Annotated in this window: 77 protein-coding genes and 1 riboswitch (2 of these 78 only partly in view); of the genes, 41 read left to right on the top strand and 36 right to left on the bottom strand. The window is 73.7% G+C overall.

All coding sequences use genetic code 11. The annotated features are described in order from the left end of the window. Positions 1–924, bottom strand: the 5' end (the start) of a protein-coding gene (locus AC5WAM_RS34235) for a chitinase C-terminal domain-containing protein (protein WP_495519876.1). It extends 1,410 nt beyond the left edge of the window; only the first 924 of its 2,334 coding nucleotides appear in the window; the start codon lies at positions 922–924; its stop codon lies off the left edge, out of view. A gap of 321 nt (positions 925–1,245) precedes the next feature. Beyond that, positions 1,246–1,376: riboswitch (FMN riboswitch) on the top strand. A gap of 195 nt (positions 1,377–1,571) precedes the next feature. Between AC5WAM_RS34235 and ribD the strand changes: the two genes are divergently transcribed. From ribD to AC5WAM_RS34285, 10 genes are all read left to right on the top strand, one after another. Then, positions 1,572–2,636, top strand: coding sequence for a bifunctional diaminohydroxyphosphoribosylaminopyrimidine deaminase/5-amino-6-(5-phosphoribosylamino)uracil reductase RibD (gene ribD, locus AC5WAM_RS34240; protein WP_495523702.1), 1,065 nt, complete (start codon positions 1,572–1,574; stop codon positions 2,634–2,636). 2 nt (positions 2,637–2,638) lie between these two features. Beyond that, positions 2,639–3,253: a riboflavin synthase gene (locus AC5WAM_RS34245; RefSeq protein WP_495519877.1), complete on the top strand. Its 615-nt coding sequence runs from the start codon at positions 2,639–2,641 to the stop codon at positions 3,251–3,253. Next, positions 3,250–3,918 (top strand): nicotinamide mononucleotide transporter family protein, encoded by a 669-nt coding sequence (locus AC5WAM_RS34250; protein WP_172384521.1) that lies wholly within the window; start codon positions 3,250–3,252, stop codon positions 3,916–3,918. Before AC5WAM_RS34245 ends, AC5WAM_RS34250 begins: the two co-directional genes overlap by 4 nt. Beyond that, positions 3,915–5,243, top strand: coding sequence for a bifunctional 3,4-dihydroxy-2-butanone-4-phosphate synthase/GTP cyclohydrolase II (locus AC5WAM_RS34255; RefSeq protein WP_138958532.1), 1,329 nt, complete (start codon positions 3,915–3,917; stop codon positions 5,241–5,243). The genes AC5WAM_RS34250 and AC5WAM_RS34255 overlap by 4 nt, the downstream gene beginning before the upstream one ends. A gap of 44 nt (positions 5,244–5,287) precedes the next feature. Continuing rightward, on the top strand, positions 5,288–5,773 hold the full coding sequence (gene ribH / locus AC5WAM_RS34260) for a 6,7-dimethyl-8-ribityllumazine synthase (protein WP_138958531.1): 486 nt from the start codon (positions 5,288–5,290) through the stop codon (positions 5,771–5,773). A gap of 35 nt (positions 5,774–5,808) precedes the next feature. Next, complete coding sequence (locus tag AC5WAM_RS34265; protein ID WP_030674739.1) at positions 5,809–6,081, top strand: phosphoribosyl-ATP diphosphatase; 273 nt, start codon at positions 5,809–5,811, stop codon at positions 6,079–6,081. Between the two features lie 83 nt (positions 6,082–6,164). Beyond that, positions 6,165–7,013, top strand: coding sequence for an ATP phosphoribosyltransferase (hisG, locus tag AC5WAM_RS34270; RefSeq protein ID WP_172384520.1), 849 nt, complete (start codon positions 6,165–6,167; stop codon positions 7,011–7,013). 20 nt (positions 7,014–7,033) lie between these two features. Continuing rightward, entirely contained in the window at positions 7,034–7,486 is a 453-nt protein-coding gene (locus AC5WAM_RS34275) for a PH domain-containing protein (protein ID WP_138958529.1), read from the top strand. A gap of 198 nt (positions 7,487–7,684) precedes the next feature. After that, positions 7,685–9,034: a hemolysin family protein gene (locus AC5WAM_RS34280; protein WP_495519878.1), complete on the top strand. Its 1,350-nt coding sequence runs from the start codon at positions 7,685–7,687 to the stop codon at positions 9,032–9,034. Next, positions 9,031–10,092: a hemolysin family protein gene (locus AC5WAM_RS34285; RefSeq protein WP_495519879.1), complete on the top strand. Its 1,062-nt coding sequence runs from the start codon at positions 9,031–9,033 to the stop codon at positions 10,090–10,092. The genes AC5WAM_RS34280 and AC5WAM_RS34285 overlap by 4 nt, the downstream gene beginning before the upstream one ends. Positions 10,093–10,215: 123 nt before the next feature. Here AC5WAM_RS34285 and AC5WAM_RS34290 read toward each other — a convergent pair whose 3' ends face one another. Then, on the bottom strand, positions 10,216–10,920 hold the full coding sequence (locus tag AC5WAM_RS34290) for a response regulator (protein WP_495519880.1): 705 nt from the start codon (positions 10,918–10,920) through the stop codon (positions 10,216–10,218). Positions 10,921–11,265: 345 nt separating this feature from the next. On the opposite strand from AC5WAM_RS34290, the gene AC5WAM_RS34295 reads away from it, so the two are divergent. Further along, a complete protein-coding gene (locus AC5WAM_RS34295; RefSeq protein ID WP_495519881.1) occupies positions 11,266–11,436 on the top strand; it encodes a hypothetical protein in 171 nt (56 codons plus the stop codon). A gap of 39 nt (positions 11,437–11,475) precedes the next feature. On the opposite strand, the gene AC5WAM_RS34300 is transcribed toward AC5WAM_RS34295, so the two are convergent. The 3 genes from AC5WAM_RS34300 to AC5WAM_RS34310 all read right to left on the bottom strand — a co-directional run bounded on the left by AC5WAM_RS34300 (position 11,476) and on the right by AC5WAM_RS34310 (position 16,554). Continuing rightward, positions 11,476–13,437, bottom strand: coding sequence for a sensor histidine kinase (locus AC5WAM_RS34300; RefSeq protein ID WP_495519882.1), 1,962 nt, complete (start codon positions 13,435–13,437; stop codon positions 11,476–11,478). Between the two features lie 126 nt (positions 13,438–13,563). Further along, on the bottom strand, positions 13,564–15,447 hold the full coding sequence (locus AC5WAM_RS34305; RefSeq protein WP_366794131.1) for an AAA family ATPase: 1,884 nt from the start codon (positions 15,445–15,447) through the stop codon (positions 13,564–13,566). Positions 15,448–15,903: 456 nt separating this feature from the next. After that, positions 15,904–16,554 carry a uridine kinase family protein gene (locus AC5WAM_RS34310; protein WP_495519883.1) on the bottom strand — a complete coding sequence of 217 codons (651 nt, stop codon included), beginning with the start codon at positions 16,552–16,554 and terminating at the stop codon, positions 15,904–15,906. Positions 16,555–16,837: 283 nt separating this feature from the next. Here AC5WAM_RS34310 and AC5WAM_RS34315 point away from each other — a divergent pair, with 283 nt between their 5' ends. After that, complete coding sequence (locus tag AC5WAM_RS34315; protein ID WP_495519884.1) at positions 16,838–18,196, top strand: C39 family peptidase; 1,359 nt, start codon at positions 16,838–16,840, stop codon at positions 18,194–18,196. Between the two features lie 54 nt (positions 18,197–18,250). Here the strand turns inward: AC5WAM_RS34315 and AC5WAM_RS34320 are convergent, their stop codons facing one another. Then, the gene (locus AC5WAM_RS34320; RefSeq protein WP_495519885.1) at positions 18,251–19,735 is read right to left on the bottom strand and encodes a M1 family metallopeptidase; all 1,485 of its coding nucleotides are present in this window, start codon (positions 19,733–19,735) and stop codon (positions 18,251–18,253) included. A 212-nt stretch (positions 19,736–19,947) separates the two neighbouring features. Here AC5WAM_RS34320 and AC5WAM_RS34325 point away from each other — a divergent pair, with 212 nt between their 5' ends. Next, positions 19,948–20,130, top strand: coding sequence for an SCO1431 family membrane protein (locus tag AC5WAM_RS34325; protein WP_366794135.1), 183 nt, complete (start codon positions 19,948–19,950; stop codon positions 20,128–20,130). On the opposite strand, the gene AC5WAM_RS34330 is transcribed toward AC5WAM_RS34325, so the two are convergent. The 3 genes from AC5WAM_RS34330 to AC5WAM_RS34340 are packed head-to-tail and all read right to left on the bottom strand — an operon-like array spanning position 20,108 to position 22,635. Continuing rightward, positions 20,108–21,022 (bottom strand): hypothetical protein, encoded by a 915-nt coding sequence (locus tag AC5WAM_RS34330; RefSeq protein ID WP_495519886.1) that lies wholly within the window; start codon positions 21,020–21,022, stop codon positions 20,108–20,110. The genes AC5WAM_RS34325 and AC5WAM_RS34330 overlap by 23 nt on opposite strands. Positions 21,023–21,055: 33 nt before the next feature. Then, positions 21,056–22,123: a DUF6114 domain-containing protein gene (locus AC5WAM_RS34335; RefSeq protein ID WP_495519887.1), complete on the bottom strand. Its 1,068-nt coding sequence runs from the start codon at positions 22,121–22,123 to the stop codon at positions 21,056–21,058. Then, complete coding sequence (locus AC5WAM_RS34340; protein ID WP_366794147.1) at positions 22,114–22,635, bottom strand: DUF6230 family protein; 522 nt, start codon at positions 22,633–22,635, stop codon at positions 22,114–22,116. Before AC5WAM_RS34340 ends, AC5WAM_RS34335 begins: the two co-directional genes overlap by 10 nt. 257 nt (positions 22,636–22,892) lie before the next feature. Here AC5WAM_RS34340 and AC5WAM_RS34345 point away from each other — a divergent pair, with 257 nt between their 5' ends. Then, entirely contained in the window at positions 22,893–23,573 is a 681-nt protein-coding gene (locus tag AC5WAM_RS34345; RefSeq protein WP_495519888.1) for a TetR/AcrR family transcriptional regulator, read from the top strand. A gap of 82 nt (positions 23,574–23,655) precedes the next feature. Here AC5WAM_RS34345 and AC5WAM_RS34350 read toward each other — a convergent pair whose 3' ends face one another. Continuing rightward, positions 23,656–24,903: a glycoside hydrolase family 18 protein gene (locus tag AC5WAM_RS34350; RefSeq protein WP_366794139.1), complete on the bottom strand. Its 1,248-nt coding sequence runs from the start codon at positions 24,901–24,903 to the stop codon at positions 23,656–23,658. Positions 24,904–25,311: 408 nt separating this feature from the next. On the opposite strand from AC5WAM_RS34350, the gene AC5WAM_RS34355 reads away from it, so the two are divergent. Continuing rightward, complete coding sequence (locus AC5WAM_RS34355) at positions 25,312–26,481, top strand: acyl-CoA dehydrogenase family protein (RefSeq protein ID WP_495519889.1); 1,170 nt, start codon at positions 25,312–25,314, stop codon at positions 26,479–26,481. Here AC5WAM_RS34355 and AC5WAM_RS34360 read toward each other — a convergent pair. Then, positions 26,473–27,111 (bottom strand): hypothetical protein, encoded by a 639-nt coding sequence (locus AC5WAM_RS34360; RefSeq protein WP_495519890.1) that lies wholly within the window; start codon positions 27,109–27,111, stop codon positions 26,473–26,475. The two genes, AC5WAM_RS34355 and AC5WAM_RS34360, sit on opposite strands and share 9 nt — an antisense overlap. Before the next feature lie 294 nt (positions 27,112–27,405). Between AC5WAM_RS34360 and AC5WAM_RS34365 the strand changes: the two genes are divergently transcribed. Both AC5WAM_RS34365 and AC5WAM_RS34370 read left to right on the top strand, forming a co-directional pair. After that, positions 27,406–28,533: an Rv3169 family protein gene (locus tag AC5WAM_RS34365; protein ID WP_366794141.1), complete on the top strand. Its 1,128-nt coding sequence runs from the start codon at positions 27,406–27,408 to the stop codon at positions 28,531–28,533. A 38-nt stretch (positions 28,534–28,571) separates the two neighbouring features. Then, a complete protein-coding gene (locus AC5WAM_RS34370; RefSeq protein ID WP_366794142.1) occupies positions 28,572–29,663 on the top strand; it encodes a phosphotransferase family protein in 1,092 nt (363 codons plus the stop codon). 51 nt (positions 29,664–29,714) lie between these two features. Here the strand turns inward: AC5WAM_RS34370 and AC5WAM_RS34375 are convergent, their stop codons facing one another. After that, complete coding sequence (locus tag AC5WAM_RS34375) at positions 29,715–30,164, bottom strand: hypothetical protein (protein ID WP_138958513.1); 450 nt, start codon at positions 30,162–30,164, stop codon at positions 29,715–29,717. A 386-nt stretch (positions 30,165–30,550) separates the two neighbouring features. On the opposite strand from AC5WAM_RS34375, the gene AC5WAM_RS34380 reads away from it, so the two are divergent. The 4 genes from AC5WAM_RS34380 to fxsA all read left to right on the top strand — a co-directional run bounded on the left by AC5WAM_RS34380 (position 30,551) and on the right by fxsA (position 34,709). Then, positions 30,551–30,991 (top strand): Lrp/AsnC family transcriptional regulator, encoded by a 441-nt coding sequence (locus tag AC5WAM_RS34380; protein WP_366794143.1) that lies wholly within the window; start codon positions 30,551–30,553, stop codon positions 30,989–30,991. Positions 30,992–31,077: 86 nt separating this feature from the next. Then, positions 31,078–32,718, top strand: a complete 1,641-nt coding sequence (locus tag AC5WAM_RS34385; RefSeq protein ID WP_495519891.1) for an amidohydrolase — start codon at positions 31,078–31,080, stop codon at positions 32,716–32,718. A 549-nt stretch (positions 32,719–33,267) separates the two neighbouring features. Further along, positions 33,268–34,071, top strand: a complete 804-nt coding sequence (locus tag AC5WAM_RS34390) for a polyprenol monophosphomannose synthase (RefSeq protein ID WP_366794145.1) — start codon at positions 33,268–33,270, stop codon at positions 34,069–34,071. Positions 34,072–34,118: 47 nt separating this feature from the next. Beyond that, positions 34,119–34,709: an FxsA family membrane protein gene (gene fxsA / locus AC5WAM_RS34395; RefSeq protein WP_138958511.1), complete on the top strand. Its 591-nt coding sequence runs from the start codon at positions 34,119–34,121 to the stop codon at positions 34,707–34,709. Between the two features lie 173 nt (positions 34,710–34,882). Here fxsA and AC5WAM_RS34400 read toward each other — a convergent pair whose 3' ends face one another. The 3 genes from AC5WAM_RS34400 to yczE form a co-directional block, all read right to left on the bottom strand. Next, positions 34,883–35,257, bottom strand: coding sequence for an RNA polymerase-binding protein RbpA (locus AC5WAM_RS34400; RefSeq protein ID WP_030360404.1), 375 nt, complete (start codon positions 35,255–35,257; stop codon positions 34,883–34,885). Positions 35,258–35,560: 303 nt separating this feature from the next. Further along, the gene (locus AC5WAM_RS34405) at positions 35,561–36,328 is read right to left on the bottom strand and encodes a glycerophosphodiester phosphodiesterase family protein (protein ID WP_366794981.1); all 768 of its coding nucleotides are present in this window, start codon (positions 36,326–36,328) and stop codon (positions 35,561–35,563) included. Then, entirely contained in the window at positions 36,325–36,978 is a 654-nt protein-coding gene (gene yczE / locus AC5WAM_RS34410; RefSeq protein WP_495519892.1) for a membrane protein YczE, read from the bottom strand. The genes AC5WAM_RS34405 and yczE overlap by 4 nt, the downstream gene beginning before the upstream one ends. A gap of 164 nt (positions 36,979–37,142) precedes the next feature. Between yczE and AC5WAM_RS34415 the strand changes: the two genes are divergently transcribed. Further along, positions 37,143–38,639 (top strand): SCO1417 family PLP biosynthesis transcription factor, encoded by a 1,497-nt coding sequence (locus tag AC5WAM_RS34415; protein ID WP_138958509.1) that lies wholly within the window; start codon positions 37,143–37,145, stop codon positions 38,637–38,639. Between the two features lie 52 nt (positions 38,640–38,691). Here AC5WAM_RS34415 and AC5WAM_RS34420 read toward each other — a convergent pair whose 3' ends face one another. Continuing rightward, positions 38,692–40,269 carry a hypothetical protein gene (locus tag AC5WAM_RS34420; protein ID WP_495519893.1) on the bottom strand — a complete coding sequence of 526 codons (1,578 nt, stop codon included), beginning with the start codon at positions 40,267–40,269 and terminating at the stop codon, positions 38,692–38,694. 37 nt (positions 40,270–40,306) lie between these two features. Then, complete coding sequence (locus tag AC5WAM_RS34425) at positions 40,307–40,501, bottom strand: hypothetical protein (RefSeq protein ID WP_030674661.1); 195 nt, start codon at positions 40,499–40,501, stop codon at positions 40,307–40,309. Positions 40,502–40,825: 324 nt separating this feature from the next. Between AC5WAM_RS34425 and AC5WAM_RS34430 the strand changes: the two genes are divergently transcribed. The 5 genes from AC5WAM_RS34430 (at position 40,826) to AC5WAM_RS34450 (ending at position 46,533) form a co-directional block, all read left to right on the top strand. Next, on the top strand, positions 40,826–41,218 hold the full coding sequence (locus AC5WAM_RS34430) for an ankyrin repeat domain-containing protein (RefSeq protein ID WP_138958507.1): 393 nt from the start codon (positions 40,826–40,828) through the stop codon (positions 41,216–41,218). Between the two features lie 301 nt (positions 41,219–41,519). Beyond that, entirely contained in the window at positions 41,520–42,938 is a 1,419-nt protein-coding gene (locus AC5WAM_RS34435) for a HEAT repeat domain-containing protein (protein WP_366794984.1), read from the top strand. Positions 42,939–43,229: 291 nt separating this feature from the next. Continuing rightward, the gene (locus AC5WAM_RS34440) at positions 43,230–44,354 is read left to right on the top strand and encodes a glycosyltransferase family 4 protein (protein WP_366794985.1); all 1,125 of its coding nucleotides are present in this window, start codon (positions 43,230–43,232) and stop codon (positions 44,352–44,354) included. A gap of 134 nt (positions 44,355–44,488) precedes the next feature. Further along, a complete protein-coding gene (locus AC5WAM_RS34445; RefSeq protein ID WP_495523703.1) occupies positions 44,489–45,679 on the top strand; it encodes a glycosyltransferase in 1,191 nt (396 codons plus the stop codon). After that, on the top strand, positions 45,676–46,533 hold the full coding sequence (locus AC5WAM_RS34450; protein WP_366794986.1) for an SGNH/GDSL hydrolase family protein: 858 nt from the start codon (positions 45,676–45,678) through the stop codon (positions 46,531–46,533). Before AC5WAM_RS34445 ends, AC5WAM_RS34450 begins: the two co-directional genes overlap by 4 nt. Here the strand turns inward: AC5WAM_RS34450 and AC5WAM_RS34455 are convergent. The 5 genes from AC5WAM_RS34455 to AC5WAM_RS34475 all read right to left on the bottom strand — a co-directional run bounded on the left by AC5WAM_RS34455 (position 46,499) and on the right by AC5WAM_RS34475 (position 50,928). Beyond that, a complete protein-coding gene (locus AC5WAM_RS34455) occupies positions 46,499–47,398 on the bottom strand; it encodes a 5-oxoprolinase subunit C family protein (protein WP_366794987.1) in 900 nt (299 codons plus the stop codon). The two genes, AC5WAM_RS34450 and AC5WAM_RS34455, sit on opposite strands and share 35 nt — an antisense overlap. Beyond that, on the bottom strand, positions 47,395–48,009 hold the full coding sequence (locus AC5WAM_RS34460; RefSeq protein ID WP_495523704.1) for a 5-oxoprolinase subunit B family protein: 615 nt from the start codon (positions 48,007–48,009) through the stop codon (positions 47,395–47,397). The genes AC5WAM_RS34455 and AC5WAM_RS34460 overlap by 4 nt, the downstream gene beginning before the upstream one ends. Before the next feature lie 23 nt (positions 48,010–48,032). After that, positions 48,033–48,797, bottom strand: coding sequence for a LamB/YcsF family protein (locus AC5WAM_RS34465; RefSeq protein WP_366794988.1), 765 nt, complete (start codon positions 48,795–48,797; stop codon positions 48,033–48,035). A 65-nt stretch (positions 48,798–48,862) separates the two neighbouring features. Further along, positions 48,863–49,630 carry a putative hydro-lyase gene (locus AC5WAM_RS34470; protein WP_495519894.1) on the bottom strand — a complete coding sequence of 256 codons (768 nt, stop codon included), beginning with the start codon at positions 49,628–49,630 and terminating at the stop codon, positions 48,863–48,865. Next, the gene (locus tag AC5WAM_RS34475; RefSeq protein WP_366794990.1) at positions 49,627–50,928 is read right to left on the bottom strand and encodes an MFS transporter; all 1,302 of its coding nucleotides are present in this window, start codon (positions 50,926–50,928) and stop codon (positions 49,627–49,629) included. Before AC5WAM_RS34475 ends, AC5WAM_RS34470 begins: the two co-directional genes overlap by 4 nt. 235 nt (positions 50,929–51,163) lie before the next feature. Here AC5WAM_RS34475 and AC5WAM_RS34480 point away from each other — a divergent pair, with 235 nt between their 5' ends. The 4 genes from AC5WAM_RS34480 to AC5WAM_RS34495 all read left to right on the top strand — a co-directional run bounded on the left by AC5WAM_RS34480 (position 51,164) and on the right by AC5WAM_RS34495 (position 59,309). Beyond that, positions 51,164–51,868 carry a GntR family transcriptional regulator gene (locus AC5WAM_RS34480; protein WP_495519895.1) on the top strand — a complete coding sequence of 235 codons (705 nt, stop codon included), beginning with the start codon at positions 51,164–51,166 and terminating at the stop codon, positions 51,866–51,868. A 173-nt stretch (positions 51,869–52,041) separates the two neighbouring features. Beyond that, a complete protein-coding gene (locus AC5WAM_RS34485) occupies positions 52,042–53,568 on the top strand; it encodes a hypothetical protein (protein WP_366794992.1) in 1,527 nt (508 codons plus the stop codon). Positions 53,569–53,644: 76 nt separating this feature from the next. Then, the gene (locus AC5WAM_RS34490) at positions 53,645–54,538 is read left to right on the top strand and encodes a hypothetical protein (RefSeq protein WP_495519896.1); all 894 of its coding nucleotides are present in this window, start codon (positions 53,645–53,647) and stop codon (positions 54,536–54,538) included. A 94-nt stretch (positions 54,539–54,632) separates the two neighbouring features. Next, positions 54,633–59,309 (top strand): coiled-coil domain-containing protein, encoded by a 4,677-nt coding sequence (locus AC5WAM_RS34495; protein WP_495519897.1) that lies wholly within the window; start codon positions 54,633–54,635, stop codon positions 59,307–59,309. A 45-nt stretch (positions 59,310–59,354) separates the two neighbouring features. Here the strand turns inward: AC5WAM_RS34495 and AC5WAM_RS34500 are convergent, their stop codons facing one another. The 5 genes from AC5WAM_RS34500 to AC5WAM_RS34520 all read right to left on the bottom strand — a co-directional run bounded on the left by AC5WAM_RS34500 (position 59,355) and on the right by AC5WAM_RS34520 (position 66,503). Beyond that, a complete protein-coding gene (locus AC5WAM_RS34500) occupies positions 59,355–60,470 on the bottom strand; it encodes an aromatic ring-hydroxylating oxygenase subunit alpha (protein ID WP_495519898.1) in 1,116 nt (371 codons plus the stop codon). A gap of 10 nt (positions 60,471–60,480) precedes the next feature. Continuing rightward, a complete protein-coding gene (gene solA, locus AC5WAM_RS34505) occupies positions 60,481–61,659 on the bottom strand; it encodes an N-methyl-L-tryptophan oxidase (protein WP_495519899.1) in 1,179 nt (392 codons plus the stop codon). 55 nt (positions 61,660–61,714) lie between these two features. Next, positions 61,715–64,195 carry a GcvT family protein gene (locus AC5WAM_RS34510; protein ID WP_495523705.1) on the bottom strand — a complete coding sequence of 827 codons (2,481 nt, stop codon included), beginning with the start codon at positions 64,193–64,195 and terminating at the stop codon, positions 61,715–61,717. A gap of 131 nt (positions 64,196–64,326) precedes the next feature. Then, positions 64,327–65,412: an S-(hydroxymethyl)mycothiol dehydrogenase gene (locus AC5WAM_RS34515; protein ID WP_495519900.1), complete on the bottom strand. Its 1,086-nt coding sequence runs from the start codon at positions 65,410–65,412 to the stop codon at positions 64,327–64,329. Between the two features lie 347 nt (positions 65,413–65,759). Next, the gene (locus AC5WAM_RS34520) at positions 65,760–66,503 is read right to left on the bottom strand and encodes an IclR family transcriptional regulator (RefSeq protein ID WP_366795015.1); all 744 of its coding nucleotides are present in this window, start codon (positions 66,501–66,503) and stop codon (positions 65,760–65,762) included. Between the two features lie 782 nt (positions 66,504–67,285). Here AC5WAM_RS34520 and AC5WAM_RS34525 point away from each other — a divergent pair. Beyond that, a complete protein-coding gene (locus AC5WAM_RS34525) occupies positions 67,286–67,642 on the top strand; it encodes a bifunctional 3-phenylpropionate/cinnamic acid dioxygenase ferredoxin subunit (protein WP_495519901.1) in 357 nt (118 codons plus the stop codon). Beyond that, positions 67,639–68,955: an NAD(P)/FAD-dependent oxidoreductase gene (locus AC5WAM_RS34530; RefSeq protein WP_495519902.1), complete on the top strand. Its 1,317-nt coding sequence runs from the start codon at positions 67,639–67,641 to the stop codon at positions 68,953–68,955. The genes AC5WAM_RS34525 and AC5WAM_RS34530 overlap by 4 nt, the downstream gene beginning before the upstream one ends. A gap of 130 nt (positions 68,956–69,085) precedes the next feature. Here AC5WAM_RS34530 and AC5WAM_RS34535 read toward each other — a convergent pair whose 3' ends face one another. Further along, on the bottom strand, positions 69,086–69,751 hold the full coding sequence (locus tag AC5WAM_RS34535) for a hypothetical protein (protein WP_495523706.1): 666 nt from the start codon (positions 69,749–69,751) through the stop codon (positions 69,086–69,088). A 646-nt stretch (positions 69,752–70,397) separates the two neighbouring features. On the opposite strand from AC5WAM_RS34535, the gene AC5WAM_RS34540 reads away from it, so the two are divergent. From AC5WAM_RS34540 to AC5WAM_RS34560, 5 genes are read left to right on the top strand one after another with little or no spacing between them, the layout of a single operon-like run. Next, a complete protein-coding gene (locus AC5WAM_RS34540; RefSeq protein WP_495519903.1) occupies positions 70,398–73,412 on the top strand; it encodes a sensor histidine kinase in 3,015 nt (1,004 codons plus the stop codon). Then, on the top strand, positions 73,409–73,849 hold the full coding sequence (locus tag AC5WAM_RS34545; RefSeq protein WP_138958487.1) for a roadblock/LC7 domain-containing protein: 441 nt from the start codon (positions 73,409–73,411) through the stop codon (positions 73,847–73,849). Before AC5WAM_RS34540 ends, AC5WAM_RS34545 begins: the two co-directional genes overlap by 4 nt. A gap of 9 nt (positions 73,850–73,858) precedes the next feature. Continuing rightward, positions 73,859–74,266: a DUF742 domain-containing protein gene (locus AC5WAM_RS34550; protein ID WP_138958486.1), complete on the top strand. Its 408-nt coding sequence runs from the start codon at positions 73,859–73,861 to the stop codon at positions 74,264–74,266. Positions 74,267–74,291: 25 nt separating this feature from the next. Further along, a complete protein-coding gene (locus tag AC5WAM_RS34555) occupies positions 74,292–78,008 on the top strand; it encodes a hydantoinase B/oxoprolinase family protein (protein WP_495519904.1) in 3,717 nt (1,238 codons plus the stop codon). 17 nt (positions 78,009–78,025) lie between these two features. After that, complete coding sequence (locus AC5WAM_RS34560; RefSeq protein ID WP_366795002.1) at positions 78,026–78,631, top strand: GTP-binding protein; 606 nt, start codon at positions 78,026–78,028, stop codon at positions 78,629–78,631. Between the two features lie 267 nt (positions 78,632–78,898). Here AC5WAM_RS34560 and glpK read toward each other — a convergent pair whose 3' ends face one another. The 5 genes from glpK to AC5WAM_RS34585 form a co-directional block, all read right to left on the bottom strand. Beyond that, complete coding sequence (glpK, locus tag AC5WAM_RS34565) at positions 78,899–80,434, bottom strand: glycerol kinase GlpK (RefSeq protein ID WP_495519905.1); 1,536 nt, start codon at positions 80,432–80,434, stop codon at positions 78,899–78,901. Positions 80,435–80,510: 76 nt separating this feature from the next. After that, on the bottom strand, positions 80,511–81,263 hold the full coding sequence (locus AC5WAM_RS34570; protein WP_495519906.1) for an MIP/aquaporin family protein: 753 nt from the start codon (positions 81,261–81,263) through the stop codon (positions 80,511–80,513). A 466-nt stretch (positions 81,264–81,729) separates the two neighbouring features. Continuing rightward, complete coding sequence (locus tag AC5WAM_RS34575; protein ID WP_495519907.1) at positions 81,730–82,920, bottom strand: lipid-transfer protein; 1,191 nt, start codon at positions 82,918–82,920, stop codon at positions 81,730–81,732. Further along, positions 82,917–83,342 carry a Zn-ribbon domain-containing OB-fold protein gene (locus AC5WAM_RS34580; protein ID WP_495523707.1) on the bottom strand — a complete coding sequence of 142 codons (426 nt, stop codon included), beginning with the start codon at positions 83,340–83,342 and terminating at the stop codon, positions 82,917–82,919. Before AC5WAM_RS34580 ends, AC5WAM_RS34575 begins: the two co-directional genes overlap by 4 nt. Before the next feature lie 84 nt (positions 83,343–83,426). Beyond that, positions 83,427–84,230 carry a M15 family metallopeptidase gene (locus tag AC5WAM_RS34585; protein WP_366795006.1) on the bottom strand — a complete coding sequence of 268 codons (804 nt, stop codon included), beginning with the start codon at positions 84,228–84,230 and terminating at the stop codon, positions 83,427–83,429. A 71-nt stretch (positions 84,231–84,301) separates the two neighbouring features. Between AC5WAM_RS34585 and AC5WAM_RS34590 the strand changes: the two genes are divergently transcribed. Next, positions 84,302–84,835, top strand: coding sequence for an NUDIX domain-containing protein (locus AC5WAM_RS34590; RefSeq protein WP_366795007.1), 534 nt, complete (start codon positions 84,302–84,304; stop codon positions 84,833–84,835). A 43-nt stretch (positions 84,836–84,878) separates the two neighbouring features. Here AC5WAM_RS34590 and AC5WAM_RS34595 read toward each other — a convergent pair whose 3' ends face one another. Then, on the bottom strand, positions 84,879–87,269 hold the full coding sequence (locus tag AC5WAM_RS34595; RefSeq protein WP_495519908.1) for a glycoside hydrolase family 31 protein: 2,391 nt from the start codon (positions 87,267–87,269) through the stop codon (positions 84,879–84,881). 214 nt (positions 87,270–87,483) lie between these two features. Between AC5WAM_RS34595 and AC5WAM_RS34600 the strand changes: the two genes are divergently transcribed. Both AC5WAM_RS34600 and AC5WAM_RS34605 read left to right on the top strand, forming a co-directional pair. Continuing rightward, on the top strand, positions 87,484–89,466 hold the full coding sequence (locus AC5WAM_RS34600; protein ID WP_495519909.1) for an acetoacetate--CoA ligase: 1,983 nt from the start codon (positions 87,484–87,486) through the stop codon (positions 89,464–89,466). Between the two features lie 76 nt (positions 89,467–89,542). Beyond that, complete coding sequence (locus AC5WAM_RS34605) at positions 89,543–90,433, top strand: DUF8829 domain-containing protein (RefSeq protein ID WP_366795010.1); 891 nt, start codon at positions 89,543–89,545, stop codon at positions 90,431–90,433. Between the two features lie 97 nt (positions 90,434–90,530). Here AC5WAM_RS34605 and ptsP read toward each other — a convergent pair whose 3' ends face one another. After that, positions 90,531–92,201: a phosphoenolpyruvate--protein phosphotransferase gene (gene ptsP / locus AC5WAM_RS34610; protein ID WP_366795011.1), complete on the bottom strand. Its 1,671-nt coding sequence runs from the start codon at positions 92,199–92,201 to the stop codon at positions 90,531–90,533. A gap of 80 nt (positions 92,202–92,281) precedes the next feature. Continuing rightward, on the bottom strand, positions 92,282–92,518 hold the 3' portion of the coding sequence (locus AC5WAM_RS34615) for a PTS sugar transporter subunit IIA (RefSeq protein ID WP_138958474.1). 213 nt of this gene lie beyond the right edge of the window; the window shows 237 of its 450 coding nt (coding positions 214–450); the start codon falls outside the window, past its right edge — the gene reads right to left on this strand; its stop codon occupies positions 92,282–92,284.

Below are 92,518 nucleotides of genomic sequence, written 5' to 3' on the forward strand. Positions count from 1 at the left end.
CTTCTGGACCTGGAAGGTCTCCATGCCGCGCAGCAGATAGCCCGAGGAGGGCGCGGCGACCGTCAGCAGATAGTGCTTGCCGTCGGTGGCCCCGGCGCGGTCGAGCTTCTCGCGCAGCGTCTTCATCAGCACCGCGTAGCCCTTGACCAGGCCCGCGCGGCGGCCGTTGGCGAGCTGCCAGTCGAGCGGGTTGCCCGCGTCCTTCATCGTCGTCGGGTACTCGTAGTCGATGTCGACGCCGTTGAAGCCGTACTTCCGGATGAAGTCGACGGTCGACTCGGCGAAGGTGTTGATGCCCGCCTGGTTCACCGAGCCGTCGGCGTTGGTGGCCATCGAGTAGAAGCCGCCGGAGTTCACGCGCTTGCCGTCGTCGCCGAAGTAGCCGCCGGTCTCGGCCCAACCGCCCACGGAGACGAGGGTCTTGACGTTCGGGTGCTTCTTCTTGAACTTGTTCAGGAGGTTGAAGTGGCCCTTGTAGGAGAACCCGGGGTCCATCTCGGCGCCCGCGACGCCCGGCCACGTCATGCCGGTGGCGGCGTTCTTCTCGCCGTCGGAGCCGACGGAGATCTTGTTGTCCTTGTCGACGTGCGCGAAGGCGTAGTTGAGGTGGGTGACCTTGTCCCAGGGGATGTCGGAGGCGAGATAGGCGGGCTCGCCGTTCTTGCCGGTGCGCCAGCCGGTGAAGTACCCGATCACGCGGCGCTGGTGGTCGGCGCCCATCTTCTCGCGGCCGTCGGCGTCGTAGACGGAACAGTAGGGGACGTCGACGCCGGGTGTCTTATAGAGGCCGTCGGGTCTGCACGACTCGTTGGCCACGGGGTCCGCGGCCTGGGACGTCGTCGCGGCGAGCGTGCTCAGGAGCAGACCGGCGACGGCGGCGCCGGTGGCCAGGAGCGCGGTTCTCGCGCGGGTGGGGGTGGGCACGTTGTTCCTCCTGGGGAGGCTCGGTGTCGCACAACGGACGGGGACGTCGGCCCACGATGTGCGCACACCGGGCGGGCCTTTCCGCAGAGTGACGCAGACGTTAAAAGGACTAGACCAGAGCGTCAATAGGTATGGACCAACCCCCTTGCGGAGGGGGATTCGCCATTTCCGGACCAGCGGTCGGCGGAATCCGGTCAGAACGGGGCGACACGATCCGGCCGGGTCGGATAGCGGACGCCGCAGCGCCCGCTGTGAGCCAGCCCACAGAAGGCGGCCCGCACGGTCGCTACCGGGCGTGGCACACTGGCTGCGTACCAAAAGCAGCGCACTCCGGGGTCGGTGTAATTCCGAACCGGCGGTTACAGTCCGCGACCCGGTCACCTCCAGTGGCCGGTTGACCAGGTGAAACTCCTGGACCGACGGTGAAAGTCCGGATGGGAGGCAGTGCGCGGCGAGCAGGCACACCCTGGTGTGCCGTGCCGCCGTAGTGGCTTGTTCCTGACAGGGGACAGGTCTCCTCCGGCGTCCGCGGCCCCGTGCGTTCCCGGTGTTCCCGCTCGTTCGTTGTCGTCGTCATCGACGCGCCCCGGAGTCCGTGCCCGAAGAGGCAGGAGGACCCGGTGGCCACCCAGGCCGAAGCAGCCGCCATGCGGCACGCGCTCGCACTCGCCGTGCGCGGACTCGGCTTCACCAGCCCCAACCCGGTCGTCGGCTGCGTCATCATCGACGCCGCGGGACGCACCGTCGGCGAGGGCTACCACCAGCGTGCGGGCGGACCCCACGCCGAGGTCCACGCCCTGCGCGCGGCGGGCGACCGGGCCCGCGGCGCCACCGCCGTCGTCACCCTCGAACCCTGTAACCACACCGGCCGCACCGGCCCCTGCGCCCAGGCCCTCGTCGACGCCGGGATCACCCGCGTCGTCTACGCGGTCGGCGACCCGAACCCGCAGGCCACCGGCGGCGCCACCACCCTGCGCGCGGCCGGCGTGGACGTCGAGGCGGGCCTGCTCGCCGCCGAGGGCGAGGCGGCCAACGCCGCCTGGCTCACCTCCGTGCGCCGCGGCCGCCCCCACGTCACCTGGAAGTACGCCGCCACCCTCGACGGCCGCACCGCGGCCGCCGACGGCACCAGCCGCTGGCTCACCTCCGCCGCGTCCCGCGCCGACGTGCACCGCCTCCGCGCCGAGTGCGACGCCGTCGTGGTCGGCGCGGGCACCCAGCGCGCCGACGACCCGCACCTCGCCGTCCGCGGCATCGAGGGCGCCCGGCAGCCGCTGCGGGTCGTCGTCGACACCCACGGCACCGCCGTACGCCCCGGCGCCCGCGTCCTGGACGACGCGGCCCCCACCGTGATCGCGGTGGCCGACGACATCGACGCCGCGCGCCACCCGTCCGGCGCCGACACGGTGCGCCTGCCGCGCGCCGAGGGCGGCCTGGACGTCACCGCGCTGCTCGCCGCGCTGCACGCCCGCGACGTGCGCTCCGTCCTGCTCGAAGGCGGCGCGACGCTCGCGGGCGCCTTCGTCGCCGCGGGCGCCGTCGACCGCGTCATCGGCTATCTCGCGCCCGCCCTGCTCGGCGCGGGCCCCGCCGCCCTCACCGGCGGCGGAATCACCACCGTCACCGAAGCGTTGCGGCTCGACATGAGCGAGGCCGTCCGCATCGGACCCGATCTGCGGATCACCGCCACCCCCGCACCGAAGGAGCGCTGAGCGTGTTCACCGGAATCGTCGAAGAGCTGGGCGAAGTCACCGCCGTCGAGACCCTGGCCGACGCGTCCCGCTTCCGCCTGCGCGGTCCCGTCGTCACCGACGGCGCGAAGCACGGCGACTCCATCGCCGTCAACGGCGTGTGTCTCACCGTCGTCGACCACGAGGGCGACGAGTTCACCGCCGACGTGATGGCCGAGACCCTGAACCGCTCCAGCCTCGGCGCCCTCGTGCCCGGCTCGAAGGTCAACCTGGAGCGCCCCACCGCCGTGGGCGGCCGCCTCGGCGGCCACATCGTGCAGGGGCACGTCGACTCCGTCGGGACCGTGGTGCGCCGCGAGGCCTCCGAGAACTGGGAGGTCGTCACGGTCTCCCTGCCCGCGGACCTCGCCCGCTACGTGGTCGAGAAGGGCTCCATCACCGTCGACGGCGTCAGCCTGACCGTCGTCGACGCCGGACCCGACTACTTCACCGTCAGCCTCATCCCCACGACGCTCGCGCTCACCACGCTCGGCGTCAAGCAGCCCGGCGACCCCGTCAACCTCGAGGTCGACGTCATCGCCAAGTACGTGGAGCGCCTGCTCGGCACCCGCTCCCCGAGTGAGGAGCCCACGCGATGAACCACTTCGACTGGCTCAACGCGGAGGCCTTCACCGCCTTCGGCCAGCACATCATGTGGTCCGACATGGTCGGCAACAGCGTCGGCCTGATCGCCCTCGCCCTCGGCTGGCGCCGCTCGATATGGACCTGGCCCGCCCAGTTCCTGTCCGGCGTGATCCTCGTGGCCGCGTACGCCTCCGCCCAGCTGTCCGGCGGCGTCGGCAAGCAGCTCCTGGTCATCGGCGTCGCGGTGTGGGGCTGGCGGCAGTGGACGCGCGGCAGCCAGAAGGCACAGGACGGCTCCATCGCCGTCCGCTTCGCCACCTGGAAGGAGCGCGGACTGCTCCTCGGCGGCACTGCCGTCGGCACCCTCGCCGTCGGCGCGCTGTTCTCCGCCGTGCCCGACCTCTCCTGGAACCCCTGGCCGGACGCCTACATCTTCGTCGGCACGCTCGCCGCGATGGTCGCCCAGGCGCGCGGCCTGGTCGAGTTCTGGTTCGCGTGGCTGCTCGTCGACGTCGTCGGGGTGCCGCTCGCGTTCTCCAGCGGGCTCGCCTTCTCCGGCCTCGTGTACGTCGTCTACCTCGCCCTGGTGCTGTGGGGCCTGCGCGACTGGTGGCTGCGCTCCCGCCGCGCCACCGCCGCTCCGCAGCCGCAGCCCGTCATCGAAGGAGTCCCGGCATGACCACCCACACGCCTCCCGCCGCCCCCGATGACGCCGGGCCGGTGCACCCCTTCTACTACACGACCGACAACTCCGAGGACCTCTGCCTCGACCCCGTCGAGCTGGCCGTCCGGGACATCGCCGCGGGCCGCCCCGTCGTGGTCGTCGACGACGAGAACCGGGAGAACGAGGGCGACCTCGTCGTCGCCGCAGAGAAGGCGACCCCCGAGATCGTCGCCTTCATGATGACCGAGTGCCGCGGCCTGATCTGCGCCCCCATGGAGGGCGACGAGCTCGACCGGCTCGCACTGCCGCAGATGGTCACGGAGAACACCGAGTCGATGAGCACGGCCTTCACCGTGACCGTCGACGCCGGTCCCGCGCACGGCGTGACCACCGGCATCTCCGCCGCCGACCGCGCCACCACCCTGCAGATGCTCGCCGGCGGCAAGGCCAAGGCCGACGACTTCGTCCGCCCCGGCCACATCTTCCCGCTGCGCGCCAAGGAGGGCGGCGTCCTCGCCCGCAACGGCCACACCGAGGCCGCCATCGACCTGGCCCGGCTCGCGGGCCTGCGCCCGGCCGGAGCGATCTGCGAGATCGCCGGCGAGGACGGGCGCATGCTGCGCCTGCCGCAGCTGATCCCCTTCGCACGGAAGCACGGACTGACCATCATCTCCATCGAGGACCTGATCGACTACCGGCGCTCCGCGGAGCCCACCGTGCGCCGCGAGGCCGAGGTCCACCTGCCCACGGCCTTCGGCGAGTTCACCGCGTACGGCTACCGCTCCACGGCCGACGGCGTCGAGCACGTGGCGCTCGTCCACGGCGACATCCAGGACGGCGAGGACGTCCTGGTGCGCGTCCACTCCGAGTGCCTGACCGGCGACGTCTTCCACTCCCTGCGCTGCGACTGCGGCCCGCAGCTCCAGGAGTCCATGCGGCGCATCGCCACCGCGGGCCGCGGCGTCGTGGTCTATCTGCGCGGCCACGAGGGCCGCGGCATCGGCCTGATGTCCAAGCTGCGCGCCTACGAGCTCCAGGAGCGCGGCAGCGACACCCTGGACGCCAACCTGGAGCTGGGCCTGCCCGCCGACGCCCGGGACTACGGCGCGGGCGCGCAGATCCTCGACGACCTCGGCGTGCGCAGCCTGCGCCTCCTCACCAACAACCCCGACAAGACCGAGGCACTCGCCCGCCACGGCCTGAAGGTCATCGCCCGCGAGCCCATGCCGGTCACCGCGGGCGAGCACAACCTGCGCTATCTGCGCACCAAGCGCGACCGCATGGGCCACGACCTGCCCTGGCTCGACGCCACGGACATGTCCGCCTGCGGCAACCAGTGACTTCCGTCCACCACCGTCCACCCCACCACCCCTAGGAGAAGCGCGTGAGCGGCAAGGGTGCCCCCGAACTGAGCGTGAAGAACTGCGGTGACCTGCGCGTCGCCGTCATCGCCGCCCTCTGGCACGAGAAGGTCATGGACGGCCTCGTCGACGGCGCGCTGCGCGCCCTGCACGAGCTCGGCATCGACGAGCCGACCCTGCTGCGCGTGCCCGGCAGCTTCGAGCTGCCGGTCGTCGCCAAGGTCCTCGCGGGCCGCGGCTACGACGCGATCGTGGCCCTCGGCGTCGTGATCCGCGGGGGCACCCCGCACTTCGACTACGTGTGCCAGGGCGTCACCCAGGGCCTCACCCAGGTGTCCGTCGACACCGGTGTGCCGATCGGCTTCGGCGTACTGACCTGCGACACCGAGGAGCAGGCGCTGGACCGCGCGGGCATCGAGGGCTCCAGCGAGGACAAGGGCCACGAGGCGGTCACGGCGGCCGTCGCGACGGCCGCCACCCTGCGCACGGTCTCCGAGCCCTGGCGCTGAGCGGGCCACCGCGGGCGCGTAGAGTAAGCGGCATCATGTCCAAGAAGACTTTCGAGGAGCTCTTCACCGAGCTCCAGCACAAGGCAGCCCACGGCGACCCCGCCACCTCCCGCACCGCGGAACTGGTGGACAAGGGCGTCCATGCCATCGGCAAGAAGGTCGTCGAGGAGGCCGCCGAGGTGTGGATGGCCGCCGAGTACGAGGGCAAGGAAGCCGCCGCCGAGGAGATCTCGCAGCTCCTGTACCACGTGCAGGTGATGATGGTCGCCCGCGGGATCTCCCTCAGCGACGTGTACGCCCACCTCTAGGACGAACGTTCCATCCGGCGCGCGGCACGTACGCCGCCCCCGCACCTCCGCACCCGCACCTCCACGCAAAGGAATTCGACCTCATGCTGCGCATCGCCGTCCCCAACAAGGGTTCACTGTCCGGACCTGCGTCGGCGATGCTGCATGAGGCCGGATACCAGCAGCGCCGCGAGTCCAAGGAACTCGTCATCGTCGACCCCGAGAACGAGGTCGAGTTCTTCTACCTGCGCCCGCGCGACATCGCCATCTACGTCTCCTCGGGCAAGCTCGACATCGGCATTACCGGCCGCGACCTGCTGATCGACTCCGGTGCGAGCGCCGAGGAGATCCTTCCGCTCGGCTTCGCCCGCTCCACCTTCCGCTTCGCCGCCAAGCCGGGCACCGCCCAGGGCCTCGCGGACCTCGCGGGCCGCACCGTCGCCACCTCCTACGAGGGCATCGTCGGCAAGCACCTGGCCGACAGCGGCGTCGACGCCTCCGTCATCCACCTCGACGGCGCCGTCGAAACCGCCATCGAGCTGGGCGTCGCCCAGGTGATCGCGGACGTCGTGGAGACCGGCACCAGCCTGCGCAACGCGGGCCTCGAAGTGTTCGGCGAGCCGATCATGAAGTCCGAGGCCGTGGTCATCCGGCGCACCGGCGCCGAGGCCGACGACCCCAAGGTGCAGCAGTTCCTGCGCCGCCTCCAGGGCGTCCTGGTCGCCCGTACGTACGTGATGATGGACTACGACTGCCGCGCCGAGCACCTGGAGCAGGCCGTGGCCCTCACCCCGGGCCTGGAGTCGCCGACCATCTCCCCGCTGCACAACGAGGGCTGGGTCGCCGTCCGCTCCATGGTGCCGACCAAGGACGCCCAGCGGGTCATGGACGACCTGTACGCCATCGGCGCGCGCGCCATCCTGACCACGGCGATCCACGCCTGCCGCCTGTGACCGGACAGGAAAGCACCGTCATGACCGATTCCCCCGCCCCGCCCGCCCTCCCGGTCACCTTCCGGCCCGGGCGCACCCGGGCCGTGCTGCTCACCGCCGCCGCCGCGATCTTCGCGGTCCTGGTGGTGATCGCGGTGATCCTGCCCGACCTCAACCCGGGCGAGCGCGTCAGCTTCGTCTTCACCGGAGCGCTGCTCTCCGGCGCTCTCGTGCTGCTCAGCAGGCCCAAGGTGATCGCCGACGAGTCCGGTGTCACCGTGGTGAACATCGCCACCCGGCGCCGGCTCGCCTGGGCCGAGATCGTCCAGGTCAACCTGCGCCCCGGCGACCCGTGGGTGTTCCTCAACCTCACCGACGGCACCAGCCTGCCCGCCCTCGGCATCCAGCCGGGCATCGCCAAGCAGCAGGCCATCAGCGACGCCCGGGCGCTGCGCTCCCTGGCCGACGCGCGTTCGGGCAGCGAGCACGGCTGACCTCAGCGGGGGGTCTTGATTAATCTGGTGGCGGGGTCGGCCCGGTGTGCCGCCCCGCCCCTGCCGGGCCCCCGGCCCCCAGGGGCTCCTGCTATCCGAGGAGTGACTCCCTCCGGCGATGGACGGATCGTCCTGTAGTACCTGCGCCGCCCCCTCCCGACATACCGGGACCCGCGCACCGGGCGAGGCGGCGGCATCATGACCATCCCCCTGCTGCTCCTCGGAGCGGCCTTCCTGTTGATCCTCGCCAACGGCTTCTTCGTCGCGGCCGAGTTCGGCCTCGTCACCGTCGAGCGGCCCGACGCCGAACAGGCGGCGGCCGACGGCGACCGCCGCGCCCGCAGGGTCGTGAGCTCCCTCAAGGAGCTGTCCTTCCAGCTGTCGGGCACACAGCTCGGCATCACCCTCACCTCCCTCGTCGTCGGCATGCTCGCCGAACCGGCCCTCGCGCACCTGCTCGCGGGCCCGTTCACCGCCGCGGGCCTGCCCGAAGCGGCGGTTCCCGGGGTCTCCGTGGCCGTCGGCATGCTCCTGGCGTCCGCCGTGCAGATGGTGATCGGCGAACTCGTGCCGAAGAACTGGGCGGTGTCGAAGCCGCTCCAGGTGGCCCGGTTCGTCGCGGGCCCGCAGCACGTCTTCGCGCGTCTGTTCCGCCCGGTGATCGCCGCGCTGAACGCCGTCGCCAACCGGCTCGTGCGCGCGCTCGGCGTCGAGCCCACCGAGGAGCTGGCCTCCGCCCGCACCCCCGGCGAACTGGTGTCGCTCGCCCGGCACTCGGCCCGCGCCGGGGCCCTGGAGCAGGACACCGCCGACCTGTTCGTGCGCACCCTGTCCCTCGGCGAACTGACCGCGCAGCACGTGCTGACGCCGCGCGTGAAGGTCAGCGCGCTCCAGTCGTCCGCCACCGCCGAGGACGTGGTCAACCTGACCCGCGCCACCGGCCTGTCCCGCTTCCCGGTCTACCGCGAGCGGATCGACGAGGTCGTCGGCGTGGTCCACCTCAAGGACGCCCTCGCCGTGCCCGGCCACGCGCGGCTGCGCACACCGGTCAGCCGCATCGCCAAGCCGCCGCTGCTCGTCCCCGAGACGCTGCCCGTGCAGCCCCTCCTGGAGCGGCTGCGCAGCGAGCAGCCCATGGCCGTCGTCGTCGACGAGTACGGCGGCACGGCGGGCGTCGTCACCCTGGAGGACATCGTCGAGGAACTCGTCGGCGAGGTCCGCGACGAGCACGACCGCCAGGACCTGCCCGAACTCGCCGCGGCCCCGCCCGAGGACGGCCGCCCCGCCTGGGACGCCGACGGCGGCTGCCGCGTCGACACGCTCCAGCGCATAGGCCTCGACGTCCCCGAGGGGCCGTACGAGACGGTGGCCGGGCTCGTCGCCGACCTCCTCGGGCGCATCCCCGCGCCCGGCGACCGGGCCGAACTGCCGGGCTGGCGGCTCGCGGTGCGCCAGGTCGGGCACTACCGCGCCGAGCGCGTGCGGCTCGTACGGACCGCGGGCGCGCGGCCCGCGGGGGACAGGGCCGTCGCGGAGGCGGTGCGATGAGCGCCCTCCAACTCCTCCTGGCCCTCCTGCTCGTGCTCGCCAACGGCTTCTTCGTGGGAGCCGAGTTCGCGCTCGTCTCCGTGCGCCGCAGCCAGATCGAGCCGCTCGGCACGGCGCGGGCCCGCCAGGTCCTGTACGGCCTGGAGCACCTGCCGCAGATGATGGCCGCCGCCCAGTTCGGCATCACCGTCTGCTCGTTGACGCTCGGCGCGGTCGCCGAGCCGACCGTGGCACACCTCCTGGAGCCGCTGTTCGAAGCGGCCCGCCTGCCGGACGGCGTGGTCCACCCCCTCGGGTACGTGATCGCGCTCGCGGTGGTCGTCTTCCTGCACCTCGTCATCGGCGAGATGGTCCCCAAGAACCTCGCCATGGCGGCGCCGGAGCGGACCGCGCTCTGGCTCAGCCCGGGCCTGGTCGCCTTCGCCCGGCTCTGCCGCCCGGTCACGACCGCGCTCGGGGCCTGCGCCCGGCTGGTCCTGCGGCTCTTCGGGGTCGAGCCCAAGGACGAGGTCGAGGCGGTCTTCACCAGCGTGCAGCTGGGCCGCCTGGTCGAGGACGCGGGCCAGGCCGGGCTGCTCGACCCGCAGGAGCAGGAGCGCCTGGAGGACGCCCTGGAGCTGGGCTCGCGCCCGGTCACCGACGTCCTGCTCGACAGCGCGTCCCTGGTCACCGTCGGCCCGTCCGTCACCCCGGACCAGGTGGTCGACCTCACCGCCCGCACCGGCTACTCCCGTTTCCCGGTCCGCGCGGAGAGCGGCGCCTTCATGGGCTATCTGCACGTCAAGGACGTCCTCGACCTGGAGGACACCGACCGTGCGGTGCCGCAGCACGTCTGGCACCAGATGACGACCCTGCGGGCCGAACTGCCCCTGGACGACGCCCTGTCGGTGATGCGGCACGCCGCGACCCATCTGGCGCAGGTCGCCGACCCCTGCGGCCGGATCCTCGGCCTCGTCGCCCTGGAGGACGTACTGGAACTCCTGGTGGGCGAGGTCAAGGACCCCGCCCACCGGGTGACCGTGCCACGGGCGACGAGGGGAAAGACACTCGTGGGCTGACCGACCAGGGTGCCGAACACCGGGCGGACCGCACCTCTTCACGCGCCGGGCGGGGCAGTATGCAGCCCGTCCGGCGCTTGAGGACGAGCGCGCAGCGCGACAACCCGGTCCGGGCCTCCGGCCTCAGGCTCGCCCCAGGCCCGCGTCGCGGGCCCGCACGATGGCCGTGGCGCGGTCGGCGACCTGGAGCTTCACGAAGATCGCCGAGACGTGGTTGCTGATGGTCTTCGGCGCCAGCTGGAGCCTGCGGGCGATCGCCGGGTTGGCCATGCCCGCGGCGATCAGATCGAGGACCTCCAGCTCGCGCGCCGTCAGCTCCGGGAACGGCGAGCGCGCCGCGGCGTCCCGCGGCCGGGCCATCCACTCGGCCACGCGCCGGGCGATGCGGGGCCCGAAGATGGCCTCCCCGGCGGCCACGCAGCGGACCGCGCGGACGATCTCGTCCTGCGCCGCGCCCTTGAGGATGTAGCCGCGGGCGCCCGCCCGCATCGCCGCGAACACCGACTCGTCGTCCTCGAACATCGTCAGGACGAGCACCGCCGTGTCCGGCGCGGACGCGAGCACCTCCCGGGTCGCGCCGACCCCGTCGAGGTCGGGCATCTCCAGGTCGATGACGAGCACCCGGGGCCGGTGGAGCAGCGTCTCGCGCACGGCGTCGCGGCCGCCCGCCGCCTCGCCGACGACTCTGATGCCGTCGATGGACCCGAGCAGCGCCCGCAGGCCCCCGCGGACCACGGGGTGGTCGTCGGCCAGGACCACGGTCAGCTCACTGGACTCGGCGGGCGTCGTCAAGGCGCGGCTCCCAACGGCGGTGATGCGTCCTGCCATGTCTACCCATCGTTCCGGACGGCGGACCCTGTGTCCTGGGCGCGGGCACCCGAATCGGCCGGGAGGACTTCCCGGTACGGCAAGGAGCACGGGCCCTGACCCGAAGGGTCCGCACCGGACCATGCTGAGCCTGGAAAAACGGGGGGCCGCCGGGCCCGTGCCATCGGGCCCGGCCGGCAAACGAAGCCCCGCAGAGCCGATGACCAGGCCCCGGAACGGAGGCACACCCGATGCGCCGGACACCTCCTCGCGGGGCACCGCCCTTGAGCCCGCCGGTCTGCACGTGCGCGGCCCGGCACGTGCTCGTTCCCACGAGCCCGCACCCCAAGGACAAGGAGAACGGCAATGCGCGACACACTCAAGGCAGTTGGCGTGGCGACCCTTGCCGCGGCGGCCCTCTGCGCCGGTTTCGCCGGGACAGCGGCGGCCGCGACGGGGGGAGGTGGTGCGGTCACGAGGGTGGTGGCCGCGGGTGAGCACGTCCACCACGCGTGGACACGGATCCTGTACGGCTGACGGAATCAGGGGCCTCAGTCGTACAGTGCCGCGCTGGTGCTAGCGGGACCGCAACGGCAGGACGGCGCTCACCTCCCCGCCCTCCGGACCGGACCGGCACCGGCACCAGCCGGCGAGCTCGGCGGCCCGCTCCGCCATCGTGGACATGCCCACCCCGGGCTGCCACGGCAGGGCGGACGGGCCGCCGTTGTCGGTGACCCGGATGCGCAGCGCGTCGTCGACGCGCAGCCGGACCAGGGCGTGGTCGGCCCGCGAGTGCCGGGCGGCGTTCGTCAGCGCCTCGGTCGCGATCCGGTACGCCGCCACCTCGACCGCGGCCGGCAGCCGGGGGAGCCTGCCGGGCGCGTCGATGGTGATGGCGAGCGGCGCGCCGCCGACGCGGTGGCTGAGCCGCTCGGCCTGCCGGGCGAGGGCGGCCACCAGCCCCAGCTCGTCCAGGGCGGGCGGCCGCAGCCCCTCGACGAGACGGCGGATCTCGTCGATGGCGCCGCTCGCGTGCCCGCGCAGCTGGTCGAGCAGGAGCTCGGCCGTGGCCGGGTCGGAGCGGATCAGATTGCGCACCGCGTCGGCGGTGAAGGCGAGGCCGGTGAGGGTGGGCCCGAGCCCGTCGTGCAGATCGCGGCGCAGCCGCCTGCGCTCCTCCTCGCGGGCCGACACCAGGTGCTCGCGCGAGGACTGGAGTTCCTCGGACAGGACGGTCGCCCGCACCGCCACCCCCAGCGGCACCACCAGGACCTGGAGGGTGCGCAGGTCCTCTGCGTCGAGCCGGGCCTGCCCCCGGCGGGTGCCCACGACCAGCTCGGCGTCCTTGGTGCCCGGCGCGGGCAGCGGCACCATCGCGCAGCCGGGCGGCGGGGTGCCGGAGGCCGCCACCGGGCGCCCTTCGAGGTGGAAGGCGGCGTACGGCAGGCGCAGGGCGTCGCGGACCGCGAGGAGCAGCCCGTCCAGGCCGGTCTCGGCGGTCAGCCGGGCGCCCAGCCGGTTGAGCGCGCGCACGGGGTCGGCCCGGTCGCCGTAGAGGAACCGGTCGATGCCGTGCTGGAGCACGCCGCGCACGGGGTGGAAGGCGATCGCGACGGCGATGGCGACCAGCGCGGCCCCGCCGATGTGGAAGGTCTCGCGCAGCACCCGGTCCAGGAACAGGACCACGGCCGTGTACACGCCGAGCACCCCGAGGGACAGCGTCATGTACAGCAGGGCGCGGGAGACCACCCACTGGATGTCGAGGACCTGCGGGCACAGGATCGCGACGGCGATCGCGATCGGCTGGGCGGTGATGAGGACCTGGAGGGCCTCCGCGTTCATGCCGAGCGGCCACCACGGCACGGCGCAGAGCACGGCGAGCATCAGCCACAGCATCTGGCGGCGCAGCCGCTCGTCGCCCCAGCGGTAGCGCACTATCAGGGCGGCGAGGTCGATGAGCATGGGGACGAAGATCCCCAGGAGGTCGGTCTGCGCCCGGTACGGCTCCAGCGGCGGCCAGCTCAGGACCCGCAGGTACCCCGAGGGGCCGCCGAGCGCGTACGGCTCCGGCGTCGTCACGCTCCACAGCCAGAACAGGCCCCCGAGGGCGGCGGTGCCCCAGAGCACCGGGCGCCAGCGCGGGTCCGCGAGCTGGCCGGTGGGGAACAGCAGGAGCGCGAGCGGTACGAAGAGCCGCAGGCCCAGCGGCCAGAAGGCCAGGGCGAGGGTCACCAGGACGCGGAGCGTCGCCGGGGCCCAGTCCTCGCGCAGGCCGAGGGCGAGGAGGCCGAGGCTCAGGACGGTCCCGGCGTGCGCGGCGCCGCCGCCGAGCAGGAGCCAGCCGATGGGGTTGCGGGGGCGGCGCCAGGCCACGGCGACCCCGCAGGCGGCGAAGATCAGGGACAGCGTGGTGTCCGTGACGACGAAGCTGTCGGCGGCGAGCTGGAAGCTGAGCCCGCAAACGATCCACAGGGCCACACCGGTGCCGGTGGCCGTCGTGACGGCGGCGAAGGATCCCCATGCCAGCCAGGTGGTCATCGTCGCGCACCCCCACCGTGTCCGCGCCCTTGTGGTCAGGGTCGCGGACTCCTGGCCAGGACTTGCACGCTTGGGCGGCAAATGCCCCTAAGGGGTGACGGGCGGGGCCGTTCCGTCCGGGTGCGGTCAGCCCGCTCCGGAGGGTCCCGTGGGGCCGCGGCCCGAGAGGACCTCGCCGTACGCCTGCATCAGGTCGGGCAGCCGCAGCGTCGCCAGGTCGGTGCGGGTCGGCTCGCCCGGATAGCCGGAGAGCCGCAGGTCGCGATAGGCGCAGCTCTTCTCGTACAGGGTGCGCAGGAACCTTCCGTTGCCCAGTTCGTCGATCCAGGCCTGGTCGACGACGTGGCCGCTGATGGACCGCAGCTCGTCGAGGGCCTCCTCGTCCCACACGTCGCCGTTCTCACCGGCGAGCACCTCGCCGATCGCGGTGAGTTCGAGCGGGCGGTACGAGGGGAAGTCGACGCGGGTGGTGAAGCGCGAGGACAGGCCGGGGTTCGCGGCGAGCAGGCGGTCCATGCCCTCCGGGTAGCCGGCGAGGATGACCACGAGGTGGTCGCGGTTGTCCTCGGCCCGCTTCAGGAGCACCTGGAGCGCCTCGTCGCCGTACGCGTCGCCCTTGCCGTAGCCGGAGTTGGACAGGGCGTAGGCCTCGTCGACGAAGAGGACCCCGCCGATGGCGGAGTCGATGAGCTCGTTGGCCTTGACGGCGGTCTGTCCCAGGTACTCGCCGACCAGGTCGGCGCGCTGCGCCTCCACCAGGTGGTCGCCGCCGAGCAGGCCGAGCGCGTAGAAGACCCGGCCGAGGATGCGGGCCACGGTGGTCTTGCCGGTGCCGGAGGGGCCGGAGAAGACGAAGTGTCGTTTCGGCGGTTGCACGGGCAGGCCCTGGGCCGCCCGCAGACGGGCCATGTTGAGCTGTGCCGAGAGCGCCTTGACCTGCCGTTTGACGGGTTCGAGCCCGACCATGCGCTCCAGCTCGGCGATGGCCTGGGCGAGCAGAGCCGGATCCGTGGGGCCGGGCGGCAGTTGCGGCGGCGGGGGCTTGACGGGGATGATCGCCTTCTCCCGCACGGTGTCGGCGGCGGGCGGGTCGGCGGGGCCCGTGCCCGGCGGCAGATCGGGCTCGGTGACCTTCAGGTCGCGGCCCTCGGCGCCGAACAGGGCGTCCACGCCGTCGGGCGCGTCGAGCACGTCCTGGCCGAGGCCGGTGAGGGTGACGGCGGCGAGGTCGCTGCCGTCGTCGAAGCCGTCGCCCTCGGCGATGGCCGCGAGCCGCGCGGAGGTGTCCATGAAGGCGGGGTCGACGCGGTGCACCGCGCGGTACAGCGGCAGGGCGGCGGCGGACCTGCCGGTGCCCTCGTGCGCACGGGCCAGCCAGTAGCGCAGCTCCTTGCGCTGCGGCTGCTCGCTGCGGCAGCGCATCAGGGCGGCGGAGAGCAGCGGCTCCGCCTGGCCGTACATGTCGAGCCGGACCCGGGCCATGCCGCCGAACAGGCCCGCCTCGATGCCGAGCATCGGGTCGTCGATCAGCGGGTCGGTGTGCCGCACCAGCTGCTCCCAGTCCTTGACGAGGTAGGCGCGGCAGGCGTGCAGGAAGCGCACCTGGCTGTCGGTGTCGACGGGCGGCAGGCCCGCGAGCGCCCGGTCGAGCTCCGGTACGTGGCGCCCGTCGAGCCAGTGCGAGGCGTGCGCGAGCAGCAGGTCGCGGATGGACTCCAGGACGGGCTGGACCCACCAGCCGAGCCAGTACCAGGAGTTGAGGGTGCGGCCGTGCCGGGCGCGCTGCTCGCCGAAGCGGTCCCGGTGCTGGTACATGCGCAGGAGCGCCGTCGTCGTGTCGACGCGCAGCGCGTGCAGCCCGAGCCAGCCGTCGGCCATGCCCGGGTCGATGCGCACCGCGGCCCGGAACTCCTCCTCCGCCTGCGGATAGGCGCCCATCGTGTAGGCGTCGACCCCCCGCAGCCAGGCGAGGTCGGCCGGGGCGGCCCGGCCCTGCGTGCCGAAGTCCATCACGTCCCCCACAAGCCGTGCCCCCGTGTGTGTGCCACCGGGCCGCTGCCCGTCGGCGACCGATCTGAACCGCCTTGCTGCGGACGGGAGTTGACTCGGTGCGCGAAGCCGCCGTCCGTTTGGTCGCACCGAGAGGCATCGTACCTGCGGAGAGGCGCCCGGCCGTAGGGTGCGGGGGGCGCGGGATCGGGCGCGGAGGGTGCGGAAGCCGCCCTGGTGGGAGCGGGCCTGATGGTCACCCAGGGTGAGCGAATGGCGGCTCGCGGCGCCCGGTGGAAGGGGTGTGCGGGCAGAACGAAGCCCCCGATCACGGGGGAACAACCGGGGGCTTCGCGTAGAGGGGCGACCCGAAAGGCCGCTCCTTGAGAACGTAAGTCCTGTAAGGCCCCCGGGTCAAGCAGAGTTGGGCCACTCACGGAAACTGGCCATGTGGGGGGAAACGGTCCTCCCGAAGTTTCAGCGCGCTGCCGACGGATCTTCACTCTCAGTCACTATTTTGGCGTCCGCTGCCGTCCCAGCGGGCCCCGTCAGCACCTCGTACCCCTGAGGCAACTGGCGTACCAGAAGCTCCGCGTACGGCCGCGACGGGTCTTCGGCGAAATGACGCCGCTCGGCGCCTTCCCAGCCGTCCCAGAAGTCGCGTTGTTCCGGTCCGTCCCGGTGGCGTCCGCGGGCCCAGGAGTCGGCGCGCGGCAGCTCCATCCACAGCAGTCGCGCCAGGAACGGGCGTAGCACACGACGGCCCGCGCCGACACCCTCGACGAGGACGACGGGGGCGGCCGGCAGGGGGCGACTTGCAGGGCCGAAGCGGCGCGCGTGCCAGTCGTACGCCGCGTAATGCGCTGTTTCGCCCCGGGACAGCGGATCGATGACCTGCTCCCGCAGCCGGTCCGTCCAGCCGAACAGCGCCTCGTGGCTCGCGATGTCGTCGAGCCGGAGCACCGGCGCACCCCCGAGCGCGTCGGCGAGCCGCGAGGCGAACGTCGACTTGCCGGAGCCCGCGTGCCCGTCGACGGCGACGAGGCGGACGGGGCCGCAGGACGGAGGGAGCGTGCGCAGCGCACGGGCGAGGCGCGGGAGGGAGGCGGGGCGCCGGGTCATGGTCATCACCCGTCAGCCTAGGCCCCGCGCCGATTTCCGAACGATTGCGCGGTTCGGCGTGGCGTCGCAGGTCATACCACTGATGAAGGCCGATGCCGGGGGATTTCGCCGAGGTCCGCTCCCTGGCGGAAACCGCCGCCGCCCGGCCATAGTTGGCGCACTGTCGTGCACCTGACGAGTCTGGTCCGGGTCTCGTCCCGGCGGGCTTCGTCCCCACGGGCTCCCCTCCGGAGCCCGTCACCGAAGCGTCCGGCTGCTGCCGGACCCCATGCCGACCGGGGGACCGATCATGGACAGCATGTCCCGCAGAACCATCCTCGTCGCCACGGCAGGTGTCGTGGCCGCCGCGGCCGCGGCGGACCCCGCCGCCGCCCGCCCCCGTCCGCCGCGCGCCGACCGCCCGGTGGACAACCGCTTCTGGACCTCCCGCAAGGACTGGGCCGCCGGGGCGGCGGACGGCGTGCGCACCGTCGCCAAGCCCCGCGCGGGCGTCGAACTGGCCCGGCCGGTCGGCACCGTCGTCTACGCCGACCCGCACACCGGCAGGACCACTACCTGGGAGTACGCCCGGTGGACGGGCCCCGTGCACCGCTCGGCCGTGCCCGGCACGGAGCTCATCGCCTCCTGGAACGCCCGCACGCCCCGCGGCACCTGGATCCAGGTCGAGGTGGAGGCCGCCTACTCCGACGGCGCGCGGACGCCCTGGTACGTCCTCGGCCGCTGGGCCTCCGGCGACGACCGGCAGGATCCGCAGGCGCCGGTCATCCGGCGCACCTCGGTCGACGGCCAGAAGGACGGCAGGTCGACCGTGTGGACGGACACCCTGTCCCTCGACGACACCACGACCGGCCTGCGCCTCGTGTCGTACCGGCTGCGCCTGACCCTGTACCGCGCGCCCGGGACCGCGCTCACCCCCACGGTGTGGCGGCTCGGCGCGATGACGTCGGACGTGCCGGACCGCTTCACGGTGCCCGCGTCCGAGCCCGGGCACGCCGGGGAGCTCGCGGTGCCGCGCTACTCGCAGGAGATCCACAAGGGCCAGTACCCGGAGTACGACAACGGCGGCGAGGCCTGGTGCAGCCCCACCTCGTCCCAGATGATCCTGGAGTACTGGGGCCGCGGACCCACGGCCGCGGACCTCGCCTGGGTCGACCCCTCCTTCGCCGATCCGCAGGTGTGCCACGCGGCCCGCTTCACCTACGACTACCAGTACGGCGGCTGCGGCAACTGGCCGTTCAACGCCGCCTACGCCGCGACGTACCGGGACATGCAGGGCGTCGTCACCCGGCTCGGGTCGCTCACCGACCTGGAGACGCTGATCGCCGCGGGCATCCCCGCCATCACGTCGCAGTCGTTCCTGAAGGAGGAGCTGACCGGCGCGGGCTACGGCACGGCGGGCCATCTGATGACGGTCGTCGGCTTCACCGGCACCGGTGACGTGATCGCCAACGACCCGGCGTCGCCGAGCAACGCCGCGGTGCGGCGCGTGTACAAGCGGCGCGAGTGGGAGACGGTCTGGCTGCGGACCAAGCGCAGGAACGCGCAGGGCAAGGTCGTCTCCGGCACGGGCGGCGTGTGCTACCTGTACTTCCCGCTGCGGCCCTCCAAGGCCCAGCTGGCCGCGCTCGCCGCGGTCGGCGTGCGCTGACGCGGGGGCCCCGCCCCCGGTACGTCCCGGAGGCGGGGCCCGCGGTCACGGCGCTCAGGTCGCCGGATCCACCACCCAGTCCGGGTGCCCGGGCATCGGCGGCGTCTTCGCCCCGTACAGCCACGGCTTGAGGAAGCCCTCCAGGTCCTCGCCCGCGACCCGCGAGGCCAGGTCGATGTAGTCCTGCGTGCCGGCGGCCTTCCCGCGGTACTGGGTGACCCAGGCCCGCTCGATCTTCTGGAAGGTCTGCTCGCCCACCCGCTCGCGCAGCGCGTACAGCACGAGCGCCGAGCCGTCGTAGCGCATGCGCTTGAAGAGGTTGGGCTCGGTGGGCTCGGCGGGCGCGCCGTAGTCCTTGCGCCACTGGTCGTGCGCCTTGTACGCGGCCTTCATGGCCTGCTCGAAGCTGGTGCCCCCGTGCTGCTCGGAGTACAGGCGCTCGTAGAAGCGGGCGTGGCCCTCGCTGACCCACAGGTCGGACCAGCCCTTGAGCGCGACGCTGTCGCCGAACCACTGGTGGGTCAGCTCGTGCACCAGATTGCGCTCCGCGTCGACCTGGGTGCCGAGCAGATCGGCCTTGGGGACGAGCGAGAGGGTCTGGGTCTCCAGGGCGACGCCGAGGTCGGTGTCGCCGACGAGGATCCCGTAGCGGTCGAAGGGGTAGGGGCCGAGCTTCTCCTGGAGCCAGGCCAGGTGGTCCTCGGTGAGCTTGCGGTACTTCGCGGTCGGCTCGACGAGGGCGTCCGGCACCACGTCGCGGATCGGCAGCCCGCCCGGGCCCGTCCGGTCGTCGAGGGTGAACCTGCCGACGGCCAGCTGCACCAGCTGGGTGGACAGCGGCTGCTCGGAGTCGTACGTCCACTGCACCCGGTCGCCCGGCTTGACGGTCCTGCCGACCAGCTTGCCGTTGGCGACGGCCGTCAGGTCCTTCGGGGTGGTGATGCGGAAGGTGATGGGGGCGTGCTGGCTGGGGTGGTCGTTGGCGGGGAAGATCAGCCGGGCGCCGTTGGGCTGGGGGTAGACCACCGTGCCGTCGGGCGTGGGGATCCAGCCGTAGTCCTCGATGGCGTCGTCGCGGTGGCGGACCTGGGTGGGGTCGGCGGTGTAGGTCACCTTCACGGTGAAGGAGCGGCCCTTGGCCAGCGGCGACTTGGGCGTGACGGTCAGCTCGTCGCCCGCGCGCGAGGCGGACGCGGCCCTGCCGTCGACGGTGACCGCGTGCAGGGTGTTGCCGCCGAAGTCGAGGTTGAAGCGGGACAGCGACTGGGTGGCGGTGGCCTTGATGGTCGCGGTCGCCTCGAACGGCGTCCTGGGCGCCTGCCAGTCGAAGTCCAGGAGGTAGCGGTCGACCTGGTAGCCGCCGTTGCCGTCGAGCGGGAACATCGGGTCGCCGAGGCCCGGGGCGCCGGGCGACGGCTTGGCCTCGGAGGTCGAGGCGGAGGTGGCGTACGAGACCGGTCCGGTGAGGGCGGCCGCCACGGTCACGGCCGCCGCCAGGGCGAGCCGCGCTCTGCGGCGGGGCGTCGGGAACGTACTCATCGGAAACCCTTCGGTCGATGGTGCGTGGACGTACGACCGGTGGCGCTCGGACGTACGCCGACTTAGACGCACGGCACGGGGTCCGAGTTGTGGGGTGACCAACGTCTCGCCCGATACGAGTGATTTCGCTGGCATGGTGGAGGGGGCAGTGGCAGGTGCCGCTGTCGGCCAGTGGGGGGACACCACTGCCGGACGACGTATCGAGAGTTGCCATGACCGCGAGCTCCGCCACCGCCACCGTTCTCCAGGCCCACGAGGGGCTCCGGACCCGTGCGGGACTCAGGGCGCGCACCGGCGGCCCCGAGGAGGACGGCCCCAAGCTTCTGGAGCACCTCCTCGGCTGGACGCTCGTCGTCGTGCTCGCGATGCTCGTCACCCGGACCGGTCTGATGTGACCTGGGACACGCCCGGGGCGGCGCTCGCGTCGAGGTCCGCCCGCCAGTGCCGGTGCGGTACGCCCACCAGGCCGTAGAGCCGCCGTACGGGCGAACGCCGCGGCAGCAGGACGACGCCCGCGAGCACCGCGAACAGCGGCAGGCCCAGGAGGGCGCCGAGCAGCCGCACCAGCGCGCTCGCGGTCACGGCGCCGAGGAACGGCAGGCCGTAGACCCCGGCCGCCGCGATCGCCACGGCCAGGACGCGGTGCACCTTGCGGTCCTCGTCCGCGCCGGGCAGCGACCAGCCCTCCACCAGCCAGCCGATCTGGGTGATCAGCATGGTGCCGATGACGGCCGCGCCGAAGACGAGCAGGGCGAGGAACGTGCCGGAGGTCAGGAAGTCCAGGGCGTTGTTCACCACGCCGTCCTGCGGCCAGTCGGCCCAGTCGCGGGCCCCGGGGGAGAGGAACCGCTCGTACCCGCTGCCGTCCCAGCCGTGCACCAGCGTGCCGAACACCAGGAAGTAGCCGCCCACACACTGGAGGTAGGCCCAGTAGCCCGCCCCCACCAGGACAAGGACCTGCGCCGCGAGGAACCCGAGGACCGCCCCGACGGGGATGCCGCCCGCGTAGAGCAGGACGAAGCCCGCCCACACCCCGTCGTGCCCGTCGGCGACGTGCATGGTCGCCCAGGACGGGTTCTGCCACAGCACGAAGAGCCCCGTCGGCACCATGAGCACGGCCGCGAAGAGCAGGGTGAGCGCCAGATAGGGGTTGGCGGCACGGCTGCGGGTGCGCGGGCCCTCGCCCGCGTTGATCCGCTCCCAGACCTGGAGCTGGCGCCCCGCGGCGAGCGCGAAGGTCGCGCCCACCGCGTACGCCCAGAACAGCGCTGCCTGGATCTGGATCACGAGGACCTCCCGGGTGACCTCTCGGATGACCTCTCAGGGGTGCGCCCGCAGGCTGAGCCCGCCCGCCGTGATCACGTCCGAGGTGACCAGGGCCTGCTCGGCGCTCACGTCGGTCATGAAGACGAACGGCGGCACCAGCGGCGGCACCGGCAGCCGGTCGGGCGTGAACGTCAGGCACAGCAGGCCCTCGATGCAGCCCTTGAACTTGGTCAGATACAGGGTGACCTTGCCGCTCAGGTCCAAGGTGTCGGCGCCCAGGGCGAGTTCGCGGCTGCCGTCGCGGGTGCGCAGCCGGTAGTCGGTGAGCGAGGCGGCGTTCATGTGCAGCACCATCACCTTCAACGGCCCGTCGGCGGTGGGGATGTCGCGCACGCCCGCGACGATGAAGCCCTTCGGCGCGAAGAGCGTCGTCGTGATGGTCGGCGGCGTCCGCGCCGCCACGACGGGTCCGGCGCCGGGCGCCCGCGGGGCCACGTGCTCCCCGCCCACCGCCCGGCCGACGGCCTCGGCCCGGCCGACGGTCCCGGCCCCGTCGGCGGCCACGGGCACGGCCCCGGCCACGGGCACGGCCTTCGCCGGGGCGGCGCCCCACAACGCCGCCCCGGCGAGGACCACCGGAAGCAGCACGGCGAGGGTCCGCGTGCCCTGCCCGTCGCGGAGCCCGGGCAGCCGCGCCTCCTCCTCGCCGTCCTCGGGCACCGGCGTCCACCCGAAGCCCATCGCGCTGCCCACGATGCCGAGCAGCATGCCGACCAGGAAGCCGCCGAGGTTGGTCGCCGCGAACGACAGGACCGACAGGATCAGCGCGTTGACGGACACGTAGTGGTGCGCCTGCGGCAGCAGCCACAGGAACAGCCCGGCGACCATCAGGGCGATCCCGATGCCGATCGCTGCGATCCCGCCGAGCCCGAGGCTCACCAGGACCGTCAGCGGCGACAGCGGCACGACGAGGAGTTCCGCGCCTCCCAGGATGAGCAGGAGCCCGCCCCAGAACGGGCGGGTGCGCCGCCATCCGCGCACCGCCCGGCGCACCTCCCGCAGCGGCAGCCGTTCGTCGAGCCAGCCGCCCTCGCGCGGCGCGCCCGGCCCGCTCAGAAGCACTTCTTGCCGTCCAGGCTGACGTCCACCCGCATGCCCTTGAGGCGGAAGTTGCCGCCGGTGGCCGACCAGGCGTGCGACCTGACCCCGGACACCTCGATGTCCCCGGCCTGGAGGCCGAACTTGCCCTTCTCGCCCTTGACCCCGGGCACCTCGTCGAGCGTGGAGGCGTCCCGGCCGATCTGGGCGGTGCCGAAGCGGGCGTCGCCGACGAGGTCCTCGGCGTCGATGATCAGGTTGCTCGCGGTGACCTTGCCCGCGTCGCCGCCCGCCGTCAGTTTGAACACCACCGTGCCCAGCGGCGTCTTGACCGATGCGGACTGGCAGATGTCGGACAGCGTGGCGTCGCCGATGCCGAGCAGCGCGACCGGGTGGCCCTTGCCGTCGACGCTCCGGTCGGTCTCCACATAGCTGGCCAGGCCCTGGCTCGTCAGCTTGCCCGACGAGACCTGGAAGCTGGTGCCGGAGACCGCGAAGGACGCGGCGAGCGCGCCCTCCGCCATGATCGACGCCATCGCGCCGACCGCGACGAACGCGGGCAGCGCGATGACGGCCGTCTTCTTCCAGTTGGTTCTGCCCACGGGGGCGGCCCCCGCTGCGGGCCGCTTGGATGCGCTCACTGTCTTCCTCCCGTACGAGTCAGCCGTACCGCGGGTGCGTCAGGGGGAGTGCGTTACAGGGCGCCGTCGGGAGGGCCGCGCCGTTCCGGGCAGGCGGCGAGGGTCTGCCATACTGCGGCCCATCCCAAGGCAGTTGGAGACTAGGGCCGAAATTGAATAATAGTCAACAGCGCGGTAGCGACCGTTCCACCGACGCTGACCGCCCGCAGGCACGCGGCACCGACCGCTCCATGGCGCGCCGCGCCGAACTCATCACCATCGGCCGGAAGCTGTTCGCCGACACGTCCTACGACGCGCTCTCGATGGACGACATCGCGAGACAGGCGCGGGTCGCCAAGGGGTTGATCTACTACTACTTCAAGTCCAAACGCGGGTACTACCTGGCGATCATCGAGGACTCGGTGGCCGACCTCGTGGAGCGGGCGGCCGGGGACACCGAACTCCCGCCCGTGGAGCGGGTGCACCGCACCATCGACGGCTATCTGCGCTACGCCGAGCACCACCAGGCGGCCTACCGCACGATCGTCAGCGGCGGCGTGGGCTTCGACGCCGAGGTGCACGCCATCCGCGACGGCGTGCGCGAGGTGATGGTCGGCACGATCGCCGAGGGCGCGTACGGCCGCAGCGCGGTTCCGGCGCTCGCGCGCACGGCGCTGCTCGGCTGGCTGTGCAGCGTCGAGGGGATCACGCTCGACTGGATCGGCCGCGGGGGCGGGGCGGACGAGCGGGAGCTGCCCCGGGACACGGTGCGCGAGCTGCTGGTGCGCACGCTCCGCGAAACCCTGAACGTGATCGAGGAGTTCGAGCCCGAGTGCCCGGCACCGCCGCCGTGACCTGAGGGCCTCGACCGGCGAAGGGGCACGACGAAGGGGCGGGAGCCCGCCGGCTCCCGCCCCGATCCCGTGCTGTGGACGGCTAGTTGATGGCCTTGATCAGCTCGCCGTTCGAGGTGTCGCCGCTGAGCTCCCAGAAGAAGGTGCCTCCCAGGCCCTGCTGGTTCTTGTAGCTCATCTTCCCGGCGATGGTGGCCGGGGTGTCGTAGCTCCACCAGTTGGTGCCGCAGTGCGCGTACGCGGTCCCGCCGACCGTGCCGTTGGCCGGGCACTTGGTCTTGAGCACCTTGTAGTCGTCGATGCCCTGCTCGTACGTGCCCTGCGCGGGCCCCGTCGCGGTGCCGCCCGGCGCCTTCTGGGTGACGCCGGTCCAGCCGCGGCCGTAGAAGCCGATGCCGAGCAGCAGCTTGTCCGCCGGGATGCCGAGGCCCTTGAGCTTGGCGATCGTCGCCTGCGAGTGCCAGTCGGCCTTGGGGATGCCGGGGTAGGAAGTGAGCGGCGAGTGGGGTGCCGTCGGCCCCTTGGCGTCCCAGGCGCCGAAGAAGTCGTACGTCATCGGGTTGTACCAGTCGACGTACTGGGCCGCGCCCGCGTAGTCCGCGGCGTCGATCTTGCCGCCGGAGGAGGCGTCGGCCGGGATGGCGGCCGTGACCAGGTTGTTCGAGCCGAACTTGGCGCGCACCGCGGACATCAGGTTCTTGTACGCGGCCCGGCCGCTGGTGTCACAGCTCAGACCGCAGGCGTTGGGGTACTCCCAGTCGATGTCGATGCCGTCGAAGACGTCGGCCCACTTGGAGTTCTCGACCAGGTCGTAGCAGGACTGGGCGAAGGCCTGCGGGTTCTTGGCCGCCTCGGTGAAGCCGCCGGACCAGGTCCAGCCGCCGAAGGACCAGAGGATCTTGAGGTTCGGGTGCTTCTTCTTCAGCTTGCGCAGCTGGTTGAAGTTGCCGCGCAGCGGCTGGTCCCAGGTGTCGGCCACGCCGTCGACGCTCTGGTCGGCGGAGTAGGCCTTGTCGGTCGCGGCGTAGGCGTCGCCCATCGTGCACTTGCCGCCCTGGACGTTGCCGAAGGCGTAGTTGATGTGCGTGAGCTTGTTGGCGGAGCCCGACGTCTCGACGTTCTTGACGTGGTAGTTCCGCCCGTAGACGCCCCATTCGGTGAAGTAGCCGACGACGCGTGAGCCCGCCTGGGCCTCGGCGGCCTTCGGGGCGGCGCTCTGGTCGGCCGTGGCGGTGCCCGCACCGGCGAGCAGGCCCGCGCCCAGAACGGCGGTACAGGCGGTGGCCACGAGCGCCCGGAGGCGGGCGCGGGGACGGTGTGGTCTTGGCATCGCTGTCTCCTCGTGGGGGAAGAGGGGAGCAAGGGGGGATGGTGCTGTTGACCAGAGAACAGTCGCGCTTTGAATTGGCATGAACGCGAAGGGTTCCGTGCCGCTGGACTCTAGGGAGGACTAGACCATTGCGTCAATGGTTCGGACCAATTCCCGTTCTCTTCGGCCCTCGTGACAGGGGCCCGCGCACCCCGTGGAGTGGCTGATTCGAAGATCGGAAAGCGGCCGGGAGAACCCGTGACGCCATGCCGCCGATCGGGCATACTCAACGCGCCACAGTCGCTGGTCAGCAGCTTCCGCGATCCGGAAGGGCAGCATCGGCGTGGCAGTGTCCCGGCGGCCTCGTCACACCCCGTGCGTGCGTCCGCTGCAAGCGCCCGACAGGGGAACAGGGGAGAGGAGAGCGGGATGCCCGGAGCCGTGCAGCCGGTGGAGCGCCAACTGCCCACGGAGGAGGCCCAGGATCTGCTGGCGCTGGTCCGTGAGCTGATCCAGCGGGAGATCGCCCCGCACGCGGCCGACGAGGAGGCCGCGGGCCGCTTCCCGCGTGAACTCTTCGCGCTGCTCTCGGAGTCGGGCCTGCTCGGACTCCCCTACGACTCCGCGTTCGGCGGCGGCGACCAGCCCTACGAGGTGTACCTCCAGGTCCTCGAGGAGCTCGCCGCGGCCCGCCTCACCGTCGGCCTCGGCGTCAGCGTGCACTCCCTGTCCTGCCACGCCCTCGCGGGCTACGGCACCAAGGAGCAGCGGGCCGAGCACCTCCCGCAGATGCTGGGCGGCAAACTCCTCGGCGCCTACTGCCTGTCGGAGCCGTCCTCCGGCTCCGACGCCGCCTCGCTGCGCACCAAGGCGGTGCGCGACGGCGACGACTGGATCCTCACCGGTACGAAGGCCTGGATCACGCACGGCGGCGTCGCCGACTTCTACACCGTGCTCGCCCGCACCGGCGGCGAGGGCGCCAAGGGCGTCACGGCCTTCCTGGTGCCCGGTGACGCGCCGGGCCTCTCGGCGGCCGTCCCGGAGAAGAAGATGGGCATGAACGGCTCGCCCACGGCGCAGCTCCACTTCGACGGGGTCCGCGTGCCCGACGCCCGCCGCCTCGGCGACGAGGGGCAGGGCTTCGCGATCGCCCTGTCCGCGCTGGACTCGGGGCGGCTCGGGATCGCGGCGTGCGCGATCGGCGTGGCCCAGGCGGCGCTGGACGAGGCCCTGAGGTACGCGACCGAGCGCCGGCAGTTCGGGCGGCCCATCGCCGACTTCCAGGGCCTGCGCTTCATGCTCGCCGACATGGCGACGCAGATCGAGGCGGGCCGGGCGCTGTATCTGGCCGCGGCCCGGCTGCGGGACGCGGGCAAGCCCTTCTCCAAGCAGGCCGCGATGGCCAAGCTCCTGTGCACCGACGCCGCGATGAAGGTCACGACGGACGCCGTGCAGGTCCTGGGCGGCTACGGCTACACCGCCGACTTCCCGGTCGAGCGCTATATGCGCGAGGCCAAGGTGCTCCAGATCGTCGAGGGCACCAACCAGATCCAGCGCATGGTCATCGCCCGCCACCTCGCAGGGCCCGACTCACGCTGACCCGGGCCGCAGGCCGAAGGAGCTCTGCGGGGCGGGACTGATCAGCAGCCGGGGGTCCGGTCCTGGCGGGCGGGTGCGCCGCTCTCCGTCCGGCTCCGGGCCGGGATCCGGGGGGACCGGCGGGACCTGCGGGCGCCGGGCCCGGCCGTAGGGCTCGTGGCCGCCGCCGGGCTGGGCGTCGTCACCGGGGCCGCGCGTGCCGTACGGGGAGCCCCGGCCCGTCTCGTACCGCGAGCCGGGCGCCAGGTCGTACGAGGAGCCGAAGGCCGTGTCCTGGCCCGTCCCGAAGCGGTCCGCGAACTGGCCGCTCGGCGCGGGTGGGGCCGCGAGGCGCACCCACTCGGGGTCGTGGCGCCCCGGCAGCGTCCGGCCGCGGTCGGCCCAGTGGCGGATCAGCGCGCGGTAGATCGGCGGGTCCTGGGGCGGCGCGGGCTGCGGCGGGGGAGGGGGCGGCTGGTGCTGCGAGGCGTAGCCGGATGGTGCGTACGAGGTCTGGGGGGAGTACGGGGCCTGGGGTGCGTACGACTGCTGATGTGCGTAGGGGGATCGGTGAGGAACCGATTCTGCGATGGAGGGCTGCGGCGTCGGCGTGCGGCGGTGCTGGCCTGCCGGAGCATGGGTGGGGGTCATGTCCGGCCAACGCGCGGCCCCGTGGCCAGGTCACCATCGGGTCGAATCGAGAGTGCGTTCAGGGTCCGCCGCCGCGCGGCGCACGCGTCGCACCGCACCAGCGCCGCCGTACGCGGCGGCACGCCGTCGCGGTCGCACGCGCCGCCGGCGCCTCGCACGCCCGCCACCCGGGTCGCACGCGCCCGGTGCTGACACGTGTATGGCCCCCGCACGTCATCTGACGTACCGTCAACTCCGGTCCGGGCGCGCGCCGTCCGCACCTTCCGAGCACCCTGTCCCCCAGGGAGGCACTCCGTGCCGGACGACCGCCCCGTGCCCCTCGACGAGTACCCCGTCCACCAAGTCCCGCTGTCCATGAAGCACGTGGCCACCGGCGACCGCAACGCCTATGACCGGTGCATCTTCCACCTCTTCGACCACCGGGGCCGGGCCCTGCTGATCCTCGGCCTCGGCGTCTATCCGAACACGGGCGTCATCGACGCGTACGCCACCCTGCGCACCGGAGATGCGCTGCACGCCGTACGCGCCTCCGACGCGCTCGGCGACGACCGTATGGAACTCTCCGTCGGCCCCCTCCGCATCGTGGTCGAGGAACCCCTGCGCAGGTTCCGGCTGACGTGCGCCGCCGACCCCGACGACGCGGACTCGCTCGGCTACGACCTCACCTGGCACGCCGACTTCCCGGCCCTGTGGGAGCCGCACCACCTCCAGCGGCGCGGCGACCGGCTCACCCTCGAAGGCCGCCGGTTCGTCCAGGCGGGCCACTGTGCCGGAACGATACGCCTCGGCGGCGAGGAGATCCCGGTGACGGCCGGGGAGTGGACGGCGACCCGGGACCGCAGCTGGGGCGTGCGGCCCATCCCCGGCGAGGAGGGCGGCCGCCTCGCCGAGGAGCACCCCACGGACGGCTTCCACTGGATCTGGTGCCCGGTGCGCTTCGACGACCGCTTCCTGATGGTCGTCACCCAGGAGGACGCCGACGGCTACCGCACCCTCAACGACGCGACCCTGGTCCGCCCCGGGGACCGCGACCGCCAGCTCGGCTGGCCCCGGGCCGACGTCGTCTACCGCTCCGGCACCCGGCACCCCGAGTCCGCGGTCATCCACCTCACCGACCCCCTGACCCACAAGCCGATGGAACTCGGCGTCGAGGTCCTCACCTCGCTGCCGCTCGCCGTCGGCGCGGGATACCCGCCCGCCGACGACTGGCAGCACGGCACCTGGCGCGGCCGCTCCTGGTGCGAACGCCGCACCTACGACCTGTCGGACCCCGCGGCCCACCCGCTGGCCGCGTACGGCGTCATCGACCACGCGGCCCGCTGCACCCTCGACGGCCGGGTCGGCCACGGGATCTTCGAGCACGGCACCTTCGGCCGCCACGACCCCAGCGGCTTCACCGGCTTCGGCTCCGTCGCGCCCTGAGCGGCGCCCACGGGCCGCCCCCTGAGAGGAGCCCCGACATGGCCACCGCACCCCGGCCCCGCACGACCACGCGCGACCCCGAGGCGCTCGCCCGCCGACTGACCGACTGGCTCGGGACGCGGCTGCCCGGCGCCAGGGCCGTCGACGTGAGCGTGCCCGAGTCCAACGGCATGTCGAGCGAGACGCTCCTGTTCACGCTCGACCACCCCCGGCCGCCCGTGCGCGCCTGCGCGGCCCGGCTCGCGGCGGACCCGGCCGCGTACACGGTCTTCCCGGTGTACGACATGCCGCGCCAGTACCGCACCCTGCGGCTCGTGGCCGAGCGCACCGACGTGCCGGTGCCGCGGGTGCTGTGGCTGGAGGAGGACCCGGGGCCGCTCGGCGCGCCGTTCTTCGTGATGGAGCGCGTCACGGGCCGGGTGCCGCCCGACGTCATGCCGTACACGTACGAGGGCAACTGGCTGCACGCGGCGAGCGACGCCGAGCGCGCGCACCTGGAGGACGCCACGATCCGCGTCCTGGCCCGGCTGCACGACCAGGCCCCGGCCGGGGAGGCGGCGTTCCTCGCGCTGCCCGGCGACGGCGACCCGCTGCGCCGCCACGTGACGGCCCAGCGGGCGTACTACGCGTGGGTGGTGCGGGGCCTGCCGCGCTCACCCCTGATCGAGAGCGCCTTCGCGCGCCTGGAGGACCTGTGGCCGGCCGACCCCGGCGAGACGGTCCTCAACTGGGGTGACGCCCGCATCGGCAACATCGTCTACGAGGGCTTCGACCCGGCCGCCGTGCTGGACTGGGAGATGGCCTGCCTGGGGCCGCGCGAGGTCGACCTCGGCTGGACCGTGTATCTGCACCGGTTCTTCCAGGACCTGACGGCGGGCTTCGGCCAGCCCGGGCTGCCCGGCTTCCTGCGCCGCGACCGCGTCGAGGACCGCTATGCGGAGCTGACCGGCCACCGGCCGCGCGACATGGACTTCTACACGCTGTACGCGGCGCTGCGGCACGCCGTCGTCATGCTGCGCGTCGCCCACCGGCAGGTGCACTTCGGGGAAGCCGTGGTGCCGGACGACCCCGACAAGCTGATACTGCACCACGAGAGCCTCGCGGCGATGGTGCGCGGCGACTACTGGTGACGGCCCGCCGCTGGTCGACGGGCCGCCCCTGCTGTCCGCCGGAGCGGCCCCTCAGGCCGCGCGGCCGAGCTGCCGCTGCCGGGGCACCCGGATCGGGCGTGAGCCGGGCCCGCCCACGTGCGAGAACGGCTGCGTGCGCCAGTCCAGGCCCTGGGGGAGCGTCAGGAGCCGGGCGGCGTCCTGCTCCTGGGGCTCGGGCGTCTCGTCCGCGGACTCGGCCTCGGCCGCGGGACGGCCGGTGCCCGCACAGACGGTGAGCCCGAAGGGGTTCCACGGCGTGGGGCACAGGGCGTGCTCGGGCAGGACGTCCTCGTCCGCCAGGAGCGCGATGGGCTGCCCGCAGTCCGGGCAGGTCACGTGATACATCTCCAGGGTGTCGTAGGCGTCGAACTCCTCGTCCTCGGCGTCGGCGGGTTCGACGCCCTCCGGTGCGGGTTCGAGCAGTTCTACGGCCTGCTGCTTACGGCGCGCGGTACGACCGGGGCGCTTCAGGTTATGCATGGGAATCTCCCCCTCGGGTGGGCCGACAAGGCACTGCGGCCTCGACCACAGCAAGCACTTCCCGTCCCGTCATGGCGGTAATCACGGCACTTCTACGGACCCGCCCCCTGATGTGTGGCGTTCGTCACATGCCGGATGAAGATGCCGCTGTGCGCGGGGCGGCTCCCGAGGGGTGCGCAGGTATGCGGACGTGCGAGGAGTCATGCGGAGCGATCCCCTCCCGCGGCCCTGCCCGCCGCCGCGTCCGTGGCACCGGGAGCCAGGGCCGCGGGCGCCCTGCTCGCGCCGCTCCGCCGCCCGCGCGGGCGGCGCCCGGGGCCCGTCCCGGTGGCGTTCGGGTGTCCCTCAGGTATCGGCGGGGATCAAGGGCACTGTAGGTTCGGCGCATGGAGGAGCTGGACCGACAGATCGTGCAGCTGCTCGTCAAGGACGGGCGGATGAGCTACACCGACCTGGGCAAGGCCACGGGCCTGTCCACGTCTGCCGTGCACCAGCGGGTGCGCCGGCTCGAACAGCGCGGGGTGATCCGCGGGTACGCCGCGGTCGTCGACCCCGAAGCCGTCGGCCTGCCGCTCACGGCCTTCATCGCGGTGAAGCCGTTCGACCCCAGCGCGCCCGACGACATCGCCGAACGCCTGGCCCCGGTGCCCGAGATCGAGGCCTGCCACAGCGTGGCGGGCGCGGAGAACTACCTCCTGAAGGTCCGGGTCGCCACCCCGCACGAGCTGGAGAACCTACTGGCCAGGCTGCGCTCGCTCGCCGGGGTCTCCACCCATACGACGGTCGTCCTCTCCACGCCCTACGAGGCGCGGCCGCCGCGGATCTGAGGCCCCCGCAGGGCCTGCGCGGCGCGCCCGGCCCGGCGCGCCACCCCGGCGGCACGGCGCCCTCGCGCAGGCGCGAGACTGTCCTCATGAGCGAGCGCACCACCCCCGAGAGCGGGCCCCGCACCGTCCTGCTGCGCGGCGGAGAAGTCCACAGCCCCGCCGATCCCTTCGCGACCGCGATGGTCGTCGAGCGCGGCCATGTCGCCTGGGTCGGCTCCGAGGGCGCGGCCGACGCCTTCGCGGACGGCGTCGACGAGGTCGTCCACCTCGACGGCGCCCTCGTCACCCCCGCGTTCACCGACGCCCATGTGCACACCACGGGCGCCGGCATCGCGCTCACGGGCCTGGACCTCTCCCGGGCCGGGAGCCTGGCCGAAGCGCTCATTCTCGTCCGCGAACACGCCGCCGCGCGCCCCGACGACCGCGTGCTGCTCGGCCACGGCTGGGACGCCGCCCGCTGGCCCGACGGCCGCCCGCCCACCCGCGCGGAGCTCGACGAGGCCACCGGCGGCCGCCCGCTGTACCTGTCGCGCATCGACGTGCACTCCGCCGTCGTCACCACCGCCCTCCTGGACCTGGTGCCCGGTGTCGCCGACACGGCCGGGTACCGCGCCGACGCGCCGCTGACCGCCGCCGCCCACCACGCGGTGCGCGAGGCCGCCCACGGGGCCCTCACGCCGCTGCAGCGGGCCGAGGCCCAGCGCGCCGCGCTCCGGCACGCGGCGTCGCTCGGCATCGGCTCCGTGCACGAGTGCGCGGGCCCCACCATCTCCAGCGAGGACGACTTCACCGGGCTGCTGCGCCTGGCCGCCGAGGAGCCCGGGCCGCGCGTCGTCGGCTACTGGGGCGAGCTGGGCGCCGAAGGCGTCGCCCGCGCGCGGGAGCTCGGCGCCCGGGGCGCGGCCGGCGACCTCTTCGTGGACGGCTCGCTCGGCTCGCACACGGCCTGGCTGCACGAGCCGTACGAGGACGCGGACGCCGCCGGCCACACCGGCAACGCCTACCTGAGCGCCGCCGACGTCGCGGACCACGTCGTCGCCTGCGCCGAGGCGGGCCTCCAGGCGGGCTTCCACGCCATCGGGGACGCCGCCGTGACCGCCGTGACCGACGGCGTGCGCGCCGCGGCCGACAAGGTCGGCCTCGGCCGCGTCCGCGCCGCCCGGCACCGCGTCGAGCACGCCGAGATGCTCACCCCGCGGACCATCGCCGCCTTCGCCGAGTTCGGCCTGACCGCCTCCGTGCAGCCCGCGTTCGACGCGCTGTGGGGCGGCGACGGCATGTACGCCCGGCGGCTCGGCGCCGAGCGCGCCCGCGCCCTCAACCCGTACGCGGCCCTGCTGCGCGCCGGGGTGCCGCTCGCCTTCGGCTCCGACAGCCCGGTGACCCCGCTCGACCCGTGGGGCACCGTGCGCGCCGCCGCCTTCCACCACACCGCCGAGCAGCGGGTGTCCGTACGCGCCGCCTTCACCGCCCACACCCGCGGCGGCTGGCGGGCCACCGGCCGCGACGACGCGGGCGTCCTGGTGCCCGGCGCCCCCGCCGACTACGCCGTGTGGCGCACCGGCGAGCTCGTGGTCCAGGCCCCCGACGACCGCGTCGCCCGCTGGTCCACCGACCCGCGCTCCGGCACCCCGGGGCTGCCCGACCTGACGCCCGGCACCGAGCTGCCCGTCTGCCTGCGCACGGTGGTCGCCGGAGAGACGGTGTTCGTACGGCCGGGCGAGTGACGCCGGTGCGACCGCGCGGCTCCGAACGGGGCCACGCGGCGCGTCGCGCGCGGCCGGGTCCCTCGCCACTGACCTGCTGATCTACCAGAACCCCGCAGGTCACACGGCTATTGACAGACGGCCGATGTGCACGGGTAGTTTCGGCGCGTCCACCACAGGACGTCCGACCGGTGAACCTGCACGCAGTCGTCGAACGCCGCTGGGTCACGGGTGGCGCGCCGCACCGGCGCACCACCACAGGGAGCCAGGTCCAGCGCCCGCGACGCCCGGGCGCGGGAACGCGATCACCGGGGCAAGGGCGTCCCTCCCGCTCCCTGGGAGCCAGGGGGAGGTGCGACCCGGGTGGGGCCCGGACGCTCAGTAGACAACGGCTCTCGGTCGATCCGCAGCCAGCGGGTCCCAGGCCGGCCCGAAGGGCACCGGGCCCCTACCCGCAGGATCGCTTCCGCACCGGTACCGCCCCGGCGCGGGGGCCGCACCCGTGGCGTCGCGAGAGCCCCAGGCACGGGCCACTATGGTGGTCCCCTGCGTACGAACGAAGGGGCAGTAGTGAGCAACGGCGGCGGGATCAGCGAAGCAGCGGACGAGGGACGGCAGTTCGGCCCGCTCGGCCAGGCCTTGGTGATCATCCCGACCTACAACGAGGCGGAGAACATCCAGGCGATCGTGGGCCGGGTGCGCATCGCCGTGCCCGAGGCGCACGTGCTCGTCGCCGACGACAACAGCCCCGACGGCACCGGGAAGATCGCGGACGAGCTTGCGGCCGAGGACGACCACGTCCACGTGCTGCACCGCAAGGGCAAGGAGGGCCTCGGCGCCGCCTACCTCGCGGGCTTCTCCTGGGGCCTGGAGCACGGCTACGGCGTCCTGGTCGAGATGGACGCCGACGGCTCGCACCAACCCGAGGAGCTGCCGCGCCTGCTCACCGCCCTCAAGGGCGCCGACCTGGTGCTCGGCTCGCGCTGGGTGCCGGGCGGACGGGTCGTCAACTGGCCCAGGTCGCGCGAGTTCCTCTCCCGCGGCGGCAGCACGTACTCCCGGCTGCTCCTCGACGTGCCGATCCGCGACGTCACCGGCGGCTACCGCGCCTTCCGCCGCGAGACCCTGGAAGGGCTCGGGCTCGCCGACGTGGCCTCCCAGGGCTACTGCTTCCAGGTCGACCTGGCCCGGCGGGCCGTCAAGGCGGGGTACCACGTCGTGGAGGTGCCCATCACCTTCGTGGAGCGCGAGCTCGGCGACAGCAAGATGAGCCGCGACATCGTCGCGGAGGCGCTGTGGCGGGTCACCGCCTGGGGCGTGGGGGAGCGGGTCGGCAAGGCCCTGGGCCGCAAGCCCTCCGACCCCCGCTCCTGATCACCCCGCTTATCCCGGTCTGAGCCGGGGCCAGGCACACTGGGAGCATGACGACTGGCGCACCGCCTCCCCTCAAGCCCGCACGGCCCCGGCGCTCCCGCGTCCTCAGGTTCCTGCCCCTCGGCATCGCCGCGTGGCTGGTCCTGGAGATCTGGCTGCTCACGGTGGTGGCGGGCGCGTCGAGCGGGCTGACCGTGTTCCTGCTGCTCGTGGGCGGCCTGGTGCTCGGTTCCTTCGTGATCAAGCGGGCCGGGCGCCGCGCCTTCAAGAACCTGAGCGAGGGGCTGCGACAGCAGCAGCAGGGCCTGGCGCCCGCGCCGGACCAGGGCGGCGGCAGCGCCCTGACCATGCTCGGCGGGCTCCTCATCATCCTGCCGGGCCTGATCTCGGACGTCCTGGGCCTGCTGCTGCTCGTGCCGCCGCTCCAGAAGGTCCTCAGCCGCAGCGCCGAGCGGGCCTTCGAGCGCAAGCTCACCGCGGCCGCGGCGGCCGCCCCCGGCGGCCTCGGTGACGCCTTCCAGCAGGCGCGCATGCACCGTCCCGACGGCAAGGTCGTCCAGGGCGAGGTGATCCGCGAGGACCAGCCACCGACGCGTCCGAGCGGCCGTCCGGGCGACCCCCAGCTTCCTCGCTCGTAAGCCCCCTACCACCAGGCCAAGGCCCTCTGTCCCGCGCGGGACAGAGGGCCTTGGCCTGGCTCCGCACGAGGGGCGCGACGCCGTCCCGCCGGGGGGCGGATGCGCGACGAGGGCCGGGCCCGCTGCAGAGCAGCGGGCCCGGCCCTCGTCGTTACTGCTGAACCGCCGCGCGCCTATGCGGACTTGCGGCTGTCACGCGGGTGCACCGCGATGTTCATCGCGCCGGACCTGAGGACCGCGAGGCGCTCCTCCAGGACCTCCTCGAGCTCTTCTCGAGTACGGCGCTCCATGAGCATGTCCCAGTGCGTACGCGCGGGCTTGCCCTTCTTCTCCTCCGGTCCGTCGCCGTCCACGAGAAGTGCCTGGGCCCCGCAGACCTTGCACTCCCACTCCGGCGGGATCTCCGCCTCGACCGAGAACGGCATCTCAAATCGATGTCCGTTCTGGCATGCGTACTCCACGGCCTGGCGCGGGGCCAGGTCGATGCCGCGGTCGGTCTCGTAGCTGGTCACCACGAGGCGCGTGCCGCGAAGAGCTCGCTCACTCATGAATCGTGCCTCCCGGGCTTGTCGCCCACAGGACAGGTGTCGCTGTCGTCGTCATCCGGACAACGTCCGGTCGGCGGTAAAGATTCCCGTACCGGGCCATGCGTCGCCGTCGTATGCCGCCCCTTGTTGTACCCACCGGCGCCCGGTTTGTCACATCTGACAACAGATGTCACCCAGCGTTGCCATAAACTCAGCACGCAGTAACGGTCCGCCTGGCAGGCCAAAGGCGTACACTACCGGCCTTCGGCCCTCGTTGCTAAATCAGGCCCGGAATCGGCTGGTCCGCGCCCTGGGTCGGGGCGGTCAGACCCAGGTGCCGCGGTCCTTGAGGACGTCACGCAGCGTCTCCGTCTCGTCCGTCATGATGCCGTCGACCCCCAGATCGAGCAGCGCGTGCATCCGGGCCGGGTCATTGACCGTCCACACGTGGACCTGGAGCCCGCGCGCGTGGGCGGTGCGCACGAAGCGGTGATCGACCACCCGGACCCCCGACTGCGCCTCGGGCACCTGCGCGCACACCGCGGACACCCGCGGCACCGCGGGCAGCCCCAGGGAGCGCAGCCGCAGCGCCAGGACGCCGCGCGTGCCGTACGACGTGGCGAGGCGCGGACCCGCGAGCCGCTGGGCCCGCGCCACCCGTGCTTCGGAGAACGAGCCGACGCAGACGCGGCCCCAGGCGGAGGCGCGCTCGATCAGGTCGAGCAGCGGCACGAGCGCGGGCTCGGCCTTCACGTCCACGTTCCAGCGCGCCTCGGGGAACGCCTCCAGGAGGTCCTCGAAGAGCGGCACCGGCTCACGGCCCGCCACGCGCGCGTGGCTCACCTCGCGCCAGGGCAGGTCCGCGATGCCGCCGGTCCCGTCCGTGACCCGGTCGAGCGTGGCGTCGTGGAACGCCACGAGCCGGCCGTCCGCCGTGGCGTGCACATCGGTCTCCAGATACCGGTAGCCCTGGTCGACGGCGCGCCGGAACGCCGCCGCGGTGTTCTCCAGGCCCTCGGCCGCGCCTCCCCGGTGGGCGAAGGCCAGCGGCCCCGGATGGTCGAGGTACGGATGGCGTACGCGCGTGGTCACCCACGCAGTATCACCCGCTCCGATGGCGCGCCCGCGGCCACCACGCCTCCGGCGGGCGGCGCGGGGAGGGCGAACAGGCGCAGGAAGAACTGGGCGAGCGGGCCGATCGTCACGGCGTACACGACGGTGCCCACGCCGAGGGTGCCGCCGAGCACGAAGCCGGTGACGACCACCGCGACCTCCACCAGCGTGCGCATCAACCGGATCGAGCGGCCGGTGCGCTCGTGCAGGCCCGTCATCAGACCGTCGCGGGGGCCGGGGCCGAACTTCGCCGCGATGTAGAGGCCGGTCGCCACCCCGTTGAGGACGATGCCCCCCGCCATCAGCGGGATCCGTACGCCGAGCCCGTGCGCGTCCGGAACGAGCGCGAGCGTGCCGTCCATCGCCAGGCCCACGACGAAGACGTTCGACACCGTGCCGAGGCCCGGCCGCTGCCGCAGCGGGATCCACAGCAGCAGCACCGCGGCGCCCACGAAGATCGAGACGACGCCGATGGACAGGCCGGTCCGCTCGGCCAGGCCCTGGTGCAGCACGTTCCACGGCTCCAGGCCGAGCCCCGAGCGCACGAGCAGCGCCGAGCTCGCGCCGTACAGGACCAGGCCCGCGTACAGCTGGAGCAGGCGTCGGGCGAGCCGGCCGCCGCCCGGCACTCTGGGCAGGGACCGGCCCCGGTGCTCCGGGGCCGGGGCGGACGGAACTGGATGCTCCCTGGACAAGTGGTGCCCCCCGTGGTGGTAGTGGCCTGACTCATGACACTCTGTGGCGTGGTGCAAGGCGCCAACCATGGCCAATTCGATGAAGGTGGACTGGGATCATGGCTCAGTGGACATCGGCGGTGGGCTCGACCCAGCTCGCCCGGCTGCTCACCTCCCAGCAGGCGCGCCCGGCGGGCGCGGGCACCCGCCGCCCGCCCGCCTACCGCGCCCTCGCCGACGGCATCAGGCTCCTCGTCCTGGAAGGACGCGTCCCCGTGGCCGCGCGCCTGCCCGCCGAGCGGGAACTCGCGGTCGCGCTCTCCGTGAGCCGCACCACGGTCGCCGCCGCCTACGAGGCGCTGCGCACCGAGGGGTTCCTGGAGTCCCGCAGGGGCGCGGGCAGCTGGACCGCCGTCCCGGCCGGGAACCCGCTCCCCGCGCGCGGGCTCGAACCTCTGCCGCCCGAAGCCGTCGGCTCCATGATCGACCTGGGCTGCGCGGCCCTGCCCGCCCCCGAGCCCTGGCTCACCCGCGCCGTGCAGGGCGCCCTGGAGGAGCTGCCTCCCTACGCCCACACCCACGGCGACTATCCGGCGGGCCTGCCCGCCCTGCGCGCCATGCTCGCCGAGCGCTACACCGCGCGCGGGATACCGACCATGCCGGAACAGATCATGGTCACCACCGGCGCCATGGGCGCCATCGACGCGATCTGCCACCTCTTCGCGGGCCGCGGCGAGCGCATCGCCGTCGAGTCGCCCTCGTACGCCAACATCCTCCAGCTGATGCGCGAGGCGGGAGCCCGGCTTGTGCCCGTCGCGATGGCCGAGGGGCTGCGCGGCTGGGACCTGGACCGCTGGCGGCAGGTGCTGCGCGACGCCGCGCCGCGCCTCGCGTACGTCGTCGCGGACTTCCACAATCCGACCGGCGCGCTCGCCGACGAGGACCAGCGCCGGCAGCTCGTCGACGCGGCGCGCTCCGCGGGCACCGTCCTCGTCGTCGACGAGACCATGAGCGAACTCGGCCTCGACGACGTCGAGATGCCCCGCCCCGTCTGCGGGTTCGACCCCGCGGGCGCCACCGTCATCACCGTGGGCTCGGCCAGCAAGGCCTTCTGGGCGGGCATGCGCATCGGCTGGGTGCGGGCCGCGCCGGACGTGATCCGCAGCCTGGTGGCGGCGCGCGCGTACGCCGACCTGGGCACGCCCGTCCTGGAGCAGCTGGCCGTCAACTGGCTCCTGAGCACCGGCGGCTGGCGCGAGGCCGTGAACGTGCGCAGGGAGCAGGCCCGCGACAACCGCGACGCGCTGGTCGCCGCGGTGCGCAGGGAGCTGCCCGGCTGGGAGTTCGAGGTGCCGCACGGCGGCCTGACCCTGTGGGTGCGCACCGGCGGCCTGTCCGGGTCGCGCCTGGCAGAGGTCGGCGAACGCGTCGGCGTCCGCGTGCCGTCCGGGCCCCGCTTCGGCGTGGACGGCGCCTTCGAAGGCTATGTACGGCTGCCGTTCACGGTCGGGGGAGCGGTCGCGGACGAGGCGGCGGTGCGCCTCGCGGCGGCGGCACGCCTGGTGGAGAAGGGCGCGGGCGGAGGGATGCAGGCCCCGCAGTCGTTCGTGGCGTGAGGGGGCGGGGCCGCGTGCGTGCGGGGGCGGGGCCCGGTGGCCGCCCCGCGCCTCAGCTCTCCGCGGCGGCGGGTGCCGTGGTGAGGGCCGCGTCCGCGGGCCTCGTGCGCCCCGGGAGCAGCTCCAGGACCGCCCGCCGGTGCGCGTCGCTCGTCGCGTCGTCGTACGGGTCCGGTGTCGCCGGGACCTGGAGGCGGTGCACCGGACCCGTGCCGAGGCGGGCGTAGCCGCGGCCCGCGGGGACCTCCGCCGTGGGGGTCGTGGGCGGCGCCGTCCCGAGGAGCTGTTCCAGCTGGCCGGGGGTGGCGGGGCCGAGCACCACGCGCGCGCGGGTGTGCTGCCGCACCGCGTCGCTGAGGGCGTCCACGCTGTCGAGCTGGTCGGCCACCACGACGGTGACGCCCGCGGCCCGGCCGTGCCGCAGGGGCACCTGGAGCAGCGACTGGGGGTCCCGGTGCCCGTCGGCCGCGGCCAGGTGGCCGAGCGTGCTCGGGCGGTCGAGGAGGATCCACAGCGGGCGCCTGGTGTCCTCGGGCGGCGGCTGGCCCGCCTGCCGGGCGCGGTTGGCGGCGATGAGCCGCCGCTCCGTCTCGTGCGCCGCCCACTCCAGGCTGGCGAGGGCCCCGGTCAGCCCGCACTCGACGGCCAGGACGCCGTCGCGCCCGGTCAGGCACGCGTAGTCGCCGGTGCCGCTGCCCTCGACGATCACCACGTCGCCGTGCTGGAGGGCCTGCAGGGCGATCGAGCGGAGCAGCGTGGTGGTGCCGCTGCCGGGCGTGCCGACGGCGAGCAGGTGCGGCTCGGTCGAGCGCGGGCCGGTGCGCCACACGACGGGCGGTACGTCGCGCTGTTCCTCGCCGTCGGCCACGGGCAGCGTGCGCTGGACCGAGGTCGGGTCGGTGAAGCCGAGGACGGTCTCGCCGGGGGCGGTGACGAACCGCTGGGCGGCGATGTCGGTGGGCAGCGGCGGCAGCACGTCCACGGTGAGCGCGTTGCCCTCCTCGTCCCACTCGAAGCGGTACTCGCGGCCGCGGCCCGACTTGGCGTGCAGCAGCTGCTCGATCCGCGCGCGGGACTCGGCCTCCCCGTCCGTGAAGTACGCCGGGTAGCGCACCACGAGGTGGGACACGCGGCCGGTGTCGTCGAACTCGTAGGCGGGGAAGGCCTTTTCCCACTCGCCGCCGTGCGTGAACAGCGGGCTGGGGTCCTCCGGGACGGAGAAGTACGGCACCAGTGCTTCGTAGAGGGACTGCAGGCGCTGCACCTGCCCATCGTCCGGGCCGGTGGGCGCGGGGACGGTGCGCTCACGGCCCTTCCAGGCGGCCGCCGCCATCAGGCTGATGACGGCGAGCAGCGGCCCGTAGGGAATGAGGGCCACCACCAGGACCACCGAGGCCACGAGGAACAGCAGCGGGCCCCGCCGGTCCTTGGGGGTCGCGGACCACTTGCGCCGCCCGGCTCCGGCGAGGCGGCGCAGCCCTCGGGTGATGGTGATCAGCGGGTGCAGGACGTCGGTGGCGCTGTCGGCGGCCGACCGGGCCAGCTCGCGGCTGCGCGCGATGTGCTCCCGGCTCCGGGCGATCTGGGCGGTGCCGTTGCTCAGGATGCGGGGGAGAGGGCGCCGGGCCACGTCGGTCTCCTGGAAGTGGTGGTGAGGGGCTCAGCCGTCAGAACTTGATGCCGCCGAGCAGGCTCGCGAGGCTCGCACTGCCCGCCTGGATGCTCGGCGCGATGGCGGTGCCCGCGAGGAAGAAGCCGAAGAGGGCGCAGACCAGGGCGTGGGAGGCCTTGAGCCCGTCCTTGCGGAAGAAGAGGAAGACGATGATGCCGAGCAGCACGACTCCGGAGATGGACAGGACCATGAGAGTTCTCCTGATTGAGGGGGACAGTCACCATCAGTACTTCCAGGCTCACAGCATGTATCCATACGAGATGGGGTGCAAATGGGGGAAATTATCGAAATTTCCCCTGAACGGCGGCGGGTCGCCGGGCCGTCCTGGGAGAGGGGCGGGCGGTCGGCCGCGCCCGCGGTGATCTTTGCCGCGGACGCGGTCGGTCATGTGCCGTGACGGGCAGTACCCTGTCGATTCACTCGTACGGCTGCACGGCTGCGCAGCCGGGAACCATCTGGGCCCCAGCACGCGCTGGGGCCCGGCTCACGCGCATCGCGAAAGGCGGGCACCACCATGGGCGAAGCCCTCGACCCCGAGGTCGTGGAGCTGGCGGGCAAGATCTTCGATCTGGCGCGCGCCGGCGACACCGACGCCCTCGCCGCGTACGTCGACGCGGGCGTCTCCGTGAACCTGACCAACGACAGCGGCGACTCGCTCCTCATGCTCGCCGCCTACCACGGGCACGCGCCCGCGGTGCGGGCCCTCGTCGAGCGCGGCGCGGACGTCGACCGCGCCAACGACCGGGGGCAGACGCCGCTCGCCGGCGCCGTCTTCAAGGGCGCGGACGACGTGGTCAGGGCGCTGGTCGACGGGGGCGCCGATCCGGCCGCGGGCACGCCGTCGGCCATCGACACCGCACGGATGTTCGACAAGGTCGAGCTGCTCACGCTGTTCGGGGCCGCCTGACCGGGGTACTCGATCTGGTGCGACGGGGGCGCCGGAAATGTGGTCGCGGCGGGTGTAACCGCTGGGTCATCATGACGACGTGATTCACGGACATGACGTCGGGGCAGGAGTTGCCGCAGCGCGTGGCCCGTGATCGGCCCGAACCCGGACCTGGTGTCCGGCATCCCCCCGGGCCACCGACGAAAGGCAGAGGAAAATGGTCTTCGACAAGCAAGAGACGGCGGGCGGCCCGACGTGTTGGCGCACGGCCAGGTAATGCGGATTCCCGGTTGCGTCGACGCTTGATGTGAGGCTGTTTCCCATGTTCGAACCGGTCATAGCGCCCAGCGGTACGCTGCTCGGCCTGCTGCAGAGGGGCCGCGGCGACGGCACCCTGCACGCGCTCACCGCACCCCGGGCCGAGGCGCTCGCCGCCCTCGACCACTGTGTGCTCAACGACCCGCGGCACGACTGGCAGGTGGAGAACCGCTCCCTGTACTACGCCCGCCTGTACCTCGATCTGAACGGTGAGCTCGACGCCGTCGAGCGCCACCTCTTCGACCCCGAGGACGCCCTGGTCACGGACGACTCGCGCACCGGCCTCGCGCTCTCGGTGCTCGGCCATCTCGCCTCGTACGACCGCCCGGACGCCCTCAGGCTGCTGCGCCGGTACGCCGAGCACGGCAGCAACTGGGCCTGGGCCCTGGACGAGCTGGCCCTGCGCGACGACGACGCGGCGCTGCGCGCCCTCGCCGGGCCCGTGCTCGCCCGCTTCTCACCCGACGCCGAGGGCGAGGCCGCCCTCACCGTCGCCGTCCGCGACGCCTTCGAGCCGCGGCCCTGGCGGCTGTGGGCCGAGGACCCCCGCCCGGAGATCGGCGCCCGGGTGCGCGCCGCCCGGGAGCGCGGCTCCTTCGACCGCTGGCAGCGCCAGCTCGAGCCCGCCGGGCCGCGGCCCGGCTGGAGCGTCAAGGCCGTGCTCGACTGGGCCCAGGAGGGGCTCGAACGCGGCGCCGCGCTGCACGTGCCCGCGGCCCGCTGCCTGAGCGCCGTCGCCGGGCCCGAGGACCGCGCCGAGATCATCGCGGCGGCGCGGTACGGCGCGGACGGGGCGCGCGGCACCGCCCTGCGCTATCTCGCCGACGTGCACGACCCCGACGTGCTCGACCTCATCGAGGAGGCAGCGCGCAGCGCGTCGTCCGCCGTCGTGGAGGTCGCCGCCGAGACCTTCGAGCGGATGCGCTCCGTCGCCGCCGTGCAGCGGGCCCGGCAGTGGGCCGGACGCCCGGACGTGCTGGGCGCCGCCGCCGGGCGCGTGCTGGCCTGCCGGGGCGGCGCCGAGGACAGCCAGCTGGTGCTCGCCGCGCTGCGCGAGGCCGTGCGCGGCGAGGGTCCTGACGCGCCGACGCTGTGGCCGCTGGTCGACGGCGCCGGACGCCTCGGCATCGGCTGCGCGGCGCCCGTCCTGCGCCACGTCTACCGCGAGACCGCCTCCTCCCACCTCAGGGGCCGGGCCGCCGGGGCGCTCGCCGCCACCGACCCCTCCTTCGCCGCGGGCTTCGCCGTCGAGTGCCTCTGGGACTGCGAGGAGACCACCCGCGAGGTCGCCGCACGGCACGCGGAGACCGGCGACGCGCGCGTCGTCGCCCGGCTCAGGCGGCTCGCCGCCGATCCCGCCGAGGAGGACGAGGTCCAGTCCGCGGTGCGCAACCGCATCGGTCCTGACGCGCCCGCCGTGTGAGCGCCCGGCGCGCGGCGGCGAGCCAGGACCTGAGGGGCCGACCGTCCCCATGACGGCAGGGCCATGGGCCGCCGCCGCGCGCAGGACGCCCCCGGCCGTGGGCCTTCCCCGTGCGCAGGACGTCCCGGACAGGGGCCACCGCCGCGCAGGACGTCCCGGACACGGGTCACCGCCGCGCAGGACGTCCCCGGCGTGGGCCCCCGCCGCGCGGAGCGGAACGCTCATGGGACGTTCCTCGCCAGGAAAGATCCACGTTGACGTGGGCACGCCCCATCTGACGACAACACCGGTATGCGTGTCGTCATCGTCACCGAGTCCTTCCCGCCAGATGTCAACGGCGTGTCGCACTGCGCCCTGCAGACCGCGCGGCAGCTCGTCGCCCGCGGCCACGACCCCCTGGTCATCGCCCCGGCCGCCGTGCCCGGGGCCGAGCCCGACGGCCGCGCGCCGTGCCCCGTCATCCGCGTGCCCTCGCTGCCGCTGCCCGGATACCCGCAGGTCAGGGTGGCGCTCCCGAGTCGCCGCCTGGCCGCGGCGCTGAGCGCGCACCGGGCCGAACTCGTCCACCTCGCCAGCCCGTTCGTGCTCGGCGCCCGGGGCATGACCGCCGCGGCCCGCCAGCGCATCCCCACCGTCGCCGTCTACCAGACCGACCTGGGCGGCTACGCGCGTACGTACATGGGCATGGGCGAGGCCACGGCGTGGCGGCGCATCCGGGCCGTGCACGCCGCCGCCGACCGCACGCTCGCACCGTCCTCCGCGGCCCTCGCCGACCTGGTGGCCCACGGCGTTCCCCGGGTGCGCCTGTGGCCGCGCGGCGTGGACACGGACCGCTTCCGCCCCTCGCTGCGCGACGAGGCGCTGCGGCGCGAACTCGCCCCCGGCGGCGAACTCCTCGTCGGCTACGTGGGACGGCTCGCCCCGGAGAAGCACGTCGAGCTCCTGGCGCGGGTGTGCGGCCTCAAGGGAGTGCGCGTGGTCGTCGTGGGCGACGGGCCCAGCAGGGCCGCGCTGGGCGCGGCGCTGCCCGGCGCGCTGCTGCTCGGGCGCCGTACCGGCGGCGAACTCGCCCGGACCTTCGCCTCCTTGGACGTCTTCGTGCACACCGGGCCCCTGGAGACGTTCTGCCAGACCGTGCAGGAGGCCATGGCCAGCGGCGTTCCGGTGGTCGCCCCCGCCGTGGGCGGGCCGCTCGACCTGGTCGTCCCCGGCCGCACCGGGAGCCTCGTCCCGCCGGGCGACGCCGAGGCGGTGCGCGACGCCGTCTGGGCCATGGCGGCCGACCCCGCCCTGCGCGCGGCGTACGGCGCAGCGGGGCGCGCCGCGGTCGAGGGGCGGACCTGGGACGCCGTCGGGGACCAGCTCGTCGGGCACTACGAAGAGGTCCTCGCGGAGCGCACGGCGGTGGCGGCGTGAGGCCCGGGACGAGGCGGGCGCCCGGAGCGGGTGCCGCGGCCGAGCCGGCGGGTCCGGGGGCCGTGCGGCGCGGGAGCCTCGACCTCGTGCCGCGCACGGGCCCGGCCCCCGTGCGGCCCGACGGGCCGTTCCCCGTGCGGCACACGGGCCCCCTGCGCATCGTGCGCATCGCCAACTTCGTGACGCCCTCGTCGGGCGGCCTGCGCACCGCCCTGCACGAGCTGGGCCGGGGCTACCGGGCCGCCGGGCACGAGCCCGTCCTGATCGTCCCCGGGGAACGCGCCCGTGAGGCCGACACCGACCAGGGGCGCGTCGTGACGGTGCCCGGCCCCGAACTGCCCGGCACGGGCGGCTACCGCGTCCTCGCCGACCGGCGCGCGGTGGCCCGCCTCCTGGAGCGCCTGGCCCCGGACCGCCTCGAAGTCTCGGACCGCACGACGCTGCGCTGGACCGGGGCGTGGGCGCGCCGCGCCCGGGTTCCGGCCGTGATGGTCTCCCACGAGGCCGCCGACGCCGTGATGCGCACCTGGGGACTGCCGCCGCGCCTGGCCCGGCGGGCCGCCGACTCCCTGAACTCCCGTACCGCGTACGCCTACGCGCGCGTGGTGTGCACCACCGAATGGGCCGAGCGCGAATTCGTCCGCATAGGGGCGAGCAATGTCGTACGGGCTCCCCTGGGAGTCGATCTGCGGGACCGGCGCCCGGAGCTGCGGGACGCCCGGCTGCGCGCCGCCCACGCGCGCGAGGGCGACGTCCTGCTCCTGCTGTGCTCCCGGCTCTCGGTGGAGAAGCGGCCCGGGAGGGCCCTCGACACCCTGGCGGAGCTGCGGGGGCGTGGCGTACGCGCGGTGCTGGTCGTCGCCGGGGACGGGCCGCTGCGCCCGCGCCTCGAACAGCGGGCCGGGGAGCGGCGGTTGCCGGTGACCTTCCTGGGGCACGTCGCCGACCGCGCCGCGCTCGGCGCGCTCCAGGCCACCGCCGACGTGTGCCTGGCGCCGGGGCCCTGCGAGACGTTCGGGCTCGCCGCCCTGGAGGCGCTCGCGTGCGGCACCCCCGTCGTGGCCAGTGCCTCCTCCGCGCTCCCGGAGATCGTGGGCGGGGCGGGGGCGGCGGCCGCCGACACGGCGGACGCGTTCGCGGACGCGGTCCAGGCCGTCCTCGGCAGGCCCGAGCGGGACCGGAGGCGGAGCGCACGCGCGCGGGCGGAGGGCTTCGGCTGGGACGCCGCGGTGGCGGCGTTCCTGGCGGCCCACGACGCGGGCGCCGTGGCGCAGCCGGAGGCCCCGGGTGCCGTGGCGCTGCCGGGGCACGGCGGTGCCGGATGAGCGCCCTCACCTACGTGGCCCTGGGGGACTCGCTCACCGCGGGCGTCGGCGACCCCGTGGACGGCGCCTGGCGGGGCTGGGCGGCCCTGCTGGCCGCGGGCATCGGCCCGCCCGAACGGCCCGTGGAGTTCCACAACCTGGCTGTGAACGGCGCCAGGACCTGGGACGTCCTGCACCGCCAGACCCCCGAGGCGCTGGCCCTGCGACCCGGCCTGGTGTCCGTCGTCGTGGGCGTCAACGACACGCTGCGCCACACCTTCGACCTGCGCGCCGTGGCCGCCCGCCTCGACGAGGTCTACGGCACGCTGACCGGGCGCGGCGCCGCCCTGCTCACCGCCTGTCTGCCCGACCCCGGAGCGATGCTCGGGCTCCCCGGCGCGCTCGGCCGCCCGCTGGCCCGGCGCCAGCGCGCGGTGAACGCGGTCGTGCACGCGCTGTCGGAGCGCCACGGCGCGCTGCACCTGCACGCCGCCGACGAGGAGTGGGTGGCCGACCGCACCCTGTGGAGCGCGGACCGGCTGCACCCCGGCGAGCGCGGCCACCGGGTGTTCGCCGCCCGCTGCCACGCCCTGCTCGCCGCCGAGGGCCTGGCCGTCGGGCCGCCGCCCGGGCGCGAGCCCGAACTGCCGCCGCCCACCCGCTCGGCGAGCCTGTGGTGGCTGGCCACGGCAGGCACGGGGTGGGTCGCCCGGCGCTGCACCGACCTGCTGCCCCAGCTCCTCGCCCTGGCCGCGACGGAGGTGCAGCACGGGCTGTGCGGCACCAGCGGCGGCCTCGACGTCCGGGCCGCGCGGTCGGTCGCTGCGGCGCTCACCGGGCTCACGGTCGCGGAGAGCCGGCCGAAGGCGGCGTGAGCGCCCCCGTGACCACGAACCGCACCGGTGTCCCCGGCGCTGCCTGCGCCGCTCCCGCCAGGTCCGCGCGCCGCACCACGCCCACCACCGGATAGCCACCCGTGGTCGGGTGATCGGCGAGGAACACCACGGGCCTGCCGTCCGGCGGCACCTGGACCGCGCCGAGCACCATGCCCTCGCTGGGCAGTTCCCCGCTCACCGCCCGGTCGAGCGGGGGCCCCTCCGTACGCAGGCCGATGCGGTTGCTCGCCGACGCCACGCGGTACGCGCGCGTGGTGAGGGTCCGCAGCGCCCCGGGCGTGAACCAGTCCGCACGCGGCCCGGCCGTCAGACGCAGCACCAGTTCGCCCGGCGGCGCCGGGTGCGGGACGACGTCCACGCGCGCGTGAGCCGGGGCCGCGTCCCCCAGGGGGAGCACCGCCCCGTCCGTGAGCGGCGGCGGCCCGAGGCCCGACAGCAGGTCCGTGGAGCGGCTGCCGAGCACCGGCTCGACGGCCACGCCGCCGCTCAGGGCGAGATATCCGCGCACTCCGGAGACGGCGGTTCCCACGTCGAGCAGGGCCCCGGCGGGCACCCGTACCGGCATCCCCCAGGGCGCGGGCCTGCCGTCCACCGTCACCGGGCACGGCGCGCCGCCCACCGCGACGGTGACCGCGCAGCGAGGCCGCACCGCACAGCCGTTGAGGGTGGTCTCCAGGACGGCCGCTTCGGGAGGGTTGCCGACGAGACGGTTCACGAGCGCGGCCGCCGGCCGGTCGAGGGCTCCGGAGTGCGGCACCCCCAGGTGGGCGTGGCCGGGCCGCCCCTCGTCCTGCACGGTGGTCAGCGCCCCGGAGCGCACGACGACGAAGGCCCGGTCGGTCATCGGGCCTCCGGGACGAAGCGGACCCGCGCGCCGGGCGTCAGGAGCGCGGCCGGTGCGCGCGCGTCGTCCCACAGCACGGCCTCCGTGGTGCCGATCAACTGCCAGCCGCCGGGCGACGTGCGGGGGTACACGCCTGTGTAGGGCCCGGCGAGGCCCACGGAGCCCGCGGGCACCGCCGTACGCGGCGTGGCCCGGCGCGGCACGTCCGGCAGCCCGCCGAGGCCCGTCAGATAGCCGAAGCCGGGGGCGAACCCGCAGAAGGCGACGCGGAACTCGGCCGCCGCGTGGATCCGCGGCACCTCCCGCACCGGCACCCCCCACAGGGCGGCGACGTCCGCCAGGTCGGGGCCGTCGTACCGCACGGGCAGTTCGAGGACGTCCTGCGCGCGCGGGGACAGCGGCGGGATCTCCCAGGTGGGCAGGCGGGCGGCGAGCCGCTGGGGGGCGTCGAGGCCGTCGAGCAGCACCGTACGGGCCGCGGGGACGATCTCCCGCACCGTGAGCTCTCCGGCGGCGCGGCGGCGCAGCAGCTCGGCGTGCAGGGCCTCCGCCGCGCTTCCGTCGGACAGCTCGACGAGCAGTGCCCGTTCGCCCATCGGCAGCACCGTCATGCGCGGCCGGGCGCGGGAGTCGCTCACGCGAACGCCTCCACCCGGACGCCCGCCGCCTCCAGGCGCGCGCGGACCTGCCGGGCGAGGCCCACCGCTCCCGGTGTGTCGCCGTGCAGGCACAGGGAGCGCGCGCGGACCGGGACGCGCTCTCCGCTGTGCGCGGTCACGGTGCCGGAGCGGGCGATTCCGACGGACCGTTCCACGACGGCGTCGGCCTCGGTGATGACGGCGCCGTCCGTGCCGCGCGGCACCAGGGTTCCCTCGGCGGTGTACGCGCGGTCGGCGAACGCCTCGGTGACGACGGGGAGTCCGGCCTTCTCCGCCGTCTCCAGGAGGCGCGATCCGGGCAGGCCGAGCACGGGGACGCGGTCGTCGGCGAGCAGCACCCCGTCCACGACGGCCGCCGCCTGCTCGGCGTCGTGGACCACCCGGTTGTAGAGCGCGCCGTGCGGCTTCACGTACGACACGCGCGTGCCCGCCGCCCGGGCGAACACCTCCAGGGCGCCGATCTGGTAGGCCACTTCGGCCGCGAGCTCCAGGGGCGGCACGTCCATCGCGCGCCGCCCGAAGCCCGCCAGGTCGCGGTACGAGACCTGGGCGCCGATCCGCACGCCCCGCTCGGCCGCCCGCTCGCACACGCGCCGCATGGTGGCCGCGTCGCCCGCGTGGAAGCCGCACGCCACGTTGGCGCTGGTGACCACGGACAGCAGCTCCTCGTCGTCGGTGAGCCGCCAGCGTCCGAAGCCCTCGCCGAGGTCGGCGTTGAGGTCGATCGAGGCCCAGGTCATGAACGTCTTCGCTCCTGTTCGTTGTCGCGTGTCCACGCGTGCGTGCGCGCGGCTTGCCGCTCCGGTCAGGCCACGCGGTACTGCTCGTCGCGGGCGTCGGTGAGGAACATCCGGCCCGGCGCGTGCGTGAGTGCGAACGGCGGCCGGGAGGCCATCACGGCGGCCTGCGGCGTGACCCCGCACGCCCAGAAGACCGGGATGTCGTCGGGCTCGGCGTCCACCGGGTCGCCGAAGTCGGGCTCGCCGAGGTCGGCGATGCCGAGCCCGGCCGGGTCCCCGCAGTGGACGGGGGAGCCGTGCACCGCGGGCAGCAGGGAGCTCTCCTCGATCGCCGCCGCCAGGTGCGCGGGCGGGACCGGGCGCATGGAGACCACCATGGGTCCCTTCAGGCGCCCCGCGGGCCTGCACGGCCGGTCGGTGACGTACATGGAGACGTTGCGGCCCTGGTCGATGTGGCGCAGCGGCACGCCCGCCGCTGCGAGGGACCACTCGAAGGTGAAGCTGCACCCGATGAGGAACGCCACCAGGTCGTCGCGCCAGTGCGCGAGTACGTCGGTGGGCTCGTCGACCAGCTCGCCGTGGACCCACACGCGGTAGCGCGGCAGGTCCGTGCGCAGATCGGCGCCCGGGGCGAGCGGCGTGGTCCAGGAGCCCGCGTCGGTGACGTCAAGGACCGGGCACGGCTTGGGGTTGCGCTGGCAGAACAGCAGCATCTCGTACGCCCAGTCGGCCGGGACGGCGATCAGGTTCGCCTGGGTGTGCCCCGGGGCCCAGCCCGCCGTCGGGACGCTGAGGCCCGCCCGGAACCTCGCGCGTGCCTCCGCGGGGGTCACAGCAGCTCCCTGCCGCGCGTCTCCGGCAGGCCCAGCAGGGCGACGACGGCGAGGGCGTACCCGAACGCGCCGAAGATCAGCGCGCCGCCCGTGCCCCAGCTGTCCGCCAGGAAGCCCACCGTGGTGGGGAACACGGCGCCGATCGCGCGCCCGGTGTTGTACGTGAAGCCCTGTCCGGTGCCGCGCACGGCGGCCGGGTACAGCTCGCTGAGGAACGAACCGAAGCCGCTGAAGATGGCCGACATGCAGAAGCCCAGCGGGAAACCGAGCACCAGGAGAAGGCCGTTGGCGCCGTCGGGGATGTTCGTGTAGGCGACGATGCTGGCCGCGGAGAGGAAGGCGAACAGGGTGATGTTGCGCTTGCGGCCCAGTTTGTCGGTGAGGTACCCGCCGGTGAGATAGCCGAGGAAGGCGCCGGAGATCAGGAACGTCAGATATCCGCCGGTGCCGACGACCGTGAGGCCGCGGTCGTCCTTGAGGTAGGTGGGGACCCAGGTGGCGAGCGTGTAGTAGCCGCCCTGGACGCCGGTGGACAGCAGGACCGCGAAGCACGTGACGCGCAGCAGGTCCGGCTTGAAGATGGCCGTGAAGGAGCCCTTGTCGGCGCTCTTCTCGCGCGCGGCGGCCGCCTCCGGGGCGTCGTGGACGTTGCGGCGCACGTAGACCACGAGCAGCGCGGGCAGGGCGCCCGTCCAGAACATCACGCGCCAGGCGACGTCGTCGTCCAGGAACTGGAAGACCAGGGTGTACACGATCGCGGCGAGGCCCCAGCCCACCGCCCAGGCGCTCTGGATCGCGCCGAGCGTGCGGCCGCGGTTCTTGGCGCTCGCGTACTCGGCGACCAGGATGGCGCCGACGGCCCACTCGCCGCCGAAACCGAGGCCCTGGAGGGCGCGGAAGAGCAGCAGGGTCTCGTAGTTGGGCGCGAAGCCGCAGGCGACGGTGAACACCGCGTAGGTGACCACCGTGATCATCAGGGCCTTCACGCGGCCGATGCGGTCGGCGACGACGCCCGCGACGGCGCCGCCCACGGCGGACACGACCAGCGTGACGGTGGTGAGCAGGCCGGTCTGGCCGCTGTTCAGGTCGAAGTACGCCTTGAGGGCGACCATCGTCAGCGGCAGCGTGAAGTAGTCGTAGGAGTCGAGCGCGTACCCGCCGAAGGCGCCGGTGAAGGCGCGGCGGCCGCGCGGCCCGAGCGCGCGCAGCCAGCCGAACGCGCCGTCGTCGGCGGGAGGCCGGGCCTCGCCGGGGGAGTCGTCGACGGATATCGGGGAGGGCGGTGGGGTCGTGCTCATGGGCACCTCGCAGAGGGGTTGGCGGTGCTGGAGGGTGCTTCTGATGAGCGGTGCCGAAGGGGGTCCGGGAGCGCCGCGGGTGCTGTTGACGGGCTGAGCATGGCGGCCCCCGGCGGGGAGGCGGGAGCCGCTTGCCGGACAACGTAGAGGATTGTTCAACGATCCCTCAATACCCGTGTTGTTTCGTTCTTGTCTCTGCGGTTGAATCCCGGCATGGCTGAGGGGATCGCTGAGCATGGCTGAACTGACGGGTCTCGCCGACGACCGCGCGCTGCTGGGCCGCACCAGCACCGCCGAACGCGTCGCGGACATCCTGCGGAGCCGCATCGCCGAGGGGTACTTCCCGCCCGGAACACGCCTCTCCGAGGACAGCATCGGCGGTGCGCTCGGCGTCTCCCGCAACACCCTGCGCGAGGCCTTCCGGCTCCTCACCCACGAGCGGCTCCTCGTCCACGAGCTCAACCGGGGCGTGTTCGTACGCGTCCTGACCGTCGACGACGTCGAGGACATCTACCGCATCCGGAGCCTGGTCGAGTGCGCCGTGGTCCGTGGCCTCGGACCGCCGCCGTACGCCGTCGACGGACTCGCCGACGCGGTCGCCGAGGGCGGGGCGGCGGCCCGCGCGCGGGACTGGAAGGGCGTGTCCACCGCCAACATCCACTTCCACCGCGAACTGGTCGCGCTCGCCGGCAGCGACCGCACCGACGAGCTGATGCGCAGCGTCTTCGCCGAACTGCGCCTCGCCTTCCACGTGGTGGACGACCCGCGCCGCCTGCACGAGCCCTACCTCGCCCGCAACCGGCAGCTCCTGGAAGCCCTCCGGGCCGGCACCGCGCCCGAGGCCGAGCGGCTGCTCGCCGAGTACCTGGACGACTCGCGCCGCGGCCTGGTCGACACCTACGCGCGCCGGGTGGCGGAGGGCGGGCTCGGCGGGCGCTGACGCGGCCGCGGCGGGCGCCGCCGCGCACCCGGGGACGGGGCGGCGGGGTATCCCGGGGCGGCGCGCGTCCCGGCCCGGCGGCGGGCCCGGTGGGCCGTGCCCGAGGCCGGGGCCCGCACGGTGCATCTGCGTCGTTTCGACCGTTGTCAGACCGAGGACCTAGTCTGTGCACCGTGACTTCGCCTGCCGTACCGGATACCGCTCCGCCCCAGCTCAGCGCGGGGCCGCGGCCCGCGCCGGGCCCGGCCGCCGACGAGGGCCTGGCGCGGCGCCTGCGCGCGCTCGCGTGCACGGCCCCGCTGCACGACCTGGACGCCCGCAAGGCCAACCTCGCGGGGGAGTACTCGGTGTACGCGATGGCCGAGGTGGCCCTGTCCGCCATCGACCTCGTCACGCTGAACATGGACTTCGACACGGGCGCCGACCACGAGCAGATCGTCGCCCGCCTGCTGCCCCGCGTCGCCGCCCAGGCCCCGCGCCGCCCGGCCGCCGAGCACGAGCGCGTCGCCCGCTGGGTCCTGGAGAACCTGATCAACGTCGGCAGCGTCGACCGCGGCTTCCGCGCGGTCTACGGCACCTTCGACCCCGACGGGACGTACGTCCGCAGGGACTACGACTTCAAGCTCATCGAGGAAGTCCCCGGCTACGGCGGCGGCGTCTACCTCCGCACCACCGACGAGGCCGTGAACGTCCTGGTGGGAGCCCTCGACACGGACGTCACCAGCGCCCAGATCGCCGCCGAGGTGAAGCTGGAGGTGCTCATCAGCAGGGGCCGCCTCGCCGACGCCCAGCTCGCCGCCGAGCAGGCGCGCTACCGCACGGTCCAGTACTCCGAGACGCTCCGCAAGGCCCTCGACGCCACCCGGCGCAACGTCCGCGCGGTGGACTGGCTGCGTGCCGTCCCCGACATGATCGCCGAGGCCCTGGACCACGTGGCCGACCGCTACCGCCACGAGAACGCGATCCTGACCAACATCCGCAAGGCCCGCGACGAGTCCGAGGACCCCGAGCAGAAGCGCCGCGCCGCCGAGCTCGTCGACATCGTCAAGGACTGCATCCGCCGCCACACCCAGCTCCAGTCCCGGCTCCTCGAAGCGGGCCCCCTGTTCCGCGCCGAGCAGGACCGGCAGGCCTTCGCCACCCCCGCCGCCCGCACCGGCCTCGACCTGTACGGCCAGCTCGTCGCCCCCGTGCTGCCGCTCCCCGCCGAGCAGGCCACCCGCGTCACGGACGCCTTCTTCGCCCACGGCACGGGCCTGCGCACCCCCGTGTCCGTGCGCGTCGGCGACCTCGTCGACATACTCCTGACGCCGCCGATGGAGCGCGAGCACCTGGGCGCCGAGATGCCCGAGCCCGACCTCATCGCCACCCCCGACGACAGCCGGTTCAGCGAGGAGCAGCTGGCGAGCGCCATGGAGCTGCTCGCCCTGCCGCCGGACGCGCCGCGCAGGCTCTCCGGGCTGCTCGCCGACGCCCGCCGCCGCGACCCCGAGCTGCCGTACCTGGTCGCCCTGCTCGCCGTGCACGCGGCGAGCCCGCCGGTGGGCACCGCCTACCGCCAGGGCGAGGAGCAGCTCCTGTTCGCCGTGGACGACGGCACGGAGCTGGACGACCCGGAGTTCGGCGGCGCCGACCTCGTCGTCGGCACCGCGCTGCTCGACGCCGCGGGGATGGCCGCCGACCGCACGGAGGCGGCATGACCCCCCGGGCCCGCGGCACCGCACCGGGCACCCCAGGAGACGTACGACCGACCATCCGCAGCAAGGAGCCGCAGCCGTGACCGACCACCCCGCAGAGCACGCCGCGTGGGGCGAGCCGGACTCCGCCCCGGCCCCGGCCACCACGCCCGCCGTCACCCCAGCCGACGCCGCCGACGCCGCCCGGCTCGTCGCCTTCGGGCTCCAGCCCAAGCTCCAGCCCGCCCGCGACCAGGAGTACGGCGAACTGCTGCGCCGCTACCGCGAGGACCCGCCCTTCGCGCGCCTCGCCGACGCCGTCGCCACCGGGCTCGGCCTCGTCGTCCTTGAGGTGTCCCCGCGCGCGGGGATGGCGGTCACCGCCGCCGAGGACTCCGTGTTCGCCGTGCGCATGGGCGACTACGCGCGCCGCGCCGCCGCCGACTCCACCGACCGCTTCCTGCACGGCCTCGCCCACCTCGCCGTCGCCGCCATGGCCTTCCCGCGCCCCGAGGACCTCGCCGACGACGGCTACATCGGCCGCGTCACCGTCAACGGGGTCGACGCGTTCGTCCGCCAGGTCTGCCGCCGCCTGGAGGAGCGCGCCGAGGAGCAGGGCGAGAACACCGACCCGGCGACGAACGCCCCCGGCCTGGAGGCCGCCTGGCGCGTCTGGGCCCGGCGCAGCTCCACCGGAGCCACCAAGGACGCGCGCAGACTGGCCGGTTCGACCACCGGCATCGTCGGCAAGGCCGCCGCGTTCCTCACCGACTCCGGCTTCCTCCAGCGCACCGGCGACGACTCCGGCGGGACCTACCGCACGACGGCCCGCTACCAGCTCCAGGTGCGCGACATGGCGGGCAGCGCCGCCATGGCCGAGCTCCTGGAGCTCGGCGTCGTCCCGGTCACCGACGGCTCCGCGACGCTCCTGCCCCCCGACGACACCGACGACCTGGAACTGGTGGCCGACGCGGGCCTGCCGTTCCACTCCTGACCCCCGGGCGGGCCCCACCACCGGGGAGCGCCCCCACCGCCCCGCCGTTCCGCACGAGTCACCGACCGACGACTTACGACGAGAGTCCGCCGCCATGTACGAGCTGTCCCGGGTCCGCCTCTACTCCATCGGACCTGCCGGCGCACGCTACGCCGACACCGTCCTCGACCTGCGCGGAGTCGGCGACGTGGTGCCCGACCCCGCGCCCGCGCAGGCGGAGTTCTTCGAGGAGGAGCCGGTCGGCCCGCCGCGCAGGCCCGCGCCCGCGGGCGTGCTCTTCCTGGAGAACGGCGGCGGCAAGTCGGTCCTGCTCAAGCTGATCTTCTCGGTGATGCTGCCGGGCCACCGCAACACCCTGGGCGGCGCCAGTTCCGGCGTCCTGCGCAAGTTCCTGCTGGCCGACGACTGCGGCCACGTCGCCCTGGAGTGGCAGCACACGCTGACCGGCGAGTGCGTCGTCGTCGGCAAGGTCAGCGAGTGGCGCGGCCGCCAGGTCTCGAACGACCCGCGGAAGTTCGCCGAGGCCTGGTACTCCTTCCGGCCGGGCCCCGGCATGAGCCTGGACTCGCTGCCCGTCGCCGAGTCCACCGCCGTCAGGGCCGCCGCTGAGGGCGCGTCCGGCGCGCAGGGCCGCCGCCGCACCATGAAGGGCTTCCGGGACGCCCTGACGGAGGCGGGCAAAGCGTACCCGCACCTCGAAGTGCACTGGGAAGAGATCCACGACCGGTGGAACGAACACCTCGGCGACCTGGGCCTCGACCCCGAACTCTTCCGCTACCAGCGCGAGATGAACGCCGACGAGGGCGAGGCCGCGGGCCTGTTCGCCGTCAAGAAGGACTCCGACTTCACCGATCTGCTGCTGCGCGCCGTCACGGACACGCGCGACACGGACGGCCTCGCCGACCTCGTCCACGGCTTCGGCAACAAGCTGGGCCGCCGCGCCGAGCTGATCGCCGAGCGGGACTTCACCGCGGGCTCCGTCGACCTGCTCGGCCGCATCGTCGAGGCCGCCGAGACCCGGGCACGCGCGCGTGACGTGCACGCGGGCGCCGAGCGGCGCACCCGCACCCTCGCCCGGCGCCTGTCCGCCCGGGGCGTCGAGGAGCGCGGCCGCGCCGCCGACCTCGCCGAGCAGGTCACCGCCGCCGCGCACACCGTCACCACGGCCGAGCAAGCCCGCGAGCGCTCCGCGCTCATCTCCGCCGAACTGGCCTACCGGCACGCCTCCCTGGCGCTGACCGTCGCCGAGAAGGCCGCCACCGCCCAGCGCCGCGAGCTGGCCGACGCCCGCACCCTGCACGCGGCGTGGCAGGCCGCCGAGGCCGTCCTGCGCCACCGGGCGGCCGCCGACCGCTCCGCGCGCGTGGCCGCCGCCATCCGCGAGGCCGAGCGGGACGCGGCCCCCGCGCTCGCCGCCCGCGCCAAGGCCGCCGCCGACCTCGTACGGGCGCTGCACACGGCGGCCGAGGGCGCCGAGGCGCACGCGAACGAGGAGGAGGAGCGCTCCGCCGTCCTCCAGGAGACCGGCGAGGCCGCCCACCGCGACGCCACCGCCGCCGCGACCGAAGCGCAGCGCGCCCGCAGCGAGACCGGCCACCTGCGCCAGCGTCTGGCCGAGGTCGAGCAGGAGACCGCGGAGGCCGTCCGCGCGGGCTGGCTCGACGACAGCGAGCCCGACGCCGACCCGGCGCGCGCCGCGCTCGCCGCGAGCGACGCCGAGAAGTCCGCGGTCGCCGCCTGGGACACCGCCCGCGAGGCCGGGAGCAGGGCCGCCGAGCACGCCAAGGAGGCCGCCGCCGCGGAGGCCCGCGCCGAGCTGACGGCGGCCCGCGCCGCCGACGCCGCGACGGTCGCCGAGCAGGCGTACGACGGGGAGCGGCGGACCGCCGAGTCCCTCGCGCGCGACGAGCGGCTCGCGGAACTCCTCGGCCTGCCCGGCACCGCGGGCGCGCCCGGCGCCGGGGTGCCGCAGCCGCGCCGCGCGGCCGCCGACGACGCCACCGGCGGCACGCCCGAGGGCGAGGCGCCCGCAGACCACGAAGGCCGTGCCGACGAGGCCCTCACCGCCGAGCACCTCGACCACAGCGCCGACGATCTGCGCGTCCTCCTGGAGGACCGGGTGGCCGCCGCCGAGCGGCAGCTGTTCGAGCTGCGCACCGCCGCCGCCGACGACTCCCGCATCCTCGGCGCGCTCGGCGACGGCGGGCTGCTGCCGCCGGGGCCCGACGTCCTGGCCACCGTCGAGTTCCTCGGCGAACACGGCATCCCCGCGCTGCCCGGCTGGCGCTATCTGGCCCAGGCCGTCGACCCCACCGACCACGCGCGCGTGCTCGCGGCCCGGCCCGAGCTCGTCGACGGTGTCATCATCACCGACCCCGACACGCACGTACGGGCCCGCGAGGCGCTCTCCGGCGCGGCCCTGCTGCCGCGCTCGACGGTCGCCGTCGGCACCGCCGCCGCCCTCCTCGCCCCGGCCCCCGCGGCCGACGCGGAAGCCGACGGCGACGTCTTCCTCGTACCGCCGAACCCGGCCATGCACGACGAGCACGCCGCCGACGAGGAGCGGCAGGCCCTGCGCGCCCGCGCCACCCGGCGCGACGACGAGATCCGCGTCCTCGCCCAGCGCCTGGCCAAGGACCGGGAGCTGGCCGCCCGGCTCGCGTCCTGGCGCTCCGGCTGCCCGGCCGGACGCCTCGCCGAGCTGGCCGCCGCCGCGCGCGCGGCCCGCTCCTTCGCCGAGGAGGCCGAGGCCGAGCTCGCCGAGGCCCGTGCCGCGCGCGCCGAGGCCGACGAGGTCGCGGGCGACGCCGCGCGCGTGCGGGACGAGCGGCAGGAGGCCGCCCAGCGCGCCCGCCGCGCCGCCGACGCGCTCGCGGGCCTGGCGTTCCGGCTGCGCGAGCGCGCCGGATGGCAGACGAAACTGCGCGAACTGGCCGACGAGGCCGTGGAGTCCGAGGCCCGCGCCCAGGCCTGCCTCGACCGGGCCCGCGCCGCCGACGAGGACCGCCGGGCCGCGCAGCGCGCCGCCGACGACGCCCGCCGCACCGCCCGCGCGCTGCGCGCCGAGCGCGCCGAGATCGCCGGCGCCCCCGAGGACATCGCCCTCGACGAGGACGCCCCCAAGACCTCGCTGCCCGCGCTGCGCGAGGCCTACCGCGCGGCCTCACAGCTGTACGAGAAGGTCGGCGTCGGCGCCGACCTGCGCGCCGAGCAGGCCCGCGCCGAGAGCGACGAGTCCGCCGCCCTCGCCGAGCTCGACCGGCTCAGCAACAAGGTGCGCACCCGTGCCGCCCAGCTCCTCGAAGGCACCGACGGCGCCGACGGCCCCTCCCGGCAGGCCGCCGCCGCGCGCGCGGAGGCGCAGGTCCAGCTCCTCGAGTCCCGCGCGTCCGCCGCCAGCGAGCAGCTAGGCCGGCTGCGCGGCGAGGCCGAGCGGCACGCGCCCGAGGACGGCGACGCGCACACCGAGCTGCCCGCCGACCTGGTGCCCGCCGACGCCGAGCAGGCCCAGGCGCTGCTGCGCACGGCCACGGGCGAACTGGCCGCCCACAGCGCGGCCCTGACCCGGGCCAAGGAGGCGCACGCCGCGCTCCTGCGCACCCACCGCGCCACCGAGGAAGCGGCCGGAGGCTTCGACGAGACGGCCGCGCTCCTGCGCGACCTGCTGCGCGAGCACCCCGACGCGGACGCGGAGGAGCAGCCCGAGCCCCACCCCGGCACCCTGGAGGAGGCCCGTCAGGCCGCCGCCGAGGCCCGCCGCTCGCTGCGCGGCTGCGCCGCCGACCTGTCCGCGGCCGAGACGGCGGTGCGCGAAGCCAGTGACATCCTCGTCCGGCACGCCAACTCCACCCGCTACGAACAGGTGCGCACCCCCGCCCGCCAGCAGATCCGCGAGCTGCCCGCCGCGGCGCTGCCCGAGCACGCCAAGAAGTGGGCGGAGGCCTTCGCGCCCCGCCTGCGCGTCCTCACCGACGAGCTGGAGCAGCTGGAGCGCAACCGCGACAGCATCGTCGACCGGCTGCGCGGCCTCGTCGAGTCGGCCCTCGCCACCCTCAGGTCCGCCCAGCGCCTGTCCCGGCTCCCCGAAGGCCTCGGCGAGTGGTCGGGCCAGGAGTTCCTGCGCATCCGCTTCGAGGAGCCCGACCAGGCCACCCTGGTGGAGCGCCTCGGCGTGGTCATCGACGAGGCCACGCGCGCGGCCGTGAAGAAGAACTCCGACCTGCGAAGGGACGGAATGTCCCTGCTGCTCAGGGGAGTTCAGGCCGCCCTGGAGCCGCGCGGCATCGCCGTGGAGATCCTCAAGCCCGACGCGGTGCTGCGCGCCGAGCGCGTCCCCGTCGGTCAGATGGGCGACGTGTTCTCCGGCGGCCAGCTGCTCACCGCCGCCATCGCCCTGTACTGCACGATGGCCGCCCTGCGGTCGAACGACCGGGGCCGCGACAAGCACCGCCACGCGGGCACGCTGTTCCTCGACAACCCCATCGGCCGCGCCAACGCCACGTACCTCCTGGAACTCCAGCGGGCCGTGTCGGACGCCCTCGGCGTACAGCTGCTGTACACCACGGGGCTGTTCGACACGACCGCCCTCGCCGAGTTCCCGCTGGTCATCCGCCTGCGCAACGACGCGGACCTGCGGGCGGGCCTGAAGTACATCAGCGTCGAGGAGCATCTGCGCCCCGGTCTGCCGCAGGAGCAGCAGGCCCCGGCCGAGGAGACCGTGCACGGGGAGATCACGGCGACACGGATGTACAAGCGGCCCGTCACGACCTGAGGGCGCGTGGGGCAGCGGCCTCCCGGGCTTCGGGGGGCGCCGTGCTCAGGCGATCCGTCGGGTCACCCAGGCGTGGAACTCCCCGATGTGGTGCTCGGTCGGCACGAGCACCCCGCCGTGCCGGTAGGCGCGGGAGCTCATCGCGGGCTGGGTCCGCTCGCACGCCGCGAAGTCCTGCTCGTTGACCCGGTGGAAGAGCTCCACGGACTTCGACAGATCGGCCCCGCGGGCCACGACGTCGGCTGCGTACAGCCAGTCGCACTCGACGACCGTGCGGTCCGCGGCCAGCGGGACCATGCGGTGCAGGATCACGTGGTCCGGTACGAGGTTCACGAACGCCGTCGGCCTGACAGTGATCGCGTAGTAGCGGCGGTCCTGCTCGTCGGCGACCCCCGGGAGGCGCCCGAAGCCCGCGCTGCCGTCGACGGTGAAGCCGCGCACCTCGTCACCGAAGGCCGCGCCGTGTCCGACGTAGTACTGCGCGGCGTAGCCGTCGGTGAACTCGGGCAGGACGTCGGTCAGTTCGGGGTGGATGGTCGCGCAGTGGTAGCACTCCATGAAGTTCTCGACGATCAGCTTCCAGTTGGCGCGCACGTCGTAGCGCACCCGCCGTCCGAGGGCCAGGTCCTGGAGGCGGTAGCGCTCGATGGCCGCCGGGTCGCCCAGGCGCGCGGTGACGTCGCCGACCACGGTCTCCTCGAAGGACGGCGGCTCGTCGGCCAGACACACCCAGGCGTAGCCGAGCCACTCCCGCAGCGCCACCCTCACCAGGCCGTACGCGCTCCGGTCGACGTCGGGCATCCTGGTGAGGTTCGGCGCCGCGACGAGCCGCCCGTCCAGGTCGTACGTCCAGGCGTGGTACGGGCACCGCAGGCTGCGCCGCACCTCGCCCGCGCCGTCGGCGCACAGCCGGGCGCCCCGGTGGCGGCAGACGTTGAGGAAGGCGCGCAGTCCGCCGTCGCGGGCACGGGTGACCAGGACGCTCTCGCGGCCGACCTGGACGGTGCGGTACCCGCCGGGCTTGTCGAGGTCGGCGGCGCGTACGGCGCACACCCACAGGGCCTCGAAGACGCGCTCCTGCTCACGCGCGAACACCTCGGGGTCGGTGTACGAGCGGCCCGGCAGGGTCGCGAGGAGACTCCTGGACACCTGGGTCGTCACGTCGGTCCTCCTAAGCGGGCGCCGGGGCGGGCAGCGGGCCGGTGATCCGGCGCGGGTCGAACAGCTCGACGGGGTGTGCGGTGGCGCCGTCGAGCGCCAGGTCGGCGAGGATCTCGCCGACGACCGGCACGAACTTGAAACCGTGCCCGGAGAAGCCGCAGGCGACCGTCACCGACTCGGGGTGGGCGGGGTGCCGGGCGATGACGAAGTGCTCGTCGGGCGTCGTCGTGTACATGCAGGTCGCGGCCTTGAGCAGGCGCCCGGGAAGCAGGGGGATCTGGCGGGACATGTGGTCGGCCATCGCGGCGGCCTCGTGCGGGTGGACCGTGCGGTCGATGGTGTCGGGCGTGCAGACGTCACCCTTGCGGAAGAAGGCGACCTTCGCGCCGAGTTCGGGGCCGTCGATCGCCGGGAAGCCGTACACCTGGACGCCCTCCGGGTCCTCCCACACGTAGATCGGATGGTGTGCGGGCAGGAAGGGGGCGACCCCACCGGTCGGCTGGAACCAGTACATGATCTGCCGCTCGATGGTGAACGGCACCCCGAGGTCCGCGAGCAGGTCGGGCGCCCACGCACCGGGGCAGATCACCAACTGGCCCGCGGTGTACGTGTCCTCGGGCGTGTGCACGCGGACGCCGCCCCCACACGGCTCCCACCGGACGACCGGCTCCTCGAAGCGCAGCTCGGCGCCCTGCCGGGTGGCGAGCTGGAGGTGCGCGGCGACGGTGTTCTCCGGCCGCAGCAGGCCCGCGCGCCGCTCGAAGAGCGCGACCTCGTCGGCGCGGGGCGTGAGCGTCGGGAAGCGGCGGCGGATCTCGCGGGCATCGAGCATCTCGTGCGGTAGCCCCCAGGTCTCGGCGGACAGCCGCGCCCCGGAGACGACCCGTCCGTCGGGACGGCCGACCATCACACCGCCGCACAGGATCGCGATCTCGCGCCCGGTGTCCCGCTCCACCTGCTCGTACAGCTCGTACGCGCGAAGGAGCAGCGGTACGTACGCGGGGTCCTCGAAGTACGACTGGCGCGTGACCCGGGAGCCGCCGTGGCTGGAGCCGCGCTGGTGCACGGGGCCGAACCTCTCCAGGCCGAGGACGCGGGCCCCGCGCGCGGACAGGTGGTGAGCGGCGGCGCTGCCCATGCCGCCCAGGCCGATCACGATCACGTCGTACGTGGGGGTGGTGCGGGACATGCGGGCTCCAGGGGGACGGCGACAGTGCGGGCAGGCTCGGGGACGGCGCGGAGGACTAGCAGCGGATCCGGGTCATCTCGGGGTCGAAGAGGGGTTCGTCGGCGACCGTCGCGGGCAGGCGCTCGCCGAAGTACTCGATGTGGACGGGCGTTCCGGCGGGCAGCGGCGGCAGCCAGGCGTAGGCGACGCAGCGGCCGAGCGTGTAGCCGTACGCGGCGCTGGTGACGTATCCCGCCGGGGTTCCCTCGACGTACACGGGCTCCTTGCCGAGGACGACGGCGGCCGGGTCGTCGAGGAGCAGGGGGGTCAGCCTTCGGGTGCGGGTGCGGGTGCGGGTGCTGGTGCTGGTGCTGGTGCCGGGGGTGAGGTCGGGGGCGCGCCGGCGCAGGGCCGCGCGGCCGACGAAGTCGCCCTTGTCCTGGCGGACGGCGAAGCCGAGCCCGGCCTCGTAGGGGTCGTGCTCGGTGGTCATGTCCTGGCCCCAGGCGCGGTAGCCCTTCTCCAGGCGCAGGCTGGTGAAGGCGGACCGCCCGGCCGCGACGACGCCGAGGTCCCGGCCCGCCTCCCACAGCGTGTCCCACAGGCGCAGGCCCAGGTCGGCGGTGGTGTACAGCTCCCAGCCGAGCTCCCCGACGTAGCTCAGGCGCAGGGCCGTCACCGGGACGTCGCCGAGGTGCGTCCGCCGGGCCTTGAAGTAGCCGAAGGCCCGGTGCGAGAAGTCGTCGCGGGTGAGCGGCTGCACCAGCGCCCGGGCGCGCGGACCCCACACGCCGACGCAGCATGTCCCCTGGGTGATCTCCCTGATGTGGACGTCGCCCGGCGCGTGCCACAGTAGCCAGGTGAGATCGGCGGGGGAGTTGGCGCCGACCTGGAAGTGGTCGGGGGCGAGCCGTGCCACGGTCAGGTCGGAGCGGATGCCGCCCGCCTCGTCGAGAAGGAGGGTGTAGGTGACCGAACCGGGCTTCTTGTGAAGGTTGTTGGTGGTCATGCGCTGCAGGAAGGCCAGGGCGCCGGGCCCCGTGACCTCCAGGCGGCGCAGCGGCGTCATGTCGTACAGCGCGACCCGTTCGCGTGTCGCCCGCGCCTCGGCGGCGGCGATCGGCGACCAGTGGCGGGCGGACCAGGCGTCCCGGGCGGGCAGCTCCAGGCCCGCGATGAGGGGCGCGTTCGCCTCGTACCAGTGCGGGCGCTCCCAGCCGCCGCCCTCCAGGAACACCGCGCCCAGCTGGAGTTGGCGGGCGTAGAAGGGGCTGACGCGCAGCGGCCGCGGCTGGTCGATCGGCTGCTGCGGGTGGATCACGTCGTAGACCTCGACGAACTGCTGGGCGCCGCGTCGCGCGACGTACGCGGGGGAGTGCTGGGCGTCCTCGAAGCGCGTCAGGTCGCAGTCGTGGACGTCCGTCGCGGGCCTGCCGTCGACCATCCACTCGGCGACCGCCTTGGCGACGCCCGCCGAGTGTGTGACCCACACGGCCTCGGCGAGCCAGAAGCCGCGCAGCGCCGGGGCCGGGCCGAGCAGGGGCATGCCGTCCGGAGTGAAGGAGAAGACGCCGTTGAATCCCTCGTCGACCGCCGACTCCTTGAGCGCGGGCAGCAGACCACAGCAGTCCTGCCAGCTCGGTGCGAAGTCCTCCTCGGTGAAGGGGAGCACCGACGGCATCGCGGGCACGGCACGCCCGCGCCGCCCGGCGGCCTCCTCGTACGAGTCGACGGTAGAGGGATCGACGGGCAGCGGCCGGTGGGCGTACGAGCCGATGCCGATGCGGTCGGTGTGCTCGCGGAAGTACAGGTCCCGGTCCTGGAACCGGAGGATGGGCCGGGAGGCCTCCGTGCGCGGGTCGTTGACGCCCGCGAGCTCGGGCAGCGGCCGCGTCTTCGCGTACTGGTGGGCGAGCGGCAGCAGCGGCACGTCGACGCCCGCCATCCGCCCGATCACCGGACCCCAGAAACCCGCGGCCGACACCACGTGGTCGGCGGGGAACGCGCCGCGGTCCGTGACCACCCCGGTGATCCGGCCGTCGGCGCGCTCGACGCCGGTCACGGTGTGCCGGTCGAGGAAGCGGGCACCGCGCCGGGAGGCCCGGTCGATCTGCGCGCGGCAGGCGGGCACGGCCCGGGCGAGCCCGTCGTCGGGCGTGTGCAGCCCGCCGAGGACCTGCCCGCTGTCGAGCAGCGGCCACAGCTCGGCGCATCGCTCGGGGCCGACGAGTCGCGCGCGGATGCCCCAGGACGCGGCGAGCCCGGCCTTGCGGCGCAGATCGGCCCAGCGCTCCGGCGTGGTGGCGAGTTCCAGACCGCCGACCGGGTGGAAGCAGGGAAGCCCGTCGACGGTCAGGGAGCTGAACTTCCGCACGGTGTAGGCGGCGAACTCGCTCAGCGTCTTGGACGGGCTGGTCTGGAAGACGAGCCCGGGCGCGTGCGACGTGGAGCCGCCCGGGGCGGGCAGCGGCCCCTGTTCGAGGACGGTGACATCGCTCCAGCCGCGCGCGGTGAGCTCGTCGGCGAGGGAGCAGCCGACGATTCCGGCGCCGATGATGACGACGCGGGGGCCGCGAGAGCCGGGGGGACGGTCTTGCGGGGCGGCGGCGGTGGCCTTCGGCGCGCGGTGCTGGCGGGCGGTCGGCGCGTCCTGCCGCGGGGTGTTCCGCGCCCTGTCCGGCGCGGCCGTCACAGGACCACCACCGAGCGCAGCACCGTGCCGTCCCGCATCCGGTCGAAGGCCGCCTCGACCTGGTCGAGGGCGATCCGTTCGCTGACGAAGGCGCCGAGGTCCAGTCTGCGGCGCACGTACTCGTCGACGAGGACCGGGAAGTCCCGGGTGGGCAGACAGTCCCCGTACCAGGAGGACTTGAGCGCGCCGCCGCGCGAGAAGAGGTCGATCAGCGGCAGCTCGATGGTCATCGCCGGGTCGGGCACGCCGACCTGGACGAGGGTGCCCGCGTGGTCGCGCATGTAGAAGGCCTGCCGATAGGTGTCGGGGATGCCTACCGCGTCGATCGCCACGTCGACGCCGAAGTCGCCAGTGAGCCCGCGCACCGCCGCCACCGGTTCCGTGCCGCGGGAGTTGACCGTGTCCGTCGCCCCGAACCGCGTCGCGCCGTCGAGCTTCGCGTCGTCGACGTCGACCGCGATGACGCGTCTGGCCCCGGCGAGCGCGGCCCCGGCGATCGCCGCGCAGCCCACGCCGCCGCAGCCGATGACCGCGACGGTGTCGCCGCGCCGTACGCCGCCGGTGTGCACGGCGGCCCCGTACCCGGCCATCACCCCGCAGCCGATGAGACCCGCCGCCTCTGGACGCGCCGCCGGGTCGACCTTCACGGCCTGGCCCGCCGCGACCAGGGTCTTCTGCGCGAACGCGCCGATGCCGAGCGCGGGGGTCAGCGGGGTGCCGTCGAGGAGCGTCATGGGCTGGGCCGCGTTGCGCGAGTCGAAGCAGTACCAGGGGCGGCCCCGCAGACAGGAGCGGCACGCCCCGCACGGTGCGCGCCAGGCGATGACCACGTAGTCGCCGGGCCGCAGGCCCTCGGCGCCCTCGCCGACTGCCTCGACCGTCCCTGCGGCCTCGTGCCCGAGCAGGAAGGGGAAGCCGTCACCGACCGCGCCCTCCCGGTAGTGCAGATCGGTGTGGCAGACCCCGCAGGCCTGCACGGACACGAGCACCTCTCCCGGTCCGGGATCCGGCACGACGATCGTCTGCACCTCCACGGGTGCGCCCTTCTTCGCGGCGACGACGCCACGGACCTCGTGTGGCACGGCCAGGCTCCTCTGCGGGACCGTTTGCGCGACTCCGCGCAAACGCGGCTGTTGTTGCGTACTCCACGATTCGTTGCGCTATCGGGAACATCGTGCGAGCGGCATCAAGGGGCCGTCAAGGGGCGGACACGAAGGCTCGGGAAAAGGCCGGGACGGCTTCGGGGCGCGGTGTGGCGCGAGGCCTGACGGAGGGGTGGCCGGGGGTTGGCTGGTCTCCGGGTGGAGGGTGGCTGCGGGGCTGGCCGGACTCCGGGCGGAGAGCGGCTGCGGAGCTGGCAGGCCTTCCGGTGGAGGGTGGTGGTCGGCCTCCGGGTGGTGTCGCGGCGGTGTCCCGTCCCGGCCTGGAGTCAGAGGCCGTAGCCCATGCGGCGGGACAGGTCCGTGGCCGCCGCGACCGTGCGCTTGGCCAGTTCGGTGAGGCGGTCCTCGGTCAGCCGGTACACCGGCCCGGACGCGCTGAGCGCCCCGATCACCTTGCCGTCGTGCGCCCGCACCGGCGCGGCGACCGCGGCGAGCCCCACCTCGAACTCCTCCACGGCCGTCGCGAAGCCCTGCTCGACGACGGTCTCCAACTCGCCGCGCAGCGCCACCGTGCCGGTCACGGTGTGGTCGGTGAGCCGTGGCAGCGTACGGGCGACCAGGCCCTCGCGCAGCGTCGTCGTCAGATGGGCGAGCAGCACCTTCCCGCTGGAGGTGGCGTGCAGCGGGGTACGGCGGCCGAGCCAGTTCTGCGCGGTCACGGACGCGGGGCCGCGGGCCTGCATGATGTTGACCGCGGCGTCGTCGTCGAGGACCGCGATGTTGACCGTCTCGCCCAACTCGTCCGCCAGCGCGCGGCAGACGGGGGCGCCCTCCTGGGAGATGTCCATGCGCACGGCCGCGGCGCCCGCGAGGCGCAACACGCCCGCGCCGAGGAAGTACTTGCCGCGGTCCTTGGCCTGACCGACGAGGCCCCGGTTCTCCAGGACCCCGAGCAACCGGAACGCCGTCGACTTGTGCACGCCCAGCTCGTCGGCGATCTCGGTGACTCCGGCCTCGCCGTGCCGGGCGAGGATCTCCAGGACGCTCACGGCCCGGTCCACGGACTGCACCGAGCCCGCGGCCGCCCCGGACTGCCGTGCCCGGGATCTGCCCGCCCCCGGCTGATCCCGGTGCGGCTCTCCGGTCTGGTCAGGGCTTTTCGGCGTGCGCGTCATATCTCAACTCTCACTACTCGGCGGCGGTTGACGCCGCTTCTCGGGGAAGCCCTTGACTCCGTGGGCGTCCCACCGGATTCTGTTGCGCATAGCACTACGCGGTGCGTCATATGAAACTTCATGTTACCGAAGAGTCCCCAGTCGAAACGGGGCCGGACAAGGCTGGGGCCCTCCTGACAGGGCTGGGCGTGGAGCTGGGGTCGGAGCCGAGGCCGTGGCTGCCGCTGCGGCCGTGCTCCGGGCGGGAGTTGGCCTCGGGCCCCGTCTGCGCCGGACCTGGCGAGGGCCCGGCACCTTGACCGGGCTCGACGCGAACCTCCTGGCCCGGCCGGACCCCTCCTGACCCTCTGCCGCCGGCCGAGTCCGGAACCCGCGCCCGGCCGGGGCCTGCACCTCCGAGCCAGTGACCGAAGCGCGAACCCTCTGGCCCGAACTTCTGGGCCTGGCCAAGGCCTTGGCCCCAGCCGGGATGCGAAGCCCTACCCCCTTCCGGCACCCCGGGGCCCCATCTCCTTCCGGGAACCCGGTGCCCATCCCCTTCCGGGAACCGGAGGTCCCACCGGACCCGACGAGTCCCACCAGGCCCGACGAACCGAGCCAAGCACCGACCCGGCCCGACCGCCCCGCTTCGAGCCGAGCCTTCCACCACATCCGACCGAGAGATCCAGAGGGACGCCATGATTCCCGTCTGCCGCCTCGACGAGCTCCCCGCGGGCGAATCCGTCCGTCTCGACACCACCCCGCCCATCGCGGTGTTCAACGCCGACGGCGTGCTGTACGCCATCGACGACACCTGTAGCCACCAGGACGCCTCCCTCGCGGCGGGCTGGCTGGAGGGCTGCCTGGTCGAATGCCCCCTGCACGCCGCCTCGTTCGACCTCAGGACGGGTCAGCCGACTTGTCTGCCCGCCCGCCGCCCCGTGCGCACCCACCGCGTGAGCGTCGTGGACGGCATGGTCCACGTCCACGTGACGGGCGCCCCTTCGGTCCCGGCCGAGGCGGGCGCGGCGACGGGGGAGGGCTCCGCCGCATGAGGACGGTCATCGTCGTAGGTGCCTCCCTCGCTGGCCTCTACGCGGTCCGCGAGCTGCGCGCCCAGGGCTTCGACGGCCGCCTCGTCGTCATCGGTGCGGAGCCCCACGCACCCTACGACCGCCCGCCCTTGTCCAAGACCTTCCTCACAGGCCCCATGCCCGGCACCCGCATCGCCGGCGGGCTGGGCCCCGGCACCGCCGTCGAGCCCGGCCTCGCCCTGGCCGACGCCGAGGAACTCGCGGAACTGGGCGCCGAGTGGCTCCTCGGCGTCCCCGCGAGCGGGCTCGACACGGGCAGCCGTACGGTGCTGCTCGCCGACGGTCGCGCGGTCGTCGGCGACGGCGTCGTCATCGCCACCGGCGCGCGGGCCCGGTCCCTCGCGGGCCCGCCCCTCACCGGGGTCCACACCCTGCGCACCCTCGACGACGCCCGCTCCCTGCGCACCGCGCTGACCCGCGGCCCTCGCCGGGTCGTGGTGATCGGCGGCGGTTTCATCGGCGCGGAGACGGCGTCCTCGTGCGTGACGCTCGGCCACGACGTCACCGTCGTGGAGGCCGCCCCGCTGCCGCTGGTCCCCCAACTGGGCGCCGACATGGCCGCGTTCTGCGCCGACCTGCACCGACGGGGCGGCGCCCGACTGCTCACCGGCACCGGTGTGGCGGGCCTGCGCCCCGCGCTGCGCACGGCCTCCGAGTCCGGCCCCGGAGCCCGGGTCGCCGCGGTGGAACTCGCCGACGGCCGTCTGCTCCCCGCCGACGTGGTGGTCGTCGGCATCGGCGCCCAGCCCAACACCGCGTGGCTGGAGGGCACACCGCTCGACGGCGGCGCCGGGCACCTGCGCGGCGGAGTCCCGTGCGACGAGGGCTGCGTGACCGCGCTGCCGCAGGTCGTGGCTGTGGGTGACGTCGCCTGCGTCGGCGGCGTTGGCAGAGCCGGAGCCGGAGCCGGAGCCGGAGCCGGAGCCGGTGGCGCTGCCCGCTGCGGTGGTGTCCGCGCCGAGCACTGGACGAACGCCACGGAGCAACCTCGCGTAGCCGTACGCAACTTGCTCGCCGCCCGCACCGTGGAGACCGTGAACTCCCTCCCGTACTTCTGGTCGGACCAGTACGGCTCCCGCATCCAGTTCGCGGGCCATCGCTCCACCTCGGCCACGGTCCGGGTGTGGGAGGGCGGTCCCGCACCGGACGACGGTGGCTTCCTGGCGGTGTACGAGGACGAGGGGCGCCCGACGGCCGTCCTGGCCGTGGATCGCCCGCGCGCGTTCATGCGGGCCCGCAGAGAGCTACGGGCCGGGCACGTGGCCGTAGTGTGACGGTGCTGCGCACGGCCCGGGGTGCGTGACACCCGCCGCCCGGCAGCGCGTGGGTTGGGCCCCGCAGCCCGTGGCCGTCAGCCGGTCGCCAGTAGTCGACGATGCGCGAGAAGCGGGACGCGGCGCGCCGTCAGGAGTGTGACAGCTGTCGCCCCGCGCCCCGCCCCCGTATGCCTTCCTTGGTGCGGGCGGCCGCGCGGGCCGCACGGCGGGCCCTGCGCCGCTCGCGCCGGAGCTGCCGTGCCGTGCTGTTGGGTGCCGACACCACGCCGTTGCGCTGGCTCCACACCTGGCGGGTCACCCAGACGTCGAGGACGCCCCAGGTGGCCACGACCGTGCTGGCGACGCTGCTGAGCACCATGGGGAAGGCCAGCCAGGACCCGGCCATCGCGCAGAAGAACGCCGTCATCGCCTGGATGAGGGTCAGCGCCACGATGATCACGGCCCGCACGGCGGCGGTGCGCACCGGGTCCGGCAGGCGCGGCCGGGTCGCGGGTTCCTCGACCCACAGGGGCCGCCGCGCGTCATAGGTGTCGTGTCCCACGTAGGTGTCGTATCCCAAGTGGTCGCCTCCCGTTGGCGTGGCGGCGGCATCGACTCTCCGCTGCCCGGCTTGCCCCAGGGCAGCGCGCCCAGGTGCCGCCCGAGGGTCGGCGCTCGGCCTCTCCGAGCTCCGGGGCTCGGCACCTCCTGCTCTTGCCTCGGCGTCGCGTTCGGCCCGGCGCAGCTCTCGTCTGCGGGCGCGCTCGGCCCGCCAGGGCTGCCCCGGCGCGGCCCGCTCGTCCACCTGTCGCACGGCCAACTGTGTCTCCAGCCCAGCCGATTCACCGCTCGCGTGCTTCTCGGATGCCTTGTCGCGCTCCGTCGTGCTCATCAACTCGTCACTCCCCCCGCTGCCTTGCGGCGCGACGCGTGTCGCACGCACGCCGTCCCGCGCCCCGCGGCCACCGAGAGTCTCTTGTCCGACCCTCTGGCTGCTGCCCGTTTTACGCTGCTTTACGCCGCCCGCCAAGCCGTACATCGCCGAATCAGTCCCGCGCCCCTCGTCATCCGGCCTCCGCGCGCCCCACTCAGTCGCCCCGCCCATCCATTCGACCTCGTGCTCACCTTCCGTACTGATCGACGAACGAGCCCCGCCGATGATTCCCGCTCCGCACGAGACGTCACCCGGAAGGGTGATCGGTTCCCGTTGGCGCACACTTCAGGCCAACTGGCCCTCGACGTAAGGGGGATGGTGGCGCGCGGGCCGCGCCGCAGGCGGGAGGCAATCTCCCGCAATGGGCGGACAACTCCCGACGTCCGTTTCGCGTCACGGCCGAAAAGCGTCCGGACGTGTCTTCGAGTTGCTCGTGTGTCAGTAGTAGGCTCACGCCGTTTGTTGACGCACATGCGTGCCCCTGGGCCATTCGCGCGGCTGCATGGGGCCCGATCTAGGGGAGGCCATGCGCTTTCGCGGGAAGTCGATCCGCCGGAAGATCGTGGCATTGCTGCTCGTGCCGCTCGTGTCCCTCACGGCGATCTGGGGCTTCGCCACGTTTGTGACCGGGCGTGAGGCCAACAAGCTGATCGACACCGCGTACATCATCGACGACTTGGCCAAACCCATCCAGGACACCGTCCAAGTCGTCCAGGAGGAGCGGCGTCAGACGCTCATCCACCTGGCGGACCCCCGGGCGTCGGACGCGCTCGCCGCGCTGCGCAGCAGCCGCGACGCCACGGACGAACTCATCGCCAAGGTCAGGTCCGCCGCCAAGGACTCCAAGTCCCGCGACGTCCTCGACGGCCACTCGGAGGAACGCCTGACGGCCGTCCTCGACGCCTTCGACGGCATCCAGGCCCTGCGCCGCACCGTCGGGGAAGGCACCATCAGCCGCGCCGAGGCGCTGAAGATGTACACGCGTGTGACCGATCCCTGCTACGGCTTCCTGACGACGCTCAACGCCCTGGACGACGTGAGCATCACCGCGCAGAGCCGCGCCCTCGTCGGCGTCGACCAGGCCCGTGAACTCCTCTCCCGCGAAGACGCCTTGATCGCCTCGGCGCTGGCCACGGGCACCGTCACGAAGGCGGAGGTCCGCCAGGTCACCGACTTGATGGCGCAGCGCTCACTGCTCCTCGCCAACAGCCTCGCGCAGCTCCCCGACGGCGAGCGCGCCCGCTACGAGCGCTACTGGAACGGTGCCGAGACCGCCCGCCTGCGTGCCGCCGAGAAGTCCTTCGTGGAGTCCGGCCCCGGCACCCCGCGCGCGGTCAATTCCTCCGACTGGAACCAGGAGGCGAACAAGGTCCTCCTCGGCCTCGCGGAGCGCAACGACGCGGCCATCGACCGGCTGCGCGACCGGGCCCGCCCCGAAGCCGTCAAGGTGATCGTGCAGCTGGCCGTCGCCGGCGTGGTCGGTCTGCTCGCCGTGGTCGTCTCCATCGTGCTCTCCGTGCGCATCGGCCGCGGCCTCATCCGCGACCTGCGCCGTCTGCGTCTGGAGGCCCACGAGGCGTCCGGCGTGCGCCTGCCCGGCCTGCTGCGGCGCCTCGCAGCGGGCGAACAGGTCGACGTGGAGACCGAGGCCCCCCGCCTCAGCTACGAGAAGGACGAGATCGGCCAGGTCGGCCAGGCCATGAACACCCTGCAGCGCGCCGCCGTGGAGGCCACCGTCAAACAGGCCGACCTGCGCCGCGGCGTCTCCGAGGTGTTCGTCAACCTCGCCCGCCGCAGCCAGGTCCTGCTGCACAAGCAGCTGACGCTCCTCGACACCATGGAGCGCAGGACCGAGGACACCGACGAACTGGCCGATCTGTTCCGCCTCGACCACCTCACCACCCGCATGCGGCGGCACGCCGAAGGACTCGTGATCCTCTCCGGTGCCGCGCCCTCCCGGCAGTGGCGCAAGCCCGTCCAGCTCATGGACGTCGTCCGCGCGGCCGTCGCCGAGGTCGAGGACTACGAACGCATCGAGGTACGCCGACTGCCCCGGATCGCCGTCACCGGACCCGCCGTCGCCGACCTCACCCATCTGCTCGCCGAACTCCTGGAGAACGCCACGGTGTTCTCGCCCCCGCACACCGCCGTGCAGGTCCTGGGGGAGCACGTGGCCAACGGCTTCACCCTGGAGATCCACGACCGGGGCCTCGGCATGACGTCCGAGGCCCTCCTCGACGCCAACCTCCGACTCGCCGAGACGCCCGAGTTCGAACTGTCCGACACCGACCGCCTCGGCCTCTTCGTCGTCAGCCGTCTGGCCCAGCGCCAGCGGGTCCGCGTCTCCTTGCAGCCCTCCCCGTACGGTGGCACGACCGCCGTCGTCTTCATCCCGGAGTCCCTGCTCACGGACGACGTACCCGACACCGGAGGCGTCGGATTCCGTCTCGACCGGCCGCAGCCCGCCGCGCCCGCGGGCGGCGAGCCCGCGGACGACCGTGCCTCGGCCCTCGCCCAGGTCCCCGTCCAGCTCCCCGGCCTGCCCGCGTCCATCCTGGACGGACCGGTCGAGCTGGAGGCGCCGGTCGGCATGGCGAGCCTGGAGGGCTTCCCGGCCTCCCTCGGCGAACTCGGTGACCTGGAGGATGCCGACAGCGAGCGCGGCGGCCTGTTCCGCCCCCGCCGCCGCGCCACCGACGTCCCCGGAGAGCAGCATCAGCAGGCGCGCGAACCGGTCCTCGACGAGCCCGCCCGGGCCACCGACCCCGTCGGCTACGACACCTCCGGCCGCGACGACCTCCTGGACAACGAGCGCCCCCCGGGGGCCACGGTTCCCCTGCCGCGCCGCAGCACGCCGAAGCTGGTCTCCTCGCACGGCCGCCGCGTCGGCCCGACCCGCACGCGCGACACGGACGCCCTGGACGCCGTCGGCACCGGAGACGACGTACGGTCCCGTCGCGAGGCCCCGGACGGGCGCCCCGGACGCGGTCCCGCCCGGGAGACCCGTCCGACCGACCGCGCGGGCCTCGAACTGCCGCGCCGCCCCCGCCCCGACGACGGCTGGCCCGACCTGACCCCGCCCCGCCCGGAGCGGAGCGAGCCCCGGGCGGACCCGCGTCCGCTGCCCCGGCGGCGTCCGGCGGACCCGCCGCGCAGCACCACCCGCACGGAGACAGCGCCCGGTGGGGACCGGGCGGCGAGGACGGACAGGGACGCCATGGACCGGGCCGCAGGCAGCACCGAGACGCCGCCCCGCACGGCGCCCCAGGACCCCGACAGGCCCGCCCTGGGCGGGCTGCCGCGCAGGGTCCGGCAGGCGAACCTCGCCCCGCAGCTCAAGGACGGCCCCGGCCGCCCCACGGAACGCGACACCACCGCCCCGGCCGCCGGGAGGCCGGACGAGCGCGACGCCGACGAGGTACGCAGCCGCATGGCCTCGCTCCAGCGCGGCTGGCAGCGCGGCCGCGAAGAGAACGCCGCGGGCGACAGCGCCCCTGACGGCACAGCACCAGGAACGACATCTGAGGGGGACGGTCGATGACCGCACCGAAGGCCGACGCACGCACCACCGCGACCGGGGCGGCGGGAGAGCTGAACTGGCTCCTCGACGACCTGGTGGAGCGTGTCGCCAGCATCCGCAAAGCGCTCGTCCTCTCCGGCGACGGCCTGCCGACGGGCGTGTCCAAGAACCTCACCCGGGAGGACAGCGAGCACCTCGCCGCCGTCGCGTCCGGCTTCCACAGCCTCGCCAAGGGCGTCGGGCGCCACTTCGAGGCGGGCAAGGTCAGACAGACCGTCGTCGAGCTCGACGACGCGTTCCTCTTCGTCACGGCCGCGGGCGACGGCAGCTGTCTCGCCGTCCTCGCGGACGCGGACTCCGACGTCGGCCTGGTGGCGTACGAGATGACGCTGCTGGTCAAGAGGGTGGGCGTGCACCTGGGTTCGGCGCCGCGCACCGACCTGCCCACGGGAGGGTAGTGGCAGGGCATGAGCGACGACGACGGTCAGGCCCCTCCCTCGACGCCTCGCTGGTTCGACGACGACGCCGGTCCGGTGGTGCGCCCGTACGCGATGACGCGCGGACGCACCACCAGCCCGGCCCAGCACCGCCTCGACCTGATCGCGGTCGTGGTCGCGGAGTCCCGCGCCGATGACACGGAAGCCGACCAGACGCTGTCACCGGAGCACGTGGACATCGTCGACCTGTGCCGCGACAGCCCTCAGTCCGTCGCGGAACTCGCCGCGGAACTCGACCTTCCGATCGGCGTGATCCGTGTCCTGATCGGCGACCTCGTCCACGACGAACTGGTGCACGTCACCCGCCCCGTACCCCCCGCCGAGCTGCCGGACGAGAGTATTCTGCGCGACGTGATCGACGGCCTCCGGGCGCTCTGAACAGCGCGAAAGCGGGGATTGAGACGTGACTGGCTGGCAGTTCTGGGTCGACAGGGGCGGCACGTTCACGGACGTCGTCGCGCGCCGTCCGGACGGCCGCCTCCTCACCCACAAGCTGTTGTCCGACAACCCCGCGCGCTACGCGGACGCGGCCGTCGCGGGCATCGCGCACATCCTCGCCGAAGCGGGTGCCCCGGAGCCGTCCGGCGCCCAGGAGACGCAGGCGGGCGACGGCCACGCGCCACACGCCCCCCTGCGCGCCGACCCGCGCTCCGTACCGATCGACGCCGTCCGGATGGGCACCACCGTCGCCACCAACGCCCTCCTGGAGCGCAAGGGAGAGCCCACGGCGCTCGTCATCACCCGGGGCTTCCGCGACGCCCTGCGCATCGCCTACCAGAACCGCCCGCAGATCTTCGCGCGCGAGATCGTCCTGCCCGAAGAGTTGTACGCGCGCGTGCTCGAAGTCGACGAGCGGGTGACCGCCGACGGCGAAGTGCTGCGCGCCCCCGACCTGGACGCGCTCGACGGACCGCTGCGGCAGGCCTACGACGACGGCATCCGCGCCGTCGCCGTCGTGTGCCTGCACAGCCATCTGTACCCCGCCCACGAGCAGGCCGTCGGCGAGCTCGCCCGCGCCGTCGGCTTCCCGCAGGTCTCGCTGTCCAGCGAGGTCAGCCCGCTGATGAAGCTCGTACCGCGCGGCGACACCGCCGTCGTCGACGCCTACCTCTCGCCCGTCCTGCGCCGGTACGTCGAGCACGTCGCCCACGAACTCCGGGGCGTGCGGCTGATGTTCATGCAGTCCAACGGCGGACTCGCGGAAGCCGGGCAGTTCCGCGGCAAGGACGCCATCCTCTCCGGGCCCGCGGGCGGCATCGTGGGCATGGCCCGCATGTCGCGGCTCGCCGGGTTCGACCGCGTCATCGGCTTCGACATGGGCGGCACGTCGACGGACGTGTCGCACTACGCGGGGGAGTACGAACGCGTCTTCACCACGCAGATCGCGGGCGTGCGGCTGCGCGCCCCCATGCTCGACATCCACACCGTGGCCGCGGGCGGCGGCTCCGTGCTGCACTTCGACGGCAGCCGCTACCGCGTGGGCCCCGACTCGGCGGGCGCCGCCCCCGGCCCCGCCTGCTACCGCGGCGGCGGCCCCCTGACCCTCACCGACGCCAACGTCGCGCTCGGCCGCATCCAGGCGGCCCACTTCCCTCAGGTGTTCGGCCCCGAAGGCGACCAGCCGCTGGACGAGGAGCGCGTCCGCGAGCGGTTCGCCGCGCTGGCACGCGAGATCACCGGGAGCACGGGTGACGACCGCACGCCGGAACAGGTCGCCGAGGGCTATCTCCAGATCGCCGTCGCCAACATCGCGGCCGCGGTCAAGCGCATCTCGGTCCAGAAGGGCCACGACGTCACCCGATACGCCCTGACGACGTTCGGCGGCGCGGGCGGGCAGCACGCGTGCATGGTCGCCGACTCGCTCGGCATCCGCACCGTCCTCGTGCCTCCCATGGCGGGCGTGCTCTCCGCCCTCGGCATCGGCCTCGCCGACACCACGGCGATGCGCGAGCAGTCCGTCGAGGCGCCCCTGGAGGCCACGGCGATGCGCCACGTCCTGAAGACGGCCGACGACCTGGAGGAGGCCGCCCGCGCCGAGCTGCGCGCGGAGGACGTGCCCGCCGACCGCGTCCGCGTCACGCGCCGCGCGCACCTGCGCTACGACGGCACCGACACCACGCTCGCCGTGGAGCTCACCGAGCCGGAGGCGATGCGCCGCACCTTCGAAGAACGCCATCGCGCGCACTACTCCTTCGCCCTGGACCGCCCCGTCGTCGTCGAAGCCCTCTCCGTGGAGGCCACGGGCCTCACCGACCCCCCGGACCTCTCCGGGCTCGGCGGCGCCACCCCACCCGGCGCCACGGCCCCCGCGTGCCCCGTACGCCTGCACACGGGCGGAGCCTGGCGTGACGTCCCCCTGCACCGCCGCGAGGAACTGCCGCCCGGCCGGACCGTCACAGGCCCCGCGATCATCACCGAGGCCGGCGCCACCACGGTCGTCGACGACGGGTGGCGGGCCGCGACGACCGAGGACGGGCACCTGGTCATGGAACGGGCGACGGCGCCCGCGGGTTCCCGCGCGAGCACGGAGGCCGACCCCGTCCTCCTCGAAGTCTTCAACAACCTCTTCATGTCGATCGCCGAACAGATGGGCGCCCGCCTGGAGTCCACGGCTCAGTCGGTCAACATCAAGGAGAGGCTCGACTTCTCCTGCGCCCTGTTCGACCCGGACGGCAACCTCGTCGCCAACGCCCCGCACATCCCCGTGCACTTGGGCTCCATGGGGACCAGCGTCAAGGAGGTCATCCGCCGCCGAGGCACCGCTATGCGCCCCGGCGACACGTACGCGGTGAACGACCCGTACCACGGAGGCACTCACCTCCCCGACGTCACCGTCATCACCCCGGTCTTCGATACCCCGGGCGAGCGGATCCTCTTCTACGTGGCCTCGCGCGGCCACCACGCCGAGATCGGCGGCATCGCGCCCGGCTCCATGCCCGCGCACAGCCGCACCATCGACGAGGAAGGCATCCTCTTCGACAACTGGCTCCTGGTCGAAGGCGGCCGCTTCCGCGAGGACGAGACCTCGCGCCTGCTCACCGAGACCCGCTACCCCTCCCGCAACCCGGCCATGAACCTCGCCGACCTGCGCGCCCAGATCGCCGCCAACCAGAAGGGCGTCGACGAAGTCGCCCGCATGATCGACACCTTCGGGCTCGACGTCGTCCAGGCGTACATGCGGCACGTCCAGGACAACGCCGAGGACTCCGTGCGCCGCGTTATCGATGCCCTAGAAGAGGGTGAGTTCGCTTACGAGACCGACTCGGGCGCCCTCATCAAGGTCCGTGTCACCGTGGACCGCGAACAGCGCGAGGCGACGATCGACTTCACCGGTACGTCACCCCAGCTGACGACCAACTTCAACGCGCCGTTCGCCGTGGTCAACGCCGCAGTCCTGTACGTCTTCCGCACCCTGGTGGCCGACGACATCCCCCTCAACGACGGCTGTCTGCGCCCCTTGCGCATCATCGTTCCGCCCGGCACGTTCCTGTCGCCGGAGCCGCCCGCGGCCGTCGTCGCGGGCAACGTGGAGACCTCACAGGCCCTCACCGGCGCCCTGTACGCGGCGCTCGGCGTCCAGGCCGAGGGCTCCGGCACCATGAACAACGTCACCTTCGGCAACGACCGCCACCAGTACTACGAGACCGTGGCCTCCGGGTCCGGCGCGGGCGACGGCTTCCCCGGGGCGCCCGTCGTACAGACCCACATGACCAACTCGCGCCTCACCGACCCCGAGGTCCTGGAGTGGCGGCTGCCCGTCCTGCTCGACGAGTTCGCCGTACGGCGCGGCAGCGGCGGAGACGGCCGCTGGCGCGGCGGAGACGGCGCCGTACGCCGCATCCGCTTCCGGGAGCCCATGACGGTCTCCACGCTGTCCCAGCACCGCAGGGTGGCGCCGTACGGCATGGCGGGCGGCGCGCCCGGAGCCCTGGGATCGGGCCGCGTCGAGCGCGCCGACGGCACCGTCGTACGGCTCGACGGCAGCGACACGGCGGACGCGGGCCCCGGTGACGTCCTCGTGATCGAGACACCCGGAGGCGGCGGGTACGGACCGCCACCCGCGCCGGCCCGCCCGGCGCCCTCCACCCCGACTGAAGCACGCGACACCACTGATGACTGATGCAGGAGAAGAGAGCAATGATCTTCAAGCGTTCTGAGCGCGGTACGGCCCCCGTGGAGCCGGTCACGCTGAAGATCCTGGTGGCGGGCGGCTTCGGCGTGGGCAAGACGACGCTCGTCGGCGCCGTCAGCGAGATCAAGCCGCTGCGCACGGAGGAGACGCTCAGCGAGGCCGGGCGCCCCGTGGACGACGTCAACGGCGTCCCGGGCAAGCACACCACCACCGTGGCCATGGACTTCGGCCGGATCACGCTCCGCGAGGACCTCGTCCTGTACCTCTTCGGCACCCCCGGCCAGGACCGCTTCTGGTTCCTGTGGGACGAGCTGGCGACCGGCGCGCTCGGCGCCGTGGTGCTCGCCGACACCCGCCGCCTGGAGGACTGCTTCGCCGCCGTCGACTACTTCGAACGCCGCTCCATACCCTTCGTCGTCGGAGTCAACTGCTTCGAGGGAGCGTCCCGTTACCCGGCCGAGGAGGTGCGCCAGGCGCTCGACCTCGACCCGGGCACCCCCGTGGTGCTGTGCGACGCGCGCGAGAAGGAGTCCGTCAAGGAGGTCCTGATCGACGTGGTGGAGCACGCGATGGCGGTCGGCGCCGCGGCCCGCGAGCCCGTCGCCACCTGAGCCCGGCGAGAGCCCGAGCCCCCGAGAGATCCTGAAGCCCGGCGAGAGCCCTGACGGCCGACAGGAGCCCGTGGCCCGACGACCCCGTGGCCCGACGACCCCGTGGCCCGACGACCCTGCCGCCCGACGAGCCCCGCCACCCGCGCGCCGCGAGCGGCCCGCACCCTCGCCGACCGGGGTACGAGCCGCCGCCACGCACGCGCGCGTGAGCCTCGATGGCCCCCTACGCGCGCGTGCCCGCCGCCGTTCCCTCGGCGCGCGGGGGTCTCAGCTCCCGGCGTTGCCGTCCGTGCCGTCGTCGTGCCAGCCGAAGCTGCGCTCCACGGCCTTGCGCCAGTTGTGGTACTCGCGGTCGCGCGTCTGAGCCTCCATCCGCGGCGTCCACTCGGCGTCGCGCTGCCAGTGGGCCTTCAGCTCGTCCAGGTCGTGCCACACGCCCGTCGCGAGCCCCGCGGCGTACGCGGCCCCCAGACACGTCGTCTCGGCGATCTGAGGACGGATCACGGGCACGCCCAGCACGTCCGCCTGGTGCTGCATCAGCAGGTTGTTCTTGGTCATGCCGCCGTCCACCTTCAAGGTGGTGATCCGCACCCCGGAGTCCTGGTACATCGCGTCGACGACCTCGCGGGTCTGCCAGCTCGTCGCCTCCAGGACCGCGCGCGCCAGATGCGCCTTGGTCACGTACCTGGTCAGGCCCGTGATGACGCCGCGCGCGTCGGAGCGCCAGTACGGGGCGAACAGACCGGAGAAGGCGGGCACGACGTACGCGCCGCCGTTGTCCTCCACGCTCGCCGCCAGCGGCTCGATCTCGTCGGCCGTACGGATGATGCCGAGCTGGTCCCGGAACCACTGCACGAGCGCCCCGGTGATCGCGATGGACCCCTCCAGACAGTAGACGGGCGCCTCGCCGCCGATCTTGTACCCCATCGTGGTGAGCAGCCCGCTCTTGGACGGCACGGGCCTGTTCCCGGTGTTGAGGAGCAGGAAACTCCCCGTCCCGTACGTGTTCTTGGCCGTGCCGGTGTCGTAGCAGGCCTGCCCGAAGACGGCCGCCTGCTGGTCGCCCAGGGCGGAGGCCACGGGCACCCCCGCCAGCTGCCCCACGGCCGTCCCGTACACCTCGGCGGACGACCTGATCTCCGGCAGGACCGCCTCCGGCACGTTCATGGCGGCGAGGATCGAGGAGTCCCACTGGAGCGTTTCCAGGTTCATCAGCATCGTGCGCCCGGCGTTGGTGACGTCCGTGACGTGGACGCCGCCGTCGGTGCCGCCGGTGAGGTTCCAGATGAGCCAGGTGTCGATCGTGCCGAAGGCGATGTCGCCCCGCTCGGCACGCGCGCGCAGCCCCGGCACGTTGTCCAGCAGCCAGGCCGCCTTGGGCCCGGAGAAGTAGCTCGCCAGCGGCAGGCCGGTCTGCTCGCGGAAGCGGTCCTGGCCGTCGGTGCCGCCCAGCTCGTGGCAGAGCGCCGACGTGCGGGTGTCCTGCCAGACGATGGCGTTGTGCACCGGCTTGCCCGTGGCGCGGTCCCACAGGACCGTCGTCTCCCGCTGGTTGGTGATGCCGAGGGCGCTGAGCTGGTCGGCGCGCAGCCCGGCCTTGGCGATCGCGCCCGCCACCACGGCCTGCACCTTGGACCAGATCTCGGTGGCGTCGTGCTCCACCCAGCCGGGCTTGGGGAAGATCTGGCGGTGTTCGCGCTGGTCCACGGCGACGATCGCGCCGTCCTGGTTGAAGATGATGCAGCGGCTCGAGGTGGTGCCCTGGTCGATCGCGGCGACGAATTTCTCGGAGCTGTCCGTCATGGCTCCTCCTTGTCGGAAGCTGCTCGGGGCGCGTGGGAGGCCGCCCGGGAGCGCTGGAGGTCTCCCGGGCGGCCGCTCAGAAGGCTGCGTTGTAGATGACGCCCGCGAGGGCGCCGCCGATCAGCGGACCGGCCACCGGAATCCAGGCGTAGCTCCAGTCGGACGTGCCCTTGTGGGGGATCGGCAGGAACTGGTGCACGATGCGCGGGCCGAGGTCACGGGCCGGGTTGATGGCGTAGCCGGTGGGCCCGCCGAGCGAGAGGCCGATGCCGACGACGAGGAAGGCGACGATCAGCGTCTGTGTGCCCGACTCACCGAGGCCCTTGGTGAGCCCGAAGGCGAGGATGGGAAGGACCAGTCCGACCGTCGCGATGACCTCGGTGATCAGGTTGGCGACCGGGTTCCGGATCTCCGGGATGGTGGAGAAGATGCCGAGCGTCGGCGTGGGCCCTCCGCCCGCCCGCTCGTCCTTGCCGCCCGTCGGCACGTTGGCGTTGAACTGCGCGAAGTACGTGAGGTACGCGAGGACCGCGCCGAGCATCGCGCCGACCATCTGCCCGGCGAGATAGATCCAGACCTTGCCCCACTTGTCGGTGTCGATGGCGATGCCGATCGTCACGGCGGGGTTGAGGTGGCCGCCGGACAGCGGCCCGGCGGTGTAGGCCCCCGCCAGGACGCCGAAGCCCCATCCGAAGGCGATGACGACCCACCCGGAGGCCTTGGCCTTCGAGTGGTTGAGGGTGACGGCGGCGCATACGCCGGCGCCGAAGAGAATCAGAATCGCGGTGCCGATGACCTCACCGACGAAGATGTCCCCGTTCGAGTACATGGCGGCTCCTAGTCCCTCGCCCGGGGCGACGAGCCCCGGTCCTCCGTGCAGGGTGCGCTTCCCACGACTACAGCCCGCTCACGCACAGCGGCATCCGCTGTGGCAGGGGACTCCCGCGCCCCGGAGACGAGCGTGCCGTCACAGTCGCATCGCCCATGGGGGGATGACCCGTTGAACAGGCCCTTTCTGTGCAGAGCCTGGGAGCACACGGGCCCTGAGCGGCACGGAGCCGAAGAATGGCGATGCCGACTGACACCGGGAAGTGTTCACCGCCCGTGATGGAGCGTCAAGGTCGCCGACACCACCGGTTAACCGGTGCACATTCTTCCGCGCCCGGTCGCCTGTGCGGCGCGGCGGAGCAGCCCCGTGCCGCATGGCGGAACGGCTCCTCGCCACCCGGTAGGCCCGTCCCGCGAAGCCGTGCGGCACGGCCCCGCGCCGCCCGGCGCAGCACGGTCCGCAGGGCTCAGCGCACCGCGATCACCGAGGAGCCGTGCCCGAAGAGCCCTTGGTTCGCGGTCAGTCCCACCCGCGCTCCGGTCACCTGACGGCCCCCGGCCTGGCCCCTCAACTGCCAGGTCAGTTCGCAGACTTGGGCGATCGCCTGCGCCGGAACGGCCTCTCCGAAGGAGGCGAGTCCGCCACTGGTGTTCACCGGTATGCGCCCGCCGGGGCGCGTCGCTCCCTCGCGCAGCAGCTTGGCCCCCTCGCCCTCGCCGCACAGCCCCAGGTCCTCGTACCACTGGAGCTCCAGGGCGGTCGACAGGTCGTACACCTCTGCCAGGGAGAGGTCGTCCGGGCCGATGCCCGCCTCCTCGTAGGCGGCGTGTGCGACGGAGGCCCGGAACGTCCGCTCGGCGGGCGGTACGGCGACGGCCGAGTCGGTGGCGATGTCGGGGAGGTCCAGGACCGTGTTCGGATACGTCGGCGTGACCGTGGACACCGCGCGGATGCGCACCGGGTCGGGCGCGCCGTGCCGCCGGGCGAACTCCATCGTGGACAGCACCAGGGCCGCCGCCCCGTCGGACGTCGCGCAGATGTCGAGCAGCCGCAAAGGATCCGCCACGACGGCGGAGGCGGCGACTTCGTCGGCGGTGACGGCCGTGCGGTAGCGGGCGTGCGGGTTCAGCGCTCCCAGGGCCGCGTTCTTCACCTTGACCTGCGCGAAGTCCTCCAGCGTGTCGCCGTGCACGGCCATGCGGCGGCGGGCGTACAGGGCGAAGTATGCCGGGTTCGTCGCTCCGAGGACACGGAAGCGCAGCCAGTCAGGGTCGTCCGGCCGGTCGCCGCCCGCGGGCCGGAAGAACCCCTTGGGGGCGGCGTCCGCGCCGACGACGAGCACGACGTCCGCGAGCCCCGCGAGCAGTTGCGCGCGGGCCGTGGCGATGGCCTGGGCCCCGGAGGCGCACGCCGCGTACACGCTCGTCACGCGCGCGCCCTGCCAGCCGAGCGCCTTGGCGAAGGTCGCCCCCGCCACGTACCCCGGATAGCCGCCGCGCACCGTGTCTGCGCCGACGACCGACCCCACGTCCCGCCAGTCGACGCCCGCGTCCGCCAGGGCCGCGCGGGCCGCCACTGTGCCGTACGTGACGAAGCCGCGCCCCCACTTGCCCCAGGGGTGCATGCCCGCGCCGAGGACCGCCACCTCGCCCGTCACGCCTTCACCCCCACCGGACTCCAGTGCCACGTGGTCCAGGCCGTCTCCGCGTCCTCGTGGAGCACGCCGGGCACGACCTCGACCTCCACCCCGACCTCCAGGTCGGCGACGGTCACGCCGGGAGCCCCCTGACCGAGCACGACCATGCGCTCGGCTTCGAGCTCCACAGCGATCAACGTGTAGGGCCGCCAGGGAAGTTCCGGATCGGAGAGGTACGGCTCCGGCGGGCGGTAGCGCCCGTCGGTGTACGACCACACCCGCCCGCGCCGCGACAGTGCCACCTCGACCAGCTCGTCGCCCGTGCACCCCGGATTGCGGCAGAAGCCGTCCTCGCGGGGGAAGTGGACCGCGGCGCACCGCGCGCACCGCGTCCCCAGGAGTCGGAAGGAATCCCCTTCCCCGGCGAACCACTGCGCCACCACAGGCGCTCGCTTCGGCGACATGAGCCCTCCAGGAACACCGATCTGACGGGACGTCAGAAGTGTGACATGGAGGCCCCTGTCACGTCAGTGGGGCAGCGAACGACGCGACACCGGGAAGTCGAAGTACGTGTCCGGGAAGAGCTCCGGCTTGTACGTGAAGTGCCACCATTCCTCGGGCAGGTTGACGAAGCCCGTCTTGGTCAGCGCGCTCCGCAGCAGATCCCGGTGCGCGCGCTGCTCGCCGGTGACGCGCGGGTCGTCCGTGTGGGACAGCGTGTCGAAACAGTCGTAGCCTGTTCCCATGTCGAGGGAGTTGTCCGGAAACCGCTCGCTCCGGGGTGCGTAGCACGGCTTCAGGGGCTCCCCGGGGACATACGGCCGGGTGGGCAGCGCGGGAAGCCGCACCACCGTCAGATCGACCGTCGAGCCCCGGCTGTGCCCGGACTTCTTCGCGATGTAGCCGTCCTCGAAGAGCCGTGACTTGTCGACCCGGGGGTAGAACTCCGCCTTCATCCGCTCGTCGCCCAGGTCCTCGGCCCAGCGCACGAAGTGGTCGACGGCTCGCTGCGGCCGGTAGCAGTCGTACACCTTGAGGGAGTAGCCCTTCCGGAGGAGTGCGCGCTGGGCCGTGCGGAGGGCCTTGGCGGCCGGTTCGGTGAGGATGCACATCGGCTGCCGATAGCCGTCGACCCGTCGGCCCACGAAGTTGTGCGGCGTGAAGTAGCGCATCTCCTGGATGATCGTCGGGTCGACGTCCCGCAACGCAACGAAGCCCTCCGGGGCTTGCGGTTCGGTGAGTGCCTCGGCGGGCGCGGGCGCGGCCGCCACCGCGAAAAGGGCGACGGCGGCAAGGGCGAGTCTCCGTAGAGCGGGAGCGAATGTCGTCATGCCCGTGCGTCTATCAGCATCTCTGTACTCCACGGAAGACCGACGCCCGGAGATCGGCTACAGTCCGCCGCGTGTCCCCATCCCAACACCCCACCAACTCCGCGCCGGACGCCTACTGCTCGAGCTGCGGCGCGCGCTACGGAGACCACGTCACCGGCTGGCCCCGCACCTGCGCCGACTGCGAGACGGTGGTCTACCGCAACCCGCTGCCCGTGGCCGTCGCCCTCCAGCCGGTGTACGACACGAAGGGCACCTCCCTGGTCGTCGTGACCCGTTCCATCGCCCCCGCGCGCGGGGGCTCCGCGCTGCCCGGCGGCTACGTGGACCACCGGGAGGACTGGCGCCACGCCGTCGCCCGGGAACTCAAGGAAGAGACCGGCATCGGCGCCGCGAGCCGCGACGTACGCATCGTGGAGGTCCTCAGCTCCCCGGACGGCCATCTGCTCCTCTTCGGCCTGCTCCCGGAGCGCCCCGCGGCCGACCTGCCCCAGTCCACCCCCACGGACGAGACCGAGGGCTGGGAGCTCCTCTACCGCCCCACCGAACTCGCCTTCCCGCTGCACACGTCCGTGGTGCGGGCCTGGTTCGAAGGGCGCTACATCTGAGCCCCGGAGCACGCGACAGCGGCCCCTGGACGCCACGCGTCCCCTAAGAGGCGCCGTGCGTCCCCCGGGGCGTCACGAGCCCCCGGATCCGCACCGGGTGCTCCACCGGGTACCCGCCGCCCTTCTCGCCCTCCCGCTCGACGAGCAACTCGTCCCCGCTCCAGCGCACCCCGTAGCGCTGGAGCTCCGGCTCGTCCCACCCGTCTCCGGGGTCCGCTATCATCAGGCCCCCGCCGGTACGCCCCTTGGCCGGAGCCCAGACCTCCAGGGCGAGCCGCCCGTCCTCGCCCCGCACGGGCAGGACCGCCCCGGCCCGCGCGAGCACCGGGACGCGGGACAGCGGCGCCTCCAGGACCGCCTTGCCGGGCCCCTCGTACGCCGCCCCGGTCGCCGTGTCGTACCACCGCCCCGGAGGCAGCCGTACGGCCCGCCGCGTGACCCCCTCCGACAGCACCGGCGCCACGAGCAGCCCGTCGCCGAGCAGGAACGCGTCCTCGCAGTCCCGTAGCGCCCTGTCCTCGGGAGCGACCCACCACAGAGGGCGCACGTACGGTGCCCCCGTACGCCGCGCCAACTGCGCCAGCGTGACGAAGTACGGCAGCAGCCGACGCCGCTCCACGAGCGCCGCGCGCGCGTGCTCCAGCACCTCGGGGCCGAACTCCCAGGGCTCCCTGCGACCGGCCCGCAACGCCGCATGCGTACGGAACAGCGGCAGATACGCGCCGAGCTGGAACCACCGCAAGAACAGCTCGGGGGAGGGGCTGCCGTCGAAGCCGCCCACGTCAGGCCCCGAATAGGGCACCCCGCACAGCCCGAGCCCCAGCACCAGCGCGAGCGAGGCCCGCAACCCCGCCCAGGTGGAGGCCACGTCGCCCGACCACGTCCCTCCGTAGCGCTGCATTCCCGCCCACCCGGAGCGCGAGAACAAGAACGGCCGCTCCGTAGGCCGCAGTTCGCGCATCGCCTCGTACCCCGCCCGGGCCATGCCCAGGGCGTACACGTTGTGCGCCTCCCGGTGGTCACCGCCGCGCCCCTCCAGCGCGTGCCGCGCCGAACGGGGCAGCGTCGTCTCCCCGAAGGCCGCGAACGACACCGGCTCGTTCATGTCGTGCCAGAAGCCCGAGAAGCCCTGTGCGAGCCGCTCGTCGTACAGGCCGCCCCACCACTTGCGCACCCGTCCCGCCGTGAAGTCAGGGAACACCGAGTCCCCGGGCCACACAAGGCCCCGCACGACCCGCCCCGCCGCGTCGCGGACGAACGCGTCCGCCGCCGTCCCGCTGTCGTACACGGCGTTGCCCGGCGCGGCCTTCACCGCCGGGTCCACGATCGACACCAGACGGACCCTGCCGCGGCGCAGCTCCCCGGCCAGCTGGGGCAGCGCCGGGAAACGCTCCTTGTCGACCGTGAACACCTGGTGCGCGTCGAGGTGGTCGATGTCCAAGTGGACGGCGTCCAGCGGCAGCCCGCGCTCCTGATACCCCGCCACGACCCGCCGCACCTCACGCTCGCTGCCGAAGCCCCACCGCGCGTGGTGGTGGCCCAGCGCCCACGCGGGCGGCACCGCGGGCGCGCCCGTCAGCGACGCCCAGGAGTGCAGCACGCGCGCGGGAGTCCCCACCATCACCCAGCAGCGCAGCGGCCCTCCGTCCATCCGCACCTCGCACGACCCCGGCCGGTCGTGACCGGAACCGGCACCCTCCAGGCCCTCGCGCAGCCGCACCTCGCCGTCCCAGCTGTTGTCGTGGAACACCAGATGCGTGCCCACGTCGGCGACCACCAGCTGCACCGGCATCGTGATGTACAGAGGATCGTCACCGGGCTCGAACGAACCGCCCGGATCGGTGTTCCACAAGCGGTACGTGCCATTCCGCAGCCGGGGCCCCGCAGCCCTCCCGCCGAGCCCGAAGAACCGCGCGTCCGCCGCCACCTCCGACCGCTGCACCCAGCGAGCCGTCCCCCCGTCCACCGGCTCCCACCAGCGCGGCGGCAGATCCCGCCGCAGCACCACACCACCGGGCGTCCGCAGCTCCACCGCGCCGTGGCGCGAGACGACCACCGTCGCCCGCTCCGACACCACCCGCCAGCCGCCCTCCTTGTCGGGCTCCAGAACCGCCCTGGGGTCCGCCTCCGGACTGCCCCCCACCAGCGCGTACGACGGTGACGGCTCGGCCCCGTCCCAGCCCCAGAACACGGCCCCGCCCGCCGCCACCCGCACCCGCAGCTCGGACCGCGCGAACCGCACCACACCACCGCCGGGCCCCGGCTCCACCATCGTCACGGGCCCCGGCGTCCGGGCCCGCTCGGCACCCCGGGGGGCAAGACCGGCCGCGTCGGCCCGCCGCCGACGCCATGCGGAGCGCACCTCGCGCACCCTGCGGGCCGGGTCGGACATGCCGACCGCCTTCACCGAACGCACCAGGTCACGACCGTTCATGCTGCTCACCCTGCCACCGAACGAGGAGTGGGTGCACCGCGTTCAACTGCCGTTCACTCAAGGGTCCGGCAGGCCGTCGCCCGGCCGCCTCCGGCGCGGCAGACCCTGGTGCGGAAGTCGATCACGTGGCATCGTCCTGTCAGCCGTGTCACGCGCACACCGAGCCCGTGCGCACGACAGCCGCCCACAACGCGTAGAGCCCAGGAGCAGCCGCATGTCCACAGCGAACCCCTCGCCGCTCTGGCAGCCGGACCAGGAGCGAATCGCCGGCGCCCGGATCACGCGCTTCCAGGCCTGGGCGGCCGAACACCACGGAGCTCCCGCCACCGGCGGCTACGCGGCCCTGCACCGCTGGTCCGTGGACGAGCTCGACACCTTCTGGAAGGCCGTCACCGAGTGGTTCGACGTGCGCTTCACCACCCCCTACGCGCGCGTGCTCGGCGATCGCTCCATGCCCGGTGCCCAGTGGTTCCCGGGCGCCACCCTGAACTACGCCGAGCACGCCCTGCGCGCCGGCGAGGACCCCACGCGCGCGGACGCCCCCGCCCTCCTGTACGTCGACGAGACCCACGACCCGATCGCCGTCACCTGGTCCGAGCTGCGCCGCCAGGTGGGCTCCCTGGCCGCCGAGCTGCGTGCGCTCGGCGTCCGCCCCGGGGACCGCGTCAGCGGCTACGTGCCGAACATCCCGCAGGCCGTCGTCGCGCTCCTCGCCACCGCGGCCGTCGGAGCCGTCTGGACGTCCTGCGCGCCCGACTTCGGCGCCCGCAGCGTCCTCGACCGCTTCCAGCAGGTCGAACCAGTCGTCCTCTTCACGGTCGACGGCTACCGCTACGGCGGCAAGGAGCACGACCGCCGCGACACCGTCGCCGAGCTGCGCCGCGAACTGCCCACCCTCCGGGCGGTCGTCCACATCCCGCTCCTCGGCACCGAGGCGCCCGAAGGAGCCCTGGAGTGGTCCGCGCTCACCGCGGCGGACACGGCCCCCGTCTTCGAGCCCGTCCCCTTCGACCACCCCCTGTGGGTGCTCTACTCCTCCGGCACCACGGGCCTGCCCAAGGCCATCGTCCAGTCCCAGGGCGGCATCCTCGTCGAGCACCTCAAGCAGGTCGGCCTGCACTGCGACCTCGGGCCCGACGACCGGTTCTTCTGGTACACCTCGACCGGCTGGATGATGTGGAACTTCCTCGTCTCCGGCCTGCTCACGGGCACGACGATCGTCCTCTACGACGGCAGCCCCGGCCACCCGGACACCGGCGCCCAGTGGCGCGTCGCCGAACGCACCGGAGCCACGCTCTTCGGCACCTCGGCCGCCTACGTCATGGCCTGCCGCAAGGCCGACGTGCACCCCGCGCGCGACTTCGACCTCTCGCGCGTGCAGTGCGTCGCCACCACCGGCTCACCGCTGCCCCCCGACGGCTTCCGCTGGCTCCACGACGCCTTCGCCGAGGTGACGGGGCCGGTGTGGATCGCCTCCGTCAGCGGCGGCACCGACGTCTGCTCCTGCTTCGCCGGAGCCGTGCCCACGCTGCCCGTGCACATCGGCGAGCTCCAGGCCCCCTGCCTCGGCACCGACCTCCAGGCCTGGGACCCCCAAGGCAAGCCCCTCGTCGACGAGGTCGGCGAACTCGTCGTCACCAACCCCATGCCGTCGATGCCCATCCACTTCTGGAACGACCCGGACGGCAGCCGCTACCACGACAGCTACTTCGACACCTACCCCGGCGTCTGGCGCCACGGCGACTGGATCACCCTCACCGCACGCGGCTCGGTCGTCATCCACGGCCGCTCCGACTCCACGCTCAACCGCCAGGGCGTCCGCATGGGCTCGGCCGACATCTACGAAGCCGTCGAACGCCTCCCGGAGATCCGCGAATCCCTCGTCATCGGCGTCGAGCTGCCCGACGGCGGCTACTGGATGCCGCTGTTCATCCACCTCGCCCCCGGCGCCGTGCTCGACGACGCCCTGCGCGACCGCATCAAGACGACCATCCGCGCACAGCTCTCGCCCCGCCACGTCCCCGACGAGGTCATCGAAGTCCCCGCCGTCCCGCACACCCTCACCGGCAAGCGCATCGAAGTCCCGGTCAAGCGCCTCCTCCAGGGCACTCCGCTCGACAAGGCCGTCAACCCGGGCTCCGTGGACAACATCGAGCTGCTCCGCTTCTACGAGCAGCTGGCCCACGACCGCGCCTGACGCCCGCCCGGCGGCCGTTGTCAGTGCCTCCCATTACGTTGGGTGAGCACTGATCGACGGATCGCAGGGGGACATCATGGGGAACACCCAGCACCACACCATGCGTCGCGCGCTGCGCCGCGAAGTCGCCGGGACCATCGGCCTGCTGGCCGACGAGGACGACTTCGCGGCGATGCGCCGGTATCGCACCTTCACCTTCGACGACCACGTGACCTACCTCCAAGAAGTGGAGGGCCTGCTCAAATCCCTGGCCTCCCAGGGCAGGCTCACGAGCATCGCTCTCTTCGACCCGGAGGAGTACGAGGAGTTCTGCGCGGACACCGGCCTCGCCCCGGATGCCTCCGCGAGCCGCGCCCGCTTCGCCGCCGAACTGGCGACAGCGGGCCCCACCGTGCCGTACGAGGGCCAGGCGCTGGCCGACCTCGTCCCCGGCCTCGTCGACGAGACCGTCCGGCAGACGACGTGGGAGTACGCGACGATGCTCCTGGCCGGCATCGGCGCCTGCGCCGAGTGCGGCGTGGACATCGGCAGGTCCGCCTTCGCCCGGGCCTCCGACCTCCTGATGCGCGTGCTCGAGACGGCGGGTCCGGGCCCTCGCCACTTGGTGTGCAGCGTTCCGTGCGACGGCCAGACGCTCCTCGCCGCCCTGCACGCCGGACACGACCACGACGGGACCGCCCGCCTGGACGAGGCCGAAGCCCTGGAATTCACCACGGTCCTCGCGGTCGGCATCGCCACCCGCAGCGCGGGCGGCCTCGTCATGCGCACCAGCAGCGAGAGCGGCGACCGCGTCCAGGGCTGGCGCCTGGAGGGGGAGCGCCTGCGCCCGCTCACCGCCGCCGAGGTCTTCGACGCCTACTGCACCGACGCGCTCTCCGGCGACCTGATCGCCCCCGAGTCGGGCGTCGACTACAGCGCGGCACCCGACCTCGGTGACGACGAGCCAGGGACGGGACACCACCACTGAACGCCGAAGGGGCGCCCCACCCTGCGGTGGAGCGCCCCTTCGGAACAGCGGTCCTGCGACGGGCTTGCCGATCAGGCCGGCCCGTTCGTACGGATCGTCACTCGCCGGACAGCACGGCCTGCGCGGCCTTGCGCGCGTCCTCGGCGCTGTCCGCGGCCCGTGCCGCGGCCGCGGCACGCTCGCACTGGGCCAGCGTGTACTTGCCGAGCGTGGCCCGCACGTAAGGAATCGAAGCGGCACCCATGGACAGGGAGGTGACACCCAGACCCGTCAGCACACAGGCCAGCAGCGGATCCGACGCGGCCTCACCACAGACGCCACAGCTCTTGCCCTCGGCCTTCGCCGCCTCGGCGGACAGCGCGACCAGGTCGAGCAGCGCGGGCTGCCACGGGTCCTGGAGTCGGGACACCGCACCGACCTGACGGTCGGCGGCGAAGGTGTACTGCGCCAGGTCGTTCGTGCCCAGGGACAGGAACTCGACCTCCTGGAGGATCGAGCGCGCGCGCAGCGCGGCGGAGGGGATCTCCACCATCGCGCCGAACTTCGCCTGCAGCCCCGCCGCACGGCAGGCGTCGGCGAACGCCTTGGCGTCGGCACGGTCCGCGACCATCGGCGCCATGACCTCGAGGTAGACGGGCAGCCCCTCGGAGGCCTTGGCCAGCGCGGTCAGCTGCGTGCGCAGCACCTCGGGGTGGTCGAGCAGCGACCGCAGCCCGCGCACGCCCAGAGCCGGGTTCGGCTCGTCGGCGGGCGTGAGGAAGTCCAGCGGCTTGTCGGCGCCCGCGTCGAGGACACGCACGACGACACGCCCCTCGGGGAAGGCCTCCAACACCTGGCGGTACGCCTCGACCTGCTTCTCCTCGGTCGGAGCCTTGCTGCTGTCGTCGAGGAAGAGGAACTCCGTACGGAACAGACCGACGCCCTCGGCGCCCGCCTCGACCGCGGCGGGGACGTCGGCGGGGCCGCCGACGTTCGCCAGGAGGGGCACCTTGTGCCCGTCGGACGTCGCGCCCGGACCGGTCGACGCGGCGAGCGCGGCCTTGCGCTCGGCGGCAGCGGCCTCGAGCTCGGCGCGCTTCTCCGCGCTCGGGTCCACGAAGATCTCGCCGGTGCTGCCGTCCACGGCCACGACCGTGCCCTCGGCGAGCTCACCGGCGCCGGGCAGCGCCACGACGGCGGGAACGCCGAGCGCCCGCGCCAGGATCGCGCTGTGGCTGGTCGGGCCGCCCTCTTCGGTCACGAAGCCGAGCACGAGCGCCGGGTCGAGCAGCGCGGTGTCCGCCGGAGCGAGGTCACGGGCGATGAGGACGTACGGCTCGTCGCTGTCCGGGACGCCCGGCATCGGCACGCCGAGGAGCCGGGCGACGATGCGGTTGCGCACGTCGTCGAGGTCGGCGACGCGACCCGCCATGTACTCACCCGCGCCCGCGAGCAGCTCGCGGTAGTAGGAGAAGGCGTCGTAGACGCCGCGCTCCGCCGAGCTGCCCACCGTGATGCGCCGGTCCACGTCGGCCATCAGCTCGGGGTCCTGCGCGATCATCGCCTGCGCCTCGAGCACGGCCTGGGCCTCACCGCCGGCCAGGTTGCCGCGGGCCATCAGGTCGGCCGCGACAGCCTCGACGGCCTGACGGGCGCGCCCCTGTTCGCGCTCCGCCTCGTCCGCCGGAATCTGCTTGGCAGGCGGTTCGAGCACCGCCGTTCCCATGTGCCGAACCTCGCCGATGGCCACCCCGTGGCTTACGCCGACGCCTCGCAGCGTTGTCTCCATCTCACCGTCTCCGATAGTGCGGCGGGCCCAGCCGCCGCGGTGGTTGTACTGCCTGCCGTCGCACGCCGACGGCGCCGACGTCACTTCCAGCTGAAGAGAGCGTCGCCGGACTTCACGTCGCCGTCCTCGACGACGTCGGCCAGGGACTCGGCCGTCGCCTCGAGCGCTACGACGGGGCACACCGGAGACTTGCCTGCGGCCTCGACCGCCGCGGGGTTCCAGCGCACGACGGCCTGGCCGCGCTGTACGGTGTCACCCTTATTGACAAGAAGTTCAAAACCCTCGCCGTTGAGCTGAACGGTGTCGATGCCCAGGTG

The sequence above is a fragment of the Streptomyces sp. JLYT201 genome, from assembly GCF_059448825.1.

Excerpts from the sequence above, each read along its gene's own strand:
- ribD (WP_495523702.1), top strand. The coding sequence starts at position 1,572 with ATGCGGCACGCGCTCGCACTCGCCGTGCGCGGACTCGGCTTCACCAGC.
- AC5WAM_RS34250 (WP_172384521.1), top strand. The coding sequence starts at position 3,250 with ATGAACCACTTCGACTGGCTCAACGCGGAGGCCTTCACCGCCTTCGGC.
- AC5WAM_RS34255 (WP_138958532.1), top strand. The coding sequence starts at position 3,915 with ATGACCACCCACACGCCTCCCGCCGCCCCCGATGACGCCGGGCCGGTG.
- AC5WAM_RS34265 (WP_030674739.1), top strand. The coding sequence starts at position 5,809 with ATGTCCAAGAAGACTTTCGAGGAGCTCTTCACCGAGCTCCAGCACAAG.
- hisG (WP_172384520.1), top strand. The coding sequence starts at position 6,165 with ATGCTGCGCATCGCCGTCCCCAACAAGGGTTCACTGTCCGGACCTGCG.
- AC5WAM_RS34275 (WP_138958529.1), top strand. The coding sequence starts at position 7,034 with ATGACCGATTCCCCCGCCCCGCCCGCCCTCCCGGTCACCTTCCGGCCC.
- AC5WAM_RS34280 (WP_495519878.1), top strand. The coding sequence starts at position 7,685 with ATGACCATCCCCCTGCTGCTCCTCGGAGCGGCCTTCCTGTTGATCCTC.
- AC5WAM_RS34285 (WP_495519879.1), top strand. The coding sequence starts at position 9,031 with ATGAGCGCCCTCCAACTCCTCCTGGCCCTCCTGCTCGTGCTCGCCAAC.
- AC5WAM_RS34290 (WP_495519880.1), bottom strand. The coding sequence starts at position 10,920 with ATGGCAGGACGCATCACCGCCGTTGGGAGCCGCGCCTTGACGACGCCC.
- AC5WAM_RS34295 (WP_495519881.1), top strand. The coding sequence starts at position 11,266 with ATGCGCGACACACTCAAGGCAGTTGGCGTGGCGACCCTTGCCGCGGCG.
- AC5WAM_RS34300 (WP_495519882.1), bottom strand. The coding sequence starts at position 13,437 with ATGACCACCTGGCTGGCATGGGGATCCTTCGCCGCCGTCACGACGGCC.
- AC5WAM_RS34305 (WP_366794131.1), bottom strand. The coding sequence starts at position 15,447 with ATGGACTTCGGCACGCAGGGCCGGGCCGCCCCGGCCGACCTCGCCTGG.
- AC5WAM_RS34310 (WP_495519883.1), bottom strand. The coding sequence starts at position 16,554 with ATGACCATGACCCGGCGCCCCGCCTCCCTCCCGCGCCTCGCCCGTGCG.
- AC5WAM_RS34315 (WP_495519884.1), top strand. The coding sequence starts at position 16,838 with ATGGACAGCATGTCCCGCAGAACCATCCTCGTCGCCACGGCAGGTGTC.
- AC5WAM_RS34320 (WP_495519885.1), bottom strand. The coding sequence starts at position 19,735 with ATGAGTACGTTCCCGACGCCCCGCCGCAGAGCGCGGCTCGCCCTGGCG.
- AC5WAM_RS34325 (WP_366794135.1), top strand. The coding sequence starts at position 19,948 with ATGACCGCGAGCTCCGCCACCGCCACCGTTCTCCAGGCCCACGAGGGG.
- AC5WAM_RS34340 (WP_366794147.1), bottom strand. The coding sequence starts at position 22,635 with ATGGCGTCGATCATGGCGGAGGGCGCGCTCGCCGCGTCCTTCGCGGTC.
- AC5WAM_RS34350 (WP_366794139.1), bottom strand. The coding sequence starts at position 24,903 with ATGCCAAGACCACACCGTCCCCGCGCCCGCCTCCGGGCGCTCGTGGCC.
- AC5WAM_RS34355 (WP_495519889.1), top strand. The coding sequence starts at position 25,312 with ATGCCCGGAGCCGTGCAGCCGGTGGAGCGCCAACTGCCCACGGAGGAG.
- AC5WAM_RS34360 (WP_495519890.1), bottom strand. The coding sequence starts at position 27,111 with ATGACCCCCACCCATGCTCCGGCAGGCCAGCACCGCCGCACGCCGACG.
- AC5WAM_RS34370 (WP_366794142.1), top strand. The coding sequence starts at position 28,572 with ATGGCCACCGCACCCCGGCCCCGCACGACCACGCGCGACCCCGAGGCG.
- AC5WAM_RS34375 (WP_138958513.1), bottom strand. The coding sequence starts at position 30,164 with ATGCATAACCTGAAGCGCCCCGGTCGTACCGCGCGCCGTAAGCAGCAG.
- AC5WAM_RS34380 (WP_366794143.1), top strand. The coding sequence starts at position 30,551 with ATGGAGGAGCTGGACCGACAGATCGTGCAGCTGCTCGTCAAGGACGGG.
- AC5WAM_RS34385 (WP_495519891.1), top strand. The coding sequence starts at position 31,078 with ATGAGCGAGCGCACCACCCCCGAGAGCGGGCCCCGCACCGTCCTGCTG.
- fxsA (WP_138958511.1), top strand. The coding sequence starts at position 34,119 with ATGACGACTGGCGCACCGCCTCCCCTCAAGCCCGCACGGCCCCGGCGC.
- AC5WAM_RS34400 (WP_030360404.1), bottom strand. The coding sequence starts at position 35,257 with ATGAGTGAGCGAGCTCTTCGCGGCACGCGCCTCGTGGTGACCAGCTAC.
- AC5WAM_RS34415 (WP_138958509.1), top strand. The coding sequence starts at position 37,143 with ATGGCTCAGTGGACATCGGCGGTGGGCTCGACCCAGCTCGCCCGGCTG.
- AC5WAM_RS34425 (WP_030674661.1), bottom strand. The coding sequence starts at position 40,501 with ATGGTCCTGTCCATCTCCGGAGTCGTGCTGCTCGGCATCATCGTCTTC.
- AC5WAM_RS34430 (WP_138958507.1), top strand. The coding sequence starts at position 40,826 with ATGGGCGAAGCCCTCGACCCCGAGGTCGTGGAGCTGGCGGGCAAGATC.
- AC5WAM_RS34435 (WP_366794984.1), top strand. The coding sequence starts at position 41,520 with ATGTTCGAACCGGTCATAGCGCCCAGCGGTACGCTGCTCGGCCTGCTG.
- AC5WAM_RS34440 (WP_366794985.1), top strand. The coding sequence starts at position 43,230 with ATGCGTGTCGTCATCGTCACCGAGTCCTTCCCGCCAGATGTCAACGGC.
- AC5WAM_RS34450 (WP_366794986.1), top strand. The coding sequence starts at position 45,676 with ATGAGCGCCCTCACCTACGTGGCCCTGGGGGACTCGCTCACCGCGGGC.
- AC5WAM_RS34455 (WP_366794987.1), bottom strand. The coding sequence starts at position 47,398 with ATGACCGACCGGGCCTTCGTCGTCGTGCGCTCCGGGGCGCTGACCACC.
- AC5WAM_RS34460 (WP_495523704.1), bottom strand. The coding sequence starts at position 48,009 with ATGACGGTGCTGCCGATGGGCGAACGGGCACTGCTCGTCGAGCTGTCC.
- AC5WAM_RS34465 (WP_366794988.1), bottom strand. The coding sequence starts at position 48,797 with ATGACCTGGGCCTCGATCGACCTCAACGCCGACCTCGGCGAGGGCTTC.
- AC5WAM_RS34475 (WP_366794990.1), bottom strand. The coding sequence starts at position 50,928 with ATGAGCACGACCCCACCGCCCTCCCCGATATCCGTCGACGACTCCCCC.
- AC5WAM_RS34480 (WP_495519895.1), top strand. The coding sequence starts at position 51,164 with ATGGCTGAACTGACGGGTCTCGCCGACGACCGCGCGCTGCTGGGCCGC.
- AC5WAM_RS34495 (WP_495519897.1), top strand. The coding sequence starts at position 54,633 with ATGTACGAGCTGTCCCGGGTCCGCCTCTACTCCATCGGACCTGCCGGC.
- solA (WP_495519899.1), bottom strand. The coding sequence starts at position 61,659 with ATGTCCCGCACCACCCCCACGTACGACGTGATCGTGATCGGCCTGGGC.
- AC5WAM_RS34525 (WP_495519901.1), top strand. The coding sequence starts at position 67,286 with ATGATTCCCGTCTGCCGCCTCGACGAGCTCCCCGCGGGCGAATCCGTC.
- AC5WAM_RS34530 (WP_495519902.1), top strand. The coding sequence starts at position 67,639 with ATGAGGACGGTCATCGTCGTAGGTGCCTCCCTCGCTGGCCTCTACGCG.
- AC5WAM_RS34540 (WP_495519903.1), top strand. The coding sequence starts at position 70,398 with ATGCGCTTTCGCGGGAAGTCGATCCGCCGGAAGATCGTGGCATTGCTG.
- AC5WAM_RS34545 (WP_138958487.1), top strand. The coding sequence starts at position 73,409 with ATGACCGCACCGAAGGCCGACGCACGCACCACCGCGACCGGGGCGGCG.
- AC5WAM_RS34550 (WP_138958486.1), top strand. The coding sequence starts at position 73,859 with ATGAGCGACGACGACGGTCAGGCCCCTCCCTCGACGCCTCGCTGGTTC.
- AC5WAM_RS34560 (WP_366795002.1), top strand. The coding sequence starts at position 78,026 with ATGATCTTCAAGCGTTCTGAGCGCGGTACGGCCCCCGTGGAGCCGGTC.
- glpK (WP_495519905.1), bottom strand. The coding sequence starts at position 80,434 with ATGACGGACAGCTCCGAGAAATTCGTCGCCGCGATCGACCAGGGCACC.
- AC5WAM_RS34570 (WP_495519906.1), bottom strand. The coding sequence starts at position 81,263 with ATGTACTCGAACGGGGACATCTTCGTCGGTGAGGTCATCGGCACCGCG.
- AC5WAM_RS34585 (WP_366795006.1), bottom strand. The coding sequence starts at position 84,230 with ATGACGACATTCGCTCCCGCTCTACGGAGACTCGCCCTTGCCGCCGTC.
- AC5WAM_RS34595 (WP_495519908.1), bottom strand. The coding sequence starts at position 87,269 with ATGAACGGTCGTGACCTGGTGCGTTCGGTGAAGGCGGTCGGCATGTCC.
- AC5WAM_RS34600 (WP_495519909.1), top strand. The coding sequence starts at position 87,484 with ATGTCCACAGCGAACCCCTCGCCGCTCTGGCAGCCGGACCAGGAGCGA.
- AC5WAM_RS34605 (WP_366795010.1), top strand. The coding sequence starts at position 89,543 with ATGGGGAACACCCAGCACCACACCATGCGTCGCGCGCTGCGCCGCGAA.
- ptsP (WP_366795011.1), bottom strand. The coding sequence starts at position 92,201 with ATGGAGACAACGCTGCGAGGCGTCGGCGTAAGCCACGGGGTGGCCATC.